The following is a 113,634-nucleotide window of genomic DNA, read 5'->3' as shown; positions in this document are numbered from 1 at the left end:
CACCAGCGTGCTGGTGACCACCTGGAGCTGGAGCGAGCGCCGCCACACGCTCCGTGTCCTGCCTGCCGCACGGCGCACCCGCCGGCGAACGCCGCCCAGAATCTGGCGGAATGTCCGTCGGCGGAAACGCTTCTTCTTCGCCGGGGGCACGGCAGGTCGGGACGTGGACTAGGCGGGGCCGGCTTTGTAGCCGACGCCGCGGACCGTCACCACGATCTCGGGGTGCTCGGGGTCCTTCTCGATCTTGGCCCTGAGCCGCTGCACGTGCACGTTGACCAGCCGCGTGTCGGCCGCGTGCCGGTAGCCCCAGACCTGCTCGAGCAGGACCTCGCGGGTGAACACCTGGCGCGGCTTGCGGGCCAGCGCGACCAGCAGGTCGAACTCCAGCGGCGTGAGGTTGATCGTCTCCTCGCCCCGCTTGACCGAGTGCCCGGCCACGTCGATGGTGATGTCGCCGATCTGGAGGATCTCGGGGGTCGGCTCATCGGTGCGGCGGAGCCGCGCCCGCACCCGGGCCACGAGCTCCTTCGGCTTGAACGGCTTGACGATGTAGTCGTCGGCCCCGGACTCCAGCCCGAGAACGACGTCGATCGTGTCGCTCTTGGCCGTGAGCATGACGATCGGAACCCCCGACTCAGCCCTGATCCTGCGTGCGACGTCGATGCCGTCCGCCCCCGGCAGCATCAGGTCGAGCAGGACCAGATCCGGGCGTGTATCCCGGAACGCATCGAGGGCCTTGTCGCCGTCGGAGACAAAAGACGGCTCGAAGCCTTCCCCTCGCAGGACGATCCCCAGCATCTCGGCGAGAGCGGCGTCGTCATCGACGACCAGCACGCGACCTTTCATGGCCCCTCATTCGTTCTACGCATTGTGGGACATACCCGCACGATCGCTGAAGGTTACCCTTGGTGGGCCCATGGGTGTGACATGAGCCATGCAAAAGGCGAATTTTAGGTCCGCCCCCCGCGACCGCAATCTCAAGTCTGCGGTAACAGAGCAACTTTCTGCCATCCCCTGGACGTGAACCTCGACCGGATTCTCCGTCGAATACGGCAAGGATGAGACGGCGAATGCGCTCAGCGACACCAATGCCCCGTTCAGCATGCCAGGATTGGGATATGTCAGACGGTCACGGTCCCCCGCCCGAGACGCCATCAGGCTGGTCGGCCGAACAGCCCCCGCCCTACAGCGCCCCGCCGGCCTCCCCGTGGACCGCGCCAGGCGCGCCACAGCAGATGCCCTACGGGCAGCCGTACGGGGAGCCCCTTCAGCAACAACAGCCACTGGGACCCGGGCCCCAAACACCCTATCCGCCCTATCCGCATCCTCAGCCCGGTTACGGCTACGCGCCGCCACCACCGGCGCTGAGACCGGGCATCATCCCGCTGCGCCCCCTGGGCCTCGGTGACATCCTCGACGGCACGATCAAGCTGATCCGGTCCAACCCGAAGGCCGTGCTCGGCCTGTCGGCCGTCGCCGCCCTGCTCGCCTCCGTGCCCGTGGCCGTCGGCCAGGCGTTCGTGCTCGACTCCATGAGCGGCGCGTTCACCGACCCCGAGAGCGCGTACACCTCCTCCGACCAGCTCACCAGCGTGTACGGCCTCGCCGCCCAGTACGGCGGCACGCTCGTCTCGTACATGGTCCAGTTCGTCGTGGTCACGCTGCTGACCGGCGTGCTGACCAGGATCCTCGGCCGCGCCGTCTTCGGCGGCACCATCACCGCCGGGGAGGCGTGGCGGCTCGTCAAGGGCAGGGCGCCCGCGCTGTTCGGCGTCGTGGCGCTGATGGCCGTCATCATGCTGGTGCCGCTGGTCGTGATGGTGCTGCTCATCGTGGTGGTCGCGTTGAACGTCTCCTCCGGCGCGGCAGGCGTGGTCCTCGGGCTGACCTTCCTGTTCATGATCGCCTACCTCGGCTACTACCTGTTCTTCACGACCCGCTTCGCCTTCGCCTCGCCCATCGTGGTGCTGGAGGGCAGGGGGGCGATCGAGGCCATGCGGCGCTCGTGGCACCTGGTGACCGGCGACTTCTGGCGCGTCTTCGGCATCCTGCTGCTCACGTCCCTGCTGGTCGGGCTCGTGGCGGGCGTCCTGTCGGTGCCCTTCACGCTGGCGGGCACGCTGTTCGGCATGTTCGGCGCGGGCTCGGTGGCCACCACCGTCGTGTCGGCCGTGCTCATCGCGCTCGGCGGCACGCTCGGATCGATGCTCACCTATCCGTTCCAGGCCGGGGTCGCCGGCCTGCTCTACGCCGACCGGCGCATGCGCAGCGAGGCGTTCGACCTCGTGCTGCAGACGGCGGCCATCGAGCAGCAGCGCCAGGGATGGGTGCACTCCTCCGCGGACGAGCTCTGGCACCCCTCCAACTCCGCCAGGCCGTGAGCCCGATCGACAGGGAGGAGGCCGCGCGCCGGGCCGCGGAGGAGCTCCTCAAGCCTGCATACGAGAAGGAGTCCCTGCTCGACCTGATCTACCGGCGGGTCATGCAGTTCCTCGGCGACCTGGTGGACACGGCCGCGGGCGGGGGCGCCGCCGGAGGGGTCATCGCCTCCGTGATCATCGTGCTGGTCATCCTCGCGCTGATCGTGCTGATCTCGTGGCAGCTCCGCAAGGCCAGCCGCAAGAACGCGCTCGCCGTGGGCGGGCTGTTCGGGGAGCGGGTGATGACGGCGGCCGAGCACCGGGCGGCGGCCGCCGGGCTGGCCGCCGAGCAGCGCTGGACCGAGGCCGTCCAGGAACGGCTCCGCGCCATCGCCCGTGACCTGGAGGAACGCGCGCTCGTCGACGGCATGCCGGGGCGCACGGCCGACGAGCTGACCAGTGAGGCGGCACTCTCGCTGCCCGGCTTCGCCACGAGGCTGGCGGCTGCCGCCCGGTCGTTCGACGACGTGACGTACGGCGGTGTGGCGGGCACGCGGGAGGCGTACGAGGAGATGGCCGACCTGGACGAGCAGCTCCGCCAGGCCCGCCCGGTCCCGGTCGGGGCCGGCGCGGCGGCCACGGCCTGGACCCCGGTCGGCGCGGCCACGGGCGAGCGGCCCGGGACGGGCGGGACCGCATGAGCGTCCTCACGCGCCCCGCCGACGGCGCGTCGTACTCGACCTCGCCCACCGCGCGCTCCACCTGGCGCGGCAGCCGGATCATCGTCCTGCTCGGCCTCATCGTCGTGCTCATCGCGGTCGCGGGCGTCCTGTTCGGCCCGGAGCGGGGCCCGTCGCGGGCCCTGGATCCCGACGACACCACTCTGGCGGGCTCCAAGGCGCTGGCCGAGGTGCTCAGGTCACGGGGCGTCACGGTGGACCGGGTCGACTCCGTGGAAGCCGCCGCCGCCAAGGCCACGACCGGCAACCGGCTGCTGCTGATCACCGACATGTCGTACTTCGACGAATACAGCCTGACCCGGATCCAGGGCGACCGGCTGATCGTCGGCGACCTCCCCGGTCTCGACGCGCTCGCCCCCGGCGTGCGCAGCGAGCCGGCCCCGGCGCGCACGCGCTCGCGCGAGCCCGAGTGCTCGCTGCCCGCCGCCCGGGCCGCGGGCAGCGCCTACCTGGGCGGCGCCGTCTTCCGCGGCCCCACCGGGGCCACCGGCTGCTACCCGGCCGGCGACGGATACACGCTGGTCAGCTTCCCGCAGGCGGGCGGCGTGACCACGGTCGTCGGCGACGGCGGCTTCATGACCAACCAGCGCCTGGCCGAGGACGGCAACGCCGCGCTCGCGCTCAACCTGATCGGCACCGGCAGGCCCGTGACCTGGCTGGTCCGCCCCGCGACCCCGCCACCCGTCGCCGAGCTGCCGGGCGAGCGGGGCAAGTCGATGTACGACCTCATGCCCGAGAGCATCCGCTGGACCGTCTACATGTCCCTCATCGCCCTGGCTCTCACGGCGTTCTGGCGGGGCAGGCGGCTGGGCCCCGTGGTGACGGAGAAGCTGCCGGTCATCGTGCGGGCGGCCGAGACCGTCGAGGGCCGCGGCAGGCTCTACCGGGCCAGGCGCGCGCGGCAGCGGGCCGCGGAGTCGCTGCGCGAGGGCACGATCGACCGGCTCACGCCCAGGCTGGGGCTCGGATCGGGGGCCGGGCCGAACGAGGTCGTCGCGGCGCTCGCCGCCCGCACCGGCCAGGACGCCCACCAGGTCGGCGCGGCGCTCTACGGGCCGCCGCCGGTGGACGACGCCGGGCTCGTCGGGTTGGCCGGATATTTGGACTTCATCGAAAGGCAGGTCAGTGAACTCTGAGGAGACGTTCCGCGTCCCGAGCTCGGGCGACTCGGCGAGGGAGGCGCTGGGCGCGCTGCGCGCCGAGGTGTCCAAGGCCGTGGTCGGCCAGGACGCGGTGGTGACGGGGCTGGTCATCGCGCTGCTGTGCAGGGGGCACGTGCTGCTCGAAGGCGTGCCCGGCGTGGCCAAGACGTTGATGGTGCGCACGTTGTCGGCCGCCCTGTCCCTTGACTTCAAACGGGTGCAGTTCACGCCGGACCTGATGCCTGGTGACGTGACCGGCTCGCTGATCTACGACGCGAAGACCGCGGAGTTCGAGTTCCGCGAGGGGCCGGTGTTCACGAACCTGCTGCTCGCCGACGAGATCAACCGCACCCCGCCGAAGACCCAGGCGGCGCTGCTGGAGGCGATGGAGGAGCGGCAGGTCAGCGTCGAGGGCGCGGCGCGGCCGCTGCCCGACCCGTTCGTGGTGTGCGCGACGCAGAACCCCGTCGAGTACGAGGGCACCTACCAGCTTCCCGAGGCCCAGCTCGACCGGTTCCTGCTCAAGCTGACCGTGCCGCTGCCGCCGCGCGAGCAGGAGATCTCCGTGCTCGAACGGCACGCCCGCGGCTTCGACCCGCGCGACCTGAGCGAGGTCAAGCCCGTCGCCACGGCCGACGACATGGCGGCCGGGCGGGAGGCGGTCTCGAAGGTGCATGTGGCGCCCGAGGTGCTCGGCTACATCGTGGACGTGGCCCGCGCCACCAGAAACTCGCCGTCGCTGCAGCTCGGCGTCTCGCCACGTGGCGCCACGGCGCTGCTGGCGGCCTCGCGGGCGTGGGCGTGGCTGTCCGGGCGCCCGTACGTGACTCCTGACGACGTCAAGGCGCTGGCCAGGCCCGCGCTGCGGCACCGGATCCAGCTCCGGCCGGAGGCCGAACTGGAGGGCGCGACCGCCGACGGCCTGCTCGACGGCATCCTGGCCTCCGTACCGGTCCCGCGCTGATGGCTCTCACGGGACGTGCCGGGCTGGTCGCGGCGATCGGGATCGTCGTGGTGCTGCTGGCGCCGCAGCCCGGGGCCGCGCTGGCCGGGGTCTGCCTGCTGCTGGCCGCCGCGATCGTGGTGGACCTGGTGTTCGCCGGCGCGGTGCGCCCGCTGAGGTTCCACCGTTCCGGCGACACGCTCGTACGGCTTGGCCAGCGGGCCACGGTCGAGCTGATCGTCGAGAACCCGGGCCCCCGCCGGGTGCGCGGCGCGCTCAGGGACGCCTGGCCGCCGTCGGCGGGCGCCACACCGCGCGTCGCCGACCTGAACGTGCCCAAGGGCGAGCGCCGCAAGATCGTCGTGACGCTCGCCCCGACCAGGCGCGGCGACCGCTCGTCCGTGGCGGTCACGGTGCGCTCGGTCGGGCCGCTGGGCCTGGCCGCCCGCCAGGGCAGCCACCAGGCGCCGTGGTCGGTACGCGTGCTGCCGCCGTTCCTGTCGCGCAAGCACCTGCCGTCCCGGCTGGCCCGGCTCCGCGAGCTGGACGGCCAGCACCCGGCGCTGGTGCGCGGTCAGGGGACGGAGTTCGACTCGCTGCGGGAGTACGTGGTGGGCGACGACGTGCGCTCCATCGACTGGCGGGCCACGGCACGCCGCCACGACGTGGTCGTACGCACCTGGCGCCCGGAACGCGACCGCCGCGTGCTGATCGTGCTCGACACCGGCCGCACCTCGGCGGGCCGGGTGGGCGACGCGCCCATCCCCATGGCCGGGGCAACCGCGGGCGGCGCCGGGCTGCTCGTACGGCCGGATCCGCGGCCGGCGCCCGGCTGGCCGCGGCTCGACTGGTCGATGGACGCCGCGCTGCTGCTGGCCGCGCTGGCCGCCAGAGCCGGTGACCAGGTCGACTTCCTCGCCTACGACCGGGCGGTGCGCGCCTGGGTGAGCGGGGCGTCACGCACCGAGCTGCTGTCGTCGCTGGTCAACGTGATGGCACCGATCGAGGCGGAGCTGATCGAGGCCGACTCGCAGGGCATGGTCGCGGCCGTCCTGTCGCGGGCCAAGCGGCGCTGCCTGGTCGTGCTCCTCACCGACCTCAACGGGGCGGCTCTGGACGAGGGGCTCATGCCGGTGCTCTCCCAGCTGTCCTCGCGCCACCTGGTGCTGGTGGCCGGGGTGTCGGACCCCCGGGTGGCGGCCATGGCGGGGCGCCGGGCGTCGGCCGAGGAGGTGTACGACGCGGCGGCGGCCGAGCACGCCCAGCTCGAACGCCGGCGCATCACGGCCCGGCTGCGGCGGCACGGGGTGGAGGTCGTGGACGCGCCCCCGGAGGACATCGCCCCCGCGCTCGCGGACGCGTACCTGGCGCTGAAGGCGGCCGGGCGGCTGTAGGGCCTGGACCGGGGGTCAGGCCGTCGGGGCGACGTCCGGGGCGCGTTCGAGGTCGCCGGTCTCGTTCTGACGCAGGGCACGGCGGCCGAAGGCGATCACGTACAGCAGGAAGCCCACCTCCGCGAGCGCGCCGATGCTCACGCGCGCCCACGTCGGCAGCCCGGACGGCGTGACGAACGCCTCGATCAGGCCCGACACGAACAGCACCACGACCAGCCCCAGCGCCACGCTCATCACCGCCCGGCCCTGCTCGGCCAGGGCCTCCGTCCGCCGGCGCGGCCCCGGGTCGATGACCGTCCAGCCCAGGCGCATCCCGACCGCCGCCGCCAGGAACACGGCGGTCAGCTCCAGCAGCCCGTGCGGCGTGATCAGGCCGAAGAAGATGTCCAGCTTGTCGCGGGAGGCCATGAGACCGCCGGAGACGCCGACGTTCGCGGCGTTCGAGTACAGCACGTACGGGATCGGCAGGCCGAGCAGCACCGAGTAGATGATCGTCTGCGCCGCGACCCACGCGTTGTTCACCCACACCTGGCTGGCGAAGGAGGCGGCCGGGTGCTCGGAGTAGTAGTCGGCGAAGTCGTGGTCGACGAGCTGGGCGATCTCGTCCGGCGAGCCGATCGTCGCCTGGACGTCGGGGTTGGCCGCCACCCACGCGCCCATCACCCACGCGACCGCGATGAACGCCACCGTGCTCCCCAGCCACCACCACCGCGCCCGGTAGGCCACCACGGGGAACGACACCGTGAAGAACCTCACCAACTCCCGCCAGGCGGGCGTGTGCGCCCCGGTCACCGCCGACCTGGCCCGCGCCACCAGCGCCGACAGCCGCCCGGTCAGCATCGCGTCCCCGGACGAGGAGCGCACGATGGACAGATGGGTGGACACGCGTTGATAGAGGTCCACCAGCTCGTCCACCTCGGCACCCGTCAGCGACGAACGGCGCTTGACCAGATGATCGAGCCGGTCCCACACGGGGCGGTGAGCTGTGACGAACGCATCGATGTCCACCCGAACATTCTGGCCGCTCAAACACCAGTACATAGCCGTTAGGCTCCACATATGTCTGAGGTTGTGACCGGCGACGCGGTCGTCGTCGAAGTGCGGATCGCCCAGATGCCCTCGCGCGCGCTGGCGATCGTCATCGACATGGCCGTGCAGTTCACGGTGCTGATCGCCGCCTATGCGATCTTAGGCGCGTTCTCGGTCATCTCGGACTCGGCCATGTTCGGGGCCGCGATGATCGTGTTCGTGGTGCTGGTGCTGGTCGGCTACCCCGTGATCTTCGAGTCGCTGACCAGGGGACGCAGCCTCGGCAAGCTCGCGCTCGGGCTCCGGGTGGTCAGCGACGACGGCAGTCCCGAGCGCTTCAGGCAGGCGCTGTTCCGCGGCCTGGCCGGGGTCGTGGAGTTCTGGATGCTCTCCGGGGCGCCCGCGCTGATCGCGTCGCTGGTCTCGCAGCGGGGCAAGCGGCTCGGCGACGTCTTCGCCGGCACCATCGTGATCTCCGACCGGGCTCCGCGCGACTCCGGGCAGCTCATCGTGATGCCGCCGCCGCTGGCGGCCTGGGCGGCGACGCTGGAGCTCTCCCAGCTCCCCGACGAGGTGGCGCAGGCGGCCCGGCAGTACCTGTCGCGGTGGCACGACCTGTCGCCGCAGGTCCAGCATGAGATGGGGGTGCGGATCGCGACCCAGACGGCGTCCTTCGTCTCGCCCGCGGCGCCCGCCGGGGTGCCGCCGCACGCGTACCTGAGCGCCGTCCTGGCCGAGCGCCGTAGGAGGGAGCAGGTACGTTTCGCGCAACGCGCCGCCAACGGCCGCCCGCCCCAGGCCCCCTACGCACAGCCGGGGCCGTACCAGCCCCAGCCGCCCTACGCGCAGCCAGGCCCGTACCAGCCTCAGCCCCCGGCGTCCTACCAGCCGCAGCCTCAGCCCCGGCCCCCCGCGCCGGAGCCGCCGAGGGCGACTCCGGGCGGGTTCGCGCCGCCTCAGTGAGAGCGGCGCACAGGGACGGAATCGGTCACCAGTTGCGGTACGACTCCTGGGTCTGCACGTTCAACCGGTCGGTGCGGACGTGCCTGGCGTTGTTCGTGAGCGGGTCGGTGACCTTGACGACGTCGAGGCCCTCGTGGAAGTCGGCCGCGTAGATGTAGCCGTTGTAGTAGTACGCGGACCAGATGCCGCCGCCACCGCCGGCCGAGCGCGGGCCGCGCTCGAAGTAGCCGATCTCCCTCGGGTTGGCCGAGTCGGTGAAGTCCCACACCGACAGCCCGCCCATGTACCAGGCCTGGACCATGATGTCCCGACCCTTGACGGGGATCAGCGAGCCGTTGTGCGCGACGCAGTTCTCGCTGTCGGCCTGGTAGCGCGGGATCTTGAAGTAGCTCTTGAACGTGAACTGCCCGTTCGAGATGTCGTAGATCGCGTCCGCGCCGCGGTTCGGCCCGGTGGCCTCGTTGCAGGTGGCCCCGCCGCCGCCGCCGAGCTCGTCGGTGAAGACGACCTTCTTGGCGTCGTTGCTGAAGGTGGCCGAGTGCCAGAACGCGAAGTTCGGGTCCGTGGTCCTGGCCGTGACCTTCGGGTTCAGCCGGTCCGAGATGTCGAACAGCACGCCGTCACCCATGCACGCGCCCGCCGCGATGTCCTTCTCGGCGTAGGCGGTGATGTCGTGGCAGCCGCTGGTCGGCAGGAGCAGGCCGGGCTGGGTCTCGTTGCCGCCGTCGGGGAAGACCACCGGGGTGGCCGCGACCGCCGCCGCCGTCGGGTTCCTGAGCGGCACCTTGATGATCGAGAGCTTGTCGTGCGGCGGCTGGCAGTCGGGGAACGTGGCGTTCGGGTTGTAGGACGAGACGTAGATGTAGACGTTCTTGTTCCGGTCGCGGCCCTTGCCCGGCACCAGGGTCAGGGTGTGGGAGCCGCAGTTGGTCTCGACCGACTTGATGTACTTCGGGTTGGCCTTGTCGGAGACGTCGAAGATCCGGACGCCTTCCCAGGCCTCCTTGTGGTCGGCGGTCAGCGCCGTGCTGTTGCACGAGTCGTCGCTGCGCGAGGAGTCCACGGCGGTGAACAGCAGGTCACCGTAGACGCTGACGTCCATCTGGGAGCCGGGGCAGACGACCGAGCTGACGGGCTTGGCCTTCTTGGGGTTGCTGATGTCGTAGATCGAGAAGCCGCCGTAGTTGCCGACGTAGGCGTAGTCGCCCTGGAAGGTGATGTCGGTGTTGATGGTGCCGGCGATCGGGGCGGGCTTGGGGATGTTCAGCACGTGGGTCACGTTGGGGCTGGTGACCACGGCGTCGGGCGGTGGGATGTCGGTGGCCAGGGCGGGAACGCTCGTCAGCGCTAACGCGACGGCGGCCGCGGCCATGACGAGGGCACGGCGCGGATTGAACACTCCGAGACTCCTTATCGCATATGTCTGGATAAGTGAAAACGGCGAGGACCCGGTCGGGGCCCTCGCCGCCTGGGGATCAGTCGCCGTATTCGGGATACGACGTCTGGGTCTGCGCGTTGAGTGAGCGCATCTTGACGCCGTTCGCGCGGTTTGTCCGCCAGTCGTTGATCTTCAGCACGTCCAGGCCCAGGTTGAAGTCGGACCCGTAGATGTAGCCGTTGTAGTAGTACGCGGACCAGAAGCCGCCGCTGAGCGCCGGCGCGGTGTTGTCCGGGCCACGCTCGAAGAACGCGATCTCCTGCGGGTGGGCCGAGTCGGTGAAGTCCACCACCGAGATCCCGCCCTGGTACCACGCCTGCACCATGATGTCCCGGCCCTTGACCGGGATCAGCGAGCCGTTGTGGGCCACGCAGTTCTCGGTGTCGGCCTGGTGGCGCGAGATCTTGAAGTAGCTCCTGAACTGGAGCTGCCCGTTCACGATGTCGTAGTACGCGTTGGCGCCCCGGTTCGGGCCGATGGCCTCGTTGCAGGTCGCCCTGGTCCCGCCGCCGAGCTCGTCGGTGAAGATGACCTTCGTGCCGTCGTTGTTGAACGTGGCCGAGTGCCAGAACGCGAAGTTCGTCTCGTCGCGCACGGTCGCGGTGACCTTGGGCTGCTCGGGGTTGCGGATGTCGAGCAGGATGCCGTCGCCCATGCAGGCGCCGGCGGCGATGCCCTTCTCCGGGTAGGCCGTGATGTCGTGGCAGCCGGTGGTGGCGGACTTCCCGTTCGGGTACGGCTGCTGGACGCCGCCGTAGCCGCCGTCGGGGAAGAGGTTCGGCGTGGCGATCACGGTCGCGGCCGTCGGGTCGCGCAGCGGCACCTTGATGATCGAGATCAGGTCATGGGGTGGCTGGCAGTCGGGGAACGAGGCGTTCGGGCTGTAGGAGGAGACGTAGATGTAGACGTTCTCGCCCTTGCGGTCGGGCACCAGCGTGTTCGTGTGGGAGCCACAGTTGGTCTCGACCGACTTGATGTACTTCGGGTTGGCCTTGTCGGAGACGTCGAAGATGCGGATGCCCTCCCACGACTCCTTGACCGACGCGGGCTGCGAGGTGCTGTTGCACGAGTCGTCGTTGCGGGAGGAGTCGACGGAGCCGAACAGTAGGTTGCCGTAGACGGACATGTCCATCTGGCCACCGGGGCAGACGACCGAGCTCACCAGCGAGGTCCGCTTCGGGCGCTTGATGTCGTAGATCGAGAAGCCGTAGTAGTTGCCGACGTACGCGTAGTCGCCTTGGAAGGCCATGTCCGTGTGGATGTCGGCCAGGGCCTCGGGCTTGGGCACGTTGGTGACGTGTTGGATGTTGGGACTCATGACGATCTCGCCAGGAGCCGGGATGTCCGCGGCCTGAGCCGGTAAGACAACGCCGGCCATCGCCACGACCGCCGTGACCAGGGTGAGGGCCCTGCGGAGGGAGAACACTAGGGATCCTCCTATAAAGGGAGCATAAATCTACGCCATCCTCGCGTTTCCCCCCTCGACTGGCCAAGCAGACAACTTGTCAAATTTTGTTCCTGTTCACTCTCTTTTAATTTGTCCACTTATGGCCTAGAGTGCGCATTCTCGTCCGAGTCAGCCAGGGAGGTTGTGGGTGCGCGCCGCGCTCATCGTCATCATGGGCACGGTCGTTGCCCTCTCCGGCTGCACCTCCTCTCCGCCGCCGGCTCCACGGGCCGACTCGACCGCGCCCGTGCTCGCGCCCGGCCGCCCCGGGGAGCAGGCCAGGACGCTGTCGCCGAGCGAGGCCGCCACCGCCGTCCCTTCGGCCACGGCCAACGCGTCCGACATCAAGTACGTCCAGGATATGATCGTCCACCACCGCCAGGCCCTGGACATGTCGCTCCTCGCGCCCACCCGGGCCGAGTCGACCCAGCTGAAGAACCTGGCGGGCCGGATCAAGGACGCCCAAGGCCCGGAGATCCAGTTCATGACGACGTGGCTGCGGGAGCAGCAGCAGACGGTGCCCGAGCACCACGCCGCGCACGACGGCATGCCTGGAATGGCCACGCCCGCCCAGATGGAGGCCCTGAAGGCGGCCAAGGGCAAGGACTTCGACCGGATGTTCCTGGAACTCATGATCAACCACCATCTGGGGGCGATCAAGATGTCGGAGCAGGTGCTGACGAGCGGCTCGCACATCCGGGTCGAGGAGCTGGCCAGCGACGTCAGCGTGACCCAGGCCGCCGAGATCCGCCGCATGCAGCAGATGCAGTCCGCCCTTTAGGAAGGCCGGAACTTCGAAGACGGGGGCCTCGTCCCGGCGCTAAAGTACACTATCCCTGCCGGTAGTGCAGGCAATGTGCGAGGAGGACGTCACGTCCAATGGCAGATTCAAACGCTCCATCCGCATCGCCCACGCCGTCGGCCACCCCCACAGGGTCACCCACGCCGAGCCCCACAGGAACACCCACGGGGACACCCACTGGGACACCCACGGGGACACCCACGTCCAGCCCCACGCCCAGCCCCACGCCCAGCCCAAGCTCCCCATCCCCGACGCCCAGCCAGAGCCCGACGTCGCCAAGCCCTTCCCCCACACCCACCCCGACGCCCACGCCATCGCCGTCGCCGACCAACACGCCTGTGGCGTCGCCGACTCCCACGACTGTCCCCACGTATCCCGTCCCCACCCCTTCGCCCAGCTCACCCGGCCTCGGCCGCCCGGGCATGCCGAACATCGATGTCCGCGGGAGCACCTTCACGGGGGCGGCCGGCGGCTTCATCACCGAGCACGACGAGCTGGCCAGGGACGCCCGCCGGATCCTCGACGCCATCACCGCGTTGGGCGACTTCGCCGGCACGGACGAGACGGCGAACACCTTCAAACAGGGCTACTCCACCGGGTTGAAGAAGGCCGAGACGTACGTCAACGCGTTACGCGACGTCTATCCCGGGATCGCCGAACGGCTGGCCGGCATGAAGACCGGCTTCGACGTCGCACACTGGGCCAGCATCCAGTCCCTGCCGAAAGTGTCCGACCCGCCCAAGTACTCGAAGTCGGACGGAAAGCTCAACCCCTGACGTTGTTCGGAGACCCGATGACCGCACCAGACGACGGCGCCCCCTTCCTCGACGAGGAGATGCAGCGCCTGCTCTCCCAGTTCCAGGCCGACCTCCGGCCGCTGCAGGAACTGCGCGAAAGCCTCGACAACCTCCGCGGCCGCGGCGAGGCTGCCAACGGCCAGGTGAAGGCCGAGGTGCTGCCGAGCGGCGTGCTCGGCGGCCTGCGCATCGACCCGCGGGCGATGCGGCTCGGCGCGGACGCGCTGGCGGAGGCGGTGCTCACCGCCGCGAACGCCGCCGCCGCGGACCTGGCCAAGCAGATGGCCGGGATGATGACGGACGGCCTGACCCCGTTCGCCGACGAGGTCAGGCGTTTCAGCCGGGAATAGCTACGTGGTCACCAGCCGTCAGTATCCGCGCCAGCGCCTGAACTGGTCCTGGCCCGCGGCGACACCCAGCTTGGCGAGCATCTGCTCCCAGGTGGGCAACAGGCTGGCCGGATCGTCGATCACGTCGCCGGGCCGGTTGAGCGCGTTGGCCGTGGTGGTGAAGATGGAGGACCCGGTCATGAACACCATGGCGTTCTGCGCCGCCTTGTTCTTCGGCAGCAGGTCGGCGGCCTTATCGAGGAACGCGGCGGCGTTCTGCGTCGCCTTGTTCTTCGACAGAAGGTTGGTGGCCGCTCTGAAGTTGGCGGGATCCACATGGTAGAAGACCATCGCCGCGGCGAAGTTCTTCACCATGTACTCGCCCCGGTCGCCCCACGACCCCATGTCCTCGCCGCGCCCCAGCTTGACCCCGTCGACGAGCAGCTGGTCGAGGGCCGTGTAGGCGAGGCTGCCGCCGACTGCGTAGATGAAGCGCTTGCCCACCGCGTGGTTGAACAGCTTGAGCAGCAGCCCGGCCTGCCTCCTGCGCATCGCCCAGTTGATCAGCACCTGGACCTTCTTGTCGATGGCCGGCCAGCAGAAGAACATCAGCAGCTCGAGCCACTGGATCATGGCCATCGTGTGGAGCGCGTGCTGGGTCTGCTCCAGCATGTCCGCGTAGTCGTCGACCGCATCGGCCAGCCCGCGGAGGTACGCGGACACGTGCGGCGGATAGGGCGAGAGATCTTCGTTGAAGTATTTCCTGAAGGCGTCGACCCCCGCGCCGGAGCTGGGCGGCCGCCACACCGTTCGCGCGACGTCCTCCACGTCGTCCAGGCTCGTGTCCACCCGCGTGGCCAGCTGCCGCAACAGGCGCGCGGCCTCGCGCGCCTTGGCCGGGTCGCCGTCGGGGTAGGCGACGGACAGCATCTGCAGGACCACGGCGCCGACACCGAGGGCGGAGAACGCGAACCCTCCTATCGGAAGGGACTTGGGCGATGGACTCACGTGGCAGACCCTTTCTCCACCGGACATACCAGGATCATCCGATCATCCTGCAATATCATCGGCCACGCCAACCCCACAGCCCCCTCAGGCCCCTCTAGGAGCCGACCCTCCAGGAGTGGAGATACTCCTCCTGCTCGGGCGTGAGCTCGTCGATCCCGATCCCGGCCGCGGCCAGCTTCAGCTTGGCGACCTCGTGGTCGATCTCCTCCGGGACGTCGTAGACGCCGGGATCGAGGCGGGAACGCTCGCCGGCCAGCCAGACCACGGCCAGGGCCTGCGCGGAGAACGACATGTCCATGACGGCCGCGGGATGGCCTTCGGCGGCGGTGAGGTTGACCAGCCGGCCCTCGGCGAGCAGCAGCAGCCTGCGGCCGTCGGGCAGCACGTACTCGTCGGTGTTGGGCCGCACCCCGCGGTGTACCTCGGTGGCCAGCTCGTCCAGCGCGCGCACGTCGATCTCCACGTCGAAGTGCCCGGCGTTGGCCAGGATCGCGCCGTCCTTCATGACCGACAGGTGCTCGGCCCTGATCACGTCGCGGTTGCCGGTCACGGTGACGAAGAGGTCGCCGAGCATCGCCGCCTGCGCCATGGGACGGACCTCGTATCCCTGGAGGGTCGCGTCGAGCGCCTTCACGGCGTCGATCTCGGTCACGATCACCCGCGCGCCGAACCCCTTGGCCCGCTCGGCCACGCCCCGCCCGCAGAACCCGAACCCGGCCACGACCAAAGTGCGCCCGGCCAGCATGGCGTTGGTAGCGCGCATGATGCCGTCCAGCGTGGACTGCCCGGTGCCATAGCGGTTGTCGAACATGCGCTTGGTCCGAGTGTCGTTCACCGCCACGACGGGGAACCTCAACGCGCCCTCGGCGGCCATCTGCCGCAACCGGATGATCCCGGTGGTGGTCTCCTCGCACCCGCCCGTGACATGTTCGAGCAGGTCGGTGCGTTCGGTATGGAGAATGTTCACCAGGTCGCAGCCGTCGTCGAGCACGAGGTCGGGCTCGAGGTCGAGCGCCTGGTGGATGTGCCGGTAGTAGGTGGCCCGATCGACGCCGGCCCGCGCGTGCACGGAGATCCCGTAAACACGCAGCGCCTCGGCCACGTCGTCCTGCGTGGACAGGGGGTTGGACGCGGCGAGCGCGATCTCGGCCCCGCCCGCCTTCAACGCGCCCATCAGAACGGCCGTCTCGGCGGTGACGTGCAGGCAGGCGGCGATCTTCAGCCCGTCCAGCGGCCGTTCGATGCCGAACCGCTCTCCGATCGCGGTCAACACCGGCATCGAACGAGCGGCCCAGGAGATCTGCCGCTCGCCACTTTCCCAGAGATCCATGCCAGCCCTTTGAGCGAAGAAGACAGCCAAGAACACGCGTCGTCACGGCGAGCGACCCGTGAGCCTTCACAACCGGCCATGACGGACGGCCACTGACGTCGGCGCGTGCGGTCCACCGTGCGCAGCCGTAAAAAACGGGTTATAGCGGAAAGCTCCGGGAGGCGAGAAACCCCTCCCGGAGCTTGCCGAAAGAAGAAATTTAGTACCGGTAGTGGTCGGACTTGTAGGGGCCCTCGACGTGGACGCCGATGTAGGCGGCCTGCTCCTTGGTGAGCTCGGTGAGCTTGACGCCCAGGGCGTCGAGGTGCAGGCGGGCGACCTTCTCGTCCAGGTGCTTGGGCAGCGTGTAGACCCCGATCGGGTACTCGGCCGTCTTCGCGAACAGCTCGATCTGCGCGATCACCTGGTTGGTGAACGAGTTGGACATGACGAAGCTCGGGTGGCCGGTGGCGCAGCCGAGGTTCATCAGGCGGCCCTCGGCGAGGACGATGATCGAGTGGCCGTCGGCGAAGACCCACTCGTCGACCTGCGGCTTGATGTTGTTCTTCGTGATGCCGGGCTGCTTGGCGAGGCCGGCCATGTCGATCTCGTTGTCGAAGTGGCCGATGTTGGAGACGATCGCCTGGTGCTTCATCTTCGCCATGTGGTCGGCGGTGATGATGTTGAAGTTGCCGGTGGAGGTCACGAAGATGTCGGCGATGCCGACGACCTCGTCCAGCGTGGTCACCTGGAAGCCGTCCATGGCCGCCTGGAGCGCGCAGATCGGGTCGATCTCGGTGACGATGACGCGGGCGCCCTGGCCGCGCAGCGCGTCGGCGCAGCCCTTGCCGACGTCGCCGTAACCGCACACCACGGCCACCTTGCCGCCGATGAGCACGTCGGTGGCGCGGTTGAGGCCGTCGATGACGGAGTGGCGGCAGCCGTACTTGTTGTCGAACTTGGACTTGGTGACCGAGTCGTTGACGTTGATGGCCGGGAAGAGGAGCTGGCCGTTCTTGTGCATCTCGTAGAGGCGGTGCACGCCGGTCGTGGTCTCCTCGGTGACACCCTTGATGCTCTCGGCGATCTTGGTCCACCGCTTGTCGGCGCCGACCGTGCGGGTGAGCAGGTCGATGATGACGTGCCACTCCTCCGGGTCGTCGGCCGTGGCGGCCGGCACGGCGCCCGCCTTCTCGTACTCGGCACCCTTGTGCACCAGCAGCGTGGCGTCGCCGCCGTCGTCGAGGATCATGTTGGGCGCGTCACCGCCGGGCCAGGTGAGGGCCTGCTCGGTGCACCACCAGTATTCCTCCAGCGTCTCGCCCTTCCAGGCGAACACCGGCACGCCCTGCGGGTCGTCCGTGGTGCCATTGGGGCCGACGACCACCGCGGCGGCGGCGTGGTCCTGCGTGGAGAAGATGTTGCAGCTGACCCAGCGGACTTCGGCGCCGAGCGCGACGAGCGTCTCGATGAGGACGGCCGTCTGGATCGTCATGTGCAGGGAGCCCATGATCTTCGCACCGCGAAGGGGCTGGGAGGCCGCGTACTCCTTGCGAATCGCCATGAGGCCGGGCATCTCGTGCTCGGCGAGCCGGATCTCCTTGCGGCCGAAGTCGGCAAGTGAAAGGTCTGCGACCTTGAAGTCCATCGGGTTTCCCCTCGCGTCACTGATGGTTGTCCCGACGAGTTTAGGCGGCCCTTCGAGGGGTGCGCATCTCGGGGCGGCCGAAACTGACGTAAGAATGTAAGAATGCGTATCACGGAGGCCGCGAAGCGGCTCGGCATGTCCCCTCGAATGCTCCGATATCGGGAGGCGCTCGGTCTGCTGCCGCCCGTGCGGGAGCAGGGGGCGCACCGGCGGTTCGGGCCCGACGAGCTGGCGGCGGTGGCGCAGGGGGTGGAGCTGGAGAAGCAGTTCGACGTCTCACCCGCGGAGCTGGCCTTCGCGCTGCGGGTGCTCAGCGAGCCCACGGTGGCGGCGGCCGTCCGCGACCTCGGGATCCGGATCGGGCGGATCCAGGTGCCGCGCCGGGCCCTGGACTTCGAGAAGGAGAAGGCGCTGCGCCTCCTGCGCCCCTCCGGCCGCTGACCATTCAGGCGGCGGGGGTGACGAGTTGCTGGGCCAGCCACGGGAGGGCCTGCGGGAGCTCGCGGTTCCAGGTGTTGAAGTTGTGCCCGCCGCTGGGCAGGATCAGCGAGGACGCCCGCATCGGCGGCTTCACCGCGCTCAGGAACCTCATGGTCGCCGGGTAGTCGCTCTCCCCCTTCCTGCTGCTGGTGACGAGCACGTTCACGGGCGGCGCGGGCAGGTTGGCCAGCCGCCACATCAGATCGTTGCGCTGTTCGACCGACTTGTCGCCGTGGAACAGGTCACCGGTGGTGCTGTCGACGATCGTCTTGAAGTAGCCCGACTGCGAGACCGCCGCCGAGAACTGGTCGGGATGGCTCATGACGATCTTGAGCGCGCAGTAGCCGCCGGTCGAGCCGCCCAGGATGCCCCACGAGTCCCGGCCCTCCGCCACCCGGTAGTGAGTGGTCATGTCATGTTTGACGTCGTTCGTGAAGTACGCCTGGATCTGCGGCCCGTCCGGCACGTCCACGCACTCGGTGTCGCGCGGCAGCACCACGCTGGGCCGCATCATGACCAGGACCGTGGGCTTGACCTGGTGCTGGGCGATCGCCTTCGCCATCCGGCCGGGCAGGTCGAGCCGGGTCATGAGGTTGCGCGGGTCCCCCGGGTAGCCGGTGAGCGCGATGATCGCGGGGAAGCGCTCCGTGGTGTGCTTCAGGTACGCCGTGGGCAGGAACACGTACGCCTCCTCGCTCAGGCGCGTGGACGGCCCCGGCATGATCACCTGTTCGATCCGCCCGCCCGGCACCGAGCGGGTGCTCAGCACCTGCAGCCCCGAGGCGGCGACCGTGATCGGCGCCGTCCCCGTGTCGGTGCCCAGGAGATCGTTCCAAGAGCTGTAGAAGGCGAAGTACTGGTTCACCGCCAGACCCAGGGCTGCCAGCGTGAAGGCCTGGCAGACGGTCAGCGCGCCCACCCGGCCCAGCACGGCGCTCAGGCGCGCCGCGCTCAGCCGTGGCCACAGCCACACCGTCGTCGCCAGCGCCGCCACCGCCAGCACCGAGAAGGTGACCAGCAGGCCGATTGAGTTCAGTCCCATGAGGCATGGAATACAGGGAGGGCCGTAAGCAGGGAGTTAACATGGAGATTACCCGGCCGGGTCTTCAATCTCGGAGTGTGAAGCGCTCCTGGATTCGTGCCGTCGCCGCCTACGCGTCGCTGGTGGTGGGTCTGCTGGACATCAGCAAGGCGGTGTTCCCCCGTTTCGAGCACAGCCGCATGGGTGTGTGGACGGACATCCTGCCGGGCATCGTCACGACCTTCGCCCGAGCGTCCTCCCTGGTCGTCGGCATCATGCTGATCATGCTCGCGCACGCGCTGCGCCGCGGGAAGGTGCGCGCCTGGCGCGCGGTCGTGCTGCTGCTCCCGGTGAGCGCCGCCGTGAGCTTCGTCCACCTGCGTCCGGTCTCGGCCGTGATCAGCCTCGCCCTGCTGGTCCTGCTCGTGTGGGGCAGGGGCGAGTTCTCCGCGCTGCCCGACCCGCGCTCGCGCTGGCGCGCCCTGGGGAACCTGCTCGTGCTCGGCGCCATCGACGTGGGCCTCGGCTACCTCATCATCAGCGCCCGCCCGCACGTGATCGTGGGCCGTCCGAGCGTGCTCGACCGCCTCGAACACGTCCTGCTCGGCCTGGTCGGGATCGAGGGCCCGGTCACGTTCACCGTCGAGCGGATCTCCGATCTGGTCTACTTCTCCCTGGTCGCGCTCGGCACGCTCACCGCCGTCTCCACGCTCTACCTGGCGCTGCGCCCCGAGCGCCCGGCCGCCGAGCTCACCGAGGACGACGAGCGGCGCCTGCGCGCCCTGCTCGCCCAGCACGGCGAACGCGACTCGCTCGGCTACTTCGCGCTGCGGCGGGACAAGAGCGTCCTGTTCTCCCCCTCGGGGAAGGCGGCCATCGCCTATCGCGTCGTGTCCGGGGTCATGCTGGCCAGCGGCGACCCGATCGGCGACCGCGAGGCGTGGCCGGCGGCGATCAAGGTGTTCATGAACGAGGCCAGGCGGCACGCCTGGGTGCCCGCCGTCATCGGCTGCGGCGAGACCGGCGGCGAGGTGTGGACGCGCGAGGCCAAGCTGTCCGCGCTGGAGATCGGCGACGAGGCCATCGTCGACGTCGCCGACTTCACGCTGGAGGGCCGCGCCATGCGCAACGTCCGCCAGATGGTCAACAGGACCGAGCGGAACGGCTACACGTGCCACGTGCGCCGCAGCGCCGACCTGACCGGCCAGGAGCGCGAACGCGTCCAGCAGGCGGCCGACTCCTGGCGCGGCACCGAGACCGAGCGCGGCTACTCCATGGCGCTCGGCCGCCTCGGCGACCCGGCCGACTCCCAGTGCCTGGTGGCCACCGCCCACAAGGACGGCGAGCTCAAGGCCGTGCTGCACTTCGTGCCGTGGGGCCCGCGCGGCATCTCGCTCGACCTGATGCGGCGCGACCGCGGCGCCGATCCGGGGCTCAACGAGTTCCTGATCGTCAAGACCCTCCAGGCCGCGCCGGCCCTGGGCATCACGCAGGTCTCACTGAACTTCGCCATGTTCCGCGCGGTCCTGGCCCGCGGGGAGCGCCTCGGGGCCGGACCGGTGCTGCGGGCGTGGCGGGCGTTGCTGATCTTCCTGTCGCACTGGTTCCAGATCGAGTCGCTGTACCGGTTCAACGCCAAGTTCCGGCCGATCTGGGAGCCCCGCTTCGTGGTCTATCCGAACGCCCGCGACCTGCCCCGCATCGGTGTCTCGGCGTTGCAGGCCGAGGCGTTCATCACGCTGGGCCGGCCCCGCAGGCCCCGGCTGCGCCTCCCGCGCCTCCGCCCGGCCCAGCTCACGTCGTGAACGTCAGGAGGCGGAGGTGCTGCTGCGGAGGCGGTCCAGGTCGGGCTCCAGGTAGATCACGCGGGCGATCGGCACGGCCTCGCGGATGCGCCGCTCGGCCTCGTCGATGCCCTTCGCGACCTCGGCCGCCGTGTCGTTGTACGCCACCGCGATCTTGGCCGCCACCAGCAGCTCCTCGGGGCCCAGGTGCAACGTGCGCATGTGGATGACCCTGGCCACCTCGGGCGAGCCCTCCAGCGCGGACCGGATCTGGGCCTCCATCTCGGGGGTGGCGCCCTCGCCGACCAGCAGCGACTTGGTCTCCATGGCCAGCACCACCGCGATCACGGCCAGCAGCACGCCGATCATCAGGGTGCCGATGCCGTCCCAGGTGCCGTCACCGGTGATGACCGCCATCGTCACGCCGAACAGCGCAAAGATCAGACCGAGCAGCGCGCCCAGGTCCTCCAGGAGGATGACCGGCAGCTCGGGCGACTTGGACCGGCGGACGAACGCGACCCACGACAGCTTGCCGCGTACGGCGTTCGACTCCTTGATGGCCGTGCGGAACGAGAAACCCTCGGCGATGATCGCGAAGATCAGCACCGCGAACGCCCAGATCGGCGCCTCCACCGGCTCCGGAGCGGAGAGCTTGTGGATGCCCTCGTAAATCGAGAACGCCGCGCCGATCGTGAACAGCACGACGGCCACCACGAAGGCGTAGAAGTAACGTTCGCGGCCGTAGCCGAACGGGTGTTCCTTCGTGCTGGCCCTGGCCGCCCGCTTGCCGCCCACCAGCAGCAGCACCTGGTTGCCCGAGTCGGCGACCGAGTGAATGCCCTCCGCCAGCATCGAGGACGACCCGGTGAAGAACGCGGCCACGAATTTGGACACGGCGATTGCCAGGTTCGCGGTCAAGGCCGCAATGATCGCTTTAGTACCGCCGCTCGCGCTCACCGGTCTGCTCCACTCATAAAGATCAAGTACAAAGGCCTGAAAAGGGATCCTATTGCGAAATTCTGGCCTTCAGCTCAGTGATCGCTGACACAGGGGTCGGATCGATGGCATATCCGAGCGCCAGATACGTGCTCGCGTAGTCGCCGAGCGCGATCAGCGTGGCCATCCGTTCCAGCGGATGTTCGCCCTCCGCCGACAGCTCCGTCACCGGCACGTCGCGCTCCCGCGCCAGCCGTACCGACGTCTCGCGCCGCCGCGCCACCTGGGGATGCTCCTCGACGTCGCGCAGCACGACGAGCCGGAGCGTGCGCCCGGCGGTGTCGGCGAAGATGTCGCGCTCGGCCAGCGGCCCGTCGAAGACCTCGACCTGGTTGTGGCCGGCCTCGGGCAGCTCGCCGTGGACGGCGGGGTATTTCGCGTTGGTGTTGAGCTGGCAGGCCAGCCGGTACGCCGCCACCGACGCGACGGGCGACGACCCCCAGATCATCGGCACGCTCTCGGCCAGATCCATGGCGAGCGACTTGCCGGGGTTGATGAACGACTCGCTGGACGGCCGGCACCGGTGCGCCATGTCCTCCAGCGTCTTGGCCACCCGTTCGAACAGGTCGGCGTCGGCCTGGACGAGCCGCAGCGCGGCGGCGGCCACGATGACCGGGGAGGCCAGCAGCCAGAGGCTCGCCCTGGACGGGCCGGTGACCGGCACCGGCACGTAGATCGCCGAGGCCTGGGTGGCGACGGCCTCCAGCGGGGAGCCGGGGGCGCCCACGCCGAGCAGCGCGCATCCGCGCCGGACCGCCTGGGTGGCGACGGACACCGTCTCCTCGGCGTCGCCCGAGCCGGACACGACCACGACCAGGTCTGTGGCGCCCACCCAGCCGGGGAGCTGGTAGGAGCGCAGCGTGACGATCGGCAGCGGCGCGCCGTTGCCGACGATCGCCGCCAGGATGTCGCCGACGATGCCCGAGCCGCCCATGCCCGCGACCACGATGGCGCGCGGGCGCCCGTGGTCGGCCAGGCGGCCGACGCGGGCCTCGACCGCGGTGCGGTAGCCGGTGCGTACGTGCGCCGCCGAGGAGGCGACCGCCGGCAGCATCCCGCCGGGATCTGCCTCGCTGAGGTGACGCTGGTCGTCGAGCCGCTCCGGCTCCCAGGTCACGGCTTCCTGGCCTCGTCGACGAGCAGGACGGGGATGTCATCCCGTACCGGATAGATCAGGCCGCAGCCCGTGCAGACCAGCTCCTCGGCCTCGTTCTCGGCACGCAAGGCAGCCTTGCAGGCCGGACAGGCCAGGATCTCCAGCAGCCAGTCGTCGATCTTCACTCTGACACCCTTCCCACGATGGCGAGGACCTCGTCCCTGATCGCCCTCATTGTGCTCTCGTCGGCCGCCTCGGCGTTCAGCCTGAGCAGCGGCTCGGTGTTGGACGCCCGCACATTGAACCACCAGTCCGGCCCGGTCACGGTCAGCCCGTCGAGCTCGTCGAACTCCCCCCGCGCCGCGAACGCCTCCCGCACCCGCCGCAACGCGTCACCCTGGTCCGCCACGGTGCTGTTGACCTCGCCGGAGGCGTGGTAGCGCGAGTAGACCCCCACCACCTCCGACAGCGGGCGCTCCTGCTCGCCCAGCGCGGCCAGCACGTGCAGCGCCGCCAGCATCCCGGAGTCGGCGAACCAGAAGTCGCGGAAATAGTAGTGGGCCGAGTGCTCACCGCCGAAGACGGCTCCCGTACGGGCCATCTCGGCCTTGATGAACGAGTGCCCGACGCGCGTGCGCACGGGCACCCCGCCCTGCTCGCGCACGATCTCGGGGACGGCCAGCGACGTGATCAGGTTGTGAATGATCGTCGAGCCGGGATGTTTGGCCAGCTCCCGCGTCGCGACCAGCGCCGTGACGGCCGACGGCGAGACCGACCGCCCCTGCTCGTCGATCACCCAGCACCGGTCGGCGTCACCGTCGAACGCCAGCCCCAGGTCCGCCCCGCTCTCGACCACGGCCCGCTGGAGATCGACGAGGTTCTGCGGCTCGATCGGGTTGGCCTCGTGGTTGGGGAAGTCGCCGTCCAGCTCGAAGTAGAGCGGCGTCAGCTCGATCGGCAGCCCCTCGAACACGGCCGGGACGGTGTGCCCGCCCATGCCGTTGCCCGCGTCGACGACCACCTTGAGCGGCCGGATGCGCGACAGGTCGACGAGCGTGCGCAGGTGGTCGGCGTAGCCCTGCAGCAGGTCCTTCTCGATCACCGACCCGCCGGGGGCGGCCGTGACGCCCACCAGCTCGGCGGCCCGGTCACGGATGTCGATGAGCCCCGTGTCGCCGCCGATCGGCACCGCACCGGCCCGGCACATCTTCATGCCGTTGTAGCGGGCGGGGTTGTGGCTGGCGGTGAACATCACCCCAGGCAGCCCCAGGCTGCCGCTGGCGTAGTAGAGCAGATCGGTGGAGCCCAGCCCGGCGTGCACCACGTCGGCGCCACGCGAACGGGCGCCCCTGACGAACGCCTCCGCCAGCGGAACGGAGGACTCGCGCATGTCGTGCGCGACCACGATCGACTCGGCCCCGGTCACTTCGACGAAGGCGGCCCCCACGGCCTCTGCGGTCGGCTCGTCGAGCTCCTCGGGCACCACTCCGCGAACGTCGTACGCTTTGAAGATCTTGGCGAGGTCGCCCACTCTCCAGCTCCGCCCTTGGGTCGATTCTCCGGCGTAATCGAGCCTACCGGTCGCGGTGCTGCTGAGCCGACCTCAGAACGCGCAGGTGCCCCCTGCGACCGACCTCCACGCCCTGACCGACCGGCTCACCGCCGCCGGACGGCGCGGGCCGCGCGGCCTCCCTGACCGCGTTGGCCAGCGCCTCGAGGTCGTCGGAACTCGGGGAGTTGCCGTCCGTCGGCAGCCGTACCACTTCCCAGCCTCGGGGAGCGGTCAACCGCTCGGCATGTTCGGCGCACAGGTCGTAACAGTGTGGCTCCGCGTACGTCGCCAGGGGGCCGAGAACAGCGGTCGAGTCGGCGTATACGTACGTGAGCGTGAAGACGGCAGGCTGACTGCAGGCGGTGCGGGAACAGCGGCGGACGGGGCTCACGGAGGGACCGTATCTGGTAAGTGTGCGAGGCGCCACTATCTGAGCGCTCTTAACGAGCGTGTCGCCACAATTCGGACACCTGTCGCAGCCTTTCCACCCACATGCCCCGAAGACACCGGCCCTCCGGACCTTGGGGGATCACGTAGAGGTGGTGAGCGGTGACGCTTCCTCAAAGCCTAAGGGGATCAACGCGCGGTGGGGAGCGGCAACGCCGCACCCCACCCCCAGAGATCACACACCCCGGCCCACCCGAACGCCGAAGCACGACCGACACCCCGACGCCCCACCCGAACGCCGGGCTACAGCCAACGCCTCAGCGCCCCACGACCTTTCACGGTGGCGACGACCACCCAGAACCTCGGAACATCACCCAGAGGCGCGGAGAGGTGACACCGTTCCTCAGAATCGACAGGCCATCCCCGTACACTTGCTTGCGTGACACAGAAGCGCGGTCCCAGACGGCGCGATCGCCACGGTCGTGGCCTCCGCGGCCCGCTCGCTCCCTCCCACGTGCCCATGGCCAAGTCCCGGAGCGAGCGCTTCGACGACCTCGTGCTGGACGCGGTCGACCGCCTGCGCCCCCGCTGGGAGCGCCAGCTGTCGGCGGTGGAGTTCGCGGTGGAAGAGGTCCCTCCGCTGAGCGAACTCGGCGACGGCCCGAGCCTGGGCACCGACCCGATCCCCTTCGGCCGCGCCGACGCCGCAACCGGCCAGAACCCGGCGTCGATCGTGGTCTACCGCCGCCCGCTCGAAGCACGCGCCAGAGACCGGGACACCCTGGGCGCCATGGTCCACGACACGGTGGTGGAACAAGTGGCCACCCTCCTGGGCCTCTCCCCCGAAACCGTCGACCCCGGCTACGACGACCGCCGCTGAGCCTCGTACGGATCCCCGGGGCGCGATCCTCGTATGGGGGACGCTTCGCCCGGATCGCCTCCCAAGGAGACCCGCCCCTTTCCGGATCCCCTGAAGGCGCGGTCCTCGCGCGGTGGGGAGCTCGGCAGGCGCCCTGCGGGGGCCCGCGACGAGAAATCAGTCGCGAGAGTGTGGATGAGGGCCGTACCGTCACGCCTTATGAGGCTCCTCTCCGTCAACATCGGCAGACCCCGGCCCAACCCCTGGAAGGGCCTGAGCGCGACGGGCATCGACAAGCGGCCCGTCCACGGCCCGGTCGCTGTGAGAGCCCCGGGCCCGAAGGGCACCGGTGAGGTCGGTCTCGCCGGCGATCGGGTGTACGACGTGAAGCACCATGGCGGCGTTCACCAGGCCGTCTACGCGTATGCCCGCGAGGATCTCGACACCTGGGAGGCCGAGTTGGGCAGGCCGCTCACAAACGGCGTCTTCGGGGAGAACCTCACAAGTCTGGGTCTGGACGTCAACGGTGCCCTGATCGGTGAACGTTGGCGGATCGGGCCGGACGTCGTCCTGGAGGTGTCGTGCGCGCGGATCCCGTGTGGGACCTTCCAGGGCTGGCTGGAGCGTGACGGCTGGATCAAGCGTTTCACACAGGCCGCACGGCCGGGCGCGTATCTGCGCGTGATCGAGCCCGGTGATATCCGCGCCGGTGACCCGGTCGAGATCGTGCACCGGCCCGATCATGATGTGACCGTCGCGCTGGTCTTCCGTGCGATGACCTTGGAGCCGGAACTACTGCCGCGGCTGCTGGTCGCCGAGGCCCTGCCGCCAGAGGAAAAGGAATCGGTACGCAGGCGCTCCGCTTAGAGGTCGGCTTCAGGGGATCGCCCGCGCCGGCGGGGTGAGGGACAGAGAGCCCGGCGTCGTTGTTCTGGGTGCGCTCCCCTTGGTTTCGCCTGCTGCCATGGGCCCATGGGCCCCGCTCTAGGGCCCTCCAGCCGCGCCACGACCGTCAGCCGGAGTCGGCTCCACCCGACCCGAATCGATGCCGACAGCCCCTGCGAGATCGGCATCGCTCAGATCCGCTCCAGAAAGACCGGCGCCGGTCAGGTCGGCGTTCCGCAGGATGGCGCCGGCGAAGGTGGCCTCCGTGAGGTTGCATCCGGTCAGGATCACGCCCTCGAGGTTGGATCCGGCGAAGCAGAATCGGCTCAGATCGTAACCGGCCAGGTCGGCAGCCCGTAGATCGATCTTCTCCAGCTCGATGCTGTCGTCTGGAAGGACCATCGTTCGTCGGCTGAGCACCGCCATCGCCGCGCCGATATCGTCGCGCAGCCCTCCGTGAAAACGCTTCCGTTCAAGGTCGACCTCCTGCGTCGGACGGCTTGGCGGCCAGGGCGCGTGCAACCGGACGAAGGAGGCCAGCAGGGCGGCGGCGTGACCGCGGTAGTGCGGCGCGGCACCCGCGATCTGCTCCATCGCGCACAACCCCGAAGTCGCTCGCCAACGCAGGCTCCCCACCGAACCTCATGACGGTCATGGCTGCCATTCTCCCTCGGTCATATCGCGGCGACGCTGTCCGCGAGGCGCGCCGACCTCCTCACCGCTCATCGCGCGGACCCGGTACGGCATCCGGCGGGCCGGACATCCAAGCGATCAGGCCTATGAGAGTGAGGACGGGAATGGCGATCAACGCCGGAGAATGCCACTCGGGAGCCATCATCTCAAGATCGCCATCGTCATTGAGCAGCCAAAACCGTGTCAGGGGAGAGAGCAGCACTCCCATGACCAGAGTCAGTTCGTACAGGATGAACCAGACGCCGGTCGGCACGGTGGACCTGGAGGGAGATCGACGGCTCAGCCGGTCGAGCACGGCGATGAGAACCGCCTCGGCGGCCAGGACCAGGGTGATGCCGAGCGTCACATTCCGCGCATGCGTGACCTCCTGCTCCAGCTGTTCCAGCAGCATGTCATTCCATGGCTCTTCGTACCAGGGATTGAGTTCTCCCGTCGGATGGGCGATCAGCTGGAGCGCGGTCATGTTGACCGCGGCGTACAGAACCGGGGCTGCCAGAGCGGTCGAATATATGAGGCGACGTACGTTCATGCGCTGTTGGATGCCAATGTCGGCGCGCACGTTCCGCTGGGCACCCAGCCGGACGATGAGCACGGGTTCAGCTCCATCCGAAGGAGCGGCTGAGCTGGGCGAATGAGGTCTGGGCTATTTCGACTGGTGGTCGTTGTCCAGGTGACATGGAGCGGGAAGGTGCCGCGCGACGCCAGATCGCGCTCGGTGTCCAGGGCCTCGCTCAGGAGGTGGACGTCAGCAGCGAAGACCGGAGATGCGGCCCGGTGCAGCCGAGCCGAAGGAGGCCGACAGACACTCGCACTCCCTGCACCCCGTTACTTGATCCGGCCCAGCAGGCGAATGGTGACGCTGTCCCCAGGCCCCTTCCCGATCAGCTCCCGTACGTCGTTCTTCACCGGCAGCTTGTGCGTGCCGTCCCCCAGAGCCATGAACGAGCTCCGGAACGGGTGACCGTCGATGGTCCCCCGAATCTTCACCAGTCCCCGGGTGCCGAAGAACTCGGCGGACCCGGGCATCACGACATACGTCCACCCACCCTTGTTCGGGCTCTTCACCAGTGTCGCGGTGAACTCCTTGTCGAGCTCCTGGACCACGTCATCCGCTCGCGTAGCGCCACTCATCGCAGGTTCCCCTCTCCGCTATTCGATGATCTCGAGGCCGTTGCCGTCCGGGTCACGGAGGGCGAACATCGGCGGGACGCCCTCCCACCGCAGCAGCTCGTCCACGTCGGCCTTGCGCTCCACCAGCTCCTTGTGCAGGGACGCCGCGTCCGCCGTACCGAGCCGGACGCCCGTCTCGACTCCGACCGCCGTCCCGGGAGCCGCCAGGATCAGCGCGATCGTGGTCGTCGCTCCCGGCGGCGCCACCTCGATCCATCGCCCGCCGAGCTGTTCGACGGGCGCGTCCAGCCGCTTCTCCAGTCCCAGTGTGCCCACATAGAACTCGACGGCACGGTCCTGGTCGGTGACGGGAACGCCGACGGTCCTGACGCCGGTGACCCCCGTACTCACTCGCTCGCCCACTTCGGGCCTCCTGTCGTTCGGTTCACCTGGTCGGACTCGCGAACCGCCCGAAACTCATCGCGGAACGTCGAGGTGAAATGACGACGCGAGCGCTGAGCTGTACAGGGCCCGGGGGGGTTCGTACCCGCCGGCCAGCTGTCAGCGGGACCGTCATGGTCAGCCCGCCGGGCGGGAGGACCTCGGTGCCGCTCTGTCTGGCAGCCGGCTCCATGGTGCTGGCGGAAAAGCTTGACAAGGTGCTGGTCCAGCCATTCGCTGATGCTAATCAGACCACCGAGCACCGTGCCCGTCACCTGGAAGCGATCAACGCCCCGGCTGCACATTATCTGCAGCTCCCGCGCGCGCTGCTGAGGAGCGTGGATGACCGACGACATCAGTCCGGACAGGGTCGCCGAGATCACCGCATTCGTGGATGTCGAAGCGCCTCCGCCTGACGATTGCCGCACGGCGCTCATCCTCTTCGGCACCAATCAACCGCAACCGGCCGAGATCGCGGCCGACCGGTACCACAGGGGGCTCGCCCAGCTGATCATCGCTACTGGCGGAGTGAACCGTCACAACGGGATCGTCGAGGCACGCACCTTCCATCGCCTCCTCATCGAGCGTGGTGTGCCCGAAGCCGTCATCCGCTGCGAAGACCGGTCCGCCAACACCTGGCAGAACGTCGAGTTCGCGCTTCCCTTCCTTCAGGAAGCCCTGCGCGTGGGGCTGGTTATCACCGCTGTGTCCAAGTGGTACCACCTTCGCACCGTGCACATGCTCAAGTCCCTCGTGCCGGAGATCGGGGCCTTCCACGCCATCGCTTGGGAACCTGTCTACGCCGGCAAACCAGTGACGCGGGCGAACTGGCAGTCTGGCCCTGACGGCAAACGGCGGGTCATCCGCGAGTGGGAGGAGGTGTCCCGTCGCGTCGCAGACGGCAGCCTCCCTGAGCTACGACGCGAAGACGGGGCATGGCGCTGAGCGAACGCTCTGCGACAAACGGGCTCAGGAAGGGCGCCGAGTAGCGCCTGTTCAGGAGATCATCCGTCTCCGTAGGTTACGGATATTCCGTATTTTCCGGCGGGCCAGGGCCGGGGAGCGCGAGGGGCCGGGAAGCCCCTCGCCGGGGGTGTGGGGGCTTGCCCCCACAGGGCGCTGCCCGAGCTCTCCATCGCGTGAAGCGCGCCCCCGTGCGAGGACCTCGCCGTTGGGGGATCGAAAGGGGGCTGGCCCCCTTGGGAAGCGCTGCCCGGAGCCGATTCGCGCGAAGCGCCCCGCAACGCGGAGGTCCATGCGGTCCCCAGGGTCTAAGGCGCAACCACGTTGGGGGTGTCGGTCAAGGGTGGGAGGAGGGTCCACAGGCGGGATGGGGCCAGGGGCTGGGTGGTGAGGAGGAGGCCGGTTTTCAGGTGGTCCTCGATCACTCTCGCGCCGTAGACCTCCCCCGCGACCGGCGTGACCGCCAGCGCGTAGTCCCCCTTCGGTCTCAGTTTGACGTTCTTCGTGCGGCCCGCCGGTATCGACACCTCGAACGGCTCCTCCGGCCGGCCCTTCTCGGGTATCACCTGGATCCGTACCTTGCCGGGGACGCCGACGGCCGTGAGGATCAGCTTCGAGCCCGGGCCGTTGCGGGCCACCGTGCTGCCCAGGTCCAGCGCGGGGGTGCCGGCGGTGAAGGCGACGTCCGAGCGTCCTCCCGTGCCCGTGATGACGAGGCCGGCCACGATCGGGGTGGGTGAGGTGAGGACCAGGGCCGCCGAGGAGCCGCCCACGCCCGTGGTGACGTCCAGGGAGACCACGCTGCCGGCGGGCACGTCCAACGACTCGCGGCCCTTCATGGCGTACTCGGCGTCCTCGCTCACCGCCTCGATCCGCACCTGGGCGTCGTTCTCGCCGGGGGCGGCGACCAGGAGTTCGCGGCGGCCGCCGCCACCGGGGAGGCCGGGTACGACGACGCGGGTGGCGGGCGGGGCGGCCGAGGGGAGCCAGTCGACGCCGCCGGTTTCGAGGGCGGTCCTGGCGGCGACGGCGAGGCGGCCGAAGGCGGTGGTGACGCTCACGGCCATGATGTCCGCCGACGGGGCGATGGTCTTGAGGTCGATCTCGCGGTGTTCGCCGGGCGCGATCTCCAGGCCGATGCCCTTGTCGCCCGAGATGGGGCCTTCCGCCGCGTAGACCTGTACGTCCGCCAGGGCCGGCGCCTTGTCGGCGTTCGTGAGGTGCAGTCGGACGTCGGCGTTGGCGGGGCCGGGGCCCACGAGCCACGTCGTGGGGGCGGGTTCGGTGCAGCGGACTCCCGCGAGGCCGCGGCCGGCGCCCTGGGTGGCGCGGGTGAGGTAGCCGGCCTCCAGCCCGCCGGGGCCTTTCGTCACGTACGGCTTGGCGTCGCGCATCGGCTCGTGGGTGAGCGTGCCGGGCAGGTAGACGCTGACCCGCTCGCCCTTGGCACCGGGGCACACCGCGGTGACCGACTCGACGGCGACCTTCCTGGGTTGCGGTTGCGGGGCGACCGCCGCCGGAGGGGAGGGCCTGGTGACGTACGCGACGCCGTACAGGGCCGCCAGCGCCACGACGACCAGCGCCGGCAGCCCGAACCGGTTCTCCACGAACGCCTTCACCGCCCACCCGCCACGTTCACGGCCATTCTGGCGGCGACCGCCGGCGGCGCCTCCACGGCCTCGGGGGCGCTTTCGCGCCGCCCCGGCGCCGCCAGCACCGCGATCACCAGCACCAGCACCGCCTGGGTCCACAGCCAGGGCGTGTGCAGGGCGCTGACCGGCTGGGCGGGTACGCGGACGACCGGCTCGGCCAGCCGCCACAGCCCGCCCGCCTCCGACAGGCTCATGCGCGCCAGCGATGGCTGCGAGTCGAGCGTTCTGGCCAGTTCGGCGGAGACGGGCGGCGCCACGGCCAGCATGCCCACGCCGAGCTTGCCCAGCGTGGCCGCGTCGCCGCCGCGCCCGCCGACCAGGCCCTCGACCGCCGCCCCCAGGCGGGTGCGGGCCTCGGACTCGACCGGGAGCTCCGACTCGCCGATCAGCGGGGTACGGCCGTGCAGCACGGTGAACGAGGAGCCCTTGATCACCAGCGTGCGCTCCCCCTGCGTGGTACGGGCGGCGGCCAGCACGGGCAGCACGTCCGGCACGTCGCCCACGAGCGGTCCCCGCACCCCGGTGGCCACCCAGTACCCGGCCGCCAGCAGCGGCGTGCTGAACGCCACCGCCGCCACCGCCATCGCCCCCAGCCGGCGCAGCGCGCCTCCGGCACGGAGTTCGGCCAGGCGGTGGGCGGTCAGGCCCACGAGGACCACCAGCCCGGTCCCCGCGAACGCCAGCGGGACCCCTGGCCAGGCCCGTGCGCCTTCGACGGTGACGCGGCTGACCAGGATCGCCGCCAGCACCCCGTACAGGGTGATGCCCCAGCCGATGGCGACGATCATCCGCTGGCGGCGCATGAGGAGCGCGGCCAGCGCCGTGACCACCAGGCCCCCGGTCACCCAGAACGGCGGCAGCCCCGGCCCTCCCGGGCTGAGCGCCAGCAGCGACTCGGGGGCGAGCGCGGCGTCCACCAGGGCGGGATCGTGCAGCCCCGCATCGAGCAGGATCTTGCCCGGGGACGTCACCAGCCCCGCCAGCCAGGGGAAGAGCAGCACTGGAGGCACCGCCAGCGCGATGGCCATCGAGGTCACCGCGCCGCGGAACGCGACGGCCGCCAGCACCCCCAGCACGGCGAACAGCGGATAGACCAGGGGCGCGAACGCCGTCCCCACGGCCAGCAGCAGCCCGAGCGCCCACGCGGCCCGGCGGGCGCGGCGGCGTTCGCCGGACAGCACCACCGTCCCGAGCGAGGCGTAGACCGGCACCAGCACGAACACCACCGCGGTGCCCAGCCGTCCGGCCGCGATCGCTCCCGTCGCGACGGGCAGCAGCGCGTACGTCCCCGCCGCCCAGGCCCGCGCGGGCACCGCCGGGATGACGTGCCGGGTGGCCAGGTACGCCGTCGCGCCCGCCAGCGGCACCGAGCCGAGCAGCAGCACGGACACGGCCAGCCACGTCTTGCCGAACGCGAGCGTGGACAGGGCCGCGAGCACGGCGACGCACGGGGGCGTCCAGGCGTTCGAGCCGAGCCCGATGTCGTGGAAGCCCTCGGTGTAGAAGGCCCACAGGTCGCCCGCGCCGCCCGTGACCGGGACGAGGGCGCCGCCGCCGAGCCGTTCGCCGCCGAGGAGGGAGCGCTCGGCGACCAGCGCGACCGCGGTCAGCGCGAGCATGAGGACGACGCCGGGGCGGCTGAGGAAGCGTTTGACCGCGCCGGTGTCCGCCGGCACGACCTCGTACTCGTCCTCGGCGGAGGTGGAGGCGGTGGCGTGGTGGTGGCGGCCCGTCGAGTCCACGGGCGCCTCGCCGGCGAGGAAGCTCCGCACCATGTCGATGAGCCGCCGCCAGGCCGCACCCCGAGGGGACATCAACCGCTTTATGCGGATATATCCCTTCTTGCGGGCCTGCCTGTTTCCGGCGGGGCGACGGGCCCGGCGCGCCCGCAGCAGCCGGAACGGATGCAGCAGGATCGACGCCATCGCCGCCAGCTCGTCCAGCGCGTTCGCGGGCTGTTTGCTCACCAGGAACAGCGCCGTGCGGAAGGCCGAGCCGAGCACGTTCCGCAGCAGCGCCCAGAGCATCGCGCCGAACGGCAGGTTCGCCATCACCACGAAGATCGCGTTACGCCTGTCCAGCCTGCGGGGATGGTCGCCGCTGACCGTGATCCTGCGCCGCCTGCGAGCCGCCGCCTCGGCGTGCCAGGCCACGGCGGAGGTCACGTTCAGGACCTTGTGCCCGGCGTTGCGCACCCGCCAGCACAGGTCGAGGTCGTCGCGGAACAGCGGGAAGAACGGGTCCAGCCCGCCGACCCGCTCCCACACGTCGCGCCGGATGAGCATCCCGGCCGTGGACACCGACAGCACGTCCCGCGTCCCGTCGTGCTGCCCCTGGTCGAACTCGCGCGGCTCCAGTCCCGTCTCCCTGCGCCCGGTACGGCCCACGGTGACGCCCACTTCGAGCAGCCGCCGGCGGTCGAGCCAGTCGAGCAGCTTCGGGCCCAGCACGGCGGCCTTCGGATCCTGCGCCGCCGCGGTGAGCAGCGCCTCCAGCGCGCGCCTGTCGGGGGCGCAGTCGTCGTGCAGCAGCCAGATCCACTCGTCGCTTCCGGCGGGTGGCAGCTTGGCGAGGACTTCGGCGACGGACTCGCCGAAGCCGGTGGAGCGCGGCAGGGAGATCAGGTTGCCGCGGCCGAACGTCTGGGCGAGCAGGTCGGCCGAGCCGTCCCTGCTGCCGTTGTCGACGCCGGCCACGCGGTCCGGCCTGCGACTCTGGTTCACCAGAGCACGCAGCGTCTCCCCCAGCCAGCGCGCGCCGTCGTGCGCGACGACGATCACGGTGACATAGGGACGTGACATGGGCGGATGCTCCTGAGGGGGGTAGAGCAGGCGCGCCCACCATATACCTGTGACAGCCGGGACAGCAGATGCGGAAAGGGTCACGCGTTCGACCGCGTGACCCTTCCGCCCATATACCTAAACGGCCTGGCGCTTGATCCGTCTGCGCTCCCGCTCGGACAGCCCTCCCCAGATGCCGAACCGCTCATCGTGCTCGAGTGCGTATTCCAGACACTCTGCACGGACCTCGCACGATCGGCAGACCTTCTTGGCCTCTCTGGTGGAGCCGCCCTTCTCCGGGAAGAACGCCTCCGGATCCGTCTGCGCGCACAACGCGCGCTCCTGCCAGCCGAGTTCTTCAGCGTCAAGCTGATCCTGTGCGATGACCGGATCGGTCACTGCACACCTCCCTGCCGCCCGCCCGCAATGGAGCCCCCCATGGACGCCTTCCTTATTACCCACCCATCGGAAGGCGTAACAACATGGTTGTAATTACACGCGTGTGCTGTAGCTGACGTCAAGCGGCATGCAGCTATCCGGGGAAAGACCAGAGCTCGCCCCGGTGTGCTTGGCATGTGATGTTCACGCCCGGCCGACACCCTTTTGCGCGCGGCGTCGTAAGGCTCGTTCAACCTGTCAGCGGTCCGAACCGTACCAGGGCGGGATAGACACCCGCCCAGGCCCCACCTTCTCTCTAGTCGTTCATTACCGGTCCGTTACCTGCGGGGCTCGTTGGGCGTGTATATGGCCGTAGGGTCGATGGGGTCGTCTCCCGGGCGCGCGCCGTAGGGGGTGGAGTCGAGCCGCATCGTCGCGTCGCCGACAGGCTCCGCCTGGTGGGGCCAGGGCTGCTGCTGTTGGGGCGCCTGGTGGGTGGGCCGGTACTGGCCCTGCTGGGGCTCGTAACCACCCTGCTGGTGGTGCTGCGGGTGACCGAGCGGGTCCTCGTACGACCTGGGCGCCTGGCTGGAGTAGTCGGGCACGCGCAGCTCCGGCTGGGTGCCCCCGGTGGAGTGCTGGGCCGTCGAGTGCTGGCCGGTGGAGTGCTGGTACGTCTCCGCCTGCTGGTAGGCGTCCATGAGCTGCTGGGAGCGCGGGTCCACGGGCGGGTCGGGCTCCTGGTACGCGGACGGGGTGGCGTACTCGCGGCCCGAGTAGCCGGTGAACGGCTGGCCACCCTGCTGGTCGAAGGCGCTCTGGCCGAAGTACGGCTGCTGCGGCTGCTGTTCGGCGGCCGGCGGGTAGGGGACGCTCGGCGCGGTGTCGCCGGCCGGCGTCGGGAAGGCCTGGTCGGCGAACGCGTTGGGCGCGGGCTCCGGGGGCGCGTACGGGTTCGGGCGGTCCGCGGGCGGGGCGTAGGGATTGGGCTGCTGGTCCGCGGGCGGGGCGTACGGGCTGGGCTGGTCGGTCCCGGGCGGCGCGTACGGGTTGGGGCTGGACTGGCCGTAGGCGCTCGGCTGGCTGTCCGCCGGGACGTACGGGGCCGGCTGGTACTCGACGGCCGGCGGGGTGGAGTACTCCTGGGCTGAGGGGACCGAGGGGGCAGTGTCGGCGGGGGCGTAGGCCGACGGGGCGAAGCCCTGCGGGGCGTAGGCCTGGTCCGGCTGGCCCTGGTCCGACGAGCCGAAGCTCGGCGGGGCATAGGACGGGTCAGGCTGGGCCGGTCCGAAGCCCTGGGGAGCGAAGGACTGCTCGGGCGGCTCCACCGGCTGGAAGCTCGGCGAGGAATAGCCCTGGCCGGCCTCCCCAGGTCCGAAACCCTGCGGGGCGAAGGACGGCTCAGGCTGGCCCGACCCGAAACCCTGCGGGGCGTAGGGCTGCCCAGGCTGGTTCGATCCGAAGCCCTGGGGAGCGTTGGGCTGCTCGGGCTGGCCCGACCCGAAACCCTGCGGCGCGTAGGGCTGCTCGGGCTGGCTCTGATCGACCGATCCGAAGCCCTGCGGCGCGTAGGGCTGGTCCGGCTGGCTCTGCTCCGGCGGGCCGAAGCTCGGCGTGGAGTAGGACTGGTCGGGCTGGCTCTGGTCCGAGGGGGCGGCGGGCAGGGCGCCCCTGATCACGTGCAGTTGGGGCTGCGGCTCCGGTTGCGCGGCCTGGGGCTCGGGCTGGCCGCCGAAGCTCGGGGGCTGCTGACCGTACTGGCCCGACGGGGGTTGCTGGCGGTACTGACCGGAAGGGGGCTGCTGCCCGTAGCCGGGCTGCTGGCCGGACGGCGGCTGCTGGGCGAAGCCCGGCTGCGGGCCGTACGCGCCCGAGGGCGGCTGCTGGCCGTAAGGAGCCTGGCCGTAGCCGGGAGCCTGCTCGGGCTGCCCGAAACCGGGGGCCTGCTGCGGCTGCTCAGGCTGCCCGAAGCCTTGCTGGGGCTGCTCGGGCTGGCCGAACTGCTGGGCCTGGTCGGGCTGACCGAAGTGCTGCGGCTGGTCGGGCTGACCGAACTGCTGCTGCTGCCAGGGCGCCTGCTGGCCGAGGTTCGGGTGGTGGTAGACCTGCGCGACGGGCCGCTCCGGCAGGATCTGCGGGATCAGGTACACCAGCGCGACGGCGACCAACGCAACGGAAGGCACGCCAAGGAGCACCAGCTGCATCGTCGGCCAGGCCCCGAGCCCGGAGAACAGGCCGAGGATCAGCGACAGCATGCCGAACACCGTGGCCAGCACCAGCCCGACCGCCGACCCGTACATGATCGGCTTGGCCTTGGGCGACGGTTCGCCGACCTTGGTGACCAGCAGCACGGCTCCGAGCAGCAGCGCGGGCACGACGGGGTTCGCCAGGTCCAGGACGTTCGCGGCCGCCCGCCTGGGCAGGCTGGTCAGGGACGTCGACGAGCCGACCAGGACGTCGCCGACCGCCAGCAGCACGGTCAGCAAGCCGAGGACGAGCATGATCCATGCGCCCGGCTCCTTCAGCCGGGCGACGTCAAATTTGCTCACAAGTACCCCCATCGGACCCTTTAGCCCGAAGGGAGTTTGCCACATGACCGACTCGGGTGGCGGGGGTCCCAGGAACCTCCTGCATCCCAATTCGGCCTACACCTGGCACTTCTCTCATAACAAGTGGGGTAAAACCACACCCGCGACAGGGTTGTCAGGGGCCGATGGAAGACTGGCGGCATGCACATCGTGTCACTCGCGGGCGGCATCGGCGGCGCCCGTTTCCTGCGCGGACTGCGCGCGACCGCGCCGGATGCCACCATCACCGTCATCGGCAACACGGGTGACGACATCACCCTGTTCGGCCTGCGGGTCTGCCCCGACCTCGACACCGTGATGTACACCCTGGGCAACGGCATCGACGAGGAGCAGGGCTGGGGGCGCGCCAAGGAGTCCCACGTCGTCAAGGAGGAGCTGGCCGCGTACGGCGTGGAGCCGCAGTGGTTCGGGCTCGGCGACCGCGACTTCGCCACCCACATCGTGCGCTCGCAGATGCTGGAGGCCGGCTACCCGCTCTCCCAGATCACGCAGGCGTTGTGCGCGCGCTGGCAGCCCGGCGTGCGGCTGCTGCCGATGACCGACGACCGCTGCGAGACCCACGTGGTGATCGAGGACGAAAACGGCAAGCGCGCCATCCACTTCCAGGAGTGGTGGGTGCGGCTGCGCGCCTCGGTCCCGGCGCAGTCGTTCGCGCTGGTGGGGGCCGACACGGCCAAGCCCGCGCCGGGCGTGCTCGACGCGATCGAGCAGGCCGACGTGGTGATCCTGCCACCGTCCAACCCGGTCGTGAGCATCGGCACGATCCTGCAGGTCCCGGGCATCCGCGACGCCCTGCTGCCCAAGACCGTGGTCGGGGTCTCGCCCATCATCGGCGGCGCGCCGGTCAGGGGCATGGCCGACGCCTGCCTGACCGCCATCGGGGTGGAGACGACGGCGCAGGCCGTGCTCGACCTGTACGGCCCGGAGCTGATCGACGGGTGGCTGGTGGCGGAGGAGGACGAAGGGGTCGCGCTCGACGGCGTACGGGTGATCGCCCGGCCGATCCTCATGCACGACGCCGACGCCGCCGCCGACATCGCCCGCACCGCGCTCGACCTGGCCCAGGAGCTCGCCCGATGACCAGCGCCCCCCGGCGTTTCGAGGTGATCGCCGTCGAGGGCATCGGCGAGGTGCGGCCCGGCGACGACATCGCGGAGCTGCTCAAGGACGCCGGCCTGCGGGACGGCGACATCGTGGTCGTCACGTCCAAGATCATCAGCAAGGCCGAGGGCCGCGTCCGCCGGGCGCCCGACCGCACCAAGGCCATCGAGGACGAGACCGAGCGCGTAGTGGCCAGGCGGGGCGACACCGTGATCTCCCAGACCCGCCACGGCTTCGTCATGGCCGCCGCCGGGGTCGACGCCTCCAACACCGAGCCGGGCACCGTGCTCCTCCTCCCCGAAGACTCCGACGCCTCGGCCAGGCGCATCAGGAAGGGCCTGGCCGTGCGGGCGGGCGTGATCGTCTCCGACACGTTCGGCCGCCCGTGGCGCAACGGGCTCACCGACGTGGCCATCGGGGTGGCGGGCATGCGCCCGCTCGACGACTTCCGTGGCACCTCCGACGGCTACGGCAACGAGCTCAACGCCACCGTCACCGCGCTGGCCGACGAGATCGCGGGCGCGGCCGAGCTGGTCAAGGGCAAGCTCGGCGGGGTCCCGGTGGCGATCGTGCGCGGGCTGTCCCACCTGGTCACCGACGACGACGGGCCCGGGGTCAGGCCGCTGGTGCGGCCGGCCGACGACGACCTGTTCCGCTACGGGTCGCGGGATGTCGTGTTCGCCCGCCGTACGACCAGGGAGTTCTCGGACCGGCCGGTCGATCCGGCGAAGGTACGCAGGGCGGTCGCGGCGGGCATCGCCGCGCCGGCGCCGCACCACACGACCCCCTGGCGGTTCGTGCTGGTCGAGTCGCCGGAGACGCGCACCAAGCTGCTCGACGCCATGCGCGACGCCTGGATCGAGGACCTGCGCGGCGACGGGTTCAGCGAGCAGTCGATCGCCAAGCGGATCAGGCGGGGCGACGTGCTGCGCGACGCGCCCTGCCTGATCGTGCCGTGCCTGGTGATGGAGGGCTCCCACACCTACCGCGACGATCGGCGCAACGCGTCGGAGCGGGAGATGTTCGTCGCGGCGACCGGCGCGGGGGTGGAGAACCTCCTCATCCAGCTCGCCGTCGAGGGGCTGGGCTCGGCGTGGGTGTCGTCCACGATGTTCTGCCGCCCGGTCGTCCGCGAGGTGCTCGACCTGCCCGGCTCCTGGGACCCGATGGGCTGTGTGGCCGTCGGCCACGCGGCCGCCCCGCCGCGCGACCGCGCGCCCCGCGACCCGGACGACTTCATCGTCACGCGCTGACCGCGGCCCGAAAGGATAGGTCAGACGGGCATTTACCGTTAGGAAAGTTTCCTTTACATTTGGGGCATCCCCCCATGTGAAGGAGCAACTTCATGAGAAGGACGCTCACGTTAGTCGCCGTGGTGGTGATCGCCGTCGCCACCACGCTGTTCAACACGGCGCCGGCGTTCGCGCACGGCTACGTCAACTCCCCGCCCAGCCGGCAGGCCAACTGCGCCCAGGGCAAGGTCCCCAACTGCGGCAACATCATCTACGAGCCGCAGAGCGTGGAGGGCCCGAAGGGGCTGCGGAGCTGCCACGCCAACCTGTCGCAGTTCGCGCAGCTCAGCGACGAGAGCAAGCCGTGGCCGGTCGCCCAGGTGGGCACCACGGTGACCTTCAACTGGACGTTCACCGCCAGGCACGCCACGCTCAACTACGAGTACTACATCGGCAACACGCGGGTCGCCGTCTTCAACGGCAACGGCCAGCAGCCGCCCGCGACGGTCTCGCACACGGTCAACCTGTCCGGCTACTCGGGCCGGCAGAAGGTCCTGGCGATCTGGAACATCTCCGACACCACCAACGCCTTCTACTCGTGCATCGACCTGCAGATCGGCGGCGGTGGCGGCAACCCGAACCCGACCCCCACCCCGACCGTCACGCCGACCCCCAACCCGACGCCCACGCCCACTCCCACGACGCCGTCGGGCACGTGGAAGGCCGGCACCGCGTACGCGGTCGGCAACACCGTCACCTACAACGGCGTCACGTACCGCTGCATCCAGGCCCACACCGCGCTGGCCGGCTGGGAGCCGCCCAACGTCCCGGCACTCTGGCAGCGCGTCTAGCCAGCCAGAAGGGGGCGTTCCGCCAGGAGCGCCCCCTTTCTCATGGGGTCGGCTTGCAGGTGGGGTGGCAGAGCCGGCGGGCCAGGGCGGCGAGGAAGACGTCGATGATCTCCCCCGGCTCCTGGGCCTCGTGCAGCGAGCCGTTCGTGGCGGCCGTGATCCGCGACAGGCCGTCGTGGTCGACGCCCTTGCCGAACGCGATGATGATGATCTGTACGGGCTTGTCGGGGTTCCACTCGTGGCGCAGCTTGTCGAGGAGCTCCGGCAGCTTCGTGCCCTTGCCGTCGTCCTTGCCGGCCGTGATCACCAGGAGCGCGTTGTTCATCTCCTCGCGGTACTCGCTGGTGACCTTGCGGAAGCCGCCGAGTATCGCGTCGTAGAGCGAGCTGTCCAGGGTGGGATGGGCGGTGATCGTGCCGGTCAGCTCGGCGAGGCGGCTCCTGCGTACCACCTGTCCGGTCTGGGGCTCGTTGATCGGGCCGAGCCCGACCCGCTCCCGGTAGGGCTTGAGGCCGCCCAGCCCCTCGGCGAACTCCCACAGGCCCATGTGCGTCGAGTCCGGGAAGAGCTGCAGCCCGATCTTGGCCGCGTCCAGCGCGATGCTGATCCTGGTGGTGCCGTTCAGCGACTCGGCCATGTGCTTGGAGGTGTCGGCCAGGACGAGGATGTTCGTCGGCGGGGCCAGCCGGCTCCAGGCCCGCAGCGCCTCGTCGATGTCCTGCGACGACACCGACGACCTGGTCTTCGGCGTCTCCGAGGGGATCTGCGGCCCCGGCGAGATCGGGCCCAGGGTGCCGTCGCCCGATCTGAACCCGGCCCGCCGGACGATGTCCTGCGCCTGCGAGCCCTTCAGCCAGTCGGCGAAGACCGTGGACGCCTCGGCCACCGTGGGGTCGGTCGCGGTGACGACGTACGGGTAGTCGAGGTTGATCGTGCCCTCGCGCGGGTGCAGCGCGACGACCGGGTCGGCGGAGGGGCGCTGGTTGTGGTTCCAGACCGACTGCTCGGGGACGATGACGACCGGACGCTGCCAGAACGTGTGGTCGTCGACCGCCGCCAGCATGCTGCGGTAGTCGGGGGCGGAGCCGGCCTGCGCCCACCGTACGAACGCGGTCAGCGCCTTGTCCGCCTCCGGCCCCGTGCCGACGACGTCCCTGGCGGCGGCCACGGTCGCGATGCCCGCCCCGGCCAGCGACGGGTCTGGTACGCGTACGACGTCCGGCTCGTCCGAGTTGGGCGTCAGCCGCCCGCGCACGGTGGCGGGGAAGACCATCCGCCAGTTCATCTCGGTCTTACCCACGGAGAAGCGCTGGGCCAGCGACGAGCGGGTGGCGAACACCAGCGGCGAGGTCGCCACCACGCTCTCACCGGCGGGCAGCGCGCTCGCGCCCTGCTGGCGGGCCAGCCTGATCCAGGCCGACGAGTCCGCGATCCACCCGTCGGGCCGCTCGCGCAGGACGCCCGCGCGGTCGCCGATCAGCGTGCGCAGGACGGTGGCCGGCGACTGCTCGGTCACCTGGACCAGCACGCACCGGCCACCCACGGACGTCTTCGTCTCGTTGAACCGCTCGGCGGCCTCCATGGCCGCCGGGGCAACGTCGACGGCTGCCGCGACGCTGACCAGAACAGGCTCTCGTGTGCTGCACAGCAGGCCGCCACTGCCGAACACCACCACGAGGCCGGCGGCCACGATGGCCACGGCGGTCAGGCCCGCCAGCATGCCGCGCCGTAAAGCCTTCCTGCGTCGCAGCTCAGCGGGCAGCGGAGCGCGGTGCCGACCTAACCGCACGGTGAACCTCTCTCCCAGGGGAGTGATGATTCTTCCAGCGCCTCCCATGGCGGGCGCAAGCCTTGTTAGAACATGTTACAACTACGCCATCGGCAGGACCCTCCGGACGCTCTTGCACACGCCGTCGCTGGCCTCGGACGCCGCGAGCCGTTCGTCCACGGGGACGCCGTACTCGGTGGTGCGCTGCCTGACCGGCCTGCCGGTGACCTCGACCATCTCGCGCAGCTCGCTGATCGTCTTGTACGAGCCGTTCTCCGAGCCCGCCATGCGGCTGATGGTCTCCTCCATGAGGGTGCCGCCGAGGTCGTTCACGCCGCCCTGGAGCACCTGGCGGCACAGGTCGTCGCGGAGCTTCACCCAGGAGCACTGGATGTTCTTGATCGAGCCGTGCAGGAGGATCCTGGCGAGCGCGTGCACGGCCCTGTTCTCTGCCGCCGTGGGGCCCGGGCGGGCGATCCCGGCCAGGTAGATGGGGGCGCTGGTGTGCACGAACGGCAGCAGCACGAACTCGGAGAACCCGCCGGTCCGCTCCTGGAGGCTGCGGATCAGCTTGATGTGCCTGACCCAGTGCAGGTGGTTGTCGACGTGCCCGTACATCATGGTGGACGTGGTCGGGATGCCCACCTTGTGGGCCGTCGTGATGACCTCGACCCACTCCTTCGCGGGCAGCTTCCCCTTGGTCAGCACCCACCTGACGTCGTCGTCCAGGATCTCGGCCGCCGTCCCGGGCAGCGAGTCGACCCCGGCCTCCTTGGCCGCCTCCAGCCACGCCTGGATGGACATGTCGGTGCGGCTGGCCCCGTTGATGACCTCCATCGGGGAGAACGCGTGCACGTGCATCCCGGGCGTCCGCTCCTTGACCGCCCTGGCCAGGTCGAAGTACGCGGTGCCGGGAAGGTCGGGGTGGATGCCGCCCTGCATGCACACCTCGGTCGCACCCGCGTCCCACGCCTCCTGCGCCCGGTCGGCCACCTGGTCCAGGCTCAGGGTGTACGCGTCGGCGTCCGTCCTGCGCTGGGCGAAGGCGCAGAAGCGGCATCCGGTGTAGCACACGTTCGTGAAGTTGATGTTCCTGTTGACGACGTAGGTGACCTCGTCGCCCACGGCCTGCCGGCGGAGGTCGTCGGCGATGGCGGCCAGCTCGTCCAGCGCCTCCCCTTCGGCGGCCAGCAACGCCACGGCCTCGGCGTCACTCAACCCACCCGGATCGGCCGCCGCCCTCCGCAACGCCCGCCGCACCTCCCCAGGCGTCCCACCCCCCGCGGGGGCGCCGGTGAGCGAGGCTCCGTCCGAAGCACCGACCACCGCCACGCCACCCGCCGGCGCGCCCGCCGAAGCGGCGCCTCCGGCCGCAGCGCCGGCAGGTCCCGCGTCGGGGTGCGCGGCGTCAGCGCCCGCACTCCCCGCAACCCGCGCGCCGGGCGCCGGTGCGGCGGGGACCCCGGCGGTGGTGCTCGGCGCAACGCGTGCGGCGAGATCCGACCCCGCACCGTCCGACGGCGCGGTGGACGACGACGTGGCGGACGGGGAGGCTGAGGGGAGGCGGTCGCGGAGGGCGGTCCAGTCGCCGTAGACGTGGTCGAAGTCGTCCCGCCGATCGTGCGTGCGCCCCGCCGTGTCCACCTCCACGTGCAGATCGACCCGTCCCGACGACGCGAACCCGCCGTCCGGCTCCTGCCACGGCAACCCCCGCAGCTCGGCGTCAGGGCGGGCGAGCCCGGTGGCGGGGTCGGCCAGGGCGGCCACGTGGGCGAAGAGCCGGGGGTCCAGCCACGGCTCCCCGGCCACCACGTACTCGGGATAGATCGTGAGCCGCTCCCGGAGCTGGAACCCGGACTCGGCGGTCCGGGTCTCCAGGAGGGAGATCTGCGGCCAGGGCCGCTCGGGGTTCACGTGGTCGGGGGTGAGAGGCGACACCCCGCCCCAGTCGTCGATGCCCGCCCGGATCATCAGCGCGTACTCGGAGTCCACCAGGTTGGGCGGCGCCTGGATGCGGACCCGGGGCCCGAGCACGAGCCGCGCGACCGCGATCGTGGCCGCCAGCTCCTCCAGGGACGCGTCGGGCAGCCCCCGCATCGCGGTGTCGGGCTTGGCGCGGAAGTTCTGGACGATGACCTCCTGGATCCCGCCGTACTCGCGCGCCACCCGCCGGATCGCGAAGATCGACTCGGCCCGGTCCTCGATGGTCTCGCCGATGCCGATCAAGATCCCGGTGGTGAAGGGCACGTTCGTCCGGCCGGCGTCCTCCAGGACGCGCAGGCGTACGGCCGGGTCCTTGTCCGGCGACCCGTAGTGGGCCTCCCCCTTCTCCTCGAACAGCCGCCGCGACGTCGTCTCCAGCATCATCCCCATGGACGGCGCGACGGGCTTGAGCCGCTGCAGGTCACGCCAGGTCAGCACCCCCGGGTTGAGGTGCGGCAGCAACCCGGTCTCCTCCAGCACTCTGATCGCCATGGCCCGCACATAAGAAAGGGTGTCGTCATAGCCGTGCGCGTCGAGCCAGGAGCGCGCCTGGTGCCAGCGGTCCTCAGGCCGGTCTCCCAGCGTGAACAGCGCTTCCTTGCACCCCATGGCCGCCCCCTGCCGGGCGATCTCCAGCACCTCGTCAGGGCTCAGGAACGGCGCGGGCAGCTTGTTCGGCGCGGTCGCGAAGGTGCAGTAACCACAACGGTCCCGGCAGAGCCGGGTCAACGGGATGAACACTTTCTTGCTGTATGTGATGATCCCTTCGCGGCCGACCGCCCGCAGCCCGGCGTCACGTACGCGGGAGGCATGTTCGAGCAGGGCGTCGAGGTGCTCGCCCCTGGCCTGCAGGAGGACGGTCACCTCCGTGACGTCGAGGGCCTTGCCGTCGCGGGCACGTGCGAGGGCCCGGCGGAGTGCGGAATCACTGACGAGACTCATACGGGCACAGTACGACGGCTGAGTTCGCCGCACGCACCCAGGGGCCCGGCGCGTCAGAAGGACCGGTAGTCGCGTACGGACATCCGGGGCCCGCGCGCGGGCGGGCGCAGGCCGGTGAGCCAGACCAGCACCGCGGCGCGGTGCCGATGCCCCTGGTACGGCTCCAGCAGCCGCAACATCCCAGGGTCGTCGGTCTTCTCCCCGGTCAGCGCGTAGCCGACGAGCTTGGCCAGGTGGTAGTCGCCGACGCTCACCGCGTCCGGGTCGCCCAGCGCGCGCTGGCGCACCTCGGCCGAGGTCCACACCCCGATCCCGGGCAGCGCCCGCAGCAGCCGGTCGAGCTCCTCGGTGGTCGCGGCGGCCTCCAGCTTGTCGGCGTGCCAGGCGGCGTTCGCGATCGTCCGGGCGCGGACGGCCTCCGCTCCCGCGCGGTGCCAGTGCCAGCTGGGGATCTGCCGCCACACCACGGTCTCGGGCACGACCCGCATCCCCTCGGGCGCGGGTCCGGGCGCGGGCTCGCCGTACCGGCCGAGCAGCCACCGCCAGGCCCGCCACGCCTCCTGCCCGACCACCTTCTGCTCGAGCACGGCCGGTACGAGGGCCTCCATGACCCGCCCGGTACGCCCGATCCGCAAACCCGGATTTTTCCTGACAACCTCCGCCAAAACATCATGTTTGGCGACAAATCCGGAAGCGTCGTCGAATGCCCCCAACAGCGCCGGCAGCGCCTCCAGCGCCCACTCCGCGCCCGGCCCCCACGCCTGCCCGTGCACGCACCCGGCCTTGACGCTCACCCGCAGCGTGCACGGCCCGTCGGGCGTCCTGGAGGTGCGCCACACGGACCCGTCAGAGCCCTGCCGCCAGGTGGGATCCCCGCCGCCGCGCTTGTGCGGCTGCAACGCCAGCCCCACGTCCAGCGGCCCCTCGGGCACCCACCTGCGCTCTCTCACCCGTCCAGTCTGCCCCCACCTCCCCGCTGCCCGTGACCGGGCCGCAGGAGCGAGGGCAGAGGCTCAGACGTCGCTCGAATAGCGCATCGCGCGCTCGGGCAGCTCCACGCCCGGCCAGATGCGGACGCCGTTCTGCAGCTCGTTGCCCGGCCCCACGATGGCGCCGTCGCCGATCACCGCGTCGCACACCACCGTGCCCGCGCAGACCCGCGCGCCCCGCCCCACCACGGAGTCCGTCACGGAGGCGCCCGCCTCGACGACGCAGTCGTCGGTCAGCACCGAGCCCACCACCGTCGCCCCGGCCTCGACCACGACCCGCGCGCCGACCGCCGTGCCGCCCTGCACCTTGGCCTCAGGCGAGACCTGAGCCCCTTCCAGCGCGAGGAACTCCCCGGTCGGCCCGGGCAGCGCGGGCGAGTCGAGCCGCCCCAGCACCAGGTCGCGCGACCCCCGCACGAAGGCCGCCGGGGTGCCGACGTCGAGCCAGTAGGTGCGGTCGGCGTAGCCCAGCACCAGCTCGCCCGCCTCGATCAGCCCGGGGAACGTCTCCCGCTCCACGGACACGATCTCGTCGCGGGGGATCGAGTCGATCACCGACCGGGTGAACACGTAGCAGCCTGCGTTGATCCGGTTGGTGACCGGGTTGGGCGTCTTCTCCAGGAAGGCCGTCACCCGCCCGGTCTCGTCGGTCGGGACGCACCCGAACCGGGAGGGATCGTCGACTTCTGTCAAATGGAGCGTTACAGCGGCATGTCGTGCCAGGTGGGTGCGTACCTGATCGCCGATGTCGTGGCCGGAGAGGATGTCCCCGTTGAGGATGAGGACCGGGTCGGACGGCCCCGCCGTGAGGGCTTCGGCGGCGTTGCGGATCGCGCCGCCGGTGCCCAGCGGCGTCTCCTCGGTGATGTATTCGAGTGAGAGCCCGAACGCCGACCCGTCACCGAAGGCGGGCTCGAACATCGACGCCTTGTAGGAGGTGGCGAACACGATCCGGCGGACCCCGAAAGATCGCGCACGGGCGAGTTGGTGGGCCAGGAACGGCACTCCGGCGGTCGGCAGCAGCGGTTTCGGCGTGCCCAGTGTCAGCGGACGCAGGCGCGTGCCCTGCCCCCCGACCAGGAGGATCGCCTCGAGGTCTGGCAAAGAGCTCTCCATCACTCCGTGAGGTTACCGAACTATTCGATCGCGCGTTGATAAGAGCTGAGATGCGCCTCGGCCGAGGCGTCCCAGGTGAACTCGCGTGCTCTTGCCAGCCCCGCCTCCCGCAGCTGCCCCCTGCGGGCGGGGGAGCCCAGCAGGTGTCCGAGCGCCACGGCGATGCTGTCGGCGTCGGGCTCAGTGTAGGCCACGGCGTCGCCGCCGACCTCTGGCAGAGACGTGTGATGTGTCGTCAGAACCGGCGCGCCGCAGGCCATGGCCTCCAGCACCGGCAGCCCGAACCCCTCGCCGCGCGACGGGAAGGCCACCACGAGCGCCCCGCCCAGGAACCCCGGCAGGTCGGGCGCGCGCAGGTAGCCGGGCCGGATGACCCTGACGGTGGCCTCCACCTCCCGGCAGGCGGCGTCGACGTCGTCCTCGTGGACCCCGCCGCCGATCACCAGCGCGGGCGGCGCGTCCAGGTGCTTCGCGGCGGCGGCGAAGCCGCGGATGAGGTTGGGAACGTTCTTACGGGGGTCGAGCGCGCCCAGGAACGCCACATAGGGCTGGCCGTGCAGCCCGCAGCGCAGCGCGACCCGGCGGATCTCGTCGTCGCTCGGCGGGTGGAACTGCCCCAGGTCGACTCCGTGGTAGGCGACGTCGATGCGGGTGGGGTCGGCGGCGAGCACGCGGACGAGCTCGTCCCTGGTCGCCTTGGAGGGCACGATCACCCGCCGGGCGTGGCGCACGGCGGTGCGGGTGGCGGAGCGGAAGAACGACGCCCGCGGACTGTGCTGGTCGGGCTCGGTGAACCAGGTGGCGTCGTGGATCGTCACCACGGTCGGCAGGCCCGAACCGAGCGGGATGGAGTAGTAGGGGGCGTGGATCACGTCCGCCCCCGCCTGCCGGGCGAGCAGCGGCAGGCCGGTCTGTTCCCAGGCGAGCCGGGCGGCCCTGTTGGAGATCGCCACGGGCCCCGGGAGGACCAGGGCCGAGGGCGCGAGGCGCCGGTAGCGTTCGGCCTCCGATCGCTGGCAGACCACCGCGAGGTCTGCGCCGGCCCGGTCGAGCGCGGCCACGAGCCCGTCCACATATCTGATCAACGCGCCACGGTCCGCGGGGACCGCCGCCGCGTCGACGAGCACTCGAGGCATTACGTAGATCTTCTCCCCTCAAGATCAACGTGGGACTGGTGTCCCCCTCTGAAGTTCAGCTTATGACCAGCCTCCCCTAAATCGCCGGTCAAATCACACGGAGTTGCGACGCGCTGCGATTCCCGCCATACCGGCGCAGATCAGGTCCCCCAAAATAATGACAATGCGGGACGAAAGAGCCACCGCGATCGCCGCGCCACCGTCCACGTGAGGCGCCAGCACCGCGACCATCGCGACCTCCCGCACGCCCGCGCCCGCCGGGACGACGAAGGTCAGGATGCCCAGGCACCACGACAGCGCGAAGGCCCCGACGGCGAAGAGCAGGCCGCCCTGGGGGGCGACGAAGTAGAGGTGCACGCCGTAGCAGAGCCAGCCGGCCAGCGCCCAGCCGAGGGCGGCGAGCATGCCGCGCCGGGTCAGCGGGCGTTCGAGCGGCTCCCGCTTGAGCTTGCGCAGGGCGTACCCGATCACGGCGTTGATGACCTTGGGCTCCAGCAGGACCAGCAGCAGCGGGATGAACAGCAGCAGCCAGCCGTAGCGGTCCCAGCCGAGCGTGACCAGCGAGACGAGCAGGCCGGTCGCCAGCTGGATGGGCATCATCAGGAAGAACGCCGCCGCGCTGCGCGAGCGCGGCACGCCGAGGTCGCGGCCCATCTCCATCTGGGCGATCACCGGCCAGACGGCGCCGGGGATGTATTTGCCGAGCTGGCCCACGAAGAAGACCTTGGCGGCGGGCCTCAGCGGCAGCGGGGAGCCGAGGTCGGCCAGGAGGGTGCGCCAGGTGAGCATGGCGCCGAGCAGCGCGGCGACCACGGCGACCAGCGACCCGGCCAGCGCGGCCCACGACAGCCTGGCGAACCCGGCCACCACGGTGTCCCACTGCTTGGCCACGGCGTAGGCGCCGAAGCCGAGCGCGACGGCCAGGAAGCCGTACCGGACGAGCCTGCGGACCGGCGAGCGCCGCGGGGCGGCCTCCTCTTTCACTGTCGTCACAGCGGGCGGACCCGCTCGGGCGGCTGCGGCAGCGCCGCGCCCGCGGGCCGCCGCGGCGTCTTGGTGGCCACCCACAGGTACGTGGGCACCAGGGGCAGCAGCAGCCTGAGCACCTCGCGGGGAGTGCGGGCCAGCACGGTCTGCGCGATCCGCCCCAGCGCGCCCGGGAACAGCTCGCCCCCCGCGAACCGGCCCGGCGTGGCCAGCACGGGGAAGGTGTAGTCCCACACGTGGAAGGCCCGCAGCATCCTGCGCAGCCCGCGCCGCGTCCTGAACCGCTCGTAGTAGTGGTCGGCCCGCCCGGACGCCCGCACGTAGCGGTCGGCCAGCGCGGGCGGCAGGTAGGACAGGAACGGCAGCTTGTAGTGGGGCTCCATGACGCCGAGCCGGTTGCCCAGCCCCAGGTAGAGGACCCCGTCGTCGGACAGCACCCGGTGCATCTCGGCCACCACGGAGTCGGGGTCGACCACGTGCTCGTAGATGTGGTTGAAGACCAGCACGTCGATCGACCCGTCGGGGAACGGCAGCGCGGTGCCGTCGCCGCACACGAACGCCACCCGCTCGCCGAACCGGTCGGCGGCCTTGCGCAGCCCCGGCACGTCGATGTCGATGCCCAGCGTGTGCTTCGCCCCGGCCTGCGCGAGCTCGTCGGCGATGAACCCCGCGGAGCAGCCCACGTCGCCCACCGTCAGCCCGCTCAGCGGCCCGCGGAAGTGCTCGAGCACCGCGATGATCTTCGCAGCCTTCCGCCGCCGTTTGCCCTCGTCGAGCATGGCGGACTGGAACTCCGAGTATTCGAGCTGCGCGACTCGTTGCTTACCCACGAGGACCCACAGTACCCAAATGGGCATGGGTACGAAGCCGGTGCGGGCCGCGCCCGCGGTCTCCGGCGCCGCCGTCTGGCCTGCCCGGCGGAGCACGCGTAGCCTGAGCGAATGCTCCGTCGCCTGCTGCGCGTCGTCCTCGCCCTGATCGCCCTCGGCTTCCTGGGTTACGGGCTGGCCACGAACTGGGACGAGACCACCGGGGCGGTGGCGGCGATGTCGCCGTGGGCGGTGCTCGGGGCGTTCGCGGCGGTGCTGCTCGGCCAGGTCTTCATCCTGGTGGCCTGGCGGGAGATCCTGGCGGGGCTCGGCACGCGGGTGCCGCTGCGGATCGCCGGGCGGATCATGTTCGTGGGCCAGCTGGGCAAGTACATCCCGGGCGCCGTGTGGGCGTACGCGGCGATGATGGACCTCGGGCGCGACCACGGGAGCCCGCCCCGGCGCACGTTCGCGACGATCTCGCTGAGCCTGGTGATCAACCTCGGCGTCGCCGTCTCGATCGCCGCGGCGACGCTGGGCTCGCTGGAGGCGGTGCGCAAGGCCTGGTACCTCGTGCTGCTCGTGCCGGTGATCATCGTGTGCCTGCATCCCAAGGTGCTCACCTGGGGTCTCAACCTGGCGCTGCGGATCGCACGCAAGGAGCCGCTGGAGAGCGTGCTGCCCGGCCGTACCGTGGTCGTCGCGGTGGCGTGGACCGCGCTCGGCTGGTTCGTGTACGGCCTGCACATCTGGTTGCTCTCCGGCCGCTCCGACCTCTACCTCGTCGCGACCGGAGCGTACGCGTTCGCGTGGGCCACCGGGATCCTCACCATCGTCGTGCCCGCGGGGGTCGGGGTCAGGGAGGGCGCGCTGGTGCTGGTGCTCGCGCCGATCATCGGCACCCCGGCGGCGCTCGCGGTGGCGATCGTGTCGCGGCTGGCGTTCACGCTGGCGGACGCGACGGCCGCGGGCATCTCGTTCGTGCTCGGCCGTCAGGCGGCCAGCAGCGTCCCCGCGTACGCCGACCAGAACGGCTCGGGGTCGACGGCCTTGACGCCCGACCGCAACCTCTCGGGCTCGCCCGAGGCGTAGAAGCGTTCGAGGGCCGCGCGCAGCGCCCCGGCGTCACCCGGCTCGACCAGCAGCCCGTCCACGCCGTCGGTGACGTGATCGGCGAGCGCGCCGACGCGGGTGGCGATCACCGGCACGCCGTGCTCGTGGCCGAGCCAGACGTTCTGGCTGGCGGTCGCGTTCCGGTACGGGAGCACGAGCGCGTCCGCCCGCGCGAACAGCCCCGGCACGTCCTCGGCGGCCACGTAGCCGGGCCGCAGCTCGACCCGGTCACCGAGGCCCAGCTCGGCGATCAGCGCCCGCGTCTCGTCGAGCCCGCCCCAGAACTCCCCCGCGACGGTCAGCGAGATCCCGTCGGGCAGCGCCCTGAGCAGCAGGTCCAGCCCCTTGTACGGCCGCACGATGCCGAAGAACAGCAACCTGCGGTGGACCTGGGTGGACTTCTCGGCGTTGGTGGAGGGCAGGTGCGGCGGCAGCGCCGCCACGCTGACCGGGCTGCCCGTCAGCCCCTTGGCCAGCCCGGCCTGCTGCTCGGAGTGGGTCAGCACCCCGTTGACCCGCTTGAGCAGCGCCTTCATGAGCGGCTCGTCGTACGGCTTGCGCTCGTGGGGCAGCACGTTGTGGCAGAGGGCAATAGTCCTGACTTTTCGCCTTATCCCGTACAAAATCCCCAAATATGCGGGGACCTGCACCGGGCTCAGCACGGCCAGCACCACCAGATCCGCCGACCTGAGCCGCCTCCCGGCGGACACCCACCCGTCGGGACGCCGCCAGTCGAGCCTGCGCAGGGTGTTCGGGAAAGGCGTGCCCTCCGGCGCGGAGATCGTCTGCTGCCCCGGGTAGAGGAACGACGGATACTGCGCCCGCCACGACTCGATCACCACGTCGTGGCCCTGGGCCGTGAGGCGGTGCGCCAGCTCGGTGGTGTGCTGGGCCCCGCCCCCCTTGTACGGATAGGTGGGGCCGACGATCGCGATCCGCACGCGCTACTCCCCCCGCGAGCGCACGATCAGGTCGGCGAGCAGCGCCACGGACCCGATCAGCAGCCCGGACAGGAAGATCATCACGGTGTTGGCCGGGAAGTAGAACGGGTGCATGACCATGTCCCACAGACCCTTCACGAACCCGATGCCCACCAGCCACAGCGCGGGCGGCATGAGCACCTTGAGCGGGTTGAAGTACATGATCATCCGCAGCACCTGCAGGATGTAGCGGTACGCGTCGGACACGAAGCTGAACTTCGACTTCCCGGCCCGCTTGGCGTAGTCGATCGGCAGGTAGTAGATGTCGTGCTGGTTGGACAGGAACGACAGCGTGATCGTCGTCACGCACGAGAACCCGGGCGGGAGCAGCCGCAGGTAGGGCTTGGCCACCGTCCTGCGGAAGGCCCGCAGCCCCGAGTTGAGGTCGGGGATCTTCTGCCCGGCCAGCTGCTCCGCCACCTTGCGGATCACCCATTTGGCGGGGACCCGCAGCAGCTTGTGCGAGCCCTCCTCGCTGGTGCGCGCGCCGACCACCTGGTCGATCATCGGATCCTTCTCCAGGATCTGCACCAGCTCGGGGATGCGGTCGTTGGGGTAGGTCATATCGGCGTCGGTCCAGACGACGATCTCGCCCTTGGCCTCCTGCGTGCCGATGCGCCGCACGGTGCCCGCGCCGCCGTTGCGGTGGAAGGCGCGGATGCGCAGGTGGGGGTAGTCGGGAGCGGCCTGCTTCAGCCTGGCCAGCGTCTCGTCGGTCGAGCAGTCGTCCACGGCCACGAGCTCGTAGGTGTAGCCGCTCGAGTCCATGGACCTGGTGATGCGCTCGACTTCATCGATGACGTGATCCTGCTCGTTGTAGCAGGGAAGAACGATGGTGACGTACGGCGCTTCTTCCACGGCAGGTCCACTCTTCGGGGTCTCTAGCGTGCTCACGGGCCTTGAGGGTACTCTGCCCAACTCAAAGCCGAGTCCACGTGCGCCCACTGGGAGCTCCCACTTCCAAGATCATCCATTCCCTTCGGGGAGGGCCATCCAGGCGCCGATCTGCAGGCCCCAGGTGCCGTTCGGGGCGTCCACGAGAGAGCGTTCGTCCTGGCGGGAGGCCAGCGCGAAGACCTGGGTCGGAGATCCGTACGGCGCCACCTGGACCTCGTCGGCGGCCAGCACGACGGGGACGCGGCCCGCGGCGCGCACCCGCGCGATCAGCCGGCGCACCTGCGCCTCGGGGGCGGTGTCCACCGAACCCTCGCGGGCAACGATCGCCGCCGGGCGGTCGCACATGCCGCGTACGAGCTGGGTGAACCGATCGCCGGTCACCCGCTCCACGATCAGCACCGACGCGTCGGGCGGGAGCTTCGCGCACATCCCCGCCACCGCCGCCGCCTCGCCCCGCTCGACCGGCGTGAACGCCGTCCCGATGGAGGTGACGGCCGGCGGCGCGAGGACGATCAGGACGGCGAGCGCCATCCCCCACCGCCGCGCCCGGGGCCCGCGCGGCCAGGACGGCGGGTGCGCCCGGAGCAGGTCGCGCAGCCGTGCCAGGCCGTACATGGCGAGCAGGATCAGGCCCGGGATCACGATGGGGACCAGGCGGCGGGCGGCCCACGGGTGGTCGGGGGTGATCTCGGGGCGCAGGAGCGTGGTGACGGTGGTCCAGCCGATCACCGCGAGGGGCAGCAGCCACTCGAACGGCCCGCCGTCCCGCAGCAGCCTGCGCACCAGCACCGCCGCCGCGACCGTGGCCAGCACCACCACGGGGATGCCGACGTACCAGGTCACCCAGTGCAGGGAGTTCTCGAAGTAGAGCCGGGTGTCGTCCACGGGCAGGCCGTTGGCCTGCTGGGTCTGGGCGATCATCAGGGCCGTGCGCCGGTCGTCCTCCGTCACGGGCACGCGGGTCACGGTCTGGAACCACGGGCGCGCGTACAGGCCGGCCATGAGCAGCACGACCAGCCCGGCCCCGGCCGCGGGGACCCACGCCGGCGGCCGGATCCTGGCCAGCAGCGGGGCGGTGGCCGTGCCCACCGCGGTGAGCACGAGGACGGCGGCGCAGATGGCCAGCAGCGGCTTGACCGACCCCGACAGGTACGACAGGTAGGGCCGGGAGAGCAGGTACGCCGCGAGCATCCCGGCCCCGGCACCCGCCACCAGCCCGGCCAGCAGCGGCACGCCCAGCGCCCCCTGCGGCCTGGCGAAGCGGCGCATCGCGATCAGCAACCCCGCGAACGCCAGCACGGGCAGCACGTCGCGCAGCCCGTCGACCCGGACCAGCACGGCCAGCCCGAACACCAGCCCGGCCAGCAGCCCGCGGGCCCGGCCCGGCCGGGCGAGCGCGTCGTGTGCCAGCGCCAGCCCGCCGAACAGCAGGATCAGCGACGGGATCTCGCTGAACGTGCTGCGCGAGGTGTAGAGGATCGGCAGGCTGACCGCGAACACCGCCGCCCCCAGCACCGCCCACCGCGCCCCCGCCAGCCGCGCCACCACCCCGGCCACCGTGAGCACGGCCAGCCCGCCCAGCACCGCCGGGATCGCGAAGGGCATCCCCAGCCAGTCGCCGACCGCGAACAGGATCGGCGGCCCCGGCATGAACTGCGGCACCACCGCCCCGTCGAACGCGTAGAACCCGACGCTCTTGAAGATCAGCGACGGGTCCGGGCCGCCGAACGCCCAGGCCTGCGTGGGAACGGGCAGCGAGCCGTGGCCCGCGATCCAGGCCGCGTACTGCGCGTACGTGGCCGGGTCGCGCCTGACGACGATCTGCTCGGTGTGCATGAGAGTGTTGAACACGCCGGACGCCACGGCCACCGCCACGACACCCATGACCTGCCGGGATGTGGCCTCGGCCACCTTGCCGAGGCCGCGGGTGCCGGCCCGGCAGAGCAGGGCGGCGGCGGGCAGCCCGAGCAGCACCGCGGGCAGCGGCGCGAAGTGGCCGAGCAGCAGCAGCGGCAGCCCCGCCACCAGCCAGCCCGCCACGGCGAGCGCGGGCGCCACCGAGAGCACGGCGAGCGTCCGCCCGGATCGGTCGAGTCCCATCGGTGAGCGAGCGTATCCAACCTGGAGGTCCCGGTGGGTTCCGCCACACGGCGGGCGATCTTCATCTCAACCGGGGAGACCTGGCGTGCGTATCCCTTATCGGCCGGTTGGCACGGGGTTCACTGAATGGCGGGTAGCGTACGTGGGCACTACGGGACATGCCGGAGAGACAGCGGGAGGGCGTGCGGGTGATGCCGGAGACTCGCGCCGACATGCCCGCTCGCAGAGGCCTGGCGTGGGTCGGAGACCCGTCCCGGTGGAGGCGGCACGGGTGGTTCCTGGCGGTCCTCGCCCTCGGCACGGCCCTGCGCGCCCTGGCGATGCTGGGCTACCGGCCGGCCCTGTGGTTCCCCGACTCCTACACCTACGTCGTCACCGTCTTCAAACCCCGCCCCGACCTGGTCCGCCCGGCGGGCTACTCGATGTTCCTGAAGCTGCTGGAGCCGTTCCACACCTTCGGGATGGTCACGGCCGCGCAGCACCTGCTCGGCCTGGCCACCGGCGTGCTGATCTACCGGGTCGCGCGACGGGCGCCGAGGTGGGTGGCAACGCTGGCCACGGTGCCGGTGCTGCTCGACGCGTACCAGATCGAGCTGGAGCACCTGCTCGTCTCGGACACGCTCTTCATGTTCCTGGTGGTGGCGGCGGTGGCGCTGTGCGGGTCGGAGCGGCGGCGCACGGTGGCCGCCATCGGCCTGCTGCTGGCCGCCGCCACCCTCACCAGGACCGTCGGCCAGCCTCTCATCCTGCTCCTGGCCGCCTGGTACGTGCTGCGCGGGCGCCTGCGCCTGGCCGGGCTGCTGCTGGCCACCGCCCTCGTGCCGGTCATCGCGTACGGCGCCTGGTTCTACGCCACGTACCAGCGGGTCGGGCTCGTGGGCGCGAACGGCGTCTTCATGTACGCCCGCACGATGTCGTTCGCCGACTGCGCCAGGATGGACCCGCCGCCGGACCTGCGGGTCCTGTGCGACCCGCGCCCCCCGGAGCGGCGGCCGCCGTCGCAGGAGTACATCTGGGCGAAGGACTCCCCGCTCGTGCTGCTGCCCGGGATCACGTTCACGAAGGAGACCGACGACCTGGCGGGCCGGTTCGCGACCCTGGCGATCACCAGGCAGCCGCTCGACTACGCCGCCTCGGTGCTGACGGAGCTGGGCCGCACGTTCACGTGGGGCCGCCCGGTCTACCCCGATCCGGAGATCTACGGCTACTACCAGTTCCCGGTGACGGAGCCGGGGCCGCCCGGCCGCTATCCCGCACAGGTCGGCGCCGACTATGCCAAGCTCTACGAGCGGGGCCAGATCGGCACGGAGATCGTCGAGCCCTACGCCGGCTGGCTGAGGGCCTACCAGAACATGGTGCGGCTGCCCGGCCCGGTGCTCCTGGGGGTGCTGCTGGTGCCCCCGGTGGCGGCCGCCATCCGCCGGAGCGGGCGCAGGCGTCCCGCGCCCTGGCTCGTGCCCTGGTCAGCGGCCGTGGTGCTGCTGGTCACACCGGCCGCGGCGGCGGAGTTCGACTACCGATACGTGTTGCCGGCCGTGCCCCTGGCCTGTTTGGCGGCGGCCCTGAGCATCAGACCTGACGTGCGAAAACACTGCGTGAGCAAGAAAGAGTTTGGCGATGATATTCCACGTAATGTCCAGCTCTGAGTATGCTTTGCCGCGGAAACATCACGCCCGGGTCACGGTCGTTCCCCGCGGTCATGGCACCTGGCACGCCGTACGTGACCTCGTCTCGTGGCGCGAGGCGACGAAGCCAGCGCGTCAGGCGCGAGAAGTGAGGCTAGGGGACGTATGACTGACTACAGGAGCGTGCCCGTAGTCACCTCCGGGCAGGACTACCGGGCTGCCCCCACCCAGCCCGGCAGCAGGATGGCGCGTAGAGCGGCGGCCGCCGCGGCTCCGCCGCTCCCGCCCGACGACCGGCCGCCGCGCGGCCACCGCGGCGGCGGCAACGGCGGCGGCCAGAACAAGATGCGCATCCTGGCCTGGGTCAGCATCGGCGTGACCTCGCTCATGGTGGCCGGGGCGCTGACCGGCTACACGGTCTACCGGGACGCCTTCGGCAACATCAAGAAGAAGAGCGTCAACAGCGACATCATCAACCCCCGGCCCGTGGACACCGGCGCCCTCAACGTCCTGCTCGTCGGCTCCGACACCCGCGCGGGCAAGGGCAACGCGCGGTACGGCCAGAAGCTGGCCAGGGAGGCGGACGCGGGCGGCAAGCGCACCGACACGATCATCCTCATGCACATCTCGCCCAACCGGGACAAGGCGCGGCTGATCAGCTTCCCGCGTGACTCGATGGTGCAGATCCCCAAGTGCAAGAACGAGACCACCAAGCAGGAGATGCCGCCGCGCCGGGACATGATCAACTCGGCGTACAACTCCGGCGGCATCGCCTGCACGATCTCCACGATCGAGACCCTCACCGGCATCCGTGTCAACCACTTCGTCGAGGTCGACTTCAGCGGCTTCAAGAACATCGTGGACGCGCTCGGCGGCATCGAGATCTGCCTGAAGTCCGGCGTCAACGACAAGAACTCCAAGCTGGTCCTGCCGCCCGGCAAGAGCCTGCTCAACGGTGAGAAGGCCCTGGGCTACGTGCGCCTGCGCCACTACGGCGACGGCAGCGACATCCAGCGCATCAAGCGGCAGCAGATCTTCCTGAGCAAGGTCGTCGCCAAGGCCACCAGCAGCGAGCTGCTCACCGACGTCGGCAAGCTCAGGGACTTCATCGCGGCCGCGGCCGGATCGGTCACCATGGACCCAGAGCTGGCCAACGACACCGAGCAGCTCATCAACATCGCGCTGAGCGCCAAGGAGATGACCGCCGGCGGCGTCAAGTTCACGACGATCCCGTGGGGGCCCGACCCCGAGGACAAGAACCGCGTGGTCTGGAAGCAGCCCGACGCCAACGCGCTGTTCACCTCGATCAAGACCGACACCGAGGTCGCCACGCCGGCGCCGTCCGCCAGCACCGGCACCGCCACCGGCACCAAGCCCAAGGTCACGCTCAAGCCCGAGCAGGTGAAGATCCAGGTGCTCAACGGCACCAAGACCTTCGGCAAGGCCCGCGAGGTCGCCGACCAGCTCGCCAAGGAAGGCTTCAACGTCGTCGGCGTCGGCAACTACGAGGCCCCCGACGGCAAGAGCCTGCCGAAGACCGAGGTCCACTACGCCAAGACCATCGAGTCGGCGCCCGACCACGCCGGCACGCTGGCGGGGGCCCTCGTGCCCAAGCCCGCCCCGGCGTCGGGCAAGGTCGCGGTCACCAACCCGCAGCCGTACACGCCGACGACGGCCCCCACGAGCACCCCGCCGAAGGGCACTCCGGTGATCCAGCTGGTGGTGGGCGAGGACTTCGAGTCGGTCAAGGTGACCAAGCTGCCCGACAGCGTCAACAACAGCACGATCACGGCCTCCGAGCAGAAGAACACCTGCACCTGACGAGCCTCCAAGTTCCCTGTGGAATCGGGCGTTCTCGCCTCACGCGAGGGACAGGAGGCGCGTGGGCGGGATAGTCTGTTGCGGGTCGGCGACGCAGCGCGACCCGGAGCCGAGAGGCCACCCGTTGGTCGTGCTGCCGTCGTGTTCCCCGGCCCCGAGCGAAGCTGAGCGACTCCCCTGTGTCTGACACCAGATTCTCCCCACCGGTCACGACTCCGCGGAGCCCCGAGGAGGAGACCGGCGGCCCCGCCCAGACGGGAGCCCGCTGGCCGCTGCCGGAGGAGGCGTTCTGGAGCGAGGAAGCCGATCCGCACTGGATGGCGCCTGGTGAGCTGACCCAGCCGCAGCCCGCCGTCAAGGACGACGAGCCCCCGACGAAGAACCCGGCGGAGAGCCCGGCGGAGGGCCCCGCAAAGGCTCCGGCGAAGGGTCCCGCGAAGTCCCCGGCGAAGGCTCCCGCGAAGGCTCCTGCCGCGGCGGACGAGCCCTCGCAGGCGGCGCAGGAGCGGCGTCCGCGGAAGCGGGCGAAGGCCGCGGCGGACGACACGGCCCAGCCGCAGCCGGAGCCGAAGCAGGAGGCCCAGCCGGCCAAGCGCAAGCGCGACCCGTACCTCGACAACGTCAAGTTCGTGCTGATCGCGCTGGTGGTCGTCGGCCACTCGCTGGTGCCGACGCTGTCGGCGGACTCCTCCAGGGCCCTGTACATCTTCATCTACACGTTCCACATGCCGCTGTTCGTGCTGATCAGTGGCTATTTGTCCAGAAATTTCTGGAACTCGAACGCCAAGACCAACAAACTGGTCGACACGTTCCTGGTCCCGTACGTGATCGTCGAGGTCGGCTACGCCCTGCTCCGCGTCTCGGTGGGCCAGAAGTGGAGCCTGACGATCATCGACCCGGCGTGGCTCAACTGGTACCTGCTGGCGCTGCTGTTCTGGCGGCTGTCCACCCCGGTGTGGAAGCGGATGAAATATCCGGTGCCGGTCGCGATCGTCGTCTACCTGCTCTCCGGGTTCTCGCAGATCGAGGGCGACTTCAGCATGGACCGCTTCTTCGGTCTCATGCCGTTCTTCGTGATCGGCCTGGTGATGCAGCCGGAGCACTTCGAGATGCTCAACCGGCGGTGGATCAAGATCCTGGGGGTCCTCACGATCCTGGGTGCGGCGGGGGTGGCGATCCTCCTCGCGCCGCAGGCGAAGCTCTCCCCGTTCTACTTCAAGGCCAGCTTCCAGGACCTCCACCTGTCGTGGTACATGGGCCTCGGCATGCGCGCCGGGCTGCTGGTGTGCGCGCTGGCCATGTGCTTCGCCGTCCTGGCGCTGGTGCCCCGGGGCGAGACGTGGTTCTCCGACCTCGGCACCCGCACGCTCTACTGCTACCTGCTGCACGGCATTCCCGTGCTGGTCGCCAAGGAGATGGGCTGGCTGGAGTTCCCGTGGCTGTTCGGGCCGCTCGGCGTGCTGGCGATCGCCTCCAGCGCCTTCGCGCTGGCGATCGTGTTGTGCCTGCCTGAGACCCGCACGGTCTTCAAGTGGGTGCTCGAACCCCGCCTGACCTGGCTCTATCGCCGCCCATCACGAAGTTAAGCGACAGTTCTACCCACATTTACGCCTTTGACCTGGTAGGCGCGGAGCATCGACACATGCGGACATGTGTCGCCACGACCGTCCATCATCCCGAGGACGCCCGGATCATGCACCGGCAGATCAGGGCGCTGCTCGACGCGGGCCACGAGGTCACCTACGTCGCACCGTTCACGTACTTCAACGTGACCCCCACCATGGGGGTCACCGCGATCGACGTGGCGCGGCACGCCTCGTACGGCAGGGCGCGCGCGGCGCTGAAACGCGGCGTGAAGGGCGCGGACCTGCTGATCGTGCACGAGCACCGGCTGCTGGGCGCGTTGCCGTACAGGCGTCCTCCGGTCGTCTGGGACATACGCGAAGAGGTCTCCCCCAGGCGGCTGGCCCGCGCGGGGAGGCGCCACCGCGTGATCACGCCCGCGGTGGTTCCCGAGGCGACCCTGGTGTCACCCAGCCCGCCTCCTCCCGGCGACACCAGGGTGGTGCACATCGGCCGCCTCTCGTCCGAGCGCGGCGTGGCGGAGCTGATCGGGCTGGCCGAACGGCTGGTCCCGTACGGCGTCAGGCTCGACCTCATCGGCGCGGCGGCCCGGGACGTCCGTCCGCTGCTGCGTGACGCGCAGCGGGTCGGGCTGCTCGACTGGTTCGGGTACGTGCCCAACCGGCACGCGCTGCGCATGGCCGAGGGCGCGCTGGCGGGTCTTTCGCTGGCGGACGACACGGTGCGGACGGTGCCGACGAAGATCATGGACTACATGGGGCGCGGGCTGCCCGTCATCACGACTCCCCAGGGCTCGGCGCTGGTCGAGCGGACCGGCTGCGGGCTCGTGGTGCCGCTGGACGTGGAAGCCGTGCTGAACGCCGTGCTGGACCTGAAGGAGGACCCGGTGCGGCGGGCCCGGCTGGGCGTCCTGGGGCACGCCGAGGCGCGGCTGCACCACCACTGGCCGGACCACGCGGCGGCCTTCGTCAACCGCGCCGAGTCCTGGGCCGGCCTCCCCACCCACGCTCTGGCCGTCTGACCGGAACGGCCGGCCCTCCGGGAGCGCGGGCGACACGCCGGAGGCCGGGCGGCGGGTGCGGCACCACGGAAGGACATCGGGGGTGGGAATGGCGACACGACTGACGGGTTGATGTACTGGGGCCATGGCAACGCATCTGATCCAGGGCCGGACGGTGGCCATGCCGGTGCGGGTGCGGGACGCGGAGGTGTGCAGCGCCTTCTACGCGGTGCGCGCCGACGCCGCCAGGGCGGTGATCGCGTACTCCGGACTCGACGTGGCCGAGTTCCTGCCCGGCAAGGCCGTCTGCGTGCTGCTGTTCGTGGACTACCGCGACGGCGATCTGGACCCGTACCACGAGTTCGGCATGGCGTTCCTGGTGCGTCCCCCGGGCGTGTCCGGGACCGGAGGGCTCTGGGACCTGCGCCAGGCCGGGGTGTTCGTGCACTGGCTGCCCGTGGACCAGCCGTTCACGCTGGAGGCCGGGCGCACGCTGTGGGGGTTCCCGAAGGAGCTGGCGGACATCGAGCTGCGGCTCGGCACGCCGTACAAACGGTGTGTCCTGCGCAGGGACGGCCGGCTCGTGCTGGACATCCTGATCAAGCCGGGCGTGCCCGCGCCGGGCGCGACGGTGATGGCGCCGCTCGACGCCTACACGCACCGGGACGGGATCACGCGGCGCGTGCCCTGGTCCGTACGGGCCCGCGGCGCCCGGATCCGCCCCAGCGGGGCGCTGATCCGGCTGGGCAACCATCCCATCGCCAAGGAGCTGAGCGAGCTGGGGCTGCCCAGGCGGGCGATGTTCACCAGCACGATCTCGCGGGCCGCGATGTCCTTCGGCGAGGCCGTCGAGGTCTGACGCCCCGATGGCCCGCCGCGGTCAGACGATCGGCGGACGGCCCAGCTTGACCATGCGCCACGCCGTACGCCACGCCATGGGCCGCCGCTCGCCCGCCGGGGTGCGCAGGCCCTCGAAGAACCCGCTGAACCACGCCTTGAGCGCCGGCCCGGCCCCGCGCTCCCGCACGAGGGTGAGCACGACCCAGTTGGTGAGGTAGAGGAACGCCAGCGGCCACGGCAGGTTGCGCCGCGCCAGCCAGACCCGGTTGCGCGCGTTGAGCCGGTAGAACTCGACGTGCCGGGTCGGCGGGACCTGCGGATGGTACATCACCGTCTCGGCGTCGTACTCGATCCGGTAGCCCTCGCCCAGCAGCCGCCAGGCCAGGTCGGTCTCCTCGTGAGCGTAGAAGAACCGCTCGGGCAGCCCGCCCACCTGGAGGAAGGCCGAGCGCCTGATGGCCGAGGCGCCGCCGAGGAACGTCGTGACCGGCGACGAGCGCTGCGGGTCGCCGGCGCGCAGCCGGGGCACGTGGCGCCGCTGGCCGATGCCGCCGTCGGGGTCCATGACGCGGAAGGAGATCACCGCGAGGTCCGGCTCGGTGGCGAAGCGGTCGCGTACGTGCGCGACGACCTTCTGGTTGGCATACCAGCCGTCGTCGTCGAGGAACAGCACGACGTCTCCCGAGCACTCCTCCACGCCGCGGTTACGGCCTGCGGGGATGCCCGTGTTCTGATCGAGCCGGATCGCTTTCACGACCGCGGCCGACCCTTCGGGTGGCGTCGCCGACAATTCGGGCACATCTGCGCCGTTGCCCACGATCACCACCTCGACGTCGCCGTCGACCTGGTTGAGCGCGGACTCGACCGCCCGATTCAGCTCCGCGACCCGGTTACCCATGGTGAGGATGACGCACGAGATCTTCAACGAATCACTGTCCTGACGCGTTGAGAACACGGGCGGAGCATTCTTTCATGATCACCGAGTCTGCTGGTCTGCATGTTTTGGAAAGGCTGGGGCTAAGCGTATCGGAACCGAGGATGAACCCCCACCGAACGGCGGACGTCCGATCTATACGACGGACGGGGAGCTCCTCCGGTTCCGACATCAGATCACGCCAGTCTCTTCGAGGCGATGATGCTTACCAAATGCAGGACAACCTGTAGGCATGCCGCTACGAAGCAGGCCACGATCAGGACCCGCGAGGCCGTCAGGTCACCGAGGATCAGATCGACGACGGCGGCCGCCAGCGCCAGCAGCGACAGCTCGATCGGCTGCACGATCCGGTGGAACTTCGTCGCCGAGAGCACCCGCCGGCCCAGGCCCAGGAGCCCGGAGCGGAACTGCACCGCGGAAGCCTCCGTGGCGGCCTCCAGACCGCCCTTGGCCCGCGCCACCTCCACCAGGTCCGTCTCGGCCTTGATGAGGATCGCGCCGAGCGCCGCGGCGAAGCCCAGCACGGTGTACCAGTCGGGGAGGACGGCCGACGCCCGCCAGCCCAGCCCGGCCAGCACCGCGGCCTCGCAGAAGTAGGCCCCGACCCGGTCGAGGTAGACCCCGACCAGCGAGGTCTTCCCCGTCCAGCGGGCCAGCTCGCCGTCGGAGCAGTCGAGCAGCAGGTAGACCTGCACCAGCAGGGCGGCGCCCACGGCGGCCCACAGGCCCGGCAGGGCGAGCACGACCCCGGCCAGGGCCCCGGCCACCGTCATCACCCAGGTGAGCTGGTTGGGCGTGACCGAGGTCTTGGCGAACAGCCAGGTGACGTAGATGGACAGCTGGCGCATGTAGAGCACGCCGGCCCAGTGCTCGCCGTTCCTGCGCTCGAGGTGGCCGGCGGGCTGGGCGACCCGCCGGATCTCAGCTACCGAAGGCCCGGACATAGTCCCCCACCCGATCGTGGATCTCGGAGTCCTGCATGCGCAGGTGCTCCAGGATCGTGTAGCGGCCGGGGCGGGTGGACGGTGCCAGGGCGACGGCCTCGGCGAACTGCTGGCCGGTCAGCCCGATGTCGGCGGGCACGACGGGCAGCTTGTGCCGGCGCAGGCAGTCGACCACCTGCGTGACCCGGGCCTCGTCCTCCCTCAGGAAGAAGCAGAAGGCGGCACCGATCCCGGCGAGCTCGCCGTGGTTGGAGGTGCCGGGGAAGAGCTGATCCACGGCATGAAGGATCTCATGATCTCCACCGCTCGCGGGCCGGGACGACCCCGCGATCACCATGGACATGCCGGACAGGATGAGGGACTCGGCCAGCACGGTCAGGAACGCGTCGGACTCGATGGAGTCGCCGCGGCCGATGAGCGCCTCGGCGGACGTGCGGGACATCGAGCAGGCCAGCCCGTCGATGGGCTCGCCGCGCTCGACGTTGCCGAGCTGCCAGTCCTCGATGGCCGACAGGTTGCTCACCACGTCGCCCACGCCCGCCCTGACCAGCGACTCCGGCGCGTTGTGCACGAAGTCGAGGTCGACCAGGATGGCCAGCGGCATCGGCACCCCGAACGAGCCCTTGCCGCCCTCGTAGACCAGGGAGGCTGTGGGCGAGCAGATGCCGTCGTGGGAGAGGTTGGTGGCCACCGCGACCATCGGGATGCCGGCGAGCGAGGCGGCGTACTTGGTGGCGTCGATGGTCTTGCCGCCGCCGACGCCCACCACCACCTCGTAGGCGGCCTTGCGCAGGTCGGCGCCGAGGGAGACGGCCGCGTCGACCGAGCCGTCGGCCACCCGGAACACCTCGGCCTCGCCCAGCTGGGGTGTGATCAAGCTCTCGATGTGGTCGCCCTGCCCGCGGCCGACGGCCACCGCGACCCGGCCGGAGGTGGCCACCCTGCTGTCGGCCAGCAGGGCGCCGAGCTCGGCCACCGCGCCCCGCCTGACCTGCATGGTCAGCGGCGCCGGCAGCATCCTCGCTAGAAGCGGCATGCGCGCCCCCTCAGTAGCGGACGGCTATGGTACGAGCCTTCGCCAGGTCGTCGTGGTTGTCCACCTCGACCCAGTCGACCTCGCCGATGGGCGCGGCGTGGATGACCTCGCCGCGCTCGACCATCTCCTGGTAGCCGTCCTCGTAGTAGAGCTGGGGGTCACGCTCGAAGGTCGTCTTGAGCGCGTCGGCCAGCAGGTCGGCCGCGCCGGGCCGGATGAGGGTGGCGCCGATGTACTCGCCGTACGCCTCGGCCGGGTCCATCAGCTTGGTGATGCGGCGCAGCGAGCCCTCCGGCGAGAGCGTGACCTTCATCTCCTCGTCGGCGAGCTTCTTGACGTTGTCGACGGCCAGCAGGATGCCGCTCGTCTCAGGAGCGGACAGCAGCGTCTTCTCGACCGAGACCGGGTGCACGGTGTCGCCGTTGACCAGCAGCACGCCCTGGGAGAAGTAGTCGCGGGCGCACCACAGGGAGTAGGCGTTGTTCCACTCCTCGGCCTTGTCGTTGTGGACGAGGGTGAGCTTGACGCCGTGCCGCTGCTCCAGGGCCTCCTTGCGGTCGTGGACGGCCTGCGCCGCGTAACCGACGACGACCACGACCTCCCGCAGGTCCACCGCCGCGAGGTTGCGCAGGGAGATGTCCATGATCGTGGTTTCGCCGTCGACCGGCACGAGCGCCTTCGGCAACGTGTCGGTGTACGGCCGCAGACGTCGTCCGGCTCCAGCGGCCAGAACCATTCCCAGCAACGTGCACTCCTCAGTCGAGCATGTCTTCGTGAGCCCAAAGAGTATTCGTCTTTGGGCCCTGAGCGGGTAATCCGGCGTTAGTCTTGCGTTCCCGTATCGGGTGTTTCCACCCCGGAACGGGGCGCGGCGAGCCAGCACGTGAGGCTCTCCCAGCCGAAGAACGCCCACAGATAGAGCGCGAGCAGCAGATAGCCGCCGGTCAGCCAGCCCGTGAGGGCGACCAGCGAGACCACCATCATCCGGCCGTCCCAGCCGAGGCCGAACGTGGACAGCCACGCCGGCGCGTACACGCGCTGCCGCAGCCGGTAAACAAGATCATAGTGGTGGAACGCCAGCGCGCCGAGCAGCAGGAAGATCACCACAGGGTGCACCTCGTGGGCGAACCCGCACGCCGCGACGAAGGTGTACTCGATGAGCCGCAGGATCGGCGGGACGAGCCAGTCGAACCTGCCGTCGTGCGCGTGCGTGCTGCCCGGCCCGGCCAGCAGCAGCGTCACGGCGGGCGCGAACACCGCGAGCCCGTCCGTACCCGCCACGCCGAGCAGCAGCAGCACGCCCGTGACGAACGTGCCCGCGATCACCGGCGGCAGCGGTGGGAGCTGCCCGGCCACGAGCAGGCCCATGGCGCGCGAGAGCGGGCCGTCGTCGCGGTAGGCCACGACCGTGCTGCGGGGGACGGGAGTCATGTGGACCGAAATCACCGTGCCGACCTCGCGATCCGTCCGGCGAGCTGATAGAGGGCCGCCACGCCGCCCCAGCAGAGCAGGGACAGGAACGTCACTCTGGCGTTCCAGCCCGCGGCGGTGACGGCGATCAGCGCGGTGCGCTCGCCGATGGGCAGCACGACGCTCTTCTTGAGCCAGCGGGCGATCGCGTCGCGCTCCAGGCGCTGGGCGATCCCGAGCACGCCCCGCGCCCGGCTCCCGTCGGCCGACTCCAGGAGGGAGCGCGCGGGGCGCCCCCACTGCGCGCCGACGCGGGCGGCGTCGGTGCGGGCCCCGGCGTACGTCTGGTCGATGGCGTGCCGCACGACCTGGAGGATCATGGCGGCCACGGCGAGCTGCCAGATGCCGGTGCCGGCGAAGCCCAGGGCCAGGCCGACGTAGACGGCGTACTCCTTCAGCCGGTCGGCCATGCCGTCGGCCCACGCCCCCAGCGGCGAGAACGTGCGCGTGTAGCGGGCCAGCTGCCCGTCGAGGCAGTCGAGCACGAACGACAGGTAGAACAGCAGCGCCCCTGCCAGCCGGCCGGCCTGGCTGCCCTCCGAGAACCAGAGGGCCGCCAGCGCGGCCATCCCGATCGAGGCGCCGGTGACGGTGTTGGGGGCCAGGTTGAGCCGGACCGCCGGTTTGAGCAGGTGGCGCGTCCAGGTGGAGACGAAGAAGGTGGCGAAGAAGCCGTCGTCCGCCTTGATGGACAGGTCGAGCCTGACCTTGGCCTCGTCCACCTCGGCCAGCCTGGCGACGGCGGTGTCGGCGGCGTGCTGGCCGGTCACCCGGTCGGCGTGCAGCGGCCCGATCCCGGCCGCCCGCACCGACACGCCCGATCTGACCAGCCCGACCAGGAGCAGGTCGACGGCCTCGACGGGGGTGACCGGGCCCAGCTTGCCGGTGTCGGCCAGCTCGGCCAGCTCCTCCGCGATGTCCGCCAGCGCGCCCAGGTCGGCCTCGCCCGCCTTCAGCACGCCTCTGAACGTGGCGTTGGCCTCGGGGACCACATGGAACGAACTGCCCGCGGCGACGATCTTGCCTCCTTCGACGCGGACGGGCGGCCGCATGGGCGCCGCGGCGGCGTCATGGGAGACCAGGGCCCCGCTGCCGCGCGCGGGGTGGTCGAGCAGCAGCGCCAGCGCCTCGGTGTGGGCCACCAGGTCTGCGGGGAGCACGGCCACCGCTCCCGTGGAGATCCGGGCGATCTTGGCGACGCCTCTGAGGTCGGCTCCGAGGCCGCCACCCGGCGTCACCACCTGGATCTCCCGGACGGGCAGCGTGGCGAGCTGGTCGGTGACGCGGTCGAGCAGGGTGACGTCGAAGCTGGAGAGCTTGCATGCCGGGGTCGTGGCGAGCACGACGACCGATGTGGCCGTGGTCTCGCGGGTCAATGAGTCGGGCAAAGCGCAGGTCTCCTCCCGGTCGCGCGGGAGCCGCGTGGCTTGGGGGTGCGTAGGCACAGCGTAGCGACAGGTCAAGGCGGAATCACGGAACAGGACCGTTACGCTGCCGATATGGATTCACGGTTGCGGTCGGTCGGGGTGCTTCTCGCAGGCGGCGTGGGGCAGCGGATCGGGATGGACACCCCCAAACAGCTCATCGAGGTCGCGGGAAAGCCGATCATCGAGCACTCGCTGGCGGTGTTCCAGAACGCGCCGGAGATCGACGAGATCGTGGTGCTGATGACGCCCGGCTACACCGACCGGATCCGCGAGATCGTGGACAAGGGCGGCTACGACAAGGTCAGCAAGGTCGTGGAGGGCGGCGCGAGCCGTACCGAGAGCACGTGGCTGGCCCTGGGGGCGCTGGGGGCCGAGGAGTGCAACGTGCTGCTGCACGACGCCGTACGCCCGCTCGTGGAGCCCCGGATCATCACCGAGTGCGTCAAGGCGCTGGAGACCCGTTCGGCCGTCAACGTGGCGATCCCGAGCTCCGACACGGTCCTCGTGGCCGTGCCGGGCCCCGGCGGCGAGGTGATCGGCGACGTGCTGGACAGGTCGGTGCTGCGGCGCAGCCAGACGCCGCAGTGCTTCCGGCTCTCGGTGATCCGCGAGGCGTACGAGCGGGCGCTGGCCGACCCCGGGTTCGCCGGCCGGCCGGCCACCGACGACTGCGGCGTGGTGCTGCGTTACCTGCCCGACGTGCCGATCCACCTCGTGCCGGGCAGCGAGCACAACATCAAGGTCACCCACCCCCTCGACCTGCGGATCGCCGAGCTGCTCTTCCAGCTCGCCGCAACCCCGCCGATCTCCGACTTGCCCAGATAGGTCACAGACGTTTGACCTGAGAGTTGTTACTGTGCGATCACATGAGGAGACTCATCGTGATCGCGGCCCTGCTCGGCTGCTACCCCACGCTGTTGTGGTCGGCCCTCTGGCCCGCTCCGGTGGTGTTCGGGGCGGTCGCCGTGCTCTCCTATGCGGTGGAGTACGCGGCCTCGCGCGCCGCCAGGCCGCTGCCCGAGCTGCTCGGCAGGGTGCACCTCGGGGTCACGCTGCGCTTCGCCGCCAGGGAGACCATGGCGCTGCTGCTGGTGGCGCGGATGGCGGGGGTCGACTCGCCGTGGTTCGTGGCGCTGGCGTCGGGCATCTTCGCGATCCACGTGGTGCGGGCCGGGCACACGGCGCTGGCGCTGCGGCTCAAGGGGACGCTCAGCCGGATGCCGGTGACCACCCGCAACCTCGACGTCTCGGCGCTGCGCATCCCGAAGATGCCGCCGCCGTCCCTGCGTGACAGCCGCAGCATGCGTTTCCTCTACCTCGACGCGCTGCCGGTGGTCGGCGCGGCCGTCGGCGCCGTGCCCGCCGCGATCGGCGCCGGTCTGGCGGTCCTGCTGGGCATCGCCGGGGCGCTCGCGCTCATCCCGTACGTGCGCCGCGCCACGCCGCTCACCGACAAGGCCAGGGTGCTGGCGGTCGTGGGCGAGCAGGTCGAGAAGTACCGGCCCGAGGTCATCCTCTACTTCTCCGGCGCCACCGCGGCCGCCTACCAGGCCAGGATGTGGCTGCCCACGCTGGAGCGCATCGACCGGCGCGCCATCGTCGTGCTGCGCGAGCGCGGCATGGCCAACCACCTCGACGCGACCACGCTGCCGATGCTGTGCATCCCGTCGGCGGCCGACCTGATGAGCTTCCGCGCCCTGTCCAGCGCCAAGCTCTGCCTGTACGTCTCCAACGTCGGCAGGAACGTCCACATGCTGCGCATCCCGACCCTGCGCAGCGCGTTCCTCAACCACGGCGACAGCGACAAGGAGGCGTCGTTCAACCCGTTCTCCCGGGTGTACGACGAGGTGTGGGTGGCCGGTCCCGCGGGCCGCGACCGCTACCGCCGGGCCAGGGTGGGCGTCAGGGACGAGAGCATCCACGAGGTCGGCCGGCCGCAGCTCGAAGGCATCTCGACGGAGGGGCCGGAGCTGCCGTACCGCACCGTCCTGTACGCCCCCACCTGGGAGGGCTGGAACGACGACCTGTTCCACACGTCGCTGATCACCATGGGCCCGCGCATCGTGCGGGCGCTGCTGGACCACCGGCCGCGGGTGCGCGTGATCTACAAGCCGCACCCGCTGACCGGCCATCGCGACCGCAGCGCCGGCCGCGCGCACCGGAAGATCGTGGCCATGATCGAGGCGGCCGAGCTGGCCAAGTCGAAGGCCAGGCACCCGTCGCGGGCGACCGGGGAGACGCCGCGGATCGAGCATCTGATCGTCACCGGCCCCGAGCCGCACCTGTACGACTGCTTCAACCGGTGCGACCTGCTGATCAGCGACATCTCCAGCGTCGTGGCCGACTTCCTGGCCAGCGAGAAGCCGTACGCGGTGACGAACGTCGCCGGCCTGGACGAGCGCGCCTTCCACGAGCGCTACCCGAGCACCGAGGCGGGCGTGCTGATCGGGAAGGACCTGGCCGGGCTCGCGGAGTTCCTCGACGGGGAGGACTCGCTGGCCCGGGCCAGGATCAAGCTCAGGAGCTACCTGTTCGGGGCGGAATATCCGGACGCGCTGACCCGCTTCGACGCCGCCGTCGAGCGGGTCTTCGCCGGGTCATGACCCGGGCGGCCTGGCCAGCTTCTTCGGGCTGGTGAGGAAGCCCCAGCCCCAGGAGCAGTGCATGGCGGCGTACACGATCGGCAGCCGCAGCCGCGCCCCCGGGGACAGCCCGCTGCCCGTCAGCGCGGAGCCCGCCGCGATGGCGACGGCGTAGCCGCCGGGGACGATGAGCGCCCAGGGGAAGAACGGCGAGACGACCAACCCCAGCAGCATGGCCAGCACCGCGGCGGGCGGCGCCAGATAGCGCAGGTTGATCGTGCCCTCGTGGGTGCGCGCGACCACGCGCCGCCACCTGCCGTAGTGGAAGTACTGCTTGGCCAGGGCCTTGACGTTGGGGCGAGGGCGGTAGGAGACCCGCATGCGCGGCTGGAACCAGACCAGGCCGCCGCTCTGGCGGATGCGGTGGTTCATCTCCCAGTCCTGCGCCCGCTGGAAGTGCTCGTCGTAGCCGCCCACCCGGTCGAGCGCCGAGCGGCGGAAGACGCCCAGGTAGACGGTGTCGGCGGGGCCCGCGGTGCCGCCCACGTGGAAGGCGGCGGCGCCCACGCCGATCTTGGACGTCATGGCGCAGGCGACGGCCTGCTCGAACGGCGTGATGCCCTCGGCCGCCATGACGCCGCCCACGTTGTCGGCGCCGGTCTCGGCCAGCGTCTCGACGGCGACGCGCAGGTAGTCGGGGGGCAGCATGGCGTGCCCGTCGACCCGGGCGATGATGCCGTTGCGCGAGGCGGCGATGGCGGCGTTGAGCGCGTTGGGGGTGCGGCCCGTCGGATTGGGCACGACCGTCACCCGTGGATCGGCCGCCGATATGGCGTCGGCGACCTCCTGGGTGCGGTCCTGGGACGGACCCACGGCGAGCACGACTTCGATCTCACCTGGGTAGCTCTGGGCGAGGACCTGGTCGACGGCCTCGCGAAGGTGCCGCTCCTCGTTGAGGACCGGCATGACGACGGAGATGGGGGGCCAGGCACGCGTCTCCGCGGGGGCCTGCGGCGAGTCGGGGAACTGCTTCATGGCGGGGCTCACGCTACTGTACGACCAGGGGAGTCGGGCAATCGAAAGCCTGATCCTCCGGGTGACAAAAGGGGGACGGGATGCGCGACCCGGGCGAGGAGGACGGCGGTGTGCTCGTGGGCGGCGACGCCTACGGCGGCGTCAAGCTCGCGAACCCGCGTCCCCGCAGGCCGCTCAGGAGCGCCAAGGCCCGCCGTCGCAACGTGTTCGTCGCCGGGTTCCTGTCCACCGGGGTCCTGGTGGCCACCGGCGTGGTGTGGGCGACCCCGCGCCAGATCGGCACCGTCGACGCCGGGGTGACCGTGCCGGCCGCCCGCGGCGCCGAGAACATCCTGATGGTGGGCGTCGACAAGCGCGACGACCTCACCCGCCAGCAGCAGAACCGGCTCAAGCTGGGCCGCGAGTCCGGCCAGCGCACCGACACCATGATGGTCATCCACCTGTCGGAGGACCACAAGCGGGTCACCGTGGTGAGCCTGCCGCGCGACACCTGGACGACGATCCCCGGCAAGGGCGAACACAAGATCAATTCGGCGTACCAGTTCGGCGGGCCCAAGCTCACCAAGGAGGCCGTCGAGGCCGCCACCGGGCTGCAGATCAACCGCTACATCGAGGTCAACATCCTCGGCTTCATCGACGTCGTCGACTCCCTCGGCGGCGTCACCGTCTGCACACCCGTGCCGATCAACGACCCCAAGACCGGGCTCAACCTGCCCGCCGGCACCCACCAGCTCCAGGGCGTGCAGGCGCTCGGCTACGCCCGCACCCGCGCCACCGCGCGCTCCGACCTCGACCGCATCGACCGGCAGCAGCAGGTCATCTCGGCCCTGCTCAACCGGGCGCTCAGCGCCGACACCCTGGCCAACCCGGCCAAGCTGGCCTCGTTCGTCAACTCCACGCTGAGCACGGTCAAGGTCGACCCCGACGACGGTCTCCTCGGCCTGGCCACCCAGATGCGGGACGTCTCGCTCGACGACGTGCGCTTCGCCGAGGTGCCGCTGTCCAACGTCGACTTCAAGGCGCCCACGGGCGAGTCCGCGGTCCTGTGGGACAAGCCGGCCGCCCGCGACATGTTCGCGCGGATCAACGCCGACCAGGACCTGACCAAGCCCGCCGCCTCCCCCTCGCCCACTCCTTCGGCCAAGCCGTCGGCCATCCCGCCCGGCAGCATCACGGTCAAGGTCAAGAACGGCACGCTCATCACCGGTCTCGGCGCCCGCACCAAGGAGGGGCTGGTCGCGTACGGCTTCAAGGTCCCCGGCCAGCCCGGCAACACGACCAAGAAGGACTACAAGAAGACGGTCGTCCACTACGGCGCGGGTCAGGAGGACGAGGCGAAGGTCGTGGCCGCCGCCATCCCGGGCGCCGAGATCGACAAGGCCGACATCAAGGGTATCGAGGTGATCATCGGCAGCGATCAGCCGAAGATCGCGAAATCCAAGTCGGCTTCCATGCCGTCGGCGAAACCGAGTGTTACACCGACCACCAAAACGGCAATGCAGAACATATGTAAGAAACAGTAATAACAGTCGGCGGTTCGGCAGGTGAAGCCCTCATGGTGGTCAGGTCGTGGCGGGAGGACCCCTGTACGGTGCTGCACGTCGTGGGCGACCTCGACGTGGCAGGCGCCCCTCGGCTGCGGGACGAGCTCGAACAGGCCATCGCCGCCGCCGACCCGCTCAACCTCGTCGTCGACCTGACCGAGGTCCCGTTCTGCGACTCGGTGGGCCTCGGGGTGCTGGTGGCCACGCTCAACCACGTCCGGCGCGTGAAGGGCCGCCTGATCCTGGTGCTGGCCCCCGGCATGATCCGCCACCTGCTGACGATCACCAACCTCGACCGGCACTTCGAGACGCGCGAATCCCTCGGCGAGGCGTGTTCGGCCTTCGGCAGCGCCGCCTGACCTCGATCGAGCCTTTATGGGGACGGTCTGAGTGATCGCTTCCGTGCGAGAACATGGTCATGTCATCACGGGCACCCCTCGCCACGGCGGCCGCGGCCGGGGAGAGCCCCTCAGGTGTGGAGGCCTTCGCGTTGTTCGACCAGTTCCCCGAGCCGGGGCGCTCCCAGCTCGCGGCCGCCTTCGACGAAGGCAGGGCCCGGCCTGAGTGGTGCTTCGTGAAGGGGCAGGCCCGCCTGGCGTTCTGGGCGCCCTTCCCGGGCTCGGAGCCGGTGACCATCTGGCAGTTCGACCCGGGCCCCGACCCGGTCGCCGCCGCGGAGCTGTTGAGCGGCAGCCTGCGCACGATGGGGCCGGCCAAGATGATCCACGACATCTCGCTCAAGCCGGGGCTCGACCCCGTGGTCGACCGCGCCGTGGAGCACGAGGCCCTGACCCTCGCGGGGTTCGTCATGGAGGTCGAGCGGCTGGTGCTCGAATGGGTGGCGGGCAACGACGTCCCGGTCGATCCGGGCCGCCTGACGTACCGCCCCGCGCGCCGCATGGCCGGCGACGAGGTGATCGACGTCCTCGTACGCATCTCGGAGGGCTCGCTCGACTACGACACGCGGATCGAGGTGGCCACGTCGGGGGCCGAGCACGAGGCCCGATGGATGTACGACGACCTGATCAACCGCAAGGGCAAGCCCGACTGGTTCGTGATCGGCTACCTGGGCGACTCCCCCGTGGGCCTGGTGGCCCCCGACGACCACTCGATCGCGTACATCGGCGTTGTGCCCGAGCACCGCGGCCACGGCTACGTCGACGACCTGCTGGCCAGGGGCACCCGCACGCTGGCCGAGGCGGGCGTGCGGCGCATCGTCGCCGTCACGGACGTCGCGAACGTCCCGACTGCCGACGCCTTCCTGCGTGCTGAATACTCGGAGGTCGGCCGGTTGTTCCGCTATTACTGGAGGGCATAGTGAGACTCGGAGTCATGTTCGACCGGGACCTTCCTCCCGAGCAGTTGATCCCGTTCGCCAAGGCGCTCGACGAGACGTCCGTGGACGACCTCTGGGTGGTGGAGGACCTGGGCTGGACGGGAGGCGTCTCGTCGGCAGCCACCGCGCTCGCCGTCACGTCCCGGCTGCGGGTCGGCATCGGCATCACGCCCGCTCCCCTGCGCAACCCGATGCTGCTGGCGATGGAGCTGGCCAACCTGGCCAGGGTGCACCCCGGGCGGCTGGCCGCCGGGATCGGGCACGGCGTGGGCGACTGGATGCGCCAGGTGGGCGCCGCCCCGTCGTCACCGCTGACGCTCCTGGAGGAGACGATCACGTCCGTACGCGCGCTGCTGCGCGGCGAGACGGTCACCCTGCACGGCAGGTCCGTCCACCTGGACGGGGTCTCCCTGGTGCACCCGCCCTCCGCGCCCCCGCCCGTGCTGGCCGGGGTGAAGGGGCCGCGCTCGCTGGCCCTGTCGGGCCGGGTCGCCCAGGGGACGATCATCCCCGAGGGCGTCGGGCCCGCGCAGCTGCCCGGGATCCTGGACCAGATCGGGGGTGCCGCGGATCACGAGCTCGTGGTCTTCTCCTTCCTCAACACCGAGGCCGAGGTCCCGGAGAGCTCCAGGGCCCTGGTGGCGGGGCAGGCCGGGTTCCTCGGGGTCGCGCCCGAGGAGGTGGCGATGGCGTCGGGGTCTCCTGAGGCCGCGGCCGAGCACGTCAAGGAGCTGTGGGCGGCCGGGGCCGCCACGGTGGCCGTGCGGCCGCTGGGTCCGGACCCGCTGCGGCACGTCACGGCCCTGCTGTCGGCCCTCTGAGGCGCGCTCTCTGCGTTCTCCGGGCCTGAGACGGGTGGTCTCCGATCTCCGGGCTTGACGCGCGTTCTGCGGGCCTGACGCGTGGTCTCCTGGCCTGACGCGTGGTCTCCTGGCCTGACGCGCGTTCTGGCCGAAAGGCCGATGGCGGCCCGCCCGTGTTCGGCCGGACGGTCGATGGCGGGCGGGCGGCGCTCGGCCACCATGGCGGCATGAGCATCTCCATGAGGCGAGTCGTGGCGACAGGGGTGACGCTGGCGGCGGCGCTGACGTTGACCGGGTGCAAGGTGGACCTGGACGCCGAAGAGGTCCACACCGCGCAGGCGTTCCCGTTCACGGGCACCGCGCTGAAGATCAATGCCTCCCTGGGCGGCGTGCGCGTCCTCCAGGGCACCGGGGGCCGCGTCGAGGTGGAGCGGTGGGTACGCGGCAAGGCCGCCGACGACGGCAACGCCACCTGGTCCCTGCGGGACGGCACCCTTCGCCTGAGCGCGAACTGCAACATGGTCTTCGGCGACTGCGGCGCCCGCTACCACGTCAAGGTCCCGCCCGGCGTACCGCTGTCGATCGAGGCCGACGACGGCGTCATCCTGAACGGCCTCGCCCAGGACGTGGACGTGGTCAGCCGGGACCGCATCCAGGTCTCGGGCGCCGCGGGAAAACTGCGGCTGCGCAGCGAGGGCCCGATCACGGGCGAGGGGCTGAAGTCGCCGAGCGTCCGGTGCCGGACGTCGGACGGCGCGATCGACGTGTCGTTCGCCAGCCCGCCCACCGCCCTCGACCTGCGCTCCAGCGACGGCCGGGTGACCGCGACCGTGCCCGGGGCGGCCTACGCGATCACGGCCCGCAGCACGGACGGCACCGAGCGCTCGGAGCTCAAGGACGACGCCAAGAGCCCCAACACCATCACGGCCGTGAGCGGCTCCGGAGACGTCCGCATCCTCCGGGCCCGGTGACCTCGCTCACTGCGTTCACTGCCAGATGGCGGCGTACAGCCCGTTCTCGGCGTTCACCTGGACCGGGGACAGCCCCTTGGCCTTGAGGTCGGCGAACCGCTTCTGGTAGCCGGAGGAGGTCATGTCGACGTAGTGGGCCCAGGACCTGACGCCGTCCTTGCGCCACACCGCCGTGTACGTCCCGTCGGGCGCCACGGCCACCTTGACCGGCCGGAACCCCTGCTTCTTCTTGGCGTAGAACGCGGCCTCGTGCTGCTGCCTGGACTTCCCGTACGTGTAGTACCAGGCCCCGCCCGTGTTGACCGTCCACACGCCCACGTACCGCAGGTCGTCCGGGGTGCCGTACACGTCGACCGAGGTCAGCGCGAGCCCCTGGGCGGTGGCCCGCTTGTTGGCGGCGGCGAACTGGGCGGGGGTGAGGTTCGACCTGGCGAAGAACTTCCCGCGCCGCCTCTCGAAGACGGCCGTGAACACCGGCGCGTCACTCGGCCCGGTGGCGGAGACGGAGACCGGCTGCGCCCCCTCCTTCAGCCCCTGGTCGAACCGCTGCTGGTACTCCTCGGCCGACATGCCCTGCCAGATGCCCCAGTTGGCCGGCGAGCCGCCCTTGACCCACACGGCCGCGTACCGCTCCCCGTCGGAGACGTTCACCGTGACCGGCCGGAAGCCCTGGTCCCTGAGCTGCTTGACCCGGGCCACGCTCTGCTCGGCGGTGAGGCCGTGGTAGGCCACCCAGGCCGGACGCGCCTGCGCGCCGGCCGGGGGCGTCACCACGGCCACCGGGGCCGTCATCCCGATCAGTAATGCCGCGATCTTGCTCGTGGTCCGCATGACCCTCCCGTGCCCTTACGCGTTCGTGGGGGATTTCGGACCGACCATAACAGCCTTAACTGACCACCCGCTGGCAGCTCCGATCAGCCGACCTTCTCGAAGGGGGTCGGCGTCTGGCCCGTCCAGCGGAAGAGCTGGGCGTGGCCGGTGTACTTGCTGACCCCGCCTTCCGTGATAGTCCCGGACTTGGACACGTAGTAGCGTCCCCCGCCGAGCGAGATCAGGCCGTACTCGCCGCCGAACTCCCAGCCCCTGACGCCGGTGGCCTCGTGCTGGAGCCCGCCCGGCGCCAGCGTGAGCAGCCGGCCCCGCTCGGGCTGCGGCTGCCCGACGATGTCACCCTCCCTGGGCCGCTCGCGGCCGTCCACCATGAAGAAGGAGTAGTTGGGGAACTGCGGCTTCTTGCCCTTGTAGACGGCCATCATCCAGTTGCCCGTGAAGTCGTCGTACTCGAGGTTCTGCACGCCGTAGGTGGTGTTGCCGGTGTACGCGAAGTACTTGCCGTCGACCTGCTCGGGGCCGCTCTTGTGCGGGTCGCTCTCGGTGAGCGGCTTCTCGTATTTCTTCCACCGCTCGATGTCGTACTGGAGGAGGACCTGGTAGTCGTTGTCGGCCCGGGTGGTGTTGGAGTAGATCCCGTACGCCACGGTCAGCAGCTGCCTGCCGTGCTTCTTCCCGAACTCGGGGCCGAAGGACACGCCGTCGATGCCGCTGCACCCGTACCGGTGATCCGGGGTGTTGCCCACGTTGCCGTCGAACTTGCCGTCGCCGTTCATGTCGGCGGTGTAGTCGGCGACGACCTCCTTGAGGTAGACCGTCTTGACGACGTCACTGGTCTGGGCGTCCATGCCCATACTGGTGATGCGGTCGACGTCGAAGATCGCGATGTAGAACGACTCCTGCTCCTTGTACTCGAGGGAGCCGTACACCCGGCCGTCCTTGGCGTTGAAGTCCAGATCGCCGAGGTGCCCCGTGAAGCCCCTCACCGAACCCACGGGGTTGCCCTTGAGGTCGGTCTTGACGAGGACGTTGGTGAAGGAGAAGTACATGTACCCCTTGCGCTCGTCAATGGCGATCCCCTGGACGTGCCCCTCGGTCCAGGCGCCGCCGTAGATCTCGTTCGGCAGCTCTGGGCGGCGGTTGTCGGCGGTGGCCGGGGCGGCGAGCAGGCCGAGCGATGCGGTGGCGACCACGGCGAGCGTCAGGACTTTGCGCATGTTTGCGTACCCGTCTTCAGTTAGGGATCAGACCGAAACCTGACGGTATACCGACCGAATGTCGCTGTCTGACATATGCGTGAACTGGCAGTGAAGTCACTCCGAACTGCCCATTCATGGGCGATACAGCCATTCAAGGCCGACCAGGGCCACCCGGGCATCGCTCGCCGCTGAACCCCGACCCCTCCGTAGCAGGCGAGCACGGTGTCGCGCGTGTCGTACCCCTTACGCTCCAGCAACTCGCGCGCTCTCGCGAGTCGCCTGAGGCCAACCCCTATGCCGAGGGGCCGATCGGCGGCGATGGCGTTGGCAGGAGAATGCCCAAAGCCTGGGCCGATTTGCACGAACTGGTGGCCTCCGCCGCCGGCACACGACTGCGTAGCGGCGGAAACCGTCGCGGCGATCAGTGCCGGCGGTTGAGCAGATCGACGATCGTCCGGCGCCCCATGCTTTGCGCGATGTCGATTGGTGTGGTGCCCACCGGGTAGCTCTCGAACGGCTTCGTCAGGCCGCGCCCAGGGTCCGCGCCCGCCGTGAGCAGGACATCCGCCACCTCGGCGTGGCCGTTCTCCGCCGCTTCGTGCAGCGGGGTGAACCCGTAGTTCTCGGTGATGTTCGGGTTCGCTCCGGCCTCGAGCAGCAGCCGTACCGGATCGATATGACCATGGCGGCTGGCGTAGTGAAGCGGGGAGACCCCGTCCTTGTCGCGCGAATCGAGATCGACCCGCTTCGTCGCGATGAGCAGCTCGGTGATCTCAGCGGTCCCCCGCGAGGCTGCGTGCGACAACGGGGTCTGCTTGTGGGAGGTCACCCGCTCAACGTCGATCCCCGCGTCGATCAGCATGCGCGCGATGGCGACGCAGTCATCGTACAAGTCGTCCGGGTGGGATCCGATCTGCGCGCGGATCTCGTCGCGACCGGTGAGAACCGTCTCGACGCCGTCGCGCACCACGGTGACCTCGATGGCCACCGGCCGGTCCTTGGTCTGCTGGATCACATGGTGCAGCGCGGTGAATCCGCCCGTGGAAGCGCCCCCTGGATCCGCGCCCGCCGCGAGCAGCGCCTCGACGCCCTCTCGGAACGCCTCGTGGGCCGCAGCCAGCAGCGCCGTCCAACCCCGCTCGTCGGCGGCGTTCACATCGACGCCGGCCGCTATCTGCTCTTTGAGGCCCTTCAGGTCCCCCGAGTACGCGGCGTGCCGCAGAGTGTTCTCCCGCGAGACGTCGCCGGAGTCCGTTAAGGCGATATCTGCCATATGTTGTCCTCTCCTGCTGTTGCACGTGATATCTCGTCAAAGTCAAGGATGATCTCATAGGTGAGTGCCGTCCAAAACCTGGCGATGCCGTGGCAACCGTCAAGGTGCACTGGCCTGAGCTTGCGGCTGTTCCGTTAGGGGATCCTCAACCGGAACACCGCCAGTCGAGATGCGCCCCAGGTCGAGGTGTTCCGCCAACTGGTCCGGTGAAGGCCCCTGTCCGGAACACGTGAGGGATGCTGATGGCGAGGTCCCGGCGCAAGAAGCCGGAGAACGTCCGCCGCTACTTCGAACCATCGCCAGAGGCGATCGCCGAGCTCACGAGCCTGCTCGCGCCTGGCGGCGGCAATCGCTGAGCCGCGTTCCTTGATCCTTCTCGGTGGCAACGGCGGAGGCGGACACGAGCGTCGCGGCTGCGAGGCTGCCCCAGAGGGCTGCCGAGCCGTGGGGGGCGAGAGCGGTGATGACCGCCGGGGAGACGGCGAGGCCGAAGCCCGTGGAGAGCTGGAAGCGGGCGAGGGCGCGTCCCAGGAGATGGGCCGGGGCGAGGGCGGTGACGAGCGCGGTGGCGCTGCCGGCATAGATGATCTCACCGATGGTGCAGACCACGGACACCGTGGCGACGGCCGGGGCACCCCAGCCGTGTCCCAGTGAGGTGGCCGCGAGGAAGCCGAGGTAGGACGCGGCGAGTATCACGCCGGCGACAGCCAGCACGGTCCGCCGGGCGAAGCGGGACATCAGGACCGTGATCGGAACCTGCAGGGTGACCACCAGCACCGTGTTGGCCACGAAGATGGCTGCCGACCACACCGGGGTTGCGTGCAACTGTGTCACCAGGACCAGAGGGAGCGCGATTTCGGGGACGTTGAGGCAGAAGACGTAGACCACGTTGGCGGCCAGCAGCGCGCGCATCCGGGGTGCGGGCCCGTCGTGCCCGTCCTTGGCCGGGGTCGCGGCCGGATGCGCGTGCAGGTGGACCGACCACACCAAGGCCGCCGCAGCGAGATAGGCGAGCCCGGTGACGGCTGCCAGCGCCTGCAATGCGGTGGTGCCGCCCGCCAGGCACGCGGTGGCGAGGAGCGCGCCCGCGCCCAGGCCGGCGTTGCGCAGGGCGCGGCCTCCCGCGAGAGCGGCGTCGCGTTCCCGGCCGTGGGCGACCGTGGCCACGAGAGCCGCGTGGGCGGCCGGCCATGCCTGGTTGCCGATGCCGAGGAAGAGCGCCGCCGTCGCGAACAGCCAGACGTTCCCCGCCGGGGTGGCCAGCAGCAGCGCCACGCCCAGCACCCGCACCAGCATCGACGCCGCCACGACCGTGCTGCGTGCGCCCCGGTCCAGCCATCGGCCCACCGCGGGCATGCACACCAGACCCACGACGACGCCGACCGTCATGGCGATGCCGGTGGCCGGCGCGGACAGCCTCAGCACAGTCACCCCGTAGAGCAGCAGGAAGGGCCGCAGCAGGCCGGTGCCGAGCGCGTCCACGCCCAGGGCGACGGCATAGCGGGGGCCTCCGGAGGCACGGACGAGGGTGCGGGGCCGGATCTTGGTGGTGGTTGCCATGGCGTCAACAGTGCGTTCGGCCGCCGGGCGGACTGTGTCGGTTGACGGACACCGTCAACCGACGCGGTCGTCGGCCATCCGACCAGTGATGATGAGGGGATGACGTTGAGGATCGACATCAGCGGGATGCCGTCCGGGCGACTGCGGTTCGCCGCCTCCCCGCTGGCCGAGCTGACCGCGATGCTGCACGTGCTGGCCGAACCCGGGCATCACCCGCAGCTCGCCGGCTGGGCCGGGGACGTCTGGGCTGGGCTGCGGCCGGAGCTGGCCGAGCGGTTGCGGGAGGCGGAGTTCCTCTGGCGTTCCTCACGAGCCGACTTTCTGGTCCCTGCTCGTCCTCGGCCGACCCTCGCCGAGGAGTTGGACGATGTAGACCGGATCGACGATGAAACCTATGTGACCGCTGCGCTCATCACCACGTGCGGCAGCAACCGGGTCCACTTCGCCACGCCGTCGCCACTCACCGACGCGACGGCGCGCGAGCGGGCCCTGGACCTGGCCCAGGCCCGCGGCGCGCTCCAAGAGGCCTTCGCGGAACGGCTTCTCACGGACCCGGCCGCCGTGCGGGCGCGGGTGCGCCACACCCTCGAACAGTGCGCCGAGGCCTTCTTCGACGCCGCCTGGACAGGCGTCGCCGTGCAACTCGCCACCGACCTGCGCGTGAAGAACGACCTGCTGAAGCGCCAGGGCATCGAGGCGGCACTCGCATCGGTCTCCAGCGCCGTCACCCTGGCACAGGACGGCAACTGCATTATCCTGGACAAGCTGCAGGACAAGGCGACCGCCGCCCACGACACCGGGGTAACCTTCCTCCCCAGCGTCTTCGGCCACCCGCACCTGGTGGCGGTCCACGCGCCCGGGTGGCAGCCAGTGGTGCAGTACCCCGTGGCCGAGGCAAGTCCATCAGAGCCGGTATCGCTGGAAACGGTCACACTACGGCTGGAGGCACTCGCACATCCGGTACGACTGCGGCTGCTGCGCACCCTGGCCCGCGGCCCGCACACCACCGGTGAACTGGCCCACGCCTGGGAACTCTCACCCCCGGAGGTTTCCCGCCACCTCGCTGTCCTGCGCCGCGCGGGCCTGCTCACGGCCCGGCGACACGGTCGTTACGTCCGTCACACCCTCAATCTCCCCGATCTGATGGCGCTGGGCGCCGACCTGCTGACGGCCGTACTGCGCTGAGTGGCTTCGGCCTGCCAGAACGCGGGCGGCCGCCGCCTTCGACCCCGGCAGGGTCGTGATGGTGACCTGGGCAGTGCCGCTCGCTTCTTTACCGGAACCCCTGGTCACCCTGAGGCGTCGAGCGCGACCAGCTCGATCTCGAAGCCGTCCCCGTCCTCCAGATAGGCCGCGTAGTGCCGCTCCCCGCCCGCGTACGGGTGGCGATCGGGGAACATCAGCGTCCAGCCGTTCGCGGGCGCCCGCTCGGCCAGCGCGTCCACCTCGGCGCGGCTTCCCACGTGGAAGGCCAGATGATTCAGCCCGGGGCGGCAGCGGTCGTGCCGGCCGGCGCTGAGGGCGGGCGACTGCTCCAGCACCAGGTACGTGGCCCCCAGCCGCCAGCTGCGGCCGTGCTCCCAGTCCTGGTACAGGGTGTAGCCGAGCGTCTCCAGCAGCCACTGCCAGCTCGCGACGGCTCGCGGCAGGTCGGGCACCCAGATCTCGACGTGATGCAGCATCCCGGTCGCGGGGTCCCCGCTCATCCCGTACGCGCCCCTTCCGCTCCCGGTCGTGGGCCCTCGCTCATCCCGTACGCACCCCTTCCGCTCCCGGCCTTGGGCGCACGGCCCGCCCGCGTCGCCTCAGAGCTTGGAGATGTAGTACATGTTGCCGCCCGGTTGGAGGATGCCGGCCAGGACGGAGGTCTTGATGGTGTGGGTGCCGCCGGTCGGCTTCCACGGGTCGTACACGGTGATGGTGCCCGCCGTCTTGTCGTAACCGTAGGCGATGATGGCGTGGCCGACCCTGGCGCCCTTGATCTTGCCCTTGTTCCAGGGCAGCTGCTCCATCCACACCGCGAGCACCGGCGCCCGGCGCAGGTCTCCGATGTTGCCGGAGACCCGGTTCATGAGCACGACCGCGTTGCCGTCCGCGTCGGTGGGGCTCGTGACCTTGTAGCCGCGCGACTTGAGGTAGGCGTTGACCACCGGCAGCGCGTTCACACCCTTGGTGCCCGCGGCGGCCGTGGTCTTCATCTTCTTGGCGAGAGTCGACTGGCTGACGTTGACGCCGAAGGTCGACAGGCTCATCGACGACGAGGCGGGGACGCAGAAGTAGTTGGTCTCCTGGCGCTGGCCCTTGAGGTTGAGCTGGTACTTCAGGGGTGTGAAGAGGCCTTTGGGCGTTGCGGCGACGGAGGACGAGGGGGACGGGGACGGGGACGGGGTGGGAGTCGGGGTGCCGGGGGACGCGTAGGCCGGTGACGCGGTGGTGAAGCCCAGGACGGCCACGGTCACGGCTGCGGTGAGGGCGACGCCGGTCCCCGTTCTACGGTTCTTCACTTGATCACTCCACACATGCGCGGCTGACAATAGTCAGGGACCGTAGTTGATCTGCCAAGAGTGTGCAAATGGTGGCGCATGGTGACATAGGGGCAGACGGGACATTCGCGACACGGCCGAATGCAGGGCGCCTTACGCGAGGCGGCCGGACGTGCCTTTCGGGAGACGGCCGGACACGGAGCGCCCGTCGCAAGCCAGCCGGACGCGGAGCGCCTTACGCGAGACGGCTGGACGCGGAGTGCCTTTCGCAAGACGGAGCCGGACGCGGAGTGCCTTTCGCGAGATTGGCCGGATGCGGACGCCGTTGATCGCCAACCCGGCAATCACAGCAGCCGTCCCACTGATGTCACGTTCCATCTCTAGCCATATGGAGCCCGCAGTGCTCAAGCGCCTCCTCGCGGCGACCGGCGTCGCCGCCGTGGTCCTGCCGTCGGCCGGTACGCCCGCCCAGGCCGCGACCCCGGTCGTTCAGATCGTCAAGGTCTACTACGACTCGCCAGGGTCCGACCGGGGCGGCAACGTCTCGCTCAACGGCGAATACGCGGTGCTGCGCAACATGAGCAGGCGAAGCATCCAGCTCGAGAACTGGATCCTGCGGGACGAGACCGGCTACAAATACCGATTCCCCAGCTTCACCCTCAAGCCCGGCAAGTCAGTGACCGTACGCTCGGGCCAGGGGACCGACACCTCGACCACCCTGTACTGGGGTCGCAAGTGGTACGTCTGGAACAACGACGGGGACACGGCCGGCCTCTACCGGAGCAGCGACCTCAAGAAGATCGACGGCTGCACCTGGGGACGCGGCGGCATCTCCACCACCTGCCCGTAGGTTTTCACCACACCGACAAACACGCCCCTCCGGTCGGAAGCGGCATCTCCACCACCCGCCAGCAGGTCTCACCACGTTGGCAGACACGCCCCTCGGTTCGGAAGCGGCATCTCCACCTCGTGCCCGTAGGTTTCACCACGCCGACGGACACGCCCTCCGGTCGGAAGCGGCATCTCCACCACCTGCCAGCAGGTTTTCGCCACGGCGGCGGACACGCCCCTCGGTCGGAAGGCGGACGCGTGGTGCGAGTTAGCCTGACAAGGTGAGCATTACCGCTGGTAGCTACACATTCGGACCCGATTCCGGCCGGCTCCTCATCCACACGACCCGCACCGGACTTGGCGCCAAGGCCGGCCACGATCTCACCATCGAGGTCACGCGCTGGAGCGGCGACGCCACAATCGACACCGCCGCCCCGGCGAACTCCTCGGTGACCGTCGAGGTCGACCCGGGTTCGCTCGAAGTCCGGGCAGGGACCGGCGGCATCAAGCCGCTCACGGACTCCGACCGCGAGGAGATCGAGCGAACCATCCGGGAGAAGATCCTGCACACCGGCCGACATCCGGCGATCACCTTCCGGTCGACACGGGTCGACGGGACCGCGGAGTCGTTCCACATCGAGGGCGACCTCACCATCCTCGGGGCGACCCGGCTGGTGACGGTCCAGGGCATGGTCGCCGATGACCGCGTACGGGGCTCGGCGGCCATCGTGCAGTCCCGGTGGGGGATTCGACCGTATTCCGCGTTCTTCGGCGCGCTCAAGCTGAGCGATGAGGTCGAGGTGCGGTTCGACGTCGGCCTCGCGGCAAAGGACTGAGCTCGGACCGATCCCATCTCCCGAGCTCACGAACAGGGCCTCGTGGTGGCCTCAGCGCCTTCTTGCCCCTGGCCGTGCTTCTCTCAATGGCTCACGTGCTCAACGAGTCGGCGAAGCGGGGTTTGGCTGGGGGTTTGGGGGGTCGCACCCCCCAATGTCACTGCCCGAGCCCTCCGCGCGAAGCGCCCCACCGTGAGGACCGCGCCTTTGCCTCCGGCGCGAGGACCGCGCCGTTGGTCCCGGCCTGATCTTCTTGTCGGCGACGGCGTAGAGGGTGTCAGATATCCGGAGGTCCGACCTTCTTGTTACTAGTCGGTACGGTTTGCGAAGAGGTGCAGGTGGCACGTACGAGGTAGCTAGGGCCGGTAGCATGCCTGCGCGATCGAAAGGAGCTCACTCGTGCCATATCGCCTCACGGTGATCGGGACCGGATACCTGGGCATCACCCATGCGGCGTGCATGGCTGATCTCGGATTCGACGTCCTGGGCCTTGATATCGACGCCGACAAGATCCGCAGCCTCAACCAAGGGGAGCTCCCGATCCACGAGCCCGGGCTCGAGCCTGTGCTCCGCCGCGGGCTCGAATCCGGCCGCCTGCGCTTCACCACCTCGTACGAGGAAGCCGCCGCCTTCGGCGACGTGCATTTCGTCTGCGTAGGCACTCCCCAGAAACGCGGCGAATATGCCGCGGACGTCACGTACATGGACAACGCGATCGAGTCCCTTGCCCCGTTCCTCGACCGCCAGTGCCTGGTCGTGGGCAAGTCCACCGTGCCCGTCGGCACCGCCGAGCGGCTCGCGGACAAGCTCACCCGCCTAGCGCCCGCCGGCGGGCAGGCCGAGCTGGCCTGGAACCCCGAGTTCCTGCGGGAGGGGTTCGCGGTTCAGGACACCATGCACCCGGATCGCATCGTGGTCGGCGTTCGCAGCGAGCGAGCGGAGAAGGTACTACGCGAGGTTTACGAGCCGCTGGGCGAGGTTCCGTTCGTGGTGACCGATTTCGCCACGTCCGAGCTGGTCAAGACGGCCGCGAACGCGTTCCTGGCCACCAAGATCTCGTTCATCAACGCGATGGCCGAGGTCTGCGAGGCCGCGCACGCCGACGTCAAGCAGCTGTCCGAGGCGCTGTCGTACGACGACCGGATCGGCGGACGTTACCTGAACGCGGGCCTCGGGTTCGGCGGCGGCTGCCTGCCCAAGGACATCAGGGCGTTCATGGCGCGGGCCGGGGAGCTGGGAGCGGACCAGGCGCTGACGTTCCTGCGCGAGGTGGACGCCATCAACCTGCGGCGGCGCGCCCGCATGGTCGATCTGGCCAGGGAGCTGGCCGGGGGCTCGTTCCACGGGTGCACCGTGGGCGTGCTGGGCGCCGCGTTCAAGCCGAACTCGGACGACATCCGCGATTCCCCCGCGCTGGACGTCGCCGTGACCATCGGCCACCAAGGCGGACAGGTCACCGTGTACGACCCCATCGCGCTCGACAACGCCCGTAAGGCTCACCCCGAGCTGAACTACGGCGAATCAGCCCTGGATGCGGTACGGGGAGCGCACGTGGTGCTGCTGCTCACCGAGTGGCAGGAGTTCGTGGAGCTCGACCCCGAGGAGCTGGGAGCCGTGGTGGCGACCCGGCGCATCGTGGACGGGCGTAATGCCCTGAATGCCGAGACGTGGCGGTCCGCCGGATGGCACTACCGCGCCCTCGGCCGCCCCTGACGGATCAATCCCCCGCCTACGACCTACCCCGGCCCCCGCCCCTGACGGACCTATCCCCCGCCTACGACAGCCCCGGCCGCCGTAGGCGCACCCCCATCACGACCCTGGGCCACCGTAGGCGCACCCCCCATCACGACCCCCGGCAACCGTAGGCGCACCCCCGTCACAACCCGAGGTTCGCGGCCTCCGAGCGGAGCTTCTCGCCCTTGGCGTACGCCTGCTCCTTCAACCGCACCTGGAACTCCTCCATCCGCTCCCGCAACCCGGGGTCGGACGCGGCCAGGATGCGTACGGCCAGCAGCCCCGCGTTGCGGGCCCCGCCGACCGCCACCGTCGCCACCGGCACCCCGGCGGGCATCTGGACGATCGACAGCAGCGAGTCCATCCCGTCGAGGTACTTCAGCGGCACCGGCACCCCGATCACCGGCAGCGGCGTGACGGAGGCCAGCATGCCGGGCAGGTGCGCGGCTCCCCCGGCCCCGGCGATGATCACCTGGAGGCCCCGGGAGGCGGCCTGGCGGCCGTAGTCGATCATCTCGGTCGGCATGCGGTGCGCCGAGACCACGTCCGCCTCGAAGGGCACGCCGAACTCGGCGACCGCCTCCGCGGCGGCCTTCATGACCGGCCAGTCGGAGTCGCTCCCCATGACGATCCCGATGCTCACGATGCCGCCTTCGTCGGCATCGTGAGCATCGGGATGCTGCTGTGTCTCATTGTTCGTTCGCTTCGCTCTCTCACGTGTACTCCCCGGTGGTGAGGTAGACGGCGGCGTGGCGGGCGCGGGCGCGCACCTCGTCGAGGTTGGAGCCGAGGGCCGTCACGTGGCCGATCTTGCGGCCGGGGCGCACCTCTTTGCCGTAGAAGTGCAGCTTGATGCCCGGATCGTGGGCCAGCACGTGCTCGTAGCGCTTGAAGAGGTCGGGCTCTTCGCCACCGAGCAGGTTGGCCATGACGACGACCTGGGCGGTCATCTTGGGCGAGCCGAGCGGCAGGTCCAGCACCGCCCTCAGATGCTGCTCGAACTGCGACGTCGTCGAGCCTTCGATGGTCCAGTGGCCGCTGTTGTGCGGGCGCATGGCGAGCTCGTTGACCACGAGCCCGTTCGGCGTGTCGAAGAGCTCGACCGCGAGCAGCCCGGTCACGCCGAGCTCGTGGGCGATCTTCAGCCCGATGCGCTGCGCCTGCGCGGAGTACTCGGGGTCCAGCCCGGGAGCGGGCGCGATGACCTCCACGCAGATGCCGTCCTGCTGCACGGTCTCCACGACCGGGTAGCTGACGCCCTGCCCGTGCGGTGAGCGGGCGACCAGCACCGCCAGCTCCCGCTCGAACGGCACGAACGCCTCGGCGAGCAGCTCGACCCCGGTCGCGAACGCCTCCGCGACCTCCTCGGCCGACCGGCACACCCACACGCCGCGGCCGTCGTAGCCGCCGCGCACCGACTTCAGGACCATCGGCCAGCCGTGCTGCTCCGCGAAGCGCGTGGCCTCTTCGGGCGACGACACGCGCGCCCACGCCGGGCACGGCACGCCGATCGCGGTCAGCCGCTCGCGCATGACGGCCTTGTCCTGGGCGTGCACGAGGGCGTCGGCCCCGGGGTGCACGGAGTGGCCGGCCTCGGTCAGGGCTCGGATGTGCTCGGTGGGCACGTGTTCGTGGTCGAACGTGATCGCGTCGCAGCCCTTGGCGAACTCGCGCAGATCGTCCAGATCGCGGTAATCTCCGACGCGCGTGTCGACGATCACTCGTGCGGCGCTCTCCTCCGGAGAGTTGGCCAGCACCCGCAGCTCGACGCCGAGCGCGATGGCCGGCGGCTGCGACATCCTGGCCAGCTGGCCTGCGCCGACGATGCCGACGACCGGCCCGATGGGGCTGTAGGAACTCACGCCAGGTGAGCTTACCGGGACGGAACGACTTTCCCGGACTCCCCGGGCTGGGCGGCCGTTCCGGGTCGCCTTCGCAGGCACGACCGCCCAGCGTTCCGCTCCGCCCGCTTATGCCGGGTCGCGGGCGATGTGCAACGCAGCGTAATGCCCAACTGTCGTAAATGCCGGGCATAGGACGATATTTCTAAGTGGTAAGTTCACCAGCCTGACGTCGCCCCTACATGGCGGCCGGTACGCTGAGTTGGGTCAGGCTCGTCGAAGGAAGGGACCGAGCAGAGACGTGGACTTCGCCAAACGCCTCTACGAGCGGTTCTCCTCCCTTGTGTACGAACTGGCCAAGTTCGGCAGCATCGGCGCCGTCGCCTTCCTGATCGACACCGGCCTCCTCAACCTCTGCAACGTGGGCCTGGGCTGGGGCCCGCTGACGTCCAAGGTCGTGGCGACGACGATCTCCACGACCTTCGCCTACATCGGCAACCGCTTCTGGACCTTCCGGCACCGCGACCAGAGCGGGTTGAGGCGCGAATACTTCCTGTTCTTCCTGCTCAACGGCATCGCGCTGCTGTTCGGCATGCTGACGATCGGCTTCACCACCTACACGCTCGACCTGCACGACCCGCTCAGCTTCAACATCGCCAACATCGTGGGCGTGGGGCTCGGCACGCTGTTCCGCTACTGGTCGTACAAGAAGTGGGTGTTCCTGGAGGCCACCGAGCCCATCCCGATGGAGCTGCCCGAGACCGGGGTCAAGCAGGACCGCTGACCACGCGGGTCCTCGCGCCGTCGTCCTCGGCCGGGCGCAGGAAGATGGCGAACGTCGCCGGGCGGCGCCGTACCAGCTCCAGCCTGCCGCCGTCGGCCGCGGCCAGCGCGCGGGCGAGCGTCAGCCCGAGACCGGTGCCTCCGCCGCCGCTGACGTTCCGCTCGAAGATCTTGGGGGCGATCTCGTCGGCGATGCCCGGGCCCTCGTCCGCGACCTCGATCACCACGTAGTTGTCGCCGCTGGTCGAGGTGACGGTGACGTCGCCGCCGCCGTGGCGCAGGGAGTTCTCCAGCAGCGACGCGATCACCTGGCCGAAGCCGCCGGTGGTGGCCATCGCCTTCAGGCCGCGGGCGCCTTCGAGCCGCAGGATACGCCCCGCCTCCCGGAACACCGGCTCCCACTCCCTGATCTGCTGGATGATCACGTCGTCGATGGCGACCGGCTCGGCCTGGGCGTGGCGCTGGCGCCGCGCCGCCGCCAGCAGCTCGTCGATCACGGCGGTGAGCCGCTCCGCCTGCACGATCGCCGCCTCCCCCTCCTCCCGTACGACCTCCGGCTCGTCCGCGGCCGACACGATCTCCTCCAGGCGCATGGTGAGACCGGTCAACGGGGTCCGGAGCTGGTGGGAGGCGTCGGTGGCGAACTCGCGCTCGCGGGTGAGCAGGTCGGAGATGCGGGTCGCGCTGCGGTCGAGCACTTGGGCCACCCGGTCGAGCTCGGGAATGCCGTAGCGGTGTTTGCTCGGCCGGGCGTCTCCGGAGCCCAGCCGCTCGGCGATCTTCGCCAGGTCCTGCAAAGGCAGCGTCAGCCGCCGGGACTGTACGACGGCCAGGCTCACGGCCACCGCCAGGGCGGCGACGGCCAGGGCCACGATGAGCAGGAGCCGGGCCCGTACGTCCTGTTCAACCTGGTCGCGATCGCGACTTATGCGGACATAGACGCCGGTGTTGGTCTGCGCGTCCTCGGTCATCAGGTGACCGGACGGCGGTGCGGTGCCGACCACGGTCACCCGCAAGGGGGTTCCGCGTTCCCAGATCTGGATGTACCTGCCGGGATACTTCTGCTCCAGTTGCTGGGGGTCGAGCGGCGCCTCCTGGACACGGGCGTACTCGACCTCTCCCACGAGGCGCTTGGCCTCCGCCCCGAGCTCCTGAGCCGCCTCGTCGACGATCAGCCGGCTGACGACGACACCCAGGGGGACCCCCAGCAGCAGAACCGCGATGACCGCGACGACCAGGGTTGAGGAGAGCAGTCGGCGGCGCATCTCCTACTCGCGTTCGAACCGGAAGCCGACTCCCCGGACGGTCGTGATGTAACGCGGTTTCGCGGCGTCGTCGCCGAGTTTGCGGCGTAGCCAGGAGATGTGCATGTCGAGGGTCTTGGTCGAACCCCACCAGTTCGTGTCCCAGACCTCGCGCATGATCTGCTCCCTCGTGACCACCTTTCCGGCGTCGCGGACGAGCACACGCAGCAGGTCGAATTCCTTCGTTGTCAGATGCAGCTCCTTTTCCCCCATCCACGCACGGCGGGAGTCGGCGTCTATACGCACGCCCTGGACGACCGGAGTCTCGGAGGTGCCGCGCCGGAGCAGCGCCCGTACCCGGGCGAGCAGCTCGGCCAGCCTGAACGGCTTCGTCACGTAGTCGTCCGCGCCGGCGTCGAGGCCGACGACGGTGTCCACCTCGTCGACGCGAGCGGTGAGAATCAGGACCGGAGTGCCGTGGCCCTCGGCCCGGATGCGACGAGCCACCTCCAAACCGTCCATTTCGGGCAGTCCAAGGTCAAGAACGATGAGATCGATGCCGCCCGACAGAGCCCTTTCCAGGGCTTGCGGGCCGTCGGGGCTCACCTCGACCTGATAGCCCTCACGGCGCAATGCACGCGCGAGCGGCTCGGAGATCGAGGTGTCATCCTCGGCGAGAAGTACGCAGGTCATGAAGCGATCGTAGGACCTTAAGCGATCGTTTCCCGGGCACAGCGCGCGGTTTGACTCGCAGTTGACCTATCCATTGACCTGGGCAAACGCGGCTAAATATCGGTTAGTCGGGATTAAATTACCGCGATTACCGAGAAACGAAAGCAATGGAGTCCCCGGCCCTCTGCCGTCCGGAAGAAATAATGTTGTTAACGTTGTCCCCCGTGACTGATCTGACCCTCTGGTACGACCGGCCGGCCACCGACTGGGAGACGCAGGCGTTACCCATCGGGAACGGCGCGCTCGGGGCGATGGTGTTCGGCGGGACGGACACCGAGCGGCTCCAGTTCAACGAGAAGAGCCTGTGGACGGGCGGCCCGGGATCGCGGGAGGGATACGACTTCGGCGACTGGACCGCTCCCCGGCCGGACGCGCTCGCCGAGGTCCAGGAGGCGCTGGATCGCGACGGGCGGATGGCGCCGGAGGAGGTGGCGGCCGCGCTGGGGCAGCCGAAGTCGGGGTTCGGCGCGTACCAGCCGTTCGGTGACCTCTGGCTGGACCTGGCCGGGCAGCCGGGCTCCCCCGTCGGCTACCGCCGGGAGCTGAGCCTGAGCGAGGCCGTGGCCAGGGTGACGTACACGGCGGACGGGATGCGGCACTCGCGCGAGTACTTCGCCAGTCACCCCGGAAACGTCATCGCCGGGCGGGTCTCGGCCGATCGGGAGGGCCAGGTGTCGTTCACGCTCCGGGTGTCGTCGCCGCACGAGGACGGGCGGGTCAGCGTCTCCGACGGGCGGCTGACGATCCGCGGGCGGCTCGCGGACAACGGGATGGCGTTCGAGGCCCAGGTGCGGGTGGTCGCGGAGGGTGGCACCCGTACGGACGGGATCGACCGGATCACGGTCACCGGGGCCGACAGCGCCGTGTTCGTGCTGTCCGCCGGCACCGACTACGCCCCCGCCCATCCGGACTACCGCGGCGAGGATCCACACGCCGCCGTCACCGCCGCCGTGGACCAGGCGGTGGCCCAGGGGTACGAGGCCCTGCGCCGCGCCCACCAGGCCGACCACGGGGAGCTGTTCGACCGCGTGCGGCTGGACGTCGGCCAGCGGACGCCGCCGATCCCCACGGACCGGCTCCGGGCCGCCTACACCGGGGGCGCCTCCGCCGACGACCGCGCGCTCGAAGCCCTCTTCTTCTCCTACGGCCGCTATCTGCTGATCGCCTCCTCACGGGCCGGATCGCTGCCCGCGAACCTGCAGGGCGTCTGGAACGACTCCACCACCCCGCCCTGGGCCGGCGACTACCACGTCAACATCAACCTGCAGATGAACTACTGGCTCGCCGACCAGACGAACCTGGCCGAGACGGCGCAGCCGTACGTCGACTATGTCGCGGGCCTGGTGAAGCCGGGTGAGATCACGGCGCGGGAGATGTTCGGGGCGCGCGGGTGGCTGGTGCACAACGAGACGAACCCGTTCGGCTTCACCGGCGTGCACGACTGGGCCACGTCATTCTGGTTCCCGGAGGCCGGGGCCTGGCTCACGCAGCAGCTCTACGACCGCTACCGCTTCAGCCGAGACGCGGGATATCTCCGCGAGACCGCCTATCCGGTGATGAAGGGGGCGGCCGAGTTCTGGCTGGACACCCTGCGTACCGACCCCCGTGACGGGACGCTGGTCGTCTCGCCCGGTTACTCCCCCGAGCACGGGGACTTCTCGGCCGGGGCGTCGATGTCCCAGCAGATCGTCCGGGACCTGTTCACGAACGTGGCGGAGGCCGCGGACGTCCTGGGCGACGCCGAGTTCGGCGGGCAGGTACGCGACGCGCTGGCGAAGCTGGACCCGGGGCTGCGGATCGGGTCCTGGGGGCAGCTCCAGGAGTGGAAGGCCGACCGGGACGATCCGGAGAACACGCATCGGCACGTGTCCCACCTGTTCGGCCTGCATCCCGGCCGGCAGATCGCCGCGGGCAGCCGCGAGGGCGAGGCGGCCAAGGTGTCGCTGACCGCCCGCGGGGACGGCGGCACCGGGTGGAGCAAGGCGTGGAAGATCAACTTCTGGGCTCGGCTGCTCGACGGGGACCACGCGCACCGGATGCTGAGCGAGCAGCTGAGGACGTCCACGCTGGACAACCTGTGGGACACGCACCCGCCGTTCCAGATCGACGGAAATTTCGGGGCCTCCGCCGGTATGGCGGAAATGCTGGTGCAGAGCCATCACGGCGAGATCCACGTACTGCCCGCTCTGCCCTCCGCCTGGCCCACGGGGTCGGTGCGCGGGCTGCGCGCCCGGGGCGACGTGACGGTGGACGTCTCCTGGCGGGACGGCGCCGCCGAGCGGATCACGCTGCACGTGGGGCGCTCGGGCCCGATCACGGTACGGACGGACCTGGCCGGACGCTGCCAGGTGTCCGGCGACGCGCGGCGCTCCGGGGACACGCTGAGCTGGGACGCCCAGGCCGGGACGGCCTACACCATCCTGGGGAGCTAGGGCCGGCTCGTATCCTGGGCGGCATGTCATCGGAGATCAGCATCGGCCGGCTCGCCGAACTCACCGGGCTGAGCGTGCACACGCTGCGCTTCTACGAGCGTGAGGGCCTCCTGCTCAACCCCGTGCGCCGCGGGCCGGGCGGGCGGCGGATCTACAGCGACGCGGACGCGCACTGGCTGACCACGTGCATCATCCTGCGCGCCTCGGGGATGCCGTTGCCCGCCATCCGGGAGTACACCGACCTCGTCAGGAACGGGACCGGGAACGAGGCGGAGCGCCTCACGATCATGCTGGAGCACCGGGAGCGCGTGCTGCGCCAGATGAGCGATCTCAACCGCTGCCTGGACCTCATCACCTACAAGGTCGGCGTGTACGAGGACGTCATCTCCGAGACCACCGTCGCCGACTGCTCACCCCAGGGCTGACCCCATAAGGGATCCGATCACAACAAAACGGGAATCGCGCGCGTCTCAGTGATCAATACCTCAACGGAAAGGGTCACTGACGTGGACGCCACCCCCACCAGATTGTTCGCCGTCGCCGCCACCGCCGCCCTGGCGCTGTCCCTGGCCGCCGCTCCCGCCTCGGCGGGGGCCAGCGGGCGGCTGATGAACGGCGCCACCGACCTCTGCCTGGCCGTGGGCAAGAGCGAGGTCAAGGCCGGCAAGAAGGTCATCCAGTGGACCTGCTCCGACAACAAGGACCAGCAGTGGATCTACAAGGGGCGCAAGCTCGTCAACGCCAAGACCGGCATGTGCCTGGCGATCGCGCGCGGCTCCCAGGTCAAGGGCAAGTACGCGATCCAGTGGCCGTGCACGGACGGCGGGATCGAGCAGGAGTGGATCTACGACGACATGCAGCGCCTGCGCAACCGGGCCAGCGGCCTGTGCCTGGCGGTCGGCAAGGGCGAGCGCAAGAAGGGTAAGTGGATCATCCAGTGGACGTGCAGGGACACGGGAGAGCAGGCGTGGCTCTGGAGGTAAAGGGAAAGCGCCCCGTCGGGGACGGGGCGCCTTCGGTGCCACAGAGCCACTCAATAGGGCCGCTCAGTAGGGCCGCTCAGTCGTCGGACGAGGGCGGTTCGGCGTAGCGGGCCAGGTAGAGCTGCTCGCCCAGGCTGCGGATGAGGCTGAGCTCCGTCTCCAGATAGTCGATGTGCTCCTCCTCGTCCTCCAGGATCTCCTCGAAGATCCGGGCCGAGGTGACGTCGCCCTTCTCGCGCATGAGCGTGATCGCCGGGCGCAGGCGCTGCACGACTGAGAGCTCGACCTCGAGGTCCGCCCTGAGCTGCTCCTCCACGGTCTGGCCGATGTGCAGGGTGCCCAGGCGTTGATAGTTGGGCAGGCCCTCCAGGAAGAGGATGCGATCGGTCAGACGCTCCGCGTGGCGCATCTCGTCGATCGACTCCGCACGGGTGTGCTCGGCGAGTTTCGTGTAGCCCCAGTTCTCCTGCATCTTGGCGTGCAGGAAATACTGGTTGATGGCGGTGAGCTCGGCGGTCAGCTGCTCGTTGAGCAGCTCGATGATCTGCTTGTCGCCCTGCATGAAACGGGCCCCTCGCTATGCGGTCGTCAGTTCTTCAGACCGTTTCAGGATTGCACAGATCTTCCGTACACATCGGGCACAGTCACCACCGGCACCAGTGGTGTCGCGAATCTGCTTCGCGCTCTTGGCCCCGGAGGCGATGCAGTCGTGCACCTCGTTTTCGGTCACAGCACGACAAATGCACACGTACATCCGGGGACAGGCCTCTCGCGAGCGAAGTGGGGGCACCTTTAGGTAAGGCACACCTAAGCTACCTCACTTCGGTAAGGCTTGCCTATGTTAGGTCGGCCACATCACGCTATCCACCTCGGGTGATCCATTCCTCCAGGTGGGGCGCCTCCGCGCCGATCGTGGTCGAGTCGCCGTGTCCCGTGTGCACGACGGTCTCCGGCGGCAGGGTCAGCAGCCGCTCCCTGATCGAGTCGATGATCGTGTCGAACGAGCTGTAGGACCGGCCGGTCGCCCCCGGACCGCCCTTGAAGAGCGTGTCGCCGCTGAACAGGGCGCCGAGGTCGGGGGCGTACAGGCAGACCGCGCCGGGCGCGTGGCCGGGGGTGTGGACGACCTCCAGCGCGATGCCGCCGACCTCGATCTTCTCGCCGTCGGCCAGCGGCTCGTACGACGCCGTGGCCCCGTACTGCTGCTCCCACAGCACCTGGTCGGCGGGGTGCAGCCGGATGGGCGCCCCGGTGCGGTCGGCGAGGGGCTTGGCGGCGTTGATGTGGTCGTTGTGCGCGTGCGTGCAGACGATGGCCTTGACCGTGCGCCCGCCCACCCGCTCGGCGATCGTCGCGGCGTCGTGGGCGGCGTCGATGACGACGACCTCGCGGGCGTCGCCGACCAGCCAGACGTTGTTGTCGACGTCCCAGGTGCCGCCGTCCAGCGAGAACGTGCCCGAGGTGATGACCCTGTCGATCATCTAGAACGTCACCACCGAACGCAGCACCTCGCCGCGGTGCATCTTCGCGAACGCCTCCTCGACCTGCCCGATCCCGATCGTCTCCGAGACGAACTTGTCGAGCGGCAGCCGGTTCTGCAGGAACAGGTCGATGAGCATCGGGAAGTCGCGCGAGGGCAGGCAGTCGCCGTACCAGGAGGACTTCAGCGCGCCGCCGCGCCCGAAGACGTCGAGGAACGGCAGCTCCAGCGTCATGTCCGGCGTGGGGACGCCGACCAGCACGACCGTGCCGGCCAGGTCGCGGGCGTAGAAGGCCTGCTTGTACGTCTCGGGGCGACCCACCGCCTCGATGACCACGTCGGCGCCGAAGCCGCCGGTCAGGTCGCGGATCGCCTCGACCGGGTCGCTCTCGCGGGAGTTGACGGTGTGGGTGGCGCCGAAGTCGCGCGCCCAGCCCAGCTTGCGGTCGTCCACGTCGACGGCGATGACCTTCGCGGCGCCGGCCAGCGAGGCGCCCAGGATCGCGGCGTCGCCGACGCCGCCGCAGCCGATGACGGCGACCGAGTCGCCGCGCGCCACGCCGCCGGTGTTGATCGCGGCGCCGATGCCCGCCATGACGCCGCAGCCCAGCAGGCCCGCGACCTGCGCGGGCGCCTCGGCGGAGACCTTGGTGCACTGGCCCGCGGCGACCAGCGTCTTCTCCAGGAACGCGCCGATGCCCAGCGCGGGCGACAGCACCGTGCCGTCCTTGAGCGTCATCTTCTGCGTGGCGTTGTGGGTGGCGAAGCAGTACCACGGGCGGCCGCGCAGGCACGCGCGGCACTGGCCGCACACCGCGCGCCAGTTGAGGATCACGAAGTCGCCGGGCTCGACCTCGGTGACACCCGGGCCGACCGCCTCGACGACGCCCGCGGCCTCGTGGCCGAGCAGGAACGGGAAGTCGTCGTTGATCCCGCCCTCGCGATAGTGCAGGTCGGTGTGACAGACCCCGCAGGCCTGCACGTTGACGACCGCCTCGCCGGGACCTGGGTCCGGCACCACGACCGTCTCGAGCGAAACTTCCTGACCCTTGGCCCGGGCGACGACGCCCTGCACTTCGTACGGCATGCCAGCCATCTTGTGTCAGGAGGATGATCTCCGCAAGACATAGGGCTGGACCACGCCGAGCCCTCTCACGGGCCGGCGCCTGATCTTGCGCAGATCGAACCCCTCCAGCCCTTCGGCCAGCGCGGAATCGACCAGGATCGTGCCCGGCCGGGCGATCGCGGTGAGCCGGGCGGCCAGGTTGACGGTGGTGCCGAAGACGTCGCCCATGGTGGGCAGGACCGGCCCGTACGCCAGGCCGACGCGCAGCTCGACACCCGACTCGACCAGGTCGAGCGCGATCCCCGCGGCCTGGGCCGGGCTCGGGGCGGTGAACAGCACCTCGTCGCCCAGCGTCTTGACCAGCCGCGCGCCGTGGGAGGCCACCACGTCGGAGGCCCGCGCCTCGAACCCCTCGACCAGCTCGGCCAGCTCCTTCTCGTCGAGCTCGCGGCTGCGCCTGGTGAACGAGACCAGGTCCGCGAACCCCACCGCCATCGCCACCCGGGTCGGCACCAGCTCGTCGCTGCCGTCGGCGATGGCCAGCAGCCGGGTGCCGGCGGCGGCGAGCTGGGCCCGCCAGACGTGGACCAGCACCTGCTCGAAGTCGGGCATCAGCTCCTGCGCCGCCCCGAGCACCTTGGCCAGGTCGTCCTCCGAGGGCTCCGGCGGCAGCATCGCGCCGATCATGATCTCGGCCTGCCACTGCGCCAGCCTGGCCGTGGTCTGGCCGAGCGCGCGGGCCATGCGGATGACGGTCTGCTCGTCGAGCAGGCCGCCGTCGAGCATCCGGCGCACCCGGCGCAGCGCCGCCGCGTCGGCGTCGGTGAACGCCACGGCGCCGTCGGCCCGCTGCGCGAACCCGAGCGCCCGCCAGATGCGCTCGGCCAGCTCCTGCGACACCCCGGCCTTGGCCGTGACCTGCTCTTTCGTGAAGCGGGCCGGCGAGCCGACGAGCAGGCGTTCGATCTCTTCGGCAGTGGGCCGGCTGGGGGGACGGCTCACGCGTTCACTGGCCGTCGATCTCGCCGTCGGAGGCGTCCTCGACGAGCCTGAACAGGTCGGTGCGGACGTCCTGGATCTTGGGGATGTCACGCAGCACGATCTCGCCCCGGTCCCCCGCGGACTCGACGGTCAGCGTGCCGCAGCCGAGCAGGCGCTCGAAGAACGTCTGGTCGGAGCTGACCGTGTTGACCTTGGTGATCGGGATCTCGTCGGTCGACTTGTTGAGCACGCCGGTGCTGATCGTGAAGCGGTGGGTGGTGAGCACGTAGCCGGTGTTGACCCACCGCAGGTAGGGGACGAGCGACCAGATCGTCAGCAGGATGAGGCCGATGACGACGACGGCGATCCTGGCGTAGAACGCGTACTCCCAGCCGCCGGGGATTAAGAACATCGCCGCGCCCGCGGCCACGACGACGAGAACCAGCGCGAGGAAGGGGAGCACGAGTCGCTTCCAATGGGGATGGAAGGACCGGATGCGCCGCTCACCCTGCGTCAGATGATGGTCGGGAAGGGTCATGGCCAAATCGTGCCACCATCGCCGCCGCGGCGGCTACGCTCCCGGCGGATCAGGTCAGTCGGCCGGGCGGACGTGCACCACGTCGCCCGCGCTCAGCGTGTAGCGCTCCCCCTCCGACTCCACCTGCAGGTGCCCGAACTGGTCGATCCCCGTGGCCGTCCCGGTGACCGCCTGCCGGCCCGGCAGCTCCACCCTGACCCGCCGCCCGACCGTGGCGCTGGCCGCCAGGTACGCCGGACGCAGCCCGCACGCCTCGGCGTCGCCCTTCGCGTCGGTCCACTCCCTGTAGTGGCTCTCGACCTCCCGGAGCACGGCCCTGAGCAGCGGGTCGCGGTCGAGGCAGGCCGCCTCCTCGATGCCCAGCGACGTGGCCGTCTCGACGGGCAGCTCCTCCGGCCTGAGCGACACGTTCAGGCCCATGCCGATGACGACGCCGCTCTCCGCCCGCTCGGCCAGGATCCCGGCCAGCTTGCGCTCGCCGATCAGCAGGTCGTTGGGCCATTTGACGCGTACGTCCACCTCGGCCAGGCGGCGCAGGGCGGAGGCGGCGGCGACGCCGTACAGGAGCGTCAGCCAGCCCTGCGCGGTGGCCGGCACGTCCGGTTTGAGGAGGATCGAGAACGTCAGGCCCGAGCGCGGCGGCGCCGTCCAGGTGCGGCCCAGCCGGCCGCGGCCCGCCAGCTGCGACTCCGCCACCAGCACCGTCCCCTCCGGGGCTCCGGCGTGGGCGGCCTCGGCGAGGTCGGCGTTGGTGGAGCCGGTGCTCTCCACGACGGTGATGCCGGTCCACAGGGAGCCGGGGCGGACCAGCGCGCGGTTGAGCGCCGCCTCGGAGAGAGGCGGGCGGTCGAGGTCGGAGTAACGCGAGTCGGGCATCCCTCTATCTTTGCAGCCAGGAGGAAGATGGAGAGATGAGCAAGCTCCTGGATCCGCGTAACTGGGCCTCTTGGCGACCGTTCGGCATCGGGCTGCGCAAGCCGAACAACTACCTGGAGCTGTGGAAGGCGTTCAGGTCGGTCAAGGGCAACCGGGGTTACGCGTGGCGGATACTCAACCAGGGCACGTGTGACGGGTGCGCGCTGGGCACCCAAGGCATGAGGGATTGGACGATGGACGAGATCCATCTGTGCAACATCAGGCTGCGGCTGCTGCCGCTGAACACGATGCCCGCCCTGGACACCACACTTTTGCGGGATATTTCTGGACTCGTCGGCAAGAAGAGCGCCGAGCTTCGCGAGCTGGGGCGGCTGCCGTACCCCATGCTGCGCCGCGCGGGCGATCCCGGATTCACCCGGATCTCCTGGGACGAGGCACTGCGCGTGGCCGCGGATGGCCTGCGGGACGCGCGCTTCGGGGCCTACCTGACCAGCCGCGGCGTGCCGAACGAGAACTACTACGCGGCCCAGAAGGCCGTGCGCGCGCTCGGCACCAACAGCGTCGACAACGCCGCCAGGATCTGCCACTCGCCCTCCACGGTCGCGCTCAAGCAGACCATCGGCGCGGCGGCCACGACCTGCTCGTACACCGACTGGATCGGCTCCGACCTGATCGTCTTCATCGGCTCCAACCCGTCGAACAACCAGCCGGTCGCGATGAAATACCTCTACCACGCCAAGAAGGCCGGCACCCGGATCGCGATGGTCAACGCCTATCGCGAGCCCGGCATGGACAAGTACTGGGTGCCGTCGAACGCCGAGTCCGCCGTGTTCGGCACGAAGATCACCGACGAGTTCTTCGGCGTGAACGTGGGCGGCGACATCGGCTTCCTCAACGGCGTGCTCAAGCACCTGATCGAGAACGACTGGGTGGACAAGGAGTTCGTCGACCAGCGGACCGCGGGCTTCGAGGAGCTGCGCCGGGAGCTCGCGGGGCAGACATGGGAGGAGCTGGAGGCGCTGTCCGGCGCCTCCCGCGACGACATGCTCCGCCTGGCCACGCTGCTGGGCGAGGCCCGGTCGGCGGTGCTCGTGTGGTCGATGGGCATCACGCAGCACAGCTACGGCGAGGACAACGTCCGCTCGATCGTGAACCTGGCGCTGGCCAGGGGCTTCGTCGGGCGCGACAAGTGCGGGCTGATGCCGATCCGGGGCCACAGCGGCGTGCAGGGCGGGGCCGAGATGGGCGCGTACGCGACCGGCCTGCCCGGCGGGCTGCCGATCACGCCAGAGAATGCCGCGAAATTTACGGAGATGTGGGGGTTCGAGGTCCCGACCACGCCCGGTCTGACCGCGACCGACATGATCGACGCGGCCCACCGCGGCGAGCTCGACGCGCTGGTGTCGAGCGGCGGCAACTTCCTGGAGGTCCTGCCCGACCCGGCCTACTGCCGCGAGGCCCTGTCGCGGCTGCGACTGCGGGTGCACATCGACATCGTGCTGTCGTCGCAGATGCTGGTCCCGGGCGAGGGCGACGTGCTGCTGCTGCCCGCGCAGACCCGCTACGAGATGGTCGGCGGCGTGACCGAGACCTCCACCGAGCGCCGGATCATCTTCTCCCCCGAGGTCGAGGGGCCGCGCATCGGCGAGGCGTGGCCGGAGTGGAAGATCTTCACGGAGCTGGCCGCCCGCACAAACCCCGAAATTTCGTCAAAAATCGCCTTCACTGGCACTCCGCAGATCCGGGCCGAGATCGAGCGCGCCGTCCCCTTCTACCGAGGCATCGCCGACCTGCGGAAGTTCGGCGACAACGTCCAGTACGGCGGCCGCCACCTGTTCGCCGACGGCCGCTTCCAGACCCCCGACGGGCTGGGCCGCTTCAGCAATGTCCGGCCTCCGGCGCTGAAGCGCCCCGACGGTGCCTTCATGGTGGCCACCAGGCGCGGCAAGCAGTTCAACAGCATGGTCCACGAGCGCCGCGACGGCTTCAACGGCGCGATGCGCGAGGCCGTGCTGATGAGCGAGTACGACGCCGACCGCCTGGGCCTGCCCGACGGCGCCCCGGTCGAGCTGCGCTCCGGCGAGCGCACCTACCGCGGCAAGATCCTGCGGGCCCCGCTCATGCCGGGCAACCTGCAGATCCACTGGCCGGAGGGCAACGTCCTGCTGGACGAGTCCCGCCGCTCCCCGGACGCGCGGATCCCCGACTACAACGCCCTCGTCACCGTGCGGCCGCTGTGACCACGCGTCCCGGGCCCACCACGCGCATCAGGATCATGGAGCTGTCCGGCTCCGCCACCAGGGAGCGGCGCGACTACCTGGCCACCGAGGAGCCGCTGGAGATCCGGCTCACCGCGCCCGACGGCACGCGCAAGACCATGGCCATCACCATGCGCACCCCCGGGCACGACTTCGAGCTGGCCGCCGGGTTCCTCCACGGCGAGGGCCTGGCCGGTCCCGGCGGCATCGCCGCCATCGCGTACTGCACCGACGAGGACCTCCCGCCCGAGGCCCGCTACAACACGGTGACCGTACGCCTGCGCGGCCCCATCCCCGACCTGCCCGCGCTGGACCGCCACTTCCTCACCTCCAGCGCGTGCGGCGTCTGCGGCTCGGCCAGCCTGGAGGCGCTGCACGACCGCTGCAAGCCGGTCCCCAGGGGCCGGCTCGACCTCACCCCCGAGCTCCTGTACGGGCTGCCTGACGCGTTGCGCGCCGCCCAGGGCGGGTTCGGCAAGACCGGCAGCCTGCACGCGGCCGGGCTGTTCTCGGCCACGGGCACGCTGGTGGCGGTGCGGGAGGACGTGGGCCGCCACAACGCGGTGGACAAGCTGGTCGGCTGGGCGGGGCTGAACGAGCGGCTGCCGCTGGCCGAGCACGTGCTCATGGTCAGCGGGCGGACCAGCTACGAGATCATGCAGAAGGCCCTGGCCGCCGGGATCCCGGCGGTGTGCGCGGTCTCGGCGCCGTCGTCGCTCGCGGTGGAGCTGGCCAGGGAGTTCGGCATCACGCTCGTGGGGTTCCTGCGCGGAGAGCGCTGCAACGTCTACGCGGGATCGGAGCGGATTCTAGTGGAATGAATCATTCCGTTCTGCTATTCTGGAACAGAACAAACCGTTCCGCACTTTCCGGGAGCCTTCCATGAGCATCAGCCCCTTCCGCGTCGAGATCTCCCAGGCCGACCTCGACGACCTCCAGGCCCGCCTCGCCCTGACCCGCTTCACCCACGAGATCCCCGGCGTCGACCAGGGTGTCAGCGTCGAGCGGGTCAAGCGCCTGGTCGGCTACTGGCGGGACGGCTTCGACTGGCGCGCGCAGGAGGCCAGGCTCAACGCCCACCCGCAGTTCACCACTGAGATCGACGGCCAGAACATCCACTTCATCCACGTACGCAACGACAACCCCGACGCCCTGGCGCTGATCCTCACCCACGGCTGGCCCGGCTCGATCGCCGAGTACCTCGACGCCATCGAGCCCCTGTCGCGCCACTTCCACCTGGTCATCCCGTCGGTCCCCGGCTACGGCTTCTCCGGCCCCACCGTCGAGCTGGGCTGGAACAACCAGCGCATCGCCAGGGCGTGGGCCGAGCTGATGGCCCGCCTCGGCTACACCCGCTACGGCGCGGTCGGCAACGACGGCGGCTCGATGATCTCGCCCGAGCTCGGCAGGATCGACCCCGACCACGTCGTGGGCGTGCACGTCACGCAGCTGTTCTCCTTCCCCTCCGGCGACCCGGCCGAGTTCGCCGGGCTGAGCGAGGAGGACCAGGCCGGGCTGGCCGTGCTCGACTGGTTCTGGAAGGAGAAGGGCGCCTTCAACGTGCTGCACTCGCAGCAGCCGCAGACCCTCGCCCACGCCCTCGCCGACTCCCCCGCCGGGCTCCTGGGCTGGCTCGTCCAGCTCTTCGACGAGGACCTGGACGACGACTTCGTGCTCACCAGCGCCGCGATCTACTGGTTCACCGGGACCGCCGGCTCGGCCATCCGGCAGTACTGGGAGAACGCTCGCGCGGAGCAGCCCAAGGAGCCCACCACCGTGCCGACCGCGCTGGCGATGGCCGAGGGCGACTTCACGTCGATCCGCCGCTTCGCCGAGCGCGACCACGCCAACATCGTCTCCTGGAAGACGCTGCCGGCCCCGGCGCACGGCCACTACACCGCGCACACCGCGACGGAGGCCCTCACCTCCGACGTCATCGCCTTCTTCGAGGGCCTCCGCTAGACGGCCGGATCAGCCGGTGTTCTGCAGGCCCGCGGCGACGCCGTTGACCGACAGGAGCAGGAGCGTGGACAGGCGTTCGCGCTCCTGCTCCGACGGGTTGCCGGTGCGCAGCGCGCGCAGGGCCCGCAGCTGGAGGTGGGAGAGCGCGTCCACGTACGGGTCGCGGAGCTGGACGGCGCGCGAGAGCACCTTCCGGTTCTCCAGCAGCCGCGTGTGGCCGGTGACCCGCAGCACCAGGTCGCGGGTCCGGTCGTACTCCTCCAGCACCTGCTGGGCGAAGTCCTCCCGGCCGCCCAGCGCCAGGTAGCGCTTGGCGATCGAGCGGTCGGTCTTGGCCAGCGACATCTCGGCGTTGTCCAGCATCGCGTTGAACAGCGGCCACTCCGCGTACGCCGCCCGCAGCTCCTCCAGGGAGCCGACCGAGGCCAGGCCGGTGCCGAGGCCGTACCAGCCGGGCAGGTTGACCCGCGTCTGCGCCCACGCGAACACCCACGGGATCGCCCGCAGGTCGTCGAGCGAGCGCGGCGCGCCGAGCCCGCGGCGCGCCGGGCGCGAGCCCAGGCGCAGCGTGCCGATCTCCTCCAGCGGGCTGACCAGGCCGAACCATTCGGGGAAGCCCGGCGCCTCGGTCAGCGCGCGGTACGCCTGCTCCGACGCCGTCGCCACCTGCTCGGCCAGGCCCCGGAAGCGCTCGGCGGCGGCCGCGGTGCGGGCGCCGACCGTGGGCGAGGAGGCCATCAGCACGGCGTTGGCCACCTGCTCCAGGTGGCGGCGGGCGATGGCGATGTGGCCGTAGCGGGCGAAGATGACCTCACCCTGCTCGGTGACCTTGAACCGGCCGGCGACCGAGCCCGGCGCCTGGGCCAGCACCGCACGGTTGGCCGGGCCGCCACCACGGCCCAGCGCGCCGCCACGGCCGTGGAACATCCGCAGCTTCACGTCGTGCTTGGCCGCCCAGGCCGTCAGCTCCTCCTGCGCCTCGTAGAGCCGGAGCGTGGCGGCCGCGGGGCCGAGCTCCTTGGCCGAGTCGGAGTAGCCCAGCATGATCTCCATGCGCCGCCCGTTGGTCTCCAGGCGCGCCCGCATCGCCGGGATCTCGAGCATCCCGGTCAGCACGTCCGGCGAGTTGGCCAGGTCCTGGCCCGACTCGAACAGCGGCACGACGTCGAGCACCGGCGCCCGCTCGCCGAGCGCGTGCCTGGCCAGCTCGTAGACGGCCGCGATGTCGTCGGCCGAGCGGGTGAAGGAGACCACGTAGCGGGAGCAGGCCGTGACCCCGAACCGCTCCTGGATCCAGGCGATCACCCGGATCGTGGCCAGCACCTCCTCGGTGCGCTCCGACAGCTCGCCGCCGGCCCTGATCTCCTCCAGGGCGGCCGCGTGCACCTGGGAGTGCTGGCGCACCTCCAGCTCGGCCAGGTGGAAGCCGAACGTCTCGACCTGCCAGATGAGGTGCTGCAGCTCCCCGTACGCCTGCCGCGGCGCCGAGGCGGCCAGCGACTCCTGCGCCACGCGCAGGTCGTCCAGCAGCTCGGCCGGCGCGCGGTAGGCCAGGTCGAGGTCGCGGCGGCGGGTCGCGGCGATGCGCGCGGCCACGAACAGCAGCCACTGCCGGTGCGGCTCGCGCGGCGAGCGGGTGGCCAGCTCGGAGACCACGTCGGGATAGGCGTCCACGGCCTCGGCCAGCGCCGACTTGAGCGCGGGCGAGGGCGCGGCGAGCTGGACGGAGGAGGTCAGCGTGCGGGCGATGCGCGTGCAGGCGGTCTCCAGGGCCGTCAGCACGTGCTCGGACTGGATCTGGATGGTCTCGCGGGTGACCCTGGCCGTGACGTTGGGGTTGCCGTCGCGGTCGCCGCCGATCCAGCTGCCGTACCGGATGAACGGCCTGGCCTGCGGCGGGCGCGTGCCGGTGCGCTCGTCGAGCGCGGCGTCCAGCGAGCGGTAGACCTGCGGCACCATGCGGAACAGCGTCTCGTCGAAGGCGGCCATCGCGGTGCGCACCTCGTCGAGCGGGTCGAGCTTGGTCGAGCGGAGCTGGGCCGTGCGCCACAGGAGGTCGATCTCCTCCAGCATGCGGCGCTTGTTCTCGGCGCGCTCGCTGGCGCCGCGGCCGGGCGTGTTGTACTCGGTGAGCTGGCCGCTGATGCGCTGGATGGCGGTGACGACCGCGCGCCTGCGTGCCTCGGTGGGGTGCGCGGTCAGCACCGGGTGCAGCTCCAGGCCCTCCAGCAGCTCGGAGACCCGCTCGTGGCCCAGCTCCTGTACGGCCTGGGCCAGCGACTCCCGCTGGACCCTGCCCTCGGCGTCCCGCTCGCGTAGTGTGCGGATCCGGTAGTGTTCCTCGGCCAGGTTGGCCAGGTGGAAATAGCAGGTGAACGCGCGGGCGACCGCCACGGCCCGCTCGATCTCCCATTCGGCGACCATGGCGGTGATCTCGTCGGCCGAGACCTCGCCCTTACGTGCTGCGATGACTGCCTTGCGCAGCCGTTCGACGTCGGCCAGCAGGTCTTCGCCACCCTGTTCGGCGAGCACCTGGCCGAGCAGTTTGCCGAGCAGCCGCACATCGTGGCGTAGCTCGTCCGGCATCTCGGTAACGGCGGCGCTGCGACGCTCGAGCCCCTGGTCAATCATGTTTCGAAGGGTATCGAGTCGCTCAGGGAAGCCGTAGACCGGTCTCGCCCATTGGACTAGACCATTCAACTACCTTTGGAAACGGCCCCCAGCAGCTCCGGCATCCGGGCGAATCCGATCCTGGCGGCCAGGCGCCTGCCGAGCGCCTCCACCAGCACCCCGTAGAGCGGCGCCACCGCGCACACCCAGAACCAGCCGAACGCCAGCGGCACCACGAACGGCAGCGACAGCAGCGCGATGCCGAGCGTGGCCCCCATGGCGGAGGCGAACGCCTGGCCCCCCTGCCCGGGCGCGGCGCCGCTGAAGGCGTTCATCCGCTCGGGCACGGTGTACGGGACCACCACGCTGGTCACCGAGCCGACGCCGAGCCCGACGCCGAGCGCGCCCCACCCGACCAGCGCCGCCGGGACGATCATGCCGGGATGGCCGGTGAACAGGCCGGTGGCCACCGCGATCACGGTGAGCAGCGGCACGGCGATCAGCGCGTTGGCCAGGTGGCGCCCGGCCAGGTCGGTGGCCAGCCCGCGCTCGGAGCCGAACACCACGGCGTTCATCCACAGCGAGCGGCCGTCGATGCCGAACGCGTTGCCCGACTGCAGCGCGATCATCAGGGCGCCGACGCAGGTGGGGACGATCGCACTGCCCTCCGTGCCGCCCGTGCTCCTGCTCAGTGAGAACGCCACCACGGCGGTGACGACGACCGCGCTGAACCAGCCGACCCGGAACCTGGGCTCCCGCCGGATGTACTTCAGCTCCTTCGTCACCACGGCCGCCAGCGGCCCGTCCGGCAGGAACCTGTCGACCAGGCCGCTCTCCTTGCGCACGGACGCGGCCTGGGTGGAGACGTCGGGCGTCACCAGGGCCCGGCCCAGCGCCTTGATCCACAGCAGGCCCAGCACCACCACGATCACGGCCACCAGCGCCAGCTCGGCCAGCCCGGCCAGGCCGCCGTCGGCCATCGCGTGCGCCGCCATGCCCGGCGGCGTCCACCTGAGCACGCCCGCAAGCTGGCGCAGCATGCCCTCCGGGTCGCCGAGGCCGCGGTTCATCACGAGGTTGGGCAGCTGCGCGAGCACCACCACCAGCAGCGCGGCCACGGCCAGCACGTCACGGCCCCGCCGGGTGCGCAGCGCGCTGGAGAGCGAGGTGGTGATCAGCCGCGACGTCACCACGCACAGCGCGAACTGCAGCAGCACGGCCGGCACCCCGAGCAGCACGCCGCCGACGCCCGTCGCCACCCCCACCAGCGCGCCGGCCGTGACGATCAGCATGGCGAGCGGCCAGACCCCGGTCACGGACGCGGTGAACATGCCGACCGCGAGCTGCCCGGTGCGCAGCGGCAGGAGCGACAGCTTCGCCGGGTCGAGCGTGTCGTCCAGGCCGAACGCCATCAGCGGCACGATCATCCAGCCGATCAGGAAGGACGTGAACGCGATGATCACCAGGTCGGCGGCGATGTCGTGGGGCGCCAGCCGGAGCAGGCTCATCAGGAAGAAGCCGAGCACGGCCAGGCCGGTGGCGATGAGCAGGGTGAAGACGAAGCCGAGCTTGCGCTGGAGGTCTCCGCGCAGGTTTCCGGCCAGCAGCCGGAGCTTGAGCTGCGCGAACAGGGCCACGGTGGTCAACGGGACTCCTCGGGTGTCACCTGGGGTTGGCGCCGAGCCACGTGAGGCCCTCGCCGTTGTCGCGCGATCCGCCGACCAGCTCCAGGAACGCCTGGTTGAGGCTGCGCCCGCCGCGTACGTCCGCCAGCGGGCCCTGCGCCACGATGTGGCCCGCGCTCATCACCGACACCCAGTCGCACAGCCGCTCGACCAGGTCCATCACGTGACTGGAGAAGATCACCGTCGAGCCGGACGCCGTGAAGCGCCGGAGCACGTCGGTGAGCGTGTTGGCGCTGACCGGGTCGACGCCCTCGAACGGCTCGTCCAGGAAGAGCACGGACGGGTTGTGCAGCAGCGCGGCGGCCAGGCCGATCTTCTTGCGCATGCCGGTGGAGTAGTCGACGACGAGCTTGTCGGCGGCCTCGGTCAGGTCCATCACGGCCAGCAGCTCGCCCGCGCGCTGCTCGACGTCGGCCTTGGGGATGCCGCGCAGCCGCCCGTTGTAGAGGAGCAGCTCGCGGCCCGACAGCCGCTCGAACAGCCGCAACCCCTCCGGCAGCACCCCGATGCGCGTCTTGACCTCCACGGGGTCGCGCCACACGTGGAACCCGTCGACCTCGGCCGTGCCGCCGTCGGGCCGGAGCAGCCCGGTGATCATGCTGAGCGTGGTGGTCTTGCCCGCGCCGTTGGGCCCGACCAGGCCCGCGAAACTCCCCGACGGCACCACCAGATCGACGCCCGCCACCGCGACCTGCGGCCCGTAGCGCTTGAACAGCCCGTGCGTGCGAACCGCATCCGTCATGGATCCACTCTAGGAGGAAGGACTAGCCTTGCGCGCATGAGCACTGCTGCCGAGGAGCTGCCGGACAGGCCGGACATTCACACCACCGCCGGGAAGATCGCCGACCTGGAGCGGCGGCTCGACGAGGCCGCGCACGCGGGCTCCGCGGAGGCCGTGGACAAGCAGCACGCCAAGGGCAAGATGACCGCCAGGGAGCGGGTGCTCGCGCTGCTGGACGAGGGCTCGTTCGTGGAGTTCGACGAGTTCGCCAGGCACCGGTCGACGATGTTCGGGCTGGAGAGGCGGCGGCCGTACGGCGACGGCGTCATCACCGGGCACGGCACGGTCGACGGCCGGCAGGTGTGCGTGTTCTCGCAGGACGTGACGGTGTTCGGCGGCTCGCTCGGCGAGGTGTACGGCGAGAAGATCGTCAAGGTGCTCGACCTGGCGATCAAGACCGGGTGCCCGATCATCGGCATCAACGAGGGCGGCGGCGCGCGCATCCAGGAAGGCGTGGTCGCGCTCGGCCTCTACGCGGAGATCTTCAAGCGCAACGTGCACGCGTCCGGCGTGATCCCGCAGATCTCGCTCATCATGGGCGCCGCGGCCGGCGGGCACGTCTACTCCCCCGCGCTGACCGACTTCGTGGTGATGGTGGATCAGACGTCCCAGATGTTCATCACCGGGCCCGACGTCATCAAGACGGTGACGGGCGAGGAGGTCACGTTCGAGGAGCTCGGCGGGGCGCACACGCACAACACGAAGTCGGGCGTGGCCCACTACCAGGCCTCCGACGAGGACGACGCGCTGGAGTACGTCAAGGCGCTGCTGTCGTACCTGCCGTCGAACAACCTGGACGAGGCCCCCGTCTTCGAGCCCGCCACCGACCTGGAGCCCGATCCGGAGCTCGACGGGCTGATCCCCGACTCGGCCAACCAGCCGTACGACATGCACCGGGTCATCGAGCACGTGCTGGACGACGGGGAGTTCCTGGAGGTCCACGCGCTGTTCGCGCCGAACATCGTGGTCGGGTACGGCCGGGTGGACGGCCAGCCGGTCGGGGTCGTGGCCAACCAGCCCATGCATTTCGCGGGATGTCTGGATATCAACGCATCGGAGAAGGCCGCCCGATTTATTCGAACATGTGATGCCTTTAATATTCCGATACTGACATTTGTGGATGTGCCGGGATTCCTCCCAGGAACCGATCAGGAATGGAACGGAATCATCCGGCGGGGCGCCAAGCTCCTCTACGCCTACGCCGAGGCCACCGTGCCGCTGATCACGGTGATCACGCGCAAGGCGTACGGCGGCGCGTACGACGTCATGGGCTCCAAGCACCTCGGCGCGGACGTCAATCTGGCCTGGCCGACGGCCCAGATCGCGGTCATGGGAGCACAGGGCGCGGTCAACATCCTCTACCGGCGCGAACTCGCCGCCTCCGACGACCCCGAGGCCGAGCGCGCCCGGCTCGTCACCGAGTACGAGGACACGCTGGCCAATCCGTACATCGCGGCCGAGCGCGGCTATGTGGACGCGGTGATCCGGCCGTCGGAGACCCGGGTTCAGGTCGTCAGGGCGCTGAGGGCTCTCAGGAACAAGCGGGCGACGCTCCCGCCGAAGAAGCATGGGAACATCCCGCTATGACGCCAGAGCTGCGAATTGTCCGGGGGGACGCCACGCCCGAGGAGATCGCGGCGTTGGTGGCCGTACTCGTCGCGCGGCAGAGCTCGCACTCCGAACCCGAGGCGTCTCCGGAGCCGCGTCGGCAAAGGTGGCGAAACCCAGCCAGAGGTATGCGTAAGCCTGTCGTCCCAGGGAAGTCGGCATGGCGGATGAGCGCTCTACCCTAGATAGATCCTGAGAATCGGGTGTCAAGTTCCCCGGGAGTTGGGACTATCTAGAGAAAGTAGGCGTATATAGTCAGCCGATCAACTAACACCGCGGCCTGGAGGACGACATGGCCATCCCAGACCTCATGCCGCATCCTGTGGCAGCCAAGTACGCCGTCCTGGTGGATGTCGGTTATCTGTACGCGGCGGCGGGTGAAGTGCTGCTCGGTGCGAAGGAACGCAAGGAATATCGGGTGGCCGCCGATGAACTCATCCAGAGTCTACAGAAACATGCAGAGGAACGTACTTCCGGCGAACTTCTGCGGATCTATTGGTATGACGCCGCCCGTGACCGTGTGCCCACCGTCGACCAGCGGGTCATCGCCCAGCTCCCGTGGGTCAAGGTGCGGCTTGGCAACCTGAACGCCCGTGGCCAGCAGAAAGGCGTGGATGCGCAGATCAGGAGCGATCTGGAGGCGCTGGCCCGGCATCATGCCGTGACCGACACCATCCTGCTGGCAGGCGATGAGGACATGGTTCCGGCGGTCGAGGCGGCGCAGGCGTACGGAGTGCGGATCCACCTGTGGGGCGTCGAGCCGCCGTACGGCACCAACCAGGCCGAGCGCCTGGTGTGGGAGTCCGACACCGTGGAAGTGATCTCCGCTGATTTCCTGAGGCCCTTTTTCAGCCGTGCTCCCCAGCCCGTACCGGTCACTCCGCCGGCCGTGGCCCCGTCGCCCGCCCAGGTCTTCGCCGGGCGCACGCCGGTCAAGCCGCACGCCAAGCCGGGCCAGGTGGCCAAGCTCGGGCCGAGCCGCCCGCGCGTGGAGGACGTGGGCGAGCACGTGGCACAGAAGTGGATCCTCACCCGTGGCCGCGACAACATCCGCGACCTGCTGCCGGGGCCCATCCTGCCGACCGTGATCGACACCGAGCTGCTGATCGAGGCGGAGAAGGAGCTCGGCCACTCGCTGCGGCCCTACCCGGAGGCCCGGGTGTGGCTGCGTGACGGCTTCTGGGCCCGGGTCTACCGGGAGTTCGACCTGGGAGTGGGCATCTCGTCGAAGTAGCCGTGCGCCGGGTGTCCGATTTCCGCAGGTCACCCGGCTCGGCCTGCTGACCTGCCGTTCGACGCTCACGTCCGATTTCCGCCAGTCAGCGCCTTCGGAGAGCGCCTAGTGTCGGAGGCATGTCACCACTCCAGCTCGACTTCGACTCCTGCTACCGGGCCGTCTCGGCCAGGGACGCCCGGTTCGACGGGCGGTTCTACACGGCGGTGACGACGACGCGCATCTACTGCCGTCCGATCTGTCCGGCTCGTACGCCGTCCTCCAGGAACGTGCGCTTCTACCGGCACGCGGCCTCGGCCGAGGCCGCGGGGTTCCGGCCGTGCAAGCGGTGCCGTCCGGAGCTCTCGCCCGGCGACCCGGGCTGGGACGTGCGCGGCGACCTGGTCGGCCGGGCGCTGCGGCTGATCGACGACGGCGCGGCGGACGAGCAGGGCGTGGGCGGGCTGGCCCAGCGGCTGCACATCACCGAGCGGCACCTGCACCGGCTGTTCGTGGCCGAGCTGGGCGTCGGGCCGCTGGCGGTCGCGCGGACCAAGCGGCTGCTGCTGGCCAAGCAGCTGCTGACGGAGACGGGGCTGCCGGTCACGGAGGTGGCGTTCGCGGCGGGGTTCGGGAGCGTGCGGCAGTTCAACGCGACGATGCGGGAGACGTACGGCTTCACGCCCAGCGAGCTGCGGGCCACGGCGGGGCCGCGGGTCTGCGACGCGAGGCTGCGGCTGCGGCTGCACCGGCGCGAGCCGTACGACGTGGAGGGGGTCTTCGCGTTCCTGGCGGCCCGCGCCATTCCGGGGCTGGAGGTGGCGGACCGGACGTCGTACGAGCGAGCCGTACCAGGTGGGACGATCACGCTCACCCCACGGCAGGACCACATAGCCCTGGACGTCGTGATGGACGACACGCGGCAGCTCGCCCGCGTCGTGGCGCGCTGCCGCCGCCTCCTCGACCTCGACGCCGACCCCTCCGCCATTTCGGAGATCCTGGAGCAGACCTCGCTCGGGCCCCTGGTGACGGCCCGTCCGGGGCTGCGGGTGCCGGGCGCGTTCGACGGCTTCGAGCTGGCCGTACGCGCGGTGGTGGGCCAGCAGATCTCGGTGGCCGGGGCCCGCACCCTCCTCGGCCGCATCGTCGCCAAGGCCCCCGGCCCCCTCTTCCCCACCCCCGCCGAGCTCCTGGAGACGGACCTGACCGGCGTGGGCCTGACCAACCGCCGGATCGACACGCTCAGGCACCTGGCCGGCCACCTGGTGGAGGGCCGCCTGGACCTCGACGGCGGCCAGGATCCCGCCGAGGCGGTGTCGGACCTGCTCGAAGTCCCGGGCATCGGCCCGTGGACGGCCAGCTACATCGCGCTCCGGGCGCTGCGCGACCCGGACGCGTGGCCCACGGGCGACCTCGTGCTCAAGAAGCGCATGGCCTGCCTGGGCATCCCCGACGACCACATCGAGCGGTGGCGGCCCTGGCGGGCCTACGCCGCCCTGCACCTTTGGAGCTCATCATGATCGCTGCCCAGCTCATCCCGACCCCCGTGGGGCCGCTGTCCCTGCTGTCCCGCGAGGGGGTCGTGGTGGCGGCCGGCTTCACCGCCGACCCGACGGAGATGTTCGTGCGCCTCACGCCCGAGCTGCAGTCGGAGGGCCTGGAGGTCGTGGACGACCTCGGGGCCGCCTCCGCGGCGGTCCGGGCGTACCTGGCCGGGGATCTGGACGCTTTGGACGCCGTCCAGGTCTCCCAGCCGGGTACGGCCACCCGCAAGCGGCTCCACGCCACGTTGCGCGAGGTCAAGGCGGGGACCACGGTCTCGTACGCGGAGCTGGCCGAGCGGG

At 70.3% G+C, this 113,634-nt stretch carries 106 protein-coding genes (2 of these 106 cut by a window edge); 46 read left to right on the top strand and 60 right to left on the bottom strand.

Going from position 1 to position 113,634, the window contains the following annotated elements; genetic code table 11:
• Together mtrB and mtrA are read right to left on the bottom strand one after the other, a co-directional pair.
• A protein-coding gene (gene mtrB, locus AB0J87_RS03740; RefSeq protein ID WP_363962487.1) for an MtrAB system histidine kinase MtrB crosses the window boundary here: on the bottom strand, positions 1–48 show its start. 1,575 nt of this gene lie to the left of the window's left edge; the window shows 48 of its 1,623 coding nt (coding positions 1–48); its start codon is at positions 46–48; its stop codon lies beyond the left edge, outside the window.
• A gap of 120 nt (positions 49–168) precedes the next feature.
• Complete coding sequence (gene mtrA, locus AB0J87_RS03735; RefSeq protein ID WP_043620615.1) at positions 169–846, bottom strand: MtrAB system response regulator MtrA; 678 nt, start codon at positions 844–846, stop codon at positions 169–171.
• 389 nt (positions 847–1,235) lie between these two features.
• Here mtrA and AB0J87_RS03730 point away from each other — a divergent pair, with 389 nt between their 5' ends.
• Genes AB0J87_RS03730 through AB0J87_RS03710 form a run of 5 tightly spaced genes read left to right on the top strand, consistent with a single transcriptional unit; the run spans position 1,236 to position 6,579 of the window.
• Entirely contained in the window at positions 1,236–2,381 is a 1,146-nt protein-coding gene (locus AB0J87_RS03730) for a glycerophosphoryl diester phosphodiesterase membrane domain-containing protein (RefSeq protein ID WP_363962486.1), read from the top strand.
• Positions 2,378–3,061, top strand: coding sequence for a DUF4129 domain-containing protein (locus tag AB0J87_RS03725; RefSeq protein WP_363962485.1), 684 nt, complete (start codon positions 2,378–2,380; stop codon positions 3,059–3,061). Before AB0J87_RS03730 ends, AB0J87_RS03725 begins: the two co-directional genes overlap by 4 nt.
• The gene (locus tag AB0J87_RS03720; RefSeq protein ID WP_350728405.1) at positions 3,058–4,236 is read left to right on the top strand and encodes a DUF4350 domain-containing protein; all 1,179 of its coding nucleotides are present in this window, start codon (positions 3,058–3,060) and stop codon (positions 4,234–4,236) included. Before AB0J87_RS03725 ends, AB0J87_RS03720 begins: the two co-directional genes overlap by 4 nt.
• Positions 4,226–5,206: a MoxR family ATPase gene (locus AB0J87_RS03715; protein ID WP_363962484.1), complete on the top strand. Its 981-nt coding sequence runs from the start codon at positions 4,226–4,228 to the stop codon at positions 5,204–5,206. The genes AB0J87_RS03720 and AB0J87_RS03715 overlap by 11 nt, the downstream gene beginning before the upstream one ends.
• Positions 5,206–6,579, top strand: coding sequence for a DUF58 domain-containing protein (locus AB0J87_RS03710; protein WP_350728403.1), 1,374 nt, complete (start codon positions 5,206–5,208; stop codon positions 6,577–6,579). The genes AB0J87_RS03715 and AB0J87_RS03710 overlap by 1 nt, the downstream gene beginning before the upstream one ends.
• Positions 6,580–6,594: 15 nt before the next feature.
• Here AB0J87_RS03710 and AB0J87_RS03705 read toward each other — a convergent pair whose 3' ends face one another.
• Positions 6,595–7,587: a stage II sporulation protein M gene (locus tag AB0J87_RS03705; protein WP_350728402.1), complete on the bottom strand. Its 993-nt coding sequence runs from the start codon at positions 7,585–7,587 to the stop codon at positions 6,595–6,597.
• 51 nt (positions 7,588–7,638) lie between these two features.
• On the opposite strand from AB0J87_RS03705, the gene AB0J87_RS03700 reads away from it, so the two are divergent.
• On the top strand, positions 7,639–8,571 hold the full coding sequence (locus AB0J87_RS03700; protein ID WP_363962483.1) for an RDD family protein: 933 nt from the start codon (positions 7,639–7,641) through the stop codon (positions 8,569–8,571).
• Between the two features lie 25 nt (positions 8,572–8,596).
• Here AB0J87_RS03700 and AB0J87_RS03695 read toward each other — a convergent pair whose 3' ends face one another.
• Complete coding sequence (locus tag AB0J87_RS03695; protein ID WP_363962482.1) at positions 8,597–9,970, bottom strand: hypothetical protein; 1,374 nt, start codon at positions 9,968–9,970, stop codon at positions 8,597–8,599.
• A gap of 76 nt (positions 9,971–10,046) precedes the next feature.
• Positions 10,047–11,435 (bottom strand): hypothetical protein, encoded by a 1,389-nt coding sequence (locus tag AB0J87_RS03690; protein WP_363962481.1) that lies wholly within the window; start codon positions 11,433–11,435, stop codon positions 10,047–10,049.
• A 169-nt stretch (positions 11,436–11,604) separates the two neighbouring features.
• On the opposite strand from AB0J87_RS03690, the gene AB0J87_RS03685 reads away from it, so the two are divergent.
• Positions 11,605–12,237 carry a DUF305 domain-containing protein gene (locus AB0J87_RS03685; protein WP_363962480.1) on the top strand — a complete coding sequence of 211 codons (633 nt, stop codon included), beginning with the start codon at positions 11,605–11,607 and terminating at the stop codon, positions 12,235–12,237.
• A gap of 49 nt (positions 12,238–12,286) precedes the next feature.
• On the opposite strand, the gene AB0J87_RS03680 is transcribed toward AB0J87_RS03685, so the two are convergent.
• Complete coding sequence (locus AB0J87_RS03680) at positions 12,287–12,628, bottom strand: hypothetical protein (protein WP_363962479.1); 342 nt, start codon at positions 12,626–12,628, stop codon at positions 12,287–12,289.
• Between the two features lie 52 nt (positions 12,629–12,680).
• On the opposite strand from AB0J87_RS03680, the gene AB0J87_RS03675 reads away from it, so the two are divergent.
• Complete coding sequence (locus tag AB0J87_RS03675; protein WP_363962478.1) at positions 12,681–13,034, top strand: hypothetical protein; 354 nt, start codon at positions 12,681–12,683, stop codon at positions 13,032–13,034.
• Positions 13,035–13,051: 17 nt separating this feature from the next.
• Positions 13,052–13,405 carry a YbaB/EbfC family nucleoid-associated protein gene (locus tag AB0J87_RS03670; RefSeq protein ID WP_363962477.1) on the top strand — a complete coding sequence of 118 codons (354 nt, stop codon included), beginning with the start codon at positions 13,052–13,054 and terminating at the stop codon, positions 13,403–13,405.
• 18 nt (positions 13,406–13,423) lie between these two features.
• Here the strand turns inward: AB0J87_RS03670 and AB0J87_RS03665 are convergent, their stop codons facing one another.
• The 3 genes from AB0J87_RS03665 to ahcY all read right to left on the bottom strand — a co-directional run bounded on the left by AB0J87_RS03665 (position 13,424) and on the right by ahcY (position 17,349).
• A complete protein-coding gene (locus tag AB0J87_RS03665; RefSeq protein ID WP_363962476.1) occupies positions 13,424–14,392 on the bottom strand; it encodes a hypothetical protein in 969 nt (322 codons plus the stop codon).
• A gap of 94 nt (positions 14,393–14,486) precedes the next feature.
• On the bottom strand, positions 14,487–15,722 hold the full coding sequence (locus AB0J87_RS03660; RefSeq protein WP_363962475.1) for an adenosylhomocysteinase: 1,236 nt from the start codon (positions 15,720–15,722) through the stop codon (positions 14,487–14,489).
• A gap of 199 nt (positions 15,723–15,921) precedes the next feature.
• Positions 15,922–17,349, bottom strand: a complete 1,428-nt coding sequence (gene ahcY / locus AB0J87_RS03655) for an adenosylhomocysteinase (protein ID WP_350728393.1) — start codon at positions 17,347–17,349, stop codon at positions 15,922–15,924.
• A 102-nt stretch (positions 17,350–17,451) separates the two neighbouring features.
• Between ahcY and AB0J87_RS03650 the strand changes: the two genes are divergently transcribed.
• On the top strand, positions 17,452–17,790 hold the full coding sequence (locus AB0J87_RS03650; protein ID WP_192790205.1) for a MerR family DNA-binding transcriptional regulator: 339 nt from the start codon (positions 17,452–17,454) through the stop codon (positions 17,788–17,790).
• Between the two features lie 4 nt (positions 17,791–17,794).
• Here the strand turns inward: AB0J87_RS03650 and AB0J87_RS03645 are convergent, their stop codons facing one another.
• Entirely contained in the window at positions 17,795–18,871 is a 1,077-nt protein-coding gene (locus AB0J87_RS03645) for an alpha/beta hydrolase-fold protein (protein WP_363962474.1), read from the bottom strand.
• Positions 18,872–18,948: 77 nt separating this feature from the next.
• Here AB0J87_RS03645 and AB0J87_RS03640 point away from each other — a divergent pair, with 77 nt between their 5' ends.
• On the top strand, positions 18,949–20,655 hold the full coding sequence (locus tag AB0J87_RS03640; RefSeq protein ID WP_363962473.1) for a phosphatidylglycerol lysyltransferase domain-containing protein: 1,707 nt from the start codon (positions 18,949–18,951) through the stop codon (positions 20,653–20,655).
• A 3-nt stretch (positions 20,656–20,658) separates the two neighbouring features.
• Here AB0J87_RS03640 and AB0J87_RS03635 read toward each other — a convergent pair whose 3' ends face one another.
• The 5 genes from AB0J87_RS03635 to AB0J87_RS03615 are packed head-to-tail and all read right to left on the bottom strand — an operon-like array spanning position 20,659 to position 24,669.
• Entirely contained in the window at positions 20,659–21,591 is a 933-nt protein-coding gene (locus AB0J87_RS03635; RefSeq protein ID WP_350728389.1) for a cation diffusion facilitator family transporter, read from the bottom strand.
• Positions 21,592–21,640: 49 nt separating this feature from the next.
• The gene (locus AB0J87_RS03630) at positions 21,641–22,747 is read right to left on the bottom strand and encodes an SIS domain-containing protein (protein ID WP_363962472.1); all 1,107 of its coding nucleotides are present in this window, start codon (positions 22,745–22,747) and stop codon (positions 21,641–21,643) included.
• Entirely contained in the window at positions 22,744–22,911 is a 168-nt protein-coding gene (locus tag AB0J87_RS03625; RefSeq protein WP_185070977.1) for a Trm112 family protein, read from the bottom strand. The genes AB0J87_RS03630 and AB0J87_RS03625 overlap by 4 nt, the downstream gene beginning before the upstream one ends.
• Positions 22,908–24,257 carry a phosphomannomutase/phosphoglucomutase gene (locus tag AB0J87_RS03620; RefSeq protein ID WP_363962471.1) on the bottom strand — a complete coding sequence of 450 codons (1,350 nt, stop codon included), beginning with the start codon at positions 24,255–24,257 and terminating at the stop codon, positions 22,908–22,910. Before AB0J87_RS03620 ends, AB0J87_RS03625 begins: the two co-directional genes overlap by 4 nt.
• A 43-nt stretch (positions 24,258–24,300) precedes the next feature.
• Positions 24,301–24,669: a DUF3499 domain-containing protein gene (locus AB0J87_RS03615; protein WP_363962470.1), complete on the bottom strand. Its 369-nt coding sequence runs from the start codon at positions 24,667–24,669 to the stop codon at positions 24,301–24,303.
• Between the two features lie 516 nt (positions 24,670–25,185).
• Here AB0J87_RS03615 and AB0J87_RS03610 point away from each other — a divergent pair.
• Positions 25,186–25,545: a metallopeptidase family protein gene (locus tag AB0J87_RS03610; protein WP_221519419.1), complete on the top strand. Its 360-nt coding sequence runs from the start codon at positions 25,186–25,188 to the stop codon at positions 25,543–25,545.
• Positions 25,546–25,899: 354 nt separating this feature from the next.
• Positions 25,900–26,391: an MOSC domain-containing protein gene (locus AB0J87_RS03605; protein WP_363962469.1), complete on the top strand. Its 492-nt coding sequence runs from the start codon at positions 25,900–25,902 to the stop codon at positions 26,389–26,391.
• Between the two features lie 117 nt (positions 26,392–26,508).
• Here the strand turns inward: AB0J87_RS03605 and AB0J87_RS03600 are convergent, their stop codons facing one another.
• The 4 genes from AB0J87_RS03600 to AB0J87_RS03585 form a co-directional block, all read right to left on the bottom strand.
• Positions 26,509–27,003 carry a pentapeptide repeat-containing protein gene (locus AB0J87_RS03600; RefSeq protein ID WP_363962468.1) on the bottom strand — a complete coding sequence of 165 codons (495 nt, stop codon included), beginning with the start codon at positions 27,001–27,003 and terminating at the stop codon, positions 26,509–26,511.
• Between the two features lie 121 nt (positions 27,004–27,124).
• Positions 27,125–27,694: a hypothetical protein gene (locus AB0J87_RS03595; protein WP_363962467.1), complete on the bottom strand. Its 570-nt coding sequence runs from the start codon at positions 27,692–27,694 to the stop codon at positions 27,125–27,127.
• A 233-nt stretch (positions 27,695–27,927) separates the two neighbouring features.
• Complete coding sequence (locus tag AB0J87_RS03590) at positions 27,928–28,233, bottom strand: DUF1905 domain-containing protein (RefSeq protein WP_363962466.1); 306 nt, start codon at positions 28,231–28,233, stop codon at positions 27,928–27,930.
• A gap of 18 nt (positions 28,234–28,251) precedes the next feature.
• Positions 28,252–28,635 (bottom strand): VOC family protein, encoded by a 384-nt coding sequence (locus AB0J87_RS03585; protein ID WP_363962465.1) that lies wholly within the window; start codon positions 28,633–28,635, stop codon positions 28,252–28,254.
• 360 nt (positions 28,636–28,995) lie between these two features.
• Between AB0J87_RS03585 and AB0J87_RS03580 the strand changes: the two genes are divergently transcribed.
• Positions 28,996–29,598 (top strand): YdcF family protein, encoded by a 603-nt coding sequence (locus AB0J87_RS03580; RefSeq protein WP_363962464.1) that lies wholly within the window; start codon positions 28,996–28,998, stop codon positions 29,596–29,598.
• A gap of 326 nt (positions 29,599–29,924) precedes the next feature.
• Here AB0J87_RS03580 and AB0J87_RS03575 read toward each other — a convergent pair whose 3' ends face one another.
• The 4 genes from AB0J87_RS03575 to AB0J87_RS03560 all read right to left on the bottom strand — a co-directional run bounded on the left by AB0J87_RS03575 (position 29,925) and on the right by AB0J87_RS03560 (position 36,975).
• Positions 29,925–31,235 carry a DUF5719 family protein gene (locus tag AB0J87_RS03575; RefSeq protein ID WP_363962463.1) on the bottom strand — a complete coding sequence of 437 codons (1,311 nt, stop codon included), beginning with the start codon at positions 31,233–31,235 and terminating at the stop codon, positions 29,925–29,927.
• Positions 31,232–34,069 carry a glycosyltransferase family 2 protein gene (locus tag AB0J87_RS03570; RefSeq protein WP_363962462.1) on the bottom strand — a complete coding sequence of 946 codons (2,838 nt, stop codon included), beginning with the start codon at positions 34,067–34,069 and terminating at the stop codon, positions 31,232–31,234. The genes AB0J87_RS03575 and AB0J87_RS03570 overlap by 4 nt, the downstream gene beginning before the upstream one ends.
• Before the next feature lie 117 nt (positions 34,070–34,186).
• Positions 34,187–34,447 (bottom strand): WhiB family transcriptional regulator, encoded by a 261-nt coding sequence (locus AB0J87_RS03565; RefSeq protein WP_020546325.1) that lies wholly within the window; start codon positions 34,445–34,447, stop codon positions 34,187–34,189.
• 317 nt (positions 34,448–34,764) lie between these two features.
• A complete protein-coding gene (locus AB0J87_RS03560) occupies positions 34,765–36,975 on the bottom strand; it encodes a hypothetical protein (RefSeq protein WP_363962461.1) in 2,211 nt (736 codons plus the stop codon).
• A gap of 180 nt (positions 36,976–37,155) precedes the next feature.
• Here AB0J87_RS03560 and cofD point away from each other — a divergent pair, with 180 nt between their 5' ends.
• The 3 genes from cofD to AB0J87_RS03545 all read left to right on the top strand — a co-directional run bounded on the left by cofD (position 37,156) and on the right by AB0J87_RS03545 (position 40,198).
• Positions 37,156–38,094, top strand: a complete 939-nt coding sequence (cofD, locus tag AB0J87_RS03555; RefSeq protein ID WP_355190746.1) for a 2-phospho-L-lactate transferase — start codon at positions 37,156–37,158, stop codon at positions 38,092–38,094.
• The gene (locus AB0J87_RS03550; protein WP_363962460.1) at positions 38,091–39,368 is read left to right on the top strand and encodes a coenzyme F420-0:L-glutamate ligase; all 1,278 of its coding nucleotides are present in this window, start codon (positions 38,091–38,093) and stop codon (positions 39,366–39,368) included. The genes cofD and AB0J87_RS03550 overlap by 4 nt, the downstream gene beginning before the upstream one ends.
• A gap of 92 nt (positions 39,369–39,460) precedes the next feature.
• The gene (locus AB0J87_RS03545) at positions 39,461–40,198 is read left to right on the top strand and encodes a lytic polysaccharide monooxygenase (protein WP_363962459.1); all 738 of its coding nucleotides are present in this window, start codon (positions 39,461–39,463) and stop codon (positions 40,196–40,198) included.
• A 40-nt stretch (positions 40,199–40,238) separates the two neighbouring features.
• Here AB0J87_RS03545 and AB0J87_RS03540 read toward each other — a convergent pair whose 3' ends face one another.
• The 7 genes from AB0J87_RS03540 to AB0J87_RS03510 all read right to left on the bottom strand — a co-directional run bounded on the left by AB0J87_RS03540 (position 40,239) and on the right by AB0J87_RS03510 (position 49,949).
• Positions 40,239–41,987: a substrate-binding and VWA domain-containing protein gene (locus AB0J87_RS03540; RefSeq protein ID WP_363962458.1), complete on the bottom strand. Its 1,749-nt coding sequence runs from the start codon at positions 41,985–41,987 to the stop codon at positions 40,239–40,241.
• Positions 41,988–42,068: 81 nt separating this feature from the next.
• Positions 42,069–44,891, bottom strand: a complete 2,823-nt coding sequence (locus AB0J87_RS03535) for a bifunctional FO biosynthesis protein CofGH (RefSeq protein WP_363962457.1) — start codon at positions 44,889–44,891, stop codon at positions 42,069–42,071.
• Between the two features lie 53 nt (positions 44,892–44,944).
• Positions 44,945–45,841, bottom strand: a complete 897-nt coding sequence (locus AB0J87_RS03530) for a DNA-3-methyladenine glycosylase 2 family protein (RefSeq protein ID WP_350728375.1) — start codon at positions 45,839–45,841, stop codon at positions 44,945–44,947.
• A gap of 63 nt (positions 45,842–45,904) precedes the next feature.
• Positions 45,905–46,996, bottom strand: a complete 1,092-nt coding sequence (locus tag AB0J87_RS03525) for an NDP-sugar synthase (protein WP_363962456.1) — start codon at positions 46,994–46,996, stop codon at positions 45,905–45,907.
• A 20-nt stretch (positions 46,997–47,016) separates the two neighbouring features.
• On the bottom strand, positions 47,017–48,132 hold the full coding sequence (locus tag AB0J87_RS03520; protein WP_363962455.1) for a glycosyltransferase family 1 protein: 1,116 nt from the start codon (positions 48,130–48,132) through the stop codon (positions 47,017–47,019).
• A gap of 93 nt (positions 48,133–48,225) precedes the next feature.
• On the bottom strand, positions 48,226–49,125 hold the full coding sequence (locus tag AB0J87_RS03515; protein ID WP_363962454.1) for a lysylphosphatidylglycerol synthase transmembrane domain-containing protein: 900 nt from the start codon (positions 49,123–49,125) through the stop codon (positions 48,226–48,228).
• A complete protein-coding gene (locus AB0J87_RS03510; protein WP_363962453.1) occupies positions 49,122–49,949 on the bottom strand; it encodes a class I SAM-dependent methyltransferase in 828 nt (275 codons plus the stop codon). Before AB0J87_RS03510 ends, AB0J87_RS03515 begins: the two co-directional genes overlap by 4 nt.
• A 111-nt stretch (positions 49,950–50,060) precedes the next feature.
• On the opposite strand from AB0J87_RS03510, the gene AB0J87_RS03505 reads away from it, so the two are divergent.
• Positions 50,061–51,020, top strand: coding sequence for a lysylphosphatidylglycerol synthase transmembrane domain-containing protein (locus tag AB0J87_RS03505; RefSeq protein ID WP_363962452.1), 960 nt, complete (start codon positions 50,061–50,063; stop codon positions 51,018–51,020).
• On the opposite strand, the gene AB0J87_RS03500 is transcribed toward AB0J87_RS03505, so the two are convergent.
• The 3 genes from AB0J87_RS03500 to AB0J87_RS03490 all read right to left on the bottom strand — a co-directional run bounded on the left by AB0J87_RS03500 (position 50,921) and on the right by AB0J87_RS03490 (position 55,018).
• Positions 50,921–51,982 carry a glycosyltransferase family 4 protein gene (locus tag AB0J87_RS03500; RefSeq protein ID WP_363962451.1) on the bottom strand — a complete coding sequence of 354 codons (1,062 nt, stop codon included), beginning with the start codon at positions 51,980–51,982 and terminating at the stop codon, positions 50,921–50,923. The two genes, AB0J87_RS03505 and AB0J87_RS03500, sit on opposite strands and share 100 nt — an antisense overlap.
• 3 nt (positions 51,983–51,985) lie before the next feature.
• Entirely contained in the window at positions 51,986–52,915 is a 930-nt protein-coding gene (locus tag AB0J87_RS03495) for a glycosyltransferase family 2 protein (RefSeq protein WP_357726325.1), read from the bottom strand.
• A gap of 72 nt (positions 52,916–52,987) precedes the next feature.
• Entirely contained in the window at positions 52,988–55,018 is a 2,031-nt protein-coding gene (locus AB0J87_RS03490) for a hypothetical protein (protein ID WP_363962450.1), read from the bottom strand.
• A gap of 158 nt (positions 55,019–55,176) precedes the next feature.
• Between AB0J87_RS03490 and AB0J87_RS03485 the strand changes: the two genes are divergently transcribed.
• From AB0J87_RS03485 to AB0J87_RS03465, 5 genes are all read left to right on the top strand, one after another.
• Positions 55,177–56,664 (top strand): hypothetical protein, encoded by a 1,488-nt coding sequence (locus AB0J87_RS03485; RefSeq protein WP_363962449.1) that lies wholly within the window; start codon positions 55,177–55,179, stop codon positions 56,662–56,664.
• Between the two features lie 144 nt (positions 56,665–56,808).
• Complete coding sequence (locus tag AB0J87_RS03480; RefSeq protein ID WP_363962448.1) at positions 56,809–58,464, top strand: LCP family protein; 1,656 nt, start codon at positions 56,809–56,811, stop codon at positions 58,462–58,464.
• Positions 58,465–58,643: 179 nt separating this feature from the next.
• Complete coding sequence (locus AB0J87_RS03475; RefSeq protein ID WP_363962447.1) at positions 58,644–60,050, top strand: acyltransferase family protein; 1,407 nt, start codon at positions 58,644–58,646, stop codon at positions 60,048–60,050.
• Between the two features lie 56 nt (positions 60,051–60,106).
• On the top strand, positions 60,107–61,069 hold the full coding sequence (locus AB0J87_RS03470; RefSeq protein WP_363962446.1) for a glycosyltransferase: 963 nt from the start codon (positions 60,107–60,109) through the stop codon (positions 61,067–61,069).
• 124 nt (positions 61,070–61,193) lie between these two features.
• Positions 61,194–61,907 (top strand): acetoacetate decarboxylase family protein, encoded by a 714-nt coding sequence (locus tag AB0J87_RS03465; RefSeq protein ID WP_363962445.1) that lies wholly within the window; start codon positions 61,194–61,196, stop codon positions 61,905–61,907.
• Positions 61,908–61,928: 21 nt separating this feature from the next.
• Here the strand turns inward: AB0J87_RS03465 and AB0J87_RS03460 are convergent, their stop codons facing one another.
• The 6 genes from AB0J87_RS03460 to AB0J87_RS03435 all read right to left on the bottom strand — a co-directional run bounded on the left by AB0J87_RS03460 (position 61,929) and on the right by AB0J87_RS03435 (position 67,660).
• Positions 61,929–62,813, bottom strand: a complete 885-nt coding sequence (locus AB0J87_RS03460; protein WP_350728361.1) for a glycosyltransferase — start codon at positions 62,811–62,813, stop codon at positions 61,929–61,931.
• Between the two features lie 185 nt (positions 62,814–62,998).
• The gene (locus tag AB0J87_RS03455) at positions 62,999–63,766 is read right to left on the bottom strand and encodes a CDP-alcohol phosphatidyltransferase family protein (RefSeq protein ID WP_355190715.1); all 768 of its coding nucleotides are present in this window, start codon (positions 63,764–63,766) and stop codon (positions 62,999–63,001) included.
• Positions 63,744–64,784 (bottom strand): iron-containing alcohol dehydrogenase family protein, encoded by a 1,041-nt coding sequence (locus AB0J87_RS03450; protein WP_363963101.1) that lies wholly within the window; start codon positions 64,782–64,784, stop codon positions 63,744–63,746. Before AB0J87_RS03450 ends, AB0J87_RS03455 begins: the two co-directional genes overlap by 23 nt.
• 28 nt (positions 64,785–64,812) lie before the next feature.
• Positions 64,813–65,547 carry a phosphocholine cytidylyltransferase family protein gene (locus AB0J87_RS03445; protein ID WP_350728359.1) on the bottom strand — a complete coding sequence of 245 codons (735 nt, stop codon included), beginning with the start codon at positions 65,545–65,547 and terminating at the stop codon, positions 64,813–64,815.
• A gap of 77 nt (positions 65,548–65,624) precedes the next feature.
• Entirely contained in the window at positions 65,625–66,233 is a 609-nt protein-coding gene (locus AB0J87_RS03440) for a DUF5941 domain-containing protein (protein WP_363962444.1), read from the bottom strand.
• 11 nt (positions 66,234–66,244) lie between these two features.
• The gene (locus AB0J87_RS03435) at positions 66,245–67,660 is read right to left on the bottom strand and encodes a CDP-alcohol phosphatidyltransferase family protein (protein ID WP_363962443.1); all 1,416 of its coding nucleotides are present in this window, start codon (positions 67,658–67,660) and stop codon (positions 66,245–66,247) included.
• A 111-nt stretch (positions 67,661–67,771) separates the two neighbouring features.
• Here AB0J87_RS03435 and AB0J87_RS03430 point away from each other — a divergent pair, with 111 nt between their 5' ends.
• Both AB0J87_RS03430 and AB0J87_RS03425 read left to right on the top strand, forming a co-directional pair.
• Positions 67,772–68,524 (top strand): IspD/TarI family cytidylyltransferase, encoded by a 753-nt coding sequence (locus AB0J87_RS03430; RefSeq protein WP_355190710.1) that lies wholly within the window; start codon positions 67,772–67,774, stop codon positions 68,522–68,524.
• A gap of 41 nt (positions 68,525–68,565) precedes the next feature.
• A complete protein-coding gene (locus AB0J87_RS03425) occupies positions 68,566–70,302 on the top strand; it encodes a CDP-glycerol glycerophosphotransferase family protein (RefSeq protein WP_355190708.1) in 1,737 nt (578 codons plus the stop codon).
• Here AB0J87_RS03425 and AB0J87_RS03420 read toward each other — a convergent pair.
• A complete protein-coding gene (locus AB0J87_RS03420; protein ID WP_350728354.1) occupies positions 70,297–71,316 on the bottom strand; it encodes a glycosyltransferase family 2 protein in 1,020 nt (339 codons plus the stop codon). The two genes, AB0J87_RS03425 and AB0J87_RS03420, sit on opposite strands and share 6 nt — an antisense overlap.
• A gap of 80 nt (positions 71,317–71,396) precedes the next feature.
• On the opposite strand from AB0J87_RS03420, the gene AB0J87_RS03415 reads away from it, so the two are divergent.
• The 5 genes from AB0J87_RS03415 (at position 71,397) to AB0J87_RS03395 (ending at position 75,970) form a co-directional block, all read left to right on the top strand.
• A complete protein-coding gene (locus AB0J87_RS03415; RefSeq protein WP_363962442.1) occupies positions 71,397–72,839 on the top strand; it encodes an LCP family protein in 1,443 nt (480 codons plus the stop codon).
• Between the two features lie 32 nt (positions 72,840–72,871).
• Positions 72,872–73,219, top strand: coding sequence for an STAS domain-containing protein (locus AB0J87_RS03410; protein ID WP_350728352.1), 348 nt, complete (start codon positions 72,872–72,874; stop codon positions 73,217–73,219).
• 59 nt (positions 73,220–73,278) lie between these two features.
• Positions 73,279–74,178 carry a GNAT family N-acetyltransferase gene (locus AB0J87_RS03405; protein ID WP_363962441.1) on the top strand — a complete coding sequence of 300 codons (900 nt, stop codon included), beginning with the start codon at positions 73,279–73,281 and terminating at the stop codon, positions 74,176–74,178.
• Positions 74,178–75,017: an LLM class flavin-dependent oxidoreductase gene (locus tag AB0J87_RS03400; protein WP_363962440.1), complete on the top strand. Its 840-nt coding sequence runs from the start codon at positions 74,178–74,180 to the stop codon at positions 75,015–75,017. The genes AB0J87_RS03405 and AB0J87_RS03400 overlap by 1 nt, the downstream gene beginning before the upstream one ends.
• A 209-nt stretch (positions 75,018–75,226) precedes the next feature.
• Positions 75,227–75,970, top strand: coding sequence for a DUF4097 family beta strand repeat-containing protein (locus AB0J87_RS03395; RefSeq protein WP_363962439.1), 744 nt, complete (start codon positions 75,227–75,229; stop codon positions 75,968–75,970).
• Positions 75,971–75,985: 15 nt separating this feature from the next.
• On the opposite strand, the gene AB0J87_RS03390 is transcribed toward AB0J87_RS03395, so the two are convergent.
• The 4 genes from AB0J87_RS03390 to AB0J87_RS03375 form a co-directional block, all read right to left on the bottom strand.
• Positions 75,986–76,801, bottom strand: a complete 816-nt coding sequence (locus tag AB0J87_RS03390) for a hypothetical protein (protein WP_363962438.1) — start codon at positions 76,799–76,801, stop codon at positions 75,986–75,988.
• An 83-nt stretch (positions 76,802–76,884) separates the two neighbouring features.
• Positions 76,885–78,018: a hypothetical protein gene (locus tag AB0J87_RS03385; RefSeq protein WP_363962437.1), complete on the bottom strand. Its 1,134-nt coding sequence runs from the start codon at positions 78,016–78,018 to the stop codon at positions 76,885–76,887.
• A 403-nt stretch (positions 78,019–78,421) separates the two neighbouring features.
• Entirely contained in the window at positions 78,422–79,273 is an 852-nt protein-coding gene (locus tag AB0J87_RS03380; RefSeq protein WP_363962436.1) for an ankyrin repeat domain-containing protein, read from the bottom strand.
• Between the two features lie 318 nt (positions 79,274–79,591).
• Complete coding sequence (locus tag AB0J87_RS03375; RefSeq protein ID WP_363962435.1) at positions 79,592–80,833, bottom strand: MFS transporter; 1,242 nt, start codon at positions 80,831–80,833, stop codon at positions 79,592–79,594.
• 99 nt (positions 80,834–80,932) lie between these two features.
• Here AB0J87_RS03375 and AB0J87_RS03370 point away from each other — a divergent pair, with 99 nt between their 5' ends.
• The gene (locus AB0J87_RS03370) at positions 80,933–82,018 is read left to right on the top strand and encodes a helix-turn-helix domain-containing protein (protein WP_363962434.1); all 1,086 of its coding nucleotides are present in this window, start codon (positions 80,933–80,935) and stop codon (positions 82,016–82,018) included.
• A 104-nt stretch (positions 82,019–82,122) separates the two neighbouring features.
• On the opposite strand, the gene AB0J87_RS03365 is transcribed toward AB0J87_RS03370, so the two are convergent.
• Positions 82,123–82,539, bottom strand: a complete 417-nt coding sequence (locus tag AB0J87_RS03365) for a VOC family protein (protein ID WP_363962433.1) — start codon at positions 82,537–82,539, stop codon at positions 82,123–82,125.
• A 99-nt stretch (positions 82,540–82,638) separates the two neighbouring features.
• A complete protein-coding gene (locus AB0J87_RS03360; protein ID WP_363962432.1) occupies positions 82,639–83,337 on the bottom strand; it encodes a C39 family peptidase in 699 nt (232 codons plus the stop codon).
• Between the two features lie 379 nt (positions 83,338–83,716).
• On the opposite strand from AB0J87_RS03360, the gene AB0J87_RS03355 reads away from it, so the two are divergent.
• From AB0J87_RS03355 to AB0J87_RS03345, 3 genes are all read left to right on the top strand, one after another.
• Complete coding sequence (locus AB0J87_RS03355) at positions 83,717–84,166, top strand: lamin tail domain-containing protein (protein WP_363962431.1); 450 nt, start codon at positions 83,717–83,719, stop codon at positions 84,164–84,166.
• Between the two features lie 262 nt (positions 84,167–84,428).
• The gene (locus tag AB0J87_RS03350) at positions 84,429–84,983 is read left to right on the top strand and encodes a YceI family protein (protein WP_363962430.1); all 555 of its coding nucleotides are present in this window, start codon (positions 84,429–84,431) and stop codon (positions 84,981–84,983) included.
• Between the two features lie 399 nt (positions 84,984–85,382).
• Positions 85,383–86,696 (top strand): UDP-glucose/GDP-mannose dehydrogenase family protein, encoded by a 1,314-nt coding sequence (locus AB0J87_RS03345; protein WP_363962429.1) that lies wholly within the window; start codon positions 85,383–85,385, stop codon positions 86,694–86,696.
• 163 nt (positions 86,697–86,859) lie between these two features.
• Here AB0J87_RS03345 and purE read toward each other — a convergent pair whose 3' ends face one another.
• A complete protein-coding gene (gene purE / locus AB0J87_RS03340) occupies positions 86,860–87,342 on the bottom strand; it encodes a 5-(carboxyamino)imidazole ribonucleotide mutase (protein WP_363963099.1) in 483 nt (160 codons plus the stop codon).
• Between the two features lie 88 nt (positions 87,343–87,430).
• Entirely contained in the window at positions 87,431–88,579 is a 1,149-nt protein-coding gene (locus AB0J87_RS03335; protein WP_350728339.1) for a 5-(carboxyamino)imidazole ribonucleotide synthase, read from the bottom strand.
• Positions 88,580–88,859: 280 nt separating this feature from the next.
• On the opposite strand from AB0J87_RS03335, the gene AB0J87_RS03330 reads away from it, so the two are divergent.
• A complete protein-coding gene (locus AB0J87_RS03330; protein ID WP_350728338.1) occupies positions 88,860–89,342 on the top strand; it encodes a GtrA family protein in 483 nt (160 codons plus the stop codon).
• Here the strand turns inward: AB0J87_RS03330 and AB0J87_RS03325 are convergent.
• Positions 89,326–90,606: an ATP-binding protein gene (locus tag AB0J87_RS03325; protein ID WP_363962428.1), complete on the bottom strand. Its 1,281-nt coding sequence runs from the start codon at positions 90,604–90,606 to the stop codon at positions 89,326–89,328. The genes AB0J87_RS03330 and AB0J87_RS03325 overlap by 17 nt on opposite strands.
• 3 nt (positions 90,607–90,609) lie before the next feature.
• Positions 90,610–91,278, bottom strand: coding sequence for a response regulator transcription factor (locus tag AB0J87_RS03320; protein ID WP_043620820.1), 669 nt, complete (start codon positions 91,276–91,278; stop codon positions 90,610–90,612).
• Between the two features lie 203 nt (positions 91,279–91,481).
• On the opposite strand from AB0J87_RS03320, the gene AB0J87_RS03315 reads away from it, so the two are divergent.
• The 3 genes from AB0J87_RS03315 to AB0J87_RS03305 all read left to right on the top strand — a co-directional run bounded on the left by AB0J87_RS03315 (position 91,482) and on the right by AB0J87_RS03305 (position 94,732).
• The gene (locus AB0J87_RS03315; protein ID WP_363962427.1) at positions 91,482–93,749 is read left to right on the top strand and encodes a glycoside hydrolase family 95 protein; all 2,268 of its coding nucleotides are present in this window, start codon (positions 91,482–91,484) and stop codon (positions 93,747–93,749) included.
• Between the two features lie 23 nt (positions 93,750–93,772).
• The gene (locus tag AB0J87_RS03310; protein ID WP_363962426.1) at positions 93,773–94,174 is read left to right on the top strand and encodes a MerR family transcriptional regulator; all 402 of its coding nucleotides are present in this window, start codon (positions 93,773–93,775) and stop codon (positions 94,172–94,174) included.
• 81 nt (positions 94,175–94,255) lie between these two features.
• Entirely contained in the window at positions 94,256–94,732 is a 477-nt protein-coding gene (locus AB0J87_RS03305; protein WP_350728334.1) for an RICIN domain-containing protein, read from the top strand.
• Between the two features lie 76 nt (positions 94,733–94,808).
• Here AB0J87_RS03305 and bfr read toward each other — a convergent pair whose 3' ends face one another.
• The 7 genes from bfr to AB0J87_RS03270 all read right to left on the bottom strand — a co-directional run bounded on the left by bfr (position 94,809) and on the right by AB0J87_RS03270 (position 99,673).
• Positions 94,809–95,294 (bottom strand): bacterioferritin, encoded by a 486-nt coding sequence (bfr, locus tag AB0J87_RS03300; protein ID WP_363962425.1) that lies wholly within the window; start codon positions 95,292–95,294, stop codon positions 94,809–94,811.
• A gap of 15 nt (positions 95,295–95,309) precedes the next feature.
• Complete coding sequence (locus AB0J87_RS03295; protein ID WP_138669932.1) at positions 95,310–95,486, bottom strand: (2Fe-2S)-binding protein; 177 nt, start codon at positions 95,484–95,486, stop codon at positions 95,310–95,312.
• A gap of 106 nt (positions 95,487–95,592) precedes the next feature.
• Complete coding sequence (locus AB0J87_RS03290; RefSeq protein ID WP_363962424.1) at positions 95,593–96,213, bottom strand: MBL fold metallo-hydrolase; 621 nt, start codon at positions 96,211–96,213, stop codon at positions 95,593–95,595.
• The gene (locus AB0J87_RS03285) at positions 96,214–97,299 is read right to left on the bottom strand and encodes an S-(hydroxymethyl)mycothiol dehydrogenase (RefSeq protein ID WP_350728332.1); all 1,086 of its coding nucleotides are present in this window, start codon (positions 97,297–97,299) and stop codon (positions 96,214–96,216) included. It abuts the gene before it with no gap.
• A 15-nt stretch (positions 97,300–97,314) separates the two neighbouring features.
• The gene (locus AB0J87_RS03280) at positions 97,315–98,280 is read right to left on the bottom strand and encodes an adenylate/guanylate cyclase domain-containing protein (RefSeq protein WP_363962423.1); all 966 of its coding nucleotides are present in this window, start codon (positions 98,278–98,280) and stop codon (positions 97,315–97,317) included.
• A 4-nt stretch (positions 98,281–98,284) separates the two neighbouring features.
• Positions 98,285–98,797, bottom strand: coding sequence for a PH domain-containing protein (locus AB0J87_RS03275; RefSeq protein WP_363962422.1), 513 nt, complete (start codon positions 98,795–98,797; stop codon positions 98,285–98,287).
• Between the two features lie 54 nt (positions 98,798–98,851).
• Positions 98,852–99,673 carry a biotin--[acetyl-CoA-carboxylase] ligase gene (locus AB0J87_RS03270; protein ID WP_363962421.1) on the bottom strand — a complete coding sequence of 274 codons (822 nt, stop codon included), beginning with the start codon at positions 99,671–99,673 and terminating at the stop codon, positions 98,852–98,854.
• 35 nt (positions 99,674–99,708) lie between these two features.
• Here AB0J87_RS03270 and AB0J87_RS03265 point away from each other — a divergent pair, with 35 nt between their 5' ends.
• From AB0J87_RS03265 to AB0J87_RS03255, 3 genes are all read left to right on the top strand, one after another.
• On the top strand, positions 99,709–101,913 hold the full coding sequence (locus AB0J87_RS03265) for an FdhF/YdeP family oxidoreductase (protein ID WP_363962420.1): 2,205 nt from the start codon (positions 99,709–99,711) through the stop codon (positions 101,911–101,913).
• Complete coding sequence (fdhD, locus tag AB0J87_RS03260; RefSeq protein ID WP_363962419.1) at positions 101,910–102,752, top strand: formate dehydrogenase accessory sulfurtransferase FdhD; 843 nt, start codon at positions 101,910–101,912, stop codon at positions 102,750–102,752. The genes AB0J87_RS03265 and fdhD overlap by 4 nt, the downstream gene beginning before the upstream one ends.
• Positions 102,753–102,813: 61 nt before the next feature.
• Positions 102,814–103,893: an epoxide hydrolase family protein gene (locus AB0J87_RS03255; protein WP_363962418.1), complete on the top strand. Its 1,080-nt coding sequence runs from the start codon at positions 102,814–102,816 to the stop codon at positions 103,891–103,893.
• Between the two features lie 9 nt (positions 103,894–103,902).
• Here AB0J87_RS03255 and AB0J87_RS03250 read toward each other — a convergent pair whose 3' ends face one another.
• The 3 genes from AB0J87_RS03250 to AB0J87_RS03240 all read right to left on the bottom strand — a co-directional run bounded on the left by AB0J87_RS03250 (position 103,903) and on the right by AB0J87_RS03240 (position 108,930).
• Positions 103,903–106,524, bottom strand: coding sequence for a phosphoenolpyruvate carboxylase (locus AB0J87_RS03250; protein ID WP_363962417.1), 2,622 nt, complete (start codon positions 106,522–106,524; stop codon positions 103,903–103,905).
• A 65-nt stretch (positions 106,525–106,589) separates the two neighbouring features.
• On the bottom strand, positions 106,590–108,140 hold the full coding sequence (locus AB0J87_RS03245) for a hypothetical protein (RefSeq protein WP_363963097.1): 1,551 nt from the start codon (positions 108,138–108,140) through the stop codon (positions 106,590–106,592).
• 25 nt (positions 108,141–108,165) lie between these two features.
• Positions 108,166–108,930 carry an ABC transporter ATP-binding protein gene (locus AB0J87_RS03240; RefSeq protein ID WP_350728324.1) on the bottom strand — a complete coding sequence of 255 codons (765 nt, stop codon included), beginning with the start codon at positions 108,928–108,930 and terminating at the stop codon, positions 108,166–108,168.
• A gap of 36 nt (positions 108,931–108,966) precedes the next feature.
• On the opposite strand from AB0J87_RS03240, the gene AB0J87_RS03235 reads away from it, so the two are divergent.
• From AB0J87_RS03235 to AB0J87_RS03215, 5 genes are all read left to right on the top strand, one after another.
• Complete coding sequence (locus tag AB0J87_RS03235; RefSeq protein WP_363962416.1) at positions 108,967–110,556, top strand: acyl-CoA carboxylase subunit beta; 1,590 nt, start codon at positions 108,967–108,969, stop codon at positions 110,554–110,556.
• Positions 110,553–110,762, top strand: a complete 210-nt coding sequence (locus AB0J87_RS03230) for an acyl-CoA carboxylase subunit epsilon (protein ID WP_363962415.1) — start codon at positions 110,553–110,555, stop codon at positions 110,760–110,762. Before AB0J87_RS03235 ends, AB0J87_RS03230 begins: the two co-directional genes overlap by 4 nt.
• 107 nt (positions 110,763–110,869) lie before the next feature.
• Positions 110,870–111,811: an NYN domain-containing protein gene (locus AB0J87_RS03225; protein ID WP_363962414.1), complete on the top strand. Its 942-nt coding sequence runs from the start codon at positions 110,870–110,872 to the stop codon at positions 111,809–111,811.
• A gap of 119 nt (positions 111,812–111,930) precedes the next feature.
• On the top strand, positions 111,931–113,310 hold the full coding sequence (locus AB0J87_RS03220) for a DNA-3-methyladenine glycosylase 2 family protein (protein WP_363962413.1): 1,380 nt from the start codon (positions 111,931–111,933) through the stop codon (positions 113,308–113,310).
• A protein-coding gene (locus tag AB0J87_RS03215; RefSeq protein ID WP_350728319.1) for a methylated-DNA--[protein]-cysteine S-methyltransferase crosses the window boundary here: on the top strand, positions 113,307–113,634 show its 5' portion. The gene runs 173 nt beyond the window's last position; 328 of the gene's 501 nt are visible here — the first part of the coding sequence; it begins with the start codon at positions 113,307–113,309; its stop codon lies off the right edge, out of view. The genes AB0J87_RS03220 and AB0J87_RS03215 overlap by 4 nt, the downstream gene beginning before the upstream one ends.

The sequence above is a fragment of the Nonomuraea sp. NPDC049625 genome (assembly GCF_040675285.1).
Classification (GTDB): domain Bacteria; phylum Actinomycetota; class Actinomycetes; order Streptosporangiales; family Streptosporangiaceae; genus Nonomuraea; species Nonomuraea angiospora_A.
This window is presented reverse-complemented; position numbering and strand designations above follow the sequence as displayed.

Bases quoted from the DNA above. Each gene is read 5' to 3' on its own strand.
- mtrA (WP_043620615.1), bottom strand. From the start codon at position 846: ATGAAAGGTCGCGTGCTGGTCGTCGATGACGACGCCGCTCTCGCCGAG.
- AB0J87_RS03730 (WP_363962486.1), top strand. From the start codon at position 1,236: ATGCCCTACGGGCAGCCGTACGGGGAGCCCCTTCAGCAACAACAGCCA.
- AB0J87_RS03720 (WP_350728405.1), top strand. From the start codon at position 3,058: ATGAGCGTCCTCACGCGCCCCGCCGACGGCGCGTCGTACTCGACCTCG.
- AB0J87_RS03710 (WP_350728403.1), top strand. From the start codon at position 5,206: ATGGCTCTCACGGGACGTGCCGGGCTGGTCGCGGCGATCGGGATCGTC.
- AB0J87_RS03700 (WP_363962483.1), top strand. From the start codon at position 7,639: ATGTCTGAGGTTGTGACCGGCGACGCGGTCGTCGTCGAAGTGCGGATC.
- AB0J87_RS03675 (WP_363962478.1), top strand. From the start codon at position 12,681: ATGCCGAACATCGATGTCCGCGGGAGCACCTTCACGGGGGCGGCCGGC.
- AB0J87_RS03670 (WP_363962477.1), top strand. From the start codon at position 13,052: ATGACCGCACCAGACGACGGCGCCCCCTTCCTCGACGAGGAGATGCAG.
- AB0J87_RS03660 (WP_363962475.1), bottom strand. From the start codon at position 15,722: ATGGATCTCTGGGAAAGTGGCGAGCGGCAGATCTCCTGGGCCGCTCGT.
- ahcY (WP_350728393.1), bottom strand. From the start codon at position 17,349: ATGGACTTCAAGGTCGCAGACCTTTCACTTGCCGACTTCGGCCGCAAG.
- AB0J87_RS03650 (WP_192790205.1), top strand. From the start codon at position 17,452: ATGCGTATCACGGAGGCCGCGAAGCGGCTCGGCATGTCCCCTCGAATG.
- AB0J87_RS03645 (WP_363962474.1), bottom strand. From the start codon at position 18,871: ATGGGACTGAACTCAATCGGCCTGCTGGTCACCTTCTCGGTGCTGGCG.
- AB0J87_RS03610 (WP_221519419.1), top strand. From the start codon at position 25,186: ATGGCCAAGTCCCGGAGCGAGCGCTTCGACGACCTCGTGCTGGACGCG.
- AB0J87_RS03600 (WP_363962468.1), bottom strand. From the start codon at position 27,003: ATGGAGCAGATCGCGGGTGCCGCGCCGCACTACCGCGGTCACGCCGCC.
- AB0J87_RS03590 (WP_363962466.1), bottom strand. From the start codon at position 28,233: ATGAGTGGCGCTACGCGAGCGGATGACGTGGTCCAGGAGCTCGACAAG.
- AB0J87_RS03580 (WP_363962464.1), top strand. From the start codon at position 28,996: ATGACCGACGACATCAGTCCGGACAGGGTCGCCGAGATCACCGCATTC.
- AB0J87_RS03570 (WP_363962462.1), bottom strand. From the start codon at position 34,069: ATGTCACGTCCCTATGTCACCGTGATCGTCGTCGCGCACGACGGCGCG.
- cofD (WP_355190746.1), top strand. From the start codon at position 37,156: ATGCACATCGTGTCACTCGCGGGCGGCATCGGCGGCGCCCGTTTCCTG.
- AB0J87_RS03550 (WP_363962460.1), top strand. From the start codon at position 38,091: ATGACCAGCGCCCCCCGGCGTTTCGAGGTGATCGCCGTCGAGGGCATC.
- AB0J87_RS03545 (WP_363962459.1), top strand. From the start codon at position 39,461: ATGAGAAGGACGCTCACGTTAGTCGCCGTGGTGGTGATCGCCGTCGCC.
- AB0J87_RS03535 (WP_363962457.1), bottom strand. From the start codon at position 44,891: ATGAGTCTCGTCAGTGATTCCGCACTCCGCCGGGCCCTCGCACGTGCC.
- AB0J87_RS03525 (WP_363962456.1), bottom strand. From the start codon at position 46,996: ATGGAGAGCTCTTTGCCAGACCTCGAGGCGATCCTCCTGGTCGGGGGG.
- AB0J87_RS03520 (WP_363962455.1), bottom strand. From the start codon at position 48,132: ATGCCTCGAGTGCTCGTCGACGCGGCGGCGGTCCCCGCGGACCGTGGC.
- AB0J87_RS03505 (WP_363962452.1), top strand. From the start codon at position 50,061: ATGCTCCGTCGCCTGCTGCGCGTCGTCCTCGCCCTGATCGCCCTCGGC.
- AB0J87_RS03490 (WP_363962450.1), bottom strand. From the start codon at position 55,018: ATGGGACTCGACCGATCCGGGCGGACGCTCGCCGTGCTCTCGGTGGCG.
- AB0J87_RS03485 (WP_363962449.1), top strand. From the start codon at position 55,177: ATGCCGGAGAGACAGCGGGAGGGCGTGCGGGTGATGCCGGAGACTCGC.
- AB0J87_RS03480 (WP_363962448.1), top strand. From the start codon at position 56,809: ATGACTGACTACAGGAGCGTGCCCGTAGTCACCTCCGGGCAGGACTAC.
- AB0J87_RS03470 (WP_363962446.1), top strand. From the start codon at position 60,107: ATGCGGACATGTGTCGCCACGACCGTCCATCATCCCGAGGACGCCCGG.
- AB0J87_RS03465 (WP_363962445.1), top strand. From the start codon at position 61,194: ATGGCAACGCATCTGATCCAGGGCCGGACGGTGGCCATGCCGGTGCGG.
- AB0J87_RS03455 (WP_355190715.1), bottom strand. From the start codon at position 63,766: ATGTCCGGGCCTTCGGTAGCTGAGATCCGGCGGGTCGCCCAGCCCGCC.
- AB0J87_RS03450 (WP_363963101.1), bottom strand. From the start codon at position 64,784: ATGCTGCCGGCGCCGCTGACCATGCAGGTCAGGCGGGGCGCGGTGGCC.
- AB0J87_RS03440 (WP_363962444.1), bottom strand. From the start codon at position 66,233: ATGACTCCCGTCCCCCGCAGCACGGTCGTGGCCTACCGCGACGACGGC.
- AB0J87_RS03430 (WP_355190710.1), top strand. From the start codon at position 67,772: ATGGATTCACGGTTGCGGTCGGTCGGGGTGCTTCTCGCAGGCGGCGTG.
- AB0J87_RS03425 (WP_355190708.1), top strand. From the start codon at position 68,566: ATGAGGAGACTCATCGTGATCGCGGCCCTGCTCGGCTGCTACCCCACG.
- AB0J87_RS03420 (WP_350728354.1), bottom strand. From the start codon at position 71,316: ATGAAGCAGTTCCCCGACTCGCCGCAGGCCCCCGCGGAGACGCGTGCC.
- AB0J87_RS03415 (WP_363962442.1), top strand. From the start codon at position 71,397: ATGCGCGACCCGGGCGAGGAGGACGGCGGTGTGCTCGTGGGCGGCGAC.
- AB0J87_RS03410 (WP_350728352.1), top strand. From the start codon at position 72,872: ATGGTGGTCAGGTCGTGGCGGGAGGACCCCTGTACGGTGCTGCACGTC.
- AB0J87_RS03405 (WP_363962441.1), top strand. From the start codon at position 73,279: ATGTCATCACGGGCACCCCTCGCCACGGCGGCCGCGGCCGGGGAGAGC.
- AB0J87_RS03395 (WP_363962439.1), top strand. From the start codon at position 75,227: ATGAGCATCTCCATGAGGCGAGTCGTGGCGACAGGGGTGACGCTGGCG.
- AB0J87_RS03390 (WP_363962438.1), bottom strand. From the start codon at position 76,801: ATGCGGACCACGAGCAAGATCGCGGCATTACTGATCGGGATGACGGCC.
- AB0J87_RS03385 (WP_363962437.1), bottom strand. From the start codon at position 78,018: ATGCGCAAAGTCCTGACGCTCGCCGTGGTCGCCACCGCATCGCTCGGC.
- AB0J87_RS03380 (WP_363962436.1), bottom strand. From the start codon at position 79,273: ATGGCAGATATCGCCTTAACGGACTCCGGCGACGTCTCGCGGGAGAAC.
- AB0J87_RS03375 (WP_363962435.1), bottom strand. From the start codon at position 80,833: ATGGCAACCACCACCAAGATCCGGCCCCGCACCCTCGTCCGTGCCTCC.
- AB0J87_RS03370 (WP_363962434.1), top strand. From the start codon at position 80,933: ATGACGTTGAGGATCGACATCAGCGGGATGCCGTCCGGGCGACTGCGG.
- AB0J87_RS03365 (WP_363962433.1), bottom strand. From the start codon at position 82,539: ATGAGCGGGGACCCCGCGACCGGGATGCTGCATCACGTCGAGATCTGG.
- purE (WP_363963099.1), bottom strand. From the start codon at position 87,342: ATGGGGAGCGACTCCGACTGGCCGGTCATGAAGGCCGCCGCGGAGGCG.
- AB0J87_RS03325 (WP_363962428.1), bottom strand. From the start codon at position 90,606: ATGCGCCGCCGACTGCTCTCCTCAACCCTGGTCGTCGCGGTCATCGCG.
- AB0J87_RS03320 (WP_043620820.1), bottom strand. From the start codon at position 91,278: ATGACCTGCGTACTTCTCGCCGAGGATGACACCTCGATCTCCGAGCCG.
- AB0J87_RS03310 (WP_363962426.1), top strand. From the start codon at position 93,773: ATGTCATCGGAGATCAGCATCGGCCGGCTCGCCGAACTCACCGGGCTG.
- bfr (WP_363962425.1), bottom strand. From the start codon at position 95,294: ATGCAGGGCGACAAGCAGATCATCGAGCTGCTCAACGAGCAGCTGACC.
- AB0J87_RS03295 (WP_138669932.1), bottom strand. From the start codon at position 95,486: ATGTACGTGTGCATTTGTCGTGCTGTGACCGAAAACGAGGTGCACGAC.
- AB0J87_RS03290 (WP_363962424.1), bottom strand. From the start codon at position 96,213: ATGATCGACAGGGTCATCACCTCGGGCACGTTCTCGCTGGACGGCGGC.
- AB0J87_RS03285 (WP_350728332.1), bottom strand. From the start codon at position 97,299: ATGCCGTACGAAGTGCAGGGCGTCGTCGCCCGGGCCAAGGGTCAGGAA.
- AB0J87_RS03275 (WP_363962422.1), bottom strand. From the start codon at position 98,797: ATGACCCTTCCCGACCATCATCTGACGCAGGGTGAGCGGCGCATCCGG.
- AB0J87_RS03270 (WP_363962421.1), bottom strand. From the start codon at position 99,673: ATGCCCGACTCGCGTTACTCCGACCTCGACCGCCCGCCTCTCTCCGAG.
- AB0J87_RS03265 (WP_363962420.1), top strand. From the start codon at position 99,709: ATGAGCAAGCTCCTGGATCCGCGTAACTGGGCCTCTTGGCGACCGTTC.
- AB0J87_RS03255 (WP_363962418.1), top strand. From the start codon at position 102,814: ATGAGCATCAGCCCCTTCCGCGTCGAGATCTCCCAGGCCGACCTCGAC.
- AB0J87_RS03250 (WP_363962417.1), bottom strand. From the start codon at position 106,524: ATGATTGACCAGGGGCTCGAGCGTCGCAGCGCCGCCGTTACCGAGATG.
- AB0J87_RS03240 (WP_350728324.1), bottom strand. From the start codon at position 108,930: ATGACGGATGCGGTTCGCACGCACGGGCTGTTCAAGCGCTACGGGCCG.
- AB0J87_RS03235 (WP_363962416.1), top strand. From the start codon at position 108,967: ATGAGCACTGCTGCCGAGGAGCTGCCGGACAGGCCGGACATTCACACC.
- AB0J87_RS03230 (WP_363962415.1), top strand. From the start codon at position 110,553: ATGACGCCAGAGCTGCGAATTGTCCGGGGGGACGCCACGCCCGAGGAG.
- AB0J87_RS03225 (WP_363962414.1), top strand. From the start codon at position 110,870: ATGGCCATCCCAGACCTCATGCCGCATCCTGTGGCAGCCAAGTACGCC.
- AB0J87_RS03220 (WP_363962413.1), top strand. From the start codon at position 111,931: ATGTCACCACTCCAGCTCGACTTCGACTCCTGCTACCGGGCCGTCTCG.